101 protein-coding genes, 1 tRNA gene and 1 riboswitch (2 of these 103 running past the window's edge) are annotated in these 115,343 nt (G+C 60.6%); of the genes, 59 read left to right on the top strand and 43 right to left on the bottom strand.

Annotated features, from left to right (window positions below; all coding sequences use genetic code 11):
- The 4 genes in view from HBN63_RS11280 to HBN63_RS11265 are tightly spaced (at most 35 nt apart) and all read left to right on the top strand, a layout consistent with a single transcriptional unit that may run on beyond the window.
- Positions 1–1,242: the 3' portion of a carbamoyltransferase gene (locus tag HBN63_RS11280; RefSeq protein ID WP_170049477.1), read on the top strand. It extends 513 nt beyond the left edge of the window; 1,242 of the gene's 1,755 nt are visible here — the last part of the coding sequence; its start codon lies off the left edge, out of view; its stop codon occupies positions 1,240–1,242.
- A complete protein-coding gene (locus HBN63_RS11275) occupies positions 1,229–2,143 on the top strand; it encodes a glycosyltransferase family A protein (RefSeq protein WP_170049476.1) in 915 nt (304 codons plus the stop codon). The genes HBN63_RS11280 and HBN63_RS11275 overlap by 14 nt, the downstream gene beginning before the upstream one ends.
- Positions 2,143–2,697, top strand: coding sequence for a serine acetyltransferase (locus HBN63_RS11270; protein WP_223181872.1), 555 nt, complete (start codon positions 2,143–2,145; stop codon positions 2,695–2,697). Before HBN63_RS11275 ends, HBN63_RS11270 begins: the two co-directional genes overlap by 1 nt.
- A gap of 35 nt (positions 2,698–2,732) precedes the next feature.
- Entirely contained in the window at positions 2,733–4,193 is a 1,461-nt protein-coding gene (locus HBN63_RS11265) for a hypothetical protein (protein WP_345940480.1), read from the top strand.
- Between the two features lie 59 nt (positions 4,194–4,252).
- Here HBN63_RS11265 and HBN63_RS11260 read toward each other — a convergent pair whose 3' ends face one another.
- Positions 4,253–4,882, bottom strand: coding sequence for a phosphotransferase (locus HBN63_RS11260; protein WP_170049475.1), 630 nt, complete (start codon positions 4,880–4,882; stop codon positions 4,253–4,255).
- 103 nt (positions 4,883–4,985) lie between these two features.
- Between HBN63_RS11260 and msbA the strand changes: the two genes are divergently transcribed.
- From msbA to HBN63_RS11220, 8 genes are all read left to right on the top strand, one after another.
- On the top strand, positions 4,986–6,815 hold the full coding sequence (msbA, locus tag HBN63_RS11255) for a lipid A export permease/ATP-binding protein MsbA (RefSeq protein ID WP_170049474.1): 1,830 nt from the start codon (positions 4,986–4,988) through the stop codon (positions 6,813–6,815).
- The gene (locus tag HBN63_RS11250; RefSeq protein WP_170049473.1) at positions 6,815–7,711 is read left to right on the top strand and encodes a GNAT family N-acetyltransferase; all 897 of its coding nucleotides are present in this window, start codon (positions 6,815–6,817) and stop codon (positions 7,709–7,711) included. Before msbA ends, HBN63_RS11250 begins: the two co-directional genes overlap by 1 nt.
- A gap of 2 nt (positions 7,712–7,713) precedes the next feature.
- Positions 7,714–9,117: a PIG-L family deacetylase gene (locus HBN63_RS11245; RefSeq protein WP_170049472.1), complete on the top strand. Its 1,404-nt coding sequence runs from the start codon at positions 7,714–7,716 to the stop codon at positions 9,115–9,117.
- 63 nt (positions 9,118–9,180) lie between these two features.
- Positions 9,181–10,605: a bifunctional D-glycero-beta-D-manno-heptose-7-phosphate kinase/D-glycero-beta-D-manno-heptose 1-phosphate adenylyltransferase HldE gene (hldE, locus tag HBN63_RS11240; protein WP_170049471.1), complete on the top strand. Its 1,425-nt coding sequence runs from the start codon at positions 9,181–9,183 to the stop codon at positions 10,603–10,605.
- Positions 10,606–10,608: 3 nt separating this feature from the next.
- Positions 10,609–11,256, top strand: a complete 648-nt coding sequence (locus HBN63_RS11235) for an acyltransferase (RefSeq protein WP_170049470.1) — start codon at positions 10,609–10,611, stop codon at positions 11,254–11,256.
- 52 nt (positions 11,257–11,308) lie between these two features.
- Entirely contained in the window at positions 11,309–13,249 is a 1,941-nt protein-coding gene (locus tag HBN63_RS22140; protein WP_345940479.1) for an acyltransferase family protein, read from the top strand.
- A 97-nt stretch (positions 13,250–13,346) separates the two neighbouring features.
- Positions 13,347–14,630: an acyl-CoA dehydrogenase family protein gene (locus HBN63_RS11225; protein ID WP_170049469.1), complete on the top strand. Its 1,284-nt coding sequence runs from the start codon at positions 13,347–13,349 to the stop codon at positions 14,628–14,630.
- A 12-nt stretch (positions 14,631–14,642) separates the two neighbouring features.
- Positions 14,643–15,851: an acyl-CoA dehydrogenase family protein gene (locus HBN63_RS11220; protein ID WP_170049468.1), complete on the top strand. Its 1,209-nt coding sequence runs from the start codon at positions 14,643–14,645 to the stop codon at positions 15,849–15,851.
- 58 nt (positions 15,852–15,909) lie between these two features.
- Here the strand turns inward: HBN63_RS11220 and HBN63_RS11215 are convergent, their stop codons facing one another.
- The 4 genes from HBN63_RS11215 to HBN63_RS11200 form a co-directional block, all read right to left on the bottom strand.
- Positions 15,910–16,794 carry a metal ABC transporter ATPase gene (locus tag HBN63_RS11215; RefSeq protein WP_170049467.1) on the bottom strand — a complete coding sequence of 295 codons (885 nt, stop codon included), beginning with the start codon at positions 16,792–16,794 and terminating at the stop codon, positions 15,910–15,912.
- 69 nt (positions 16,795–16,863) lie between these two features.
- A complete protein-coding gene (locus HBN63_RS11210; RefSeq protein ID WP_170049466.1) occupies positions 16,864–17,682 on the bottom strand; it encodes an aldo/keto reductase in 819 nt (272 codons plus the stop codon).
- A complete protein-coding gene (locus HBN63_RS11205) occupies positions 17,682–18,854 on the bottom strand; it encodes an FAD-dependent oxidoreductase (protein ID WP_170049465.1) in 1,173 nt (390 codons plus the stop codon). Before HBN63_RS11205 ends, HBN63_RS11210 begins: the two co-directional genes overlap by 1 nt.
- A 216-nt stretch (positions 18,855–19,070) precedes the next feature.
- Complete coding sequence (locus tag HBN63_RS11200) at positions 19,071–19,403, bottom strand: multidrug efflux SMR transporter (RefSeq protein WP_160085684.1); 333 nt, start codon at positions 19,401–19,403, stop codon at positions 19,071–19,073.
- Between the two features lie 87 nt (positions 19,404–19,490).
- On the opposite strand from HBN63_RS11200, the gene HBN63_RS11195 reads away from it, so the two are divergent.
- Positions 19,491–20,375 carry a LysR family transcriptional regulator gene (locus HBN63_RS11195; RefSeq protein WP_167143060.1) on the top strand — a complete coding sequence of 295 codons (885 nt, stop codon included), beginning with the start codon at positions 19,491–19,493 and terminating at the stop codon, positions 20,373–20,375.
- Positions 20,376–20,429: 54 nt separating this feature from the next.
- The gene (gene waaA / locus HBN63_RS11190) at positions 20,430–21,725 is read left to right on the top strand and encodes a lipid IV(A) 3-deoxy-D-manno-octulosonic acid transferase (protein ID WP_170049464.1); all 1,296 of its coding nucleotides are present in this window, start codon (positions 20,430–20,432) and stop codon (positions 21,723–21,725) included.
- A gap of 84 nt (positions 21,726–21,809) precedes the next feature.
- Here waaA and HBN63_RS11185 read toward each other — a convergent pair whose 3' ends face one another.
- Positions 21,810–23,249, bottom strand: coding sequence for a TolC family outer membrane protein (locus HBN63_RS11185; RefSeq protein WP_170049463.1), 1,440 nt, complete (start codon positions 23,247–23,249; stop codon positions 21,810–21,812).
- Between the two features lie 218 nt (positions 23,250–23,467).
- Positions 23,468–23,574: riboswitch (TPP riboswitch) on the top strand.
- A 94-nt stretch (positions 23,575–23,668) separates the two neighbouring features.
- On the opposite strand from HBN63_RS11185, the gene thiC reads away from it, so the two are divergent.
- The 11 genes from thiC to HBN63_RS11130 all read left to right on the top strand — a co-directional run bounded on the left by thiC (position 23,669) and on the right by HBN63_RS11130 (position 36,383).
- The gene (gene thiC, locus HBN63_RS11180; protein ID WP_090249753.1) at positions 23,669–25,564 is read left to right on the top strand and encodes a phosphomethylpyrimidine synthase ThiC; all 1,896 of its coding nucleotides are present in this window, start codon (positions 23,669–23,671) and stop codon (positions 25,562–25,564) included.
- A 75-nt stretch (positions 25,565–25,639) separates the two neighbouring features.
- Complete coding sequence (gene cytX, locus HBN63_RS11175) at positions 25,640–26,935, top strand: putative hydroxymethylpyrimidine transporter CytX (RefSeq protein WP_170049512.1); 1,296 nt, start codon at positions 25,640–25,642, stop codon at positions 26,933–26,935.
- Positions 26,936–27,100: 165 nt separating this feature from the next.
- Positions 27,101–27,703 (top strand): NUDIX domain-containing protein, encoded by a 603-nt coding sequence (locus HBN63_RS11170; protein WP_170049462.1) that lies wholly within the window; start codon positions 27,101–27,103, stop codon positions 27,701–27,703.
- The gene (locus tag HBN63_RS11165) at positions 27,694–28,158 is read left to right on the top strand and encodes a DUF1249 domain-containing protein (protein WP_090249747.1); all 465 of its coding nucleotides are present in this window, start codon (positions 27,694–27,696) and stop codon (positions 28,156–28,158) included. The genes HBN63_RS11170 and HBN63_RS11165 overlap by 10 nt, the downstream gene beginning before the upstream one ends.
- A gap of 173 nt (positions 28,159–28,331) precedes the next feature.
- Positions 28,332–29,153, top strand: a complete 822-nt coding sequence (gene cpdA / locus HBN63_RS11160; protein WP_170049461.1) for a 3',5'-cyclic-AMP phosphodiesterase — start codon at positions 28,332–28,334, stop codon at positions 29,151–29,153.
- A gap of 65 nt (positions 29,154–29,218) precedes the next feature.
- On the top strand, positions 29,219–29,830 hold the full coding sequence (locus HBN63_RS11155; protein ID WP_170049460.1) for a YqiA/YcfP family alpha/beta fold hydrolase: 612 nt from the start codon (positions 29,219–29,221) through the stop codon (positions 29,828–29,830).
- A gap of 15 nt (positions 29,831–29,845) precedes the next feature.
- Positions 29,846–31,750: a DNA topoisomerase IV subunit B gene (gene parE / locus HBN63_RS11150; protein ID WP_170049459.1), complete on the top strand. Its 1,905-nt coding sequence runs from the start codon at positions 29,846–29,848 to the stop codon at positions 31,748–31,750.
- Positions 31,747–32,733, top strand: a complete 987-nt coding sequence (locus HBN63_RS11145) for an esterase-like activity of phytase family protein (RefSeq protein ID WP_170049511.1) — start codon at positions 31,747–31,749, stop codon at positions 32,731–32,733. The genes parE and HBN63_RS11145 overlap by 4 nt, the downstream gene beginning before the upstream one ends.
- Complete coding sequence (locus HBN63_RS11140) at positions 32,730–33,254, top strand: TIGR02281 family clan AA aspartic protease (RefSeq protein ID WP_167143038.1); 525 nt, start codon at positions 32,730–32,732, stop codon at positions 33,252–33,254. Before HBN63_RS11145 ends, HBN63_RS11140 begins: the two co-directional genes overlap by 4 nt.
- A 7-nt stretch (positions 33,255–33,261) precedes the next feature.
- Positions 33,262–35,520 carry a DNA topoisomerase IV subunit A gene (parC, locus tag HBN63_RS11135; RefSeq protein WP_170049458.1) on the top strand — a complete coding sequence of 753 codons (2,259 nt, stop codon included), beginning with the start codon at positions 33,262–33,264 and terminating at the stop codon, positions 35,518–35,520.
- A 155-nt stretch (positions 35,521–35,675) separates the two neighbouring features.
- Positions 35,676–36,383, top strand: coding sequence for an ABC-type transport auxiliary lipoprotein family protein (locus HBN63_RS11130; protein ID WP_170049457.1), 708 nt, complete (start codon positions 35,676–35,678; stop codon positions 36,381–36,383).
- A 53-nt stretch (positions 36,384–36,436) separates the two neighbouring features.
- On the opposite strand, the gene HBN63_RS11125 is transcribed toward HBN63_RS11130, so the two are convergent.
- Positions 36,437–37,972 (bottom strand): AhpA/YtjB family protein, encoded by a 1,536-nt coding sequence (locus HBN63_RS11125; protein WP_170049456.1) that lies wholly within the window; start codon positions 37,970–37,972, stop codon positions 36,437–36,439.
- A gap of 174 nt (positions 37,973–38,146) precedes the next feature.
- Here HBN63_RS11125 and serB point away from each other — a divergent pair, with 174 nt between their 5' ends.
- Positions 38,147–39,361, top strand: coding sequence for a phosphoserine phosphatase SerB (gene serB, locus HBN63_RS11120; RefSeq protein ID WP_160013015.1), 1,215 nt, complete (start codon positions 38,147–38,149; stop codon positions 39,359–39,361).
- Positions 39,362–39,445: 84 nt separating this feature from the next.
- Here serB and HBN63_RS11115 read toward each other — a convergent pair whose 3' ends face one another.
- The 5 genes from HBN63_RS11115 to HBN63_RS11095 all read right to left on the bottom strand — a co-directional run bounded on the left by HBN63_RS11115 (position 39,446) and on the right by HBN63_RS11095 (position 46,889).
- Positions 39,446–41,515 (bottom strand): EAL domain-containing protein, encoded by a 2,070-nt coding sequence (locus tag HBN63_RS11115; protein ID WP_170049455.1) that lies wholly within the window; start codon positions 41,513–41,515, stop codon positions 39,446–39,448.
- A 63-nt stretch (positions 41,516–41,578) separates the two neighbouring features.
- Positions 41,579–43,384, bottom strand: a complete 1,806-nt coding sequence (locus tag HBN63_RS11110; protein WP_170049454.1) for a molecular chaperone — start codon at positions 43,382–43,384, stop codon at positions 41,579–41,581.
- Between the two features lie 232 nt (positions 43,385–43,616).
- Positions 43,617–44,483, bottom strand: a complete 867-nt coding sequence (asd, locus tag HBN63_RS11105) for an archaetidylserine decarboxylase (RefSeq protein ID WP_170049453.1) — start codon at positions 44,481–44,483, stop codon at positions 43,617–43,619.
- Between the two features lie 31 nt (positions 44,484–44,514).
- Complete coding sequence (locus HBN63_RS11100) at positions 44,515–45,330, bottom strand: rhodanese-like domain-containing protein (protein ID WP_170049452.1); 816 nt, start codon at positions 45,328–45,330, stop codon at positions 44,515–44,517.
- Positions 45,331–45,374: 44 nt separating this feature from the next.
- The gene (locus HBN63_RS11095) at positions 45,375–46,889 is read right to left on the bottom strand and encodes an HDOD domain-containing protein (RefSeq protein WP_170049451.1); all 1,515 of its coding nucleotides are present in this window, start codon (positions 46,887–46,889) and stop codon (positions 45,375–45,377) included.
- 119 nt (positions 46,890–47,008) lie between these two features.
- On the opposite strand from HBN63_RS11095, the gene motA reads away from it, so the two are divergent.
- On the top strand, positions 47,009–47,860 hold the full coding sequence (gene motA / locus HBN63_RS11090) for a flagellar motor stator protein MotA (RefSeq protein WP_160085666.1): 852 nt from the start codon (positions 47,009–47,011) through the stop codon (positions 47,858–47,860).
- An 8-nt stretch (positions 47,861–47,868) separates the two neighbouring features.
- Positions 47,869–48,891 carry a flagellar motor protein MotB gene (motB, locus tag HBN63_RS11085; RefSeq protein WP_170049450.1) on the top strand — a complete coding sequence of 341 codons (1,023 nt, stop codon included), beginning with the start codon at positions 47,869–47,871 and terminating at the stop codon, positions 48,889–48,891.
- Between the two features lie 48 nt (positions 48,892–48,939).
- Here motB and rsgA read toward each other — a convergent pair whose 3' ends face one another.
- Positions 48,940–49,971 (bottom strand): small ribosomal subunit biogenesis GTPase RsgA, encoded by a 1,032-nt coding sequence (rsgA, locus tag HBN63_RS11080; RefSeq protein ID WP_170049449.1) that lies wholly within the window; start codon positions 49,969–49,971, stop codon positions 48,940–48,942.
- A gap of 119 nt (positions 49,972–50,090) precedes the next feature.
- Here rsgA and HBN63_RS11075 point away from each other — a divergent pair, with 119 nt between their 5' ends.
- Together HBN63_RS11075 and orn are read left to right on the top strand one after the other, a co-directional pair.
- A complete protein-coding gene (locus tag HBN63_RS11075) occupies positions 50,091–50,870 on the top strand; it encodes a class I SAM-dependent methyltransferase (RefSeq protein WP_170049448.1) in 780 nt (259 codons plus the stop codon).
- A gap of 75 nt (positions 50,871–50,945) precedes the next feature.
- The gene (orn, locus tag HBN63_RS11070; RefSeq protein ID WP_090249695.1) at positions 50,946–51,488 is read left to right on the top strand and encodes an oligoribonuclease; all 543 of its coding nucleotides are present in this window, start codon (positions 50,946–50,948) and stop codon (positions 51,486–51,488) included.
- Between the two features lie 45 nt (positions 51,489–51,533).
- On the opposite strand, the gene queG is transcribed toward orn, so the two are convergent.
- Complete coding sequence (gene queG, locus HBN63_RS11065) at positions 51,534–52,595, bottom strand: tRNA epoxyqueuosine(34) reductase QueG (RefSeq protein WP_170049447.1); 1,062 nt, start codon at positions 52,593–52,595, stop codon at positions 51,534–51,536.
- A 60-nt stretch (positions 52,596–52,655) separates the two neighbouring features.
- On the opposite strand from queG, the gene HBN63_RS11060 reads away from it, so the two are divergent.
- The 13 genes from HBN63_RS11060 to HBN63_RS11000 all read left to right on the top strand — a co-directional run bounded on the left by HBN63_RS11060 (position 52,656) and on the right by HBN63_RS11000 (position 67,673).
- Positions 52,656–54,155: an NAD(P)H-hydrate dehydratase gene (locus HBN63_RS11060; protein WP_170049446.1), complete on the top strand. Its 1,500-nt coding sequence runs from the start codon at positions 52,656–52,658 to the stop codon at positions 54,153–54,155.
- Positions 54,143–54,610, top strand: coding sequence for a tRNA (adenosine(37)-N6)-threonylcarbamoyltransferase complex ATPase subunit type 1 TsaE (gene tsaE / locus HBN63_RS11055; RefSeq protein WP_170049445.1), 468 nt, complete (start codon positions 54,143–54,145; stop codon positions 54,608–54,610). Before HBN63_RS11060 ends, tsaE begins: the two co-directional genes overlap by 13 nt.
- Positions 54,611–54,629: 19 nt before the next feature.
- Positions 54,630–56,048, top strand: coding sequence for an N-acetylmuramoyl-L-alanine amidase (locus HBN63_RS11050; RefSeq protein ID WP_090251290.1), 1,419 nt, complete (start codon positions 54,630–54,632; stop codon positions 56,046–56,048).
- Complete coding sequence (gene mutL / locus HBN63_RS11045) at positions 56,045–57,922, top strand: DNA mismatch repair endonuclease MutL (RefSeq protein ID WP_170049444.1); 1,878 nt, start codon at positions 56,045–56,047, stop codon at positions 57,920–57,922. Before HBN63_RS11050 ends, mutL begins: the two co-directional genes overlap by 4 nt.
- Positions 57,923–57,950: 28 nt before the next feature.
- Entirely contained in the window at positions 57,951–58,928 is a 978-nt protein-coding gene (miaA, locus tag HBN63_RS11040; RefSeq protein ID WP_170049443.1) for a tRNA (adenosine(37)-N6)-dimethylallyltransferase MiaA, read from the top strand.
- A gap of 101 nt (positions 58,929–59,029) precedes the next feature.
- Positions 59,030–59,290: an RNA chaperone Hfq gene (hfq, locus tag HBN63_RS11035; RefSeq protein WP_090249679.1), complete on the top strand. Its 261-nt coding sequence runs from the start codon at positions 59,030–59,032 to the stop codon at positions 59,288–59,290.
- Between the two features lie 14 nt (positions 59,291–59,304).
- Positions 59,305–60,606: a ribosome rescue GTPase HflX gene (gene hflX, locus HBN63_RS11030; protein ID WP_170049442.1), complete on the top strand. Its 1,302-nt coding sequence runs from the start codon at positions 59,305–59,307 to the stop codon at positions 60,604–60,606.
- Between the two features lie 96 nt (positions 60,607–60,702).
- The gene (gene hflK / locus HBN63_RS11025) at positions 60,703–61,860 is read left to right on the top strand and encodes an FtsH protease activity modulator HflK (protein WP_170049441.1); all 1,158 of its coding nucleotides are present in this window, start codon (positions 60,703–60,705) and stop codon (positions 61,858–61,860) included.
- The gene (gene hflC, locus HBN63_RS11020) at positions 61,860–62,729 is read left to right on the top strand and encodes a protease modulator HflC (protein ID WP_090249669.1); all 870 of its coding nucleotides are present in this window, start codon (positions 61,860–61,862) and stop codon (positions 62,727–62,729) included. The genes hflK and hflC overlap by 1 nt, the downstream gene beginning before the upstream one ends.
- Positions 62,730–62,829: 100 nt before the next feature.
- Positions 62,830–63,015: a DUF2065 domain-containing protein gene (locus HBN63_RS11015; RefSeq protein WP_090249667.1), complete on the top strand. Its 186-nt coding sequence runs from the start codon at positions 62,830–62,832 to the stop codon at positions 63,013–63,015.
- Positions 63,016–63,052: 37 nt separating this feature from the next.
- Complete coding sequence (locus HBN63_RS11010) at positions 63,053–64,240, top strand: ATP phosphoribosyltransferase regulatory subunit (RefSeq protein WP_170049440.1); 1,188 nt, start codon at positions 63,053–63,055, stop codon at positions 64,238–64,240.
- Positions 64,241–64,304: 64 nt separating this feature from the next.
- Complete coding sequence (locus HBN63_RS11005; RefSeq protein ID WP_170049439.1) at positions 64,305–65,600, top strand: adenylosuccinate synthase; 1,296 nt, start codon at positions 64,305–64,307, stop codon at positions 65,598–65,600.
- A 138-nt stretch (positions 65,601–65,738) separates the two neighbouring features.
- Positions 65,739–67,673 carry a methyl-accepting chemotaxis protein gene (locus tag HBN63_RS11000; protein ID WP_170049438.1) on the top strand — a complete coding sequence of 645 codons (1,935 nt, stop codon included), beginning with the start codon at positions 65,739–65,741 and terminating at the stop codon, positions 67,671–67,673.
- 106 nt (positions 67,674–67,779) lie between these two features.
- On the opposite strand, the gene HBN63_RS10995 is transcribed toward HBN63_RS11000, so the two are convergent.
- Positions 67,780–67,866: transfer RNA gene (locus HBN63_RS10995), tRNA-Leu, on the bottom strand.
- Between the two features lie 215 nt (positions 67,867–68,081).
- On the opposite strand from HBN63_RS10995, the gene rnr reads away from it, so the two are divergent.
- The 8 genes from rnr (at position 68,082) to alr (ending at position 76,403) form a co-directional block, all read left to right on the top strand.
- Positions 68,082–70,628, top strand: coding sequence for a ribonuclease R (gene rnr / locus HBN63_RS10990; protein WP_170049437.1), 2,547 nt, complete (start codon positions 68,082–68,084; stop codon positions 70,626–70,628).
- Complete coding sequence (gene rlmB / locus HBN63_RS10985; RefSeq protein WP_170049436.1) at positions 70,625–71,377, top strand: 23S rRNA (guanosine(2251)-2'-O)-methyltransferase RlmB; 753 nt, start codon at positions 70,625–70,627, stop codon at positions 71,375–71,377. The genes rnr and rlmB overlap by 4 nt, the downstream gene beginning before the upstream one ends.
- Before the next feature lie 252 nt (positions 71,378–71,629).
- Entirely contained in the window at positions 71,630–72,052 is a 423-nt protein-coding gene (gene rpsF, locus HBN63_RS10980; RefSeq protein WP_090249650.1) for a 30S ribosomal protein S6, read from the top strand.
- A gap of 28 nt (positions 72,053–72,080) precedes the next feature.
- Positions 72,081–72,311 carry a 30S ribosomal protein S18 gene (gene rpsR, locus HBN63_RS10975; RefSeq protein WP_069519637.1) on the top strand — a complete coding sequence of 77 codons (231 nt, stop codon included), beginning with the start codon at positions 72,081–72,083 and terminating at the stop codon, positions 72,309–72,311.
- Between the two features lie 36 nt (positions 72,312–72,347).
- Positions 72,348–73,241, top strand: coding sequence for a hypothetical protein (locus tag HBN63_RS10970; protein WP_170049435.1), 894 nt, complete (start codon positions 72,348–72,350; stop codon positions 73,239–73,241).
- Positions 73,242–73,262: 21 nt separating this feature from the next.
- Positions 73,263–73,709: a 50S ribosomal protein L9 gene (gene rplI, locus HBN63_RS10965; RefSeq protein ID WP_090249644.1), complete on the top strand. Its 447-nt coding sequence runs from the start codon at positions 73,263–73,265 to the stop codon at positions 73,707–73,709.
- Between the two features lie 119 nt (positions 73,710–73,828).
- Positions 73,829–75,223, top strand: a complete 1,395-nt coding sequence (dnaB, locus tag HBN63_RS10960) for a replicative DNA helicase (protein WP_090249643.1) — start codon at positions 73,829–73,831, stop codon at positions 75,221–75,223.
- Between the two features lie 100 nt (positions 75,224–75,323).
- Positions 75,324–76,403: an alanine racemase gene (gene alr / locus HBN63_RS10955; RefSeq protein WP_170049434.1), complete on the top strand. Its 1,080-nt coding sequence runs from the start codon at positions 75,324–75,326 to the stop codon at positions 76,401–76,403.
- 1 nt (position 76,404) lies between these two features.
- On the opposite strand, the gene HBN63_RS10950 is transcribed toward alr, so the two are convergent.
- Both HBN63_RS10950 and HBN63_RS10945 read right to left on the bottom strand, forming a co-directional pair.
- Positions 76,405–78,279: a diguanylate cyclase gene (locus HBN63_RS10950; RefSeq protein WP_178093258.1), complete on the bottom strand. Its 1,875-nt coding sequence runs from the start codon at positions 78,277–78,279 to the stop codon at positions 76,405–76,407.
- Between the two features lie 163 nt (positions 78,280–78,442).
- The gene (locus HBN63_RS10945) at positions 78,443–80,350 is read right to left on the bottom strand and encodes a diguanylate cyclase (RefSeq protein ID WP_170049432.1); all 1,908 of its coding nucleotides are present in this window, start codon (positions 80,348–80,350) and stop codon (positions 78,443–78,445) included.
- Between the two features lie 203 nt (positions 80,351–80,553).
- Between HBN63_RS10945 and HBN63_RS10940 the strand changes: the two genes are divergently transcribed.
- A complete protein-coding gene (locus HBN63_RS10940; RefSeq protein ID WP_170049510.1) occupies positions 80,554–82,869 on the top strand; it encodes a YgiQ family radical SAM protein in 2,316 nt (771 codons plus the stop codon).
- Positions 82,870–82,941: 72 nt separating this feature from the next.
- On the opposite strand, the gene HBN63_RS10935 is transcribed toward HBN63_RS10940, so the two are convergent.
- The 4 genes from HBN63_RS10935 to HBN63_RS10920 all read right to left on the bottom strand — a co-directional run bounded on the left by HBN63_RS10935 (position 82,942) and on the right by HBN63_RS10920 (position 86,658).
- A complete protein-coding gene (locus HBN63_RS10935) occupies positions 82,942–84,207 on the bottom strand; it encodes an Hsp70 family protein (RefSeq protein ID WP_170049431.1) in 1,266 nt (421 codons plus the stop codon).
- 155 nt (positions 84,208–84,362) lie between these two features.
- The gene (locus HBN63_RS10930; RefSeq protein WP_170049430.1) at positions 84,363–85,316 is read right to left on the bottom strand and encodes a YbhN family protein; all 954 of its coding nucleotides are present in this window, start codon (positions 85,314–85,316) and stop codon (positions 84,363–84,365) included.
- 151 nt (positions 85,317–85,467) lie between these two features.
- Positions 85,468–85,905, bottom strand: coding sequence for a YqaA family protein (locus HBN63_RS10925; RefSeq protein ID WP_170049429.1), 438 nt, complete (start codon positions 85,903–85,905; stop codon positions 85,468–85,470).
- Positions 85,906–85,929: 24 nt separating this feature from the next.
- Positions 85,930–86,658, bottom strand: a complete 729-nt coding sequence (locus tag HBN63_RS10920) for a VC0807 family protein (RefSeq protein WP_090251281.1) — start codon at positions 86,656–86,658, stop codon at positions 85,930–85,932.
- 243 nt (positions 86,659–86,901) lie between these two features.
- On the opposite strand from HBN63_RS10920, the gene HBN63_RS21875 reads away from it, so the two are divergent.
- The 7 genes from HBN63_RS21875 (at position 86,902) to HBN63_RS10890 (ending at position 91,876) form a co-directional block, all read left to right on the top strand.
- Complete coding sequence (locus HBN63_RS21875; protein WP_262498936.1) at positions 86,902–87,180, top strand: hypothetical protein; 279 nt, start codon at positions 86,902–86,904, stop codon at positions 87,178–87,180.
- Positions 87,181–87,183: 3 nt separating this feature from the next.
- The gene (locus tag HBN63_RS10915) at positions 87,184–87,771 is read left to right on the top strand and encodes a substrate-binding domain-containing protein (protein WP_345940481.1); all 588 of its coding nucleotides are present in this window, start codon (positions 87,184–87,186) and stop codon (positions 87,769–87,771) included.
- Between the two features lie 161 nt (positions 87,772–87,932).
- Positions 87,933–88,700, top strand: a complete 768-nt coding sequence (locus tag HBN63_RS10910) for a transporter substrate-binding domain-containing protein (protein WP_090249620.1) — start codon at positions 87,933–87,935, stop codon at positions 88,698–88,700.
- An 88-nt stretch (positions 88,701–88,788) separates the two neighbouring features.
- Positions 88,789–89,508 carry a transporter substrate-binding domain-containing protein gene (locus HBN63_RS10905; RefSeq protein ID WP_170049509.1) on the top strand — a complete coding sequence of 240 codons (720 nt, stop codon included), beginning with the start codon at positions 88,789–88,791 and terminating at the stop codon, positions 89,506–89,508.
- A 43-nt stretch (positions 89,509–89,551) separates the two neighbouring features.
- Complete coding sequence (locus HBN63_RS10900; RefSeq protein ID WP_170049428.1) at positions 89,552–90,544, top strand: type II secretion system F family protein; 993 nt, start codon at positions 89,552–89,554, stop codon at positions 90,542–90,544.
- 127 nt (positions 90,545–90,671) lie between these two features.
- A complete protein-coding gene (locus tag HBN63_RS10895; protein WP_170049427.1) occupies positions 90,672–91,535 on the top strand; it encodes an oxaloacetate decarboxylase in 864 nt (287 codons plus the stop codon).
- A 74-nt stretch (positions 91,536–91,609) separates the two neighbouring features.
- The gene (locus HBN63_RS10890) at positions 91,610–91,876 is read left to right on the top strand and encodes a DksA/TraR family C4-type zinc finger protein (protein ID WP_160085639.1); all 267 of its coding nucleotides are present in this window, start codon (positions 91,610–91,612) and stop codon (positions 91,874–91,876) included.
- A 36-nt stretch (positions 91,877–91,912) separates the two neighbouring features.
- On the opposite strand, the gene HBN63_RS10885 is transcribed toward HBN63_RS10890, so the two are convergent.
- The 22 genes from HBN63_RS10885 to prmA all read right to left on the bottom strand — a co-directional run.
- Positions 91,913–92,353: a hypothetical protein gene (locus tag HBN63_RS10885; protein ID WP_170049426.1), complete on the bottom strand. Its 441-nt coding sequence runs from the start codon at positions 92,351–92,353 to the stop codon at positions 91,913–91,915.
- A gap of 187 nt (positions 92,354–92,540) precedes the next feature.
- Positions 92,541–94,241, bottom strand: coding sequence for an urease subunit alpha (gene ureC / locus HBN63_RS10880; protein ID WP_170049425.1), 1,701 nt, complete (start codon positions 94,239–94,241; stop codon positions 92,541–92,543).
- Between the two features lie 108 nt (positions 94,242–94,349).
- Positions 94,350–94,655, bottom strand: a complete 306-nt coding sequence (locus HBN63_RS10875; RefSeq protein ID WP_170049424.1) for an urease subunit beta — start codon at positions 94,653–94,655, stop codon at positions 94,350–94,352.
- Between the two features lie 7 nt (positions 94,656–94,662).
- Positions 94,663–95,157 (bottom strand): GNAT family N-acetyltransferase, encoded by a 495-nt coding sequence (locus tag HBN63_RS10870; protein WP_170049423.1) that lies wholly within the window; start codon positions 95,155–95,157, stop codon positions 94,663–94,665.
- A 151-nt stretch (positions 95,158–95,308) separates the two neighbouring features.
- Positions 95,309–95,611 carry an urease subunit gamma gene (gene ureA, locus HBN63_RS10865; RefSeq protein ID WP_117165508.1) on the bottom strand — a complete coding sequence of 101 codons (303 nt, stop codon included), beginning with the start codon at positions 95,609–95,611 and terminating at the stop codon, positions 95,309–95,311.
- Positions 95,611–96,444, bottom strand: coding sequence for an urease accessory protein UreD (locus HBN63_RS10860; RefSeq protein WP_170049422.1), 834 nt, complete (start codon positions 96,442–96,444; stop codon positions 95,611–95,613). The genes ureA and HBN63_RS10860 overlap by 1 nt, the downstream gene beginning before the upstream one ends.
- Complete coding sequence (locus HBN63_RS10855) at positions 96,441–96,857, bottom strand: hypothetical protein (RefSeq protein WP_170049421.1); 417 nt, start codon at positions 96,855–96,857, stop codon at positions 96,441–96,443. Before HBN63_RS10855 ends, HBN63_RS10860 begins: the two co-directional genes overlap by 4 nt.
- Positions 96,858–96,920: 63 nt before the next feature.
- On the bottom strand, positions 96,921–97,619 hold the full coding sequence (gene urtE, locus HBN63_RS10850) for an urea ABC transporter ATP-binding subunit UrtE (protein WP_170049420.1): 699 nt from the start codon (positions 97,617–97,619) through the stop codon (positions 96,921–96,923).
- A 47-nt stretch (positions 97,620–97,666) separates the two neighbouring features.
- A complete protein-coding gene (gene urtD, locus HBN63_RS10845; RefSeq protein ID WP_170049419.1) occupies positions 97,667–98,518 on the bottom strand; it encodes an urea ABC transporter ATP-binding protein UrtD in 852 nt (283 codons plus the stop codon).
- Positions 98,519–98,663: 145 nt separating this feature from the next.
- Complete coding sequence (gene urtC, locus HBN63_RS10840) at positions 98,664–99,752, bottom strand: urea ABC transporter permease subunit UrtC (RefSeq protein ID WP_170049418.1); 1,089 nt, start codon at positions 99,750–99,752, stop codon at positions 98,664–98,666.
- Positions 99,752–101,323, bottom strand: a complete 1,572-nt coding sequence (gene urtB / locus HBN63_RS10835; protein ID WP_170049417.1) for an urea ABC transporter permease subunit UrtB — start codon at positions 101,321–101,323, stop codon at positions 99,752–99,754. Before urtB ends, urtC begins: the two co-directional genes overlap by 1 nt.
- 116 nt (positions 101,324–101,439) lie before the next feature.
- The gene (gene urtA / locus HBN63_RS10830) at positions 101,440–102,705 is read right to left on the bottom strand and encodes an urea ABC transporter substrate-binding protein (RefSeq protein WP_090249584.1); all 1,266 of its coding nucleotides are present in this window, start codon (positions 102,703–102,705) and stop codon (positions 101,440–101,442) included.
- 95 nt (positions 102,706–102,800) lie between these two features.
- Complete coding sequence (locus HBN63_RS10825; RefSeq protein ID WP_170049416.1) at positions 102,801–103,532, bottom strand: GntR family transcriptional regulator; 732 nt, start codon at positions 103,530–103,532, stop codon at positions 102,801–102,803.
- Between the two features lie 4 nt (positions 103,533–103,536).
- Positions 103,537–105,339: an allophanate hydrolase gene (atzF, locus tag HBN63_RS10820; RefSeq protein WP_170049415.1), complete on the bottom strand. Its 1,803-nt coding sequence runs from the start codon at positions 105,337–105,339 to the stop codon at positions 103,537–103,539.
- 193 nt (positions 105,340–105,532) lie between these two features.
- Complete coding sequence (locus HBN63_RS10815; RefSeq protein ID WP_090249576.1) at positions 105,533–106,129, bottom strand: MarC family protein; 597 nt, start codon at positions 106,127–106,129, stop codon at positions 105,533–105,535.
- A gap of 70 nt (positions 106,130–106,199) precedes the next feature.
- Entirely contained in the window at positions 106,200–108,932 is a 2,733-nt protein-coding gene (locus HBN63_RS10810) for a hybrid sensor histidine kinase/response regulator (RefSeq protein WP_170049508.1), read from the bottom strand.
- 161 nt (positions 108,933–109,093) lie between these two features.
- Positions 109,094–110,383, bottom strand: coding sequence for a phosphoribosylamine--glycine ligase (gene purD, locus HBN63_RS10805; protein ID WP_170049414.1), 1,290 nt, complete (start codon positions 110,381–110,383; stop codon positions 109,094–109,096).
- A gap of 119 nt (positions 110,384–110,502) precedes the next feature.
- On the bottom strand, positions 110,503–112,110 hold the full coding sequence (gene purH, locus HBN63_RS10800; protein ID WP_170049413.1) for a bifunctional phosphoribosylaminoimidazolecarboxamide formyltransferase/IMP cyclohydrolase: 1,608 nt from the start codon (positions 112,108–112,110) through the stop codon (positions 110,503–110,505).
- Between the two features lie 74 nt (positions 112,111–112,184).
- The gene (gene fis / locus HBN63_RS10795; protein WP_090249568.1) at positions 112,185–112,505 is read right to left on the bottom strand and encodes a DNA-binding transcriptional regulator Fis; all 321 of its coding nucleotides are present in this window, start codon (positions 112,503–112,505) and stop codon (positions 112,185–112,187) included.
- Positions 112,502–113,500, bottom strand: coding sequence for a tRNA dihydrouridine synthase DusB (gene dusB / locus HBN63_RS10790; RefSeq protein WP_170049412.1), 999 nt, complete (start codon positions 113,498–113,500; stop codon positions 112,502–112,504). The genes fis and dusB overlap by 4 nt, the downstream gene beginning before the upstream one ends.
- A gap of 179 nt (positions 113,501–113,679) precedes the next feature.
- On the bottom strand, positions 113,680–115,017 hold the full coding sequence (locus tag HBN63_RS10785) for a DUF3426 domain-containing protein (protein ID WP_170049411.1): 1,338 nt from the start codon (positions 115,015–115,017) through the stop codon (positions 113,680–113,682).
- Between the two features lie 76 nt (positions 115,018–115,093).
- Positions 115,094–115,343: the 3' portion of a 50S ribosomal protein L11 methyltransferase gene (gene prmA, locus HBN63_RS10780; RefSeq protein WP_170049410.1), read on the bottom strand. Its footprint extends 629 nt past the window's final position; only the last 250 of its 879 coding nucleotides appear in the window; the start codon falls outside the window, past its right edge; its stop codon occupies positions 115,094–115,096.

Genomic DNA, 115,343 nt, shown 5'->3' with positions numbered 1-115,343 from the left:
GAGAACGGCAAGATTCACAAAATCAAAGAGTTCTATGACCCGGACTCTTTGGGTGGCCTGTACGGCGCGATCACCGAATTCCTCGGCTTCGAGATGCTCGATGGCGAGTTCAAGGTCATGGGCATGGCACCTTATGGCGATGCCAGTAAGTACGATTTCTCGCGTTTGGCCAAGTTCGAGAACGGCGAGTTGATCATCAATACCGAGTACGCCAACGTCATTGGTCTGCGTCGTTATAAAGAGAACGGTAAGGGCTTCTACTTCTCCAAGAAACTGATCGAGTGGCTGGGGCCCAAGCGTCATGGCGATATCGCTGATGACCCTTACATCCACTACGCGGCCAGCATGCAAGCACTGTTCGAGAAACTGGCGCTGCAGATGATGGAGCACTACCTCGGTGACATCATCCGCGAAACCGGCAAGATCGCCTTTGCCGGCGGTTGCGCGCTGAACGTCAAGTTGAATCAGAAGATCATTGCCCGCGACGACGTGAAAGAGTTGTTCGTACAACCCGCTTCCGGCGATGCCGGTACAGCTGTCGGCGCTGCCGCCTATGTATCGCACCAGCGCGGCGTGCCGGTGGAAAAGATGGAGCACGTCTACCTCGGCCCGTCCTACAGCAACGAAGATGTGATCGCCGCCTGTGCTCGTCACCCGAGCAAGCCGGTGTTCAAACAGATCGACAACATGCCGCAGCGCATCGCCAAGATCATGGTCGACGCCAACCCAGTGGCCTGGTTCCAGGGGCGTATGGAGTTTGGTCCGCGCGCCCTCGGTGGTCGTTCTATCATCGGCTGCCCGAGCGTGCCGGGCGTGGCCGACCGTATCAACGAACAGATCAAGTTCCGCGAGCGCTGGAGGCCGTTCTGCCCGTCGATGCTCGACACCGTTGGTCCGCAGATGCTCAAGGTTGATCACCCGAGCCCGTTCATGACCTTCACCTTTGAAGTCAACGACGAGTGGAAGACCCGTGTAAGCGAAGTGGTGCACGAAGACGGCACCTCACGTGCTCAGGTGCTCAAACGCGAATACAACCCGCGCTATTACGACATGATGCTGGAGCTAGAAAAACTCACCGGCAACGGCGTGTCGTTGAACACCTCGCTGAACCGCCGTGGTGAGCCGATGATCTGCTCGCCGACCGATGCGCTGAACATGTTCTACGGCTCCGACCTGCAGTACCTGATCATGGAAGACATCCTGGTGGTCAAGGACGGCAAGGATTGGTATGACAACGTCTGAGGTGCAGATCAGCGTCGTCATTCCCGCATACAACTATGGGGAGACCTTGCCTAGGGCTGCTGAGTCTGTACTGCGTCAATTAGATGAGCATGCCGAGTTGATCATTATCGATGATGGCTCGACCGACAATACAGCAGTTGTAATGGCGGCTCTTGAACAAGCATACCCTGGTCGGTTTCGAGCTATTCGTCAGGTCAATGCGGGATTGGCTGCGGTCCGGAACCGCGGCATTGATGAGGCTCGCGGCGCTTATCTGGTATTTCTCGATGCTGATGATGAAATGGTCGACGGGGCGTTGGCATTGTTGCTCAGGCATATCGCTGAAAACCCTGATAGCAGGTTGATCATTGGCGGGCATATTTCTGTATACGCGAATGGGCGGCGTAAAGAGCATGCTCCCGATCCTTTACCTGCTACGGCAATAGCGCGGGTTAAAGGGTATTTGTTGGAAAAGACTTTGGGTGTGTCGAATGGCGCTTGTGCCATGCATCGTGAGGTTTTCGGGCTCGGCCGCTATCCGGAGCGTTTCCGCAATGCCGAAGATATTCCAGTATTCGCTCAGGTTTTCGCTGCCTATCCTTGCACTTTGTTGCATAGCCCTCTGGCCCTTATTTACAAACACGACGACAGCCTGCGGCACAACCTGAGTTATGGCATGCAGATCGGGGAGCAACTGATCGGGGAAGTGTTCGACAGTGGCCGTTTACCTGCCGCGATGCAGGTATTGAAGAAGCCGTTTACTGCGCAGCGCTATTTGTCCTTGTTCCGGACGTTCGTGACGGCGGGGGAAAACCAAAAGGCTCGCGAGTTTTATCGGCAGGCATTGAAAGCTGACTGGCGAGCCGTGCTACGTTGGTCCTACACCCGTAAAGCCATCAAGCTATGGCTCGGAGGGGAGTGATGGGCGACGACATGCAGCGTAAACCCTTGAGGTACTACTGGCAGGTCGAAGTACTGGATGGGATAGACAAAAAATTTTCCTGGGTGCGGCTCTGGCGCCGTATACGGCGTAATCGGCCGGCTCATTTTCTTTTTTGGTTTCGATTGGCCGAACATCTGTCTTGGCAGCGTAATCGGATGTTCAAGTCCCTCGCCAAGGGGATCAACAATCGACTGATACAACGTCACGGTATTGAAATAATGCTCGGCGCGGAAATCGCTGAAGGCTTACGCTTAAGCCATATGCAGGGAATTGTTATTTTTCGCACTGTGCGTATTGGGCGAAACTTTACTATTCGGCAGAACACAACGATTGGTACGGACTTTAAAAGTGATGCGTTATTGATAATTGGGGATAACGTTGATGTGGGGGCCAATAGCTGCATTATCGGCAGTAATATCCACATTGGTGACAATGTCACCTTGGGCGCCATGAGTTTCGTCAATAAAAGTATCCCTGCTAATCAAGTTTATATCACCGAGAAACAATGCAGGCTTATCCAAAAGTCAATTTAATATTTAAACTTTGAAATAATTAGCAGGATTTTTCTGTGCAAAAGGCCAAGAATTTCTTACTAGGATGGATTGTTAAATCGCCGGCGCTCGTAACATTCGTCAGCAGCTTGGTGTTGTCGTTGATTGCTGTTGCAGGTGTGGTGACCGTTGGTAAAGACGCGGCTTTTTATCTCGATATAGCACAACAAACGAGCGAGCATGGTATTGCTGTCGCACAGGCGCAATTCAATTGGCCGTGGTTCATCTTGCTGCTCGCTGGTACGCATAAGTACCTGGGAGTCCCGCTGGAGTTGGCGGCCTACCTGTGGTGCGCGGTATTTATGGCTGGAACTTGCGCGTTGTTGGTCGATAACGTTCGCCGTCGCGTTCCGGCAGCCGCTTGGTGGGCCAGTCTGGTCGTACTGGCGATGCCAGCGTTCAATGAGTTTCGTGGTGATATTCTGCGGGAATTCGGTTTCTGGTTTTTCAGCGTCTTGACCTTCTGGTTTGCCCTGCGTTGGCAGGTGGCAGGCGGGTGGTGGCGTGCGCTGAGCCTGTTTCCGGCGATTTTGTGCGCAGCCCTATTTCGTCTAGAGGCGTTGTTATTGCTACCGGCGCTCGCCCTTTGGCAGTTGCCTAGTTTGCTGTGCAAGGAAAAGCGTGCTCGGGCTGCGCAACTTTATGCGTTATTGGTTTTGCTAGCTGGCATCGCTGGCTTGGGGCTGCTGCTGCTTGTTGAAGTCTTTGCTTTACCGGTCTCACGCCTAGTTTATTACGCCAATTTGCTCAACCCTTCACACCTGCTCCAGTCCTTTAGTGTTTTTGCCGAACAGCTCGGCGACAGCATGACCTACAAGTATTCGCGGGATGATGCTGGGACGATTATCTTTTTTGGCATGCTTGCTACGTTACTGATCAAATTCGGTACTTTGCTCGGTCCGTTCGCGTTGCTGTTGTTAGACCGCGTTACTTGGAAACAACTGTTCCTTTCCGCACGCCATTTTCCTTTATTCGCATGGGCGGCACTGCTCTATCTGCTGGTACTGATGGTGTTCTTTATTCAGGAACAGTTCACCATTTCTCGTTATGGCAGCTTTCTGAACTTGCTAGTGGTGCCCCACGTTGCGTTGTTGCTCTACCTTTTCGCTCAGCGTCATCCGCGCTTGGTGAAAGGTTTAGTCGTTGTAGCATTGCTGGTGATGCTGGCGAACGTTGTTTCTCTTGGGGCGAAGAAAACGCACTACATTGAGGCGGGCCAGTGGTTGTCGCAGAACGTCGCGTCCGATTCGTCGATTTATTATGATGACCCACGAATTGCCTACTATGCGGGGCGGGGCTATCCGATCAGTCCACCTCTGGAACGGGCGCTGGCCGACCCAGACGCGTTCCGCTACTTGTTGATCGAAGCCGATGGCGATGAGCCTTGGTTGTTGGCGTGGCTGCAGCAACATGAGTTGCGTGTTCTGGCACGTTTTGCCAATCGTAAGGACGATGCAGTGCTGGTGATCGGTAATTGATTCGTTGTGAGTGACTGATTACGGGCCTTTCGAGGCCCGTTTGCATGTGTGGACGTTGGTTATTCTAGGTCGTTTAGGTTGAATGATTGGCCGCTGGCTACATGGTAGGCGCTGGCGAAGCGTTTGTTGCCATTAGAGCGTAGCCATTCGCGATCTTTGCTGTCGCGCAGCATATGACGGAAATTACGCAATCGCTGGGCAGGACTGAGTGGCTTGCGCTGCTGTTTGAGGTCTGCGATGTCGATTAGACCCAGTATGCCGCTCGGTGTAAGAACCACGTTGCCTAGGTGAAGCGAGCGGAAATAGATGCCCTTTGCGTGAAGTTGGGCAATGAACTGGGCCAGCTTTTCAAGCAGATCCGATGGCATGTCTTGGCTGTCGCGCAGTTGGCGCAGTGTCTGCCCAGGAAGTGGTCGATAGTGAACTAGATCACGCTTGAGCCAGGGCAATCGATACACGCTAATGATCTGCGGGCAAGGAATTCCCAGTTGCTGCAGGCTTTGCGCGTTGTCGGCAAAGCGCTGTGCGTATGGCCAAATCAGGGCCGAGGAAAGTAATCGCTTGCGGCGAAACAACTTGAGGAAATTGCCATCTTTGAGGCGCAGAACCTTGTCGCCAAAGCTATCAGCCTCTAGAACTTGAGCGCCTGCACGCATCTGTTGGTAGTGCTCGGGGGCAAGGGTTTGCATAAAGCATCTCGTGTGGTTGGGAGGCCATCTTAACCGACTGTGCTTTCTCGGTCGCCAGAGGTGCCATGCTACAATTCGAGTCTTTTGAAGCTTGGGCCATTTCATGAGCGATGCTGCGCAAAAACCTCCTTCCAGTTTAGCGATTTATCTGCGCCTACTGAGCTACGTGAAACCCTATGTCGGGCTCTTCATGATCAGTATCGTTGGCTTTGCTATCTTTTCTTCGACCCAACCGATGCTCGGCTACATGCTGAAATTTTTCGTAGATGGGTTGTCCAATCCCGATGCTAGTTTGTTTGCTGAGGTGCCTTGGTTGTCTGAGGTGCCTTGGTTGGCAAATTTACGTTTACTGCAAGCGGTGCCAATGCTGATTGTTCTAATCGCTATCTGGCAGGGCATTGGTTCGTTCTTGGGTAACTACTTTTTAGCGCGTGTTTCTTTGGGTTTGGTGCATGATTTGCGGGTGGCCTTGTTCAATAACCTGTTGATCTTGCCAAACAGCTATTTTGATAAGCACAACTCAGGGCACTTGATTTCGCGTATCACCTTCAACGTTACCATGGTTACTGGTGCTGCCACAGATGCCATCAAAGTGGTAATCCGTGAGGGGATGACCGTAATTTTCTTATTTGCCACGTTGTTGTGGATGAACTGGAAATTAACCTTGGTGATGGTTGCCATATTACCCGTAATTGGCTTGATGGTTAGCAGTTCGAGCCGTAAGTTTCGTAAACAGAGCAAGAAAATTCAGGTCGCCATGGGGGATGTTACCCATGTGGCCTCTGAAACTATTCAAGGCTATCGAGTGGTGCGCAGCTTTGGTGGCGAGGCCTATGAGCAAAGGCGTTTTCTTGATTCCAGCTTAAGCAACAATGATAAGCAGCTGCGCATGACGAAGACTGCTGCGGTTTATACGCCAATGCTGCAAATGGTCATATTTACCGCCATGGCAGTCTTGATGTTTCTGGTTTTGTTGATGCGCGGTGATGCTTCGGCAGGTGATTTGATCGCGTATATCACCCTGGCAGGTATGTTACCCAAGCCGATTCGCCAATTGTCTGAAGTGAGTTCCACTGTTCAGAAAGGGGTTGCGGGTGCCGAAAGTATTTTCGAACAGCTTGATGAACCGGTTGAAGTGGATACAGGAAGTATCGAGCGTGAGCGTGTCGAGGGCCGCTTAGATGTCAGCAACCTTTCTTTCCGCTACCCAGGCTGTGAACAGAACGTATTAGACAATATCAGCTTCAGCGTAGAGTCTGGACAGATGGTTGCTCTGGTCGGCCGTTCCGGCAGCGGTAAATCGACATTGGCGGGCCTGATTCCACGTTTTTACCCGCATGTTGAAGGGCGTGTTCTTCTTGATGGCGTTGATGTGCAAGATTATCGTCTGCGCAATCTGCGGCGTCATATTGCATTGGTTACCCAGCAGGTCACACTATTCAACGATACGATTGCCAACAATATTGCATATGGTGATCTTTCAGGCGCGCCGTTGGCAGATATTCGGCGAGCCGCTGAGGCAGCTTATGCTGACGAGTTTATTTCTCGTATGCCGGACGGCTACCAGACGCTAGTTGGTGAAAATGGTGTGTTGCTGTCTGGCGGCCAGCGCCAGCGTTTGGCTATTGCTCGTGCATTGCTTAAAAACTCGCCGCTGTTGATCCTCGATGAGGCCACGTCTGCACTCGACACTGAGTCTGAACGACATATTCAGGGTGCTCTGGACGAGGTCATGAAAGGGCGTACTACCCTGGTCATTGCTCACCGTCTAAGCACTATCGAGAAGGCTGATCTTATTCTCGTGATGGATCAGGGGCATATTGTCGAGCGTGGTACGCACAGCGAGCTGCTGGCGCTGAATGGCTACTATGCACGGTTGCATGCTCGGGACTTTGTTGAGGCTGATGATGTTAGCGTGGGGCCGAACACCTGATGCTTAACCATCTGCGTGTCTGGCGTGAGCGTGGCTGGACGTCGATTGATGCGGCTGCTTATGCCGAAGCCTGGCAGCATTTCGGTGGCAGTGTTGCCACTCATCCGCAGGTGCTGGAGCGGTTGTCTGACCTGGCGGGGATTGCTGTACGCTACTTGGGCTGGTTTTCGGGCGGGGAGTTGCAGGCGGCGATTCCGACCTGGGGGCGGCATCTGGCGTTGTCCAAGGATGTGCTCAAACAGCAGGGTAAACGCGGTCTGTTCGACCTCGGTAATGCGGAATTGATTCTTCCGGCAGCGCCTTCAGCCAATGTCTCGCTGCGCCACCGTGGTCGTTACATCTCCATGCTCAATGCCGGTGCGATCAGCACCCTGCGTGAGCAGCCCCAGGGTCTAGCCTTTGCGCGCGAGCCTGAGGAATACAGCAAGAAATTCCGCTACAACCAGCGTCGCGAGCAGCGTTTGCTGGAAGAGGCCGGCGGAGTGATTCGGTCGGTGCTGGAGCTTTCCGCTGCCGAGCAGGCACTGATTTATGCCGATCTGTTTCAGCGTCGCTGGGGTTTTGAAGCCACCGGTAAGGCGTGTTTGGCCGAGGTATTCAGCCTGATGCGCGACTTTATGACCGGCTCACTGATTTACCTGAACGACCAGCCAGTGGCGATTCAAGTGCTGTACCGTGTCGAGGCGCCGCAGTGGGTCAGTCTGGAATACATCAACGGCGGGGTTGATCCGCAAAATCGCGAGTTCAGCCCTGGCAGCGTGCTGAGCTTTATCAATACGCAGACCGCCTGGAGTGAAGCTCGCGCGCTGGGCAAGCCGTTGCGCTATTCCTTCGGCCGGGCTGACCGCGAATACAAAGACCGCTGGTGCAACCGCGTCGCGGTTTATCAGGTTTGATCATGTCGGCTCGTAAACAGATCCTGCTCATGCGCCATCGCCATCGCCGGCACAAGCGCATCGCGTTGCTGTTGGCCCTTGCTGGGTTGGCGCTCGTCGGCGTACTGGTCGCCTGGTGGTGGGTGCCGGTCCTCCTATTGCTCGGCTGGGTCGCCCATGAGGCTTGGTTTGCCGATCACCTGTTCTATTCGCCCAGCGATGACTACAGCTACGCCTTTGCCGAGCCGACCCGTACCGTTAATGGTCGCATTGATGCCGGTTACTTGAGGTTAGAAGGTGACGTGGCGGCAGATACCCTGGTTCTGCAGGTGCACATAAAAGCCAGTTGGCTGGGTCGTTGGTTCGATCCTTATGTGCTGATGGGCAACGACCGTCAGGACTTTGAGCGGGGCGTGAAGGGGCGGCGCTACCTGAATCTGTCTGGTCAGGGCGAATTATTGGCGCAGGGCAAGTTGTCGCTGCGTGGCCGGTTTTGCCGCCTGGATCCGCATGTCACGCTCCATGCGCAGCTCAATCCGGACTACGCCGAGCCGCGTTTGATGATTGTCGCGCCGCACGCCTACGACGCCGAACTGGCCGCGTTTGGCCTATACAGCCGGGCGCGTGAGGTCAGCATCCTGACCCTCACGCAGGGCGAAATTGAAGCTGAGTCCTACCAAAAACTGGGGCTGGAGCAAGCGGCTGCTGCGCAGCTCAAGGGCCGTTTGCGCGCCTGGGACAGCCTGGCGGTACCGCTGTGGGGCGGTGTGCCGCAAAGCCAGTGCCTGCAGCTTGGCTACTACTGCCTGCAGTTGCCGGCGATGCAGGCGCAGCCTGAGCAAGCGTTTGGTTCGCGGGAGTCCGGCGAAACGGATATTCGTAGCGTGCGTGCGAACAATGCTTTGTCGCTGCCCGGTGATGCCGATGGTGTGCCCAGTTGGCGCAATCTGCTGGCTGATCTGGTGGCTGCGCTTGAGCACTACCAGCCCGAGGTTGTCGTCACCCCGCACCCGCAATTGGACCCGCACAGCGACCATGTTGCCAGCACCCAAGCGCTGTTAGAAGCGATTGAGCTTAGTAGCTGGAAGCCGAAAACGCTGCTGCTGTACGCCAACCACCTGCACGATAACGACCGCTGGCCGATGGGGCCGGCGGGTTTTGGCATCGCGTTGCCGCCGGCCATTGAGGCGCTACCGGCTGATGGGCTGTGGAGCCCTTGCCTGGATGCCGCGCAACAACTGGATAAAGCCATGGCGCTGGCCATGCAGCACGATTTACAAGGCCCGTTGCCGCTTAAACGGCGTATCCGCCGCTGGATTCAGCATGTGTTGGTTGGGCGGCGCTGGCCCGCTACCGGTGCAGACGAATTCTTCCGCAAGGCGGTGCGCCGCCATGAACTGTTCTGGGTGCGCACGCTCGGCGGTTAGCCAGCGCAGTGGCCTGCCAATGTTATGATCACGGCAATCTGTTCTGCCGTTTCTGGAGTGTTTATGAAAGTGTCCATGCCGCGTTTCGACCAGGCCGCCGTTCTGGTGGTGGGCGATGTCATGCTCGATCGTTATTGGCATGGCGGCACTTCGCGGATTTCGCCGGAAGCGCCGGTGCCTGTGGTCAAGGTCGAGCAGATCGAAGACCGTCCGGGCGGCGCGGCCAACGTCGCGCTGAACATCGCCGCCCTCGGCGCACCGGCCACCTTGATCGGCGTGACCGGTGGGGATGAAGCCGCCGCAAGCCTGCGCAACAGCCTACAGGCGGTTGGCGTAAAGACCTTCTTCCAGACGATCAAAGACCAGCCGACTATCGTCAAATTGCGCGTGATGAGCCGTCATCAGCAGTTGCTGCGCATGGACTTCGAAGAGCCGTTCCGCACAGACTGCGCCGCCTTGGCTGCGAGCGTCGAAGCGCAACTGGACGGCATCAAAGTGCTGATTCTCTCGGACTACGGCAAAGGCGCGCTGCAGAACCATCAGGCATTGGTGCAACTGGCGCGTAGCAAAGGCATTGCCGTGCTGGCTGATCCCAAGGGTAAAGACTTCTCCATCTACCGTGGCGCCAGCCTGATCACGCCGAACCTGCACGAATTCGAAACCATAGTCGGCCACTGCCGTGATGAGGCCGAGCTGGTGGCCAAGGGCGCGACCCTGATGGCAGAACTGGAACTGGGCGCGTTGCTGGTGACCCGTGGTGAGCATGGCATGACCTTGCTACGCCCAGAGCATCCGGCACTGCACCTGCCGGCGCGTGCCCGTGAAGTGTTCGATGTGACCGGTGCGGGCGATACGGTGATTTCTATCCTGGCCGCCAGTCTGGCAGCGGGCGAGGAACTGCCGAATGCGGTGGCGCTGGCCAATCTGGCTGCCGGTATTGTAGTCGGTAAGCTGGGTACTGCGGCGATTAGCGCGCCGGAGCTGCGCCGCGCAATCCAGCGTGATGCCGGCTCCGAGCGCGGTGTGCTGAGCCTCGATCAGCTGTTGCTGGCCATCGAAGACGCTCGCGCCCATGGCGAGAAGATTGTCTTCACCAATGGCTGCTTCGACATCCTGCATGCCGGGCATGTCACCTATCTGGAACAGGCCCGCGCGCAAGGTGATCGTCTGGTGTTGGCGGTGAATGACGACGCGTCGGTCAGCCGCCTGAAGGGGCCGGGTCGGCCGATCAACGCCGTGGACCGCCGCATGGCCGTGCTGGCGGGGCTGGGCGCGGTGGATTGGGTGGTGAGCTTCAGCGAAGACACCCCGGAAAGCCTACTGCGCGCGGTCAAGCCGGATGTGTTGGTCAAGGGCGGTGATTACGGTATTGAGGGCGTGGTGGGCGGCGATATGGTGCGGGCCTATGGCGGCGAAGTACGGGTACTGGGGCTGGTAGAGAACAGCTCTACCACCGCGATTGTTGAAAAGATCCGTCAGAAGGACTGAGGTATGTTTGATCGGCTGTATCTATTACTGCGCAATTTGGCCTATAAAAATCGACGTAAGATCAAAGCCGGTAACTTTATCGAGCTTCCCCAAAGTGCTGAATATTTGATGAAGAAAGTTACCATCAAGCTGGGTGGCCGCAATAACCGATTAATTATCGGAGATGGGGTGGAAATCAGTCACTGCGAAATTCGTATTGATGGAGAGAATAACCTCGTCGAAATTGGTGCTCGCACGCGTTTTAGCTCAGGGAAAATTTATCTTCGCCATACATCTGGTCAGCATATCTGCATCGGTGTTGATACCACTGTGGAAGGCGCTTATCTGCTGATTGACGAAGCCGCGAGCATCGACATTGGTAATGACTGCATGCTTTCCACGGACATCCTTATCCGTACTGGCGATAAGCATTCGATCATCGATGTAGAAAGCGGCAAACGTATCAACCCTTCGCGTGATGTATTTATCGCGGATCGGGTTTGGATTGGGCGTGATGTACAGATTCTCAAAGGGACGGTACTTCACCAAGAAACGGTTGTGGGAGCATGCTCACTCGTTTCTAAAGCTTTCGATGAGGGTAATTGTGTGATTGCTGGTGTGCCAGCAAAGATTGTAAAGAGAGGTGTTCGCTGGGACCGTCAGCTCATATAACTAAAAGAGAAACGCGTCTTGTGACGTTTTTGATGCATGGGGGAGAAACAAGGTGAGTGCAGCCGCAGGCGCAGTAGCGCAGGAGTTTCGGCAGGATATCAATGGACTGCGCGCCTGGGCGGTGATGGCAGTAGTGCTTTATCACTTTGGCGTTACTGGCATCAGTGGCGGTTTTGCTGGAGTGGACGTGTTCTTCGTCATCTCCGGTTATCTGATGTGCGGGATCATCATTGGCGGCATTGAACGCAATGATTTTTCTATTTGGCGTTTTTATCTTGCACGTGCGCGTCGTATCTTCCCCGCGCTGGTTGTACTTTGTGTGGTCGTCCTGATTTTTGGCTGGTTCTTCCTGATGCCGGAGGAATATAAGCAGCTGGGCAAACATGCACGAGAAAGCCTGACGTTTAGTTCAAACTTACGATACTTCGATGAATCAGGTTACTTTGATGTTGCCTCTCAGGAGAAGTGGCTTCTGCACACGTGGTCGCTGTCAGTAGAGTGGCAGTTCTACTTGCTTCTACCGTTGGCTTTGATGTTGGTGAACAAGCTTTTACCTGGACGCCGTGCCGCTACAATTTTGCTCGGTTTGCTTTTTGTCCTTTCGTTAGGTTTGTGCATATGGCGCACTGCAGTTGCACCCAGTGAAGCGTTTTACCTGATTCAAACACGTGCTTGGGAGATGCTGGCGGGTGCTCTGGTATTTATGTTGGGGCAGCGGGCGTGGCCCAGCATGGTGCAAAAGCTGCTTGAGCTTGTGGGCTTTGGCCTGATCATTGCGACCATCGCATTACTCGATAAGAACAGTGTGTGGCCGGGTGGTTGGACTATTCTTCCAGTAATCGGCGCGGCTCTGGTGTTGTTGGCTGCACGCGGTCAATCACTGTGGACCGCTAATATCCCGGCGCAGTGGCTTGGTACCCGTTCTTATTCAATTTACCTCTGGCACTGGCCGTTAGTGGTAGCGTTGGCTTATCTGGAAAAACTTAGCGATCCCCTTTGGGTTGCCGTAGCGATTATCGCCTCATTGTTGCTGGGGCATCTCTCGTACAGTCTCGTAGAGGTTCCTGCTCGACGTCGTTTAAGCCTGTTGTCTGCTGGGCGTGCTGGAATCGTATTGATCGTAGTGCTGGCGCTGACTGCCACCGTTGCTCAGCAGGTCCGTCGTAGCGGTATTCCTGACCGCCTGCCTGACGCAGTGGCCGTGATCGAGGCTGAGCGCGACAATTACAATCCTCGTTTGAAAGAGTGTTTGGATCCAGAAAAATCCTGCATTTATGGTGAGGAGCCTGTTCGTGCGGTTTTGATTGGTGATAGCCATGCTGATGCGGTGGTCACGGCATTGCAGGCGGCATTGCCAGAGCATCAAGGCGGCATTTTATTTCGCGGTGGTAGTGGCTGTTTGGTGGCTTTTGGCATGCGCACTGCGAATGACAAGCCGTATTGCGAGAAACTCAACCAAGATTTGGAGAAGGAGTACTCTAGCTACCCGGCAGGTGTTCCGATCGTAATGGTCGGGCGTACATCCGAGTACATTCGGGGAGGTCTAACGACTGGCGATAAACCTACGTTCCACTTCGGTGAAGCGTCAGATCAGTTTACTGATGCCTTCCTGGATCAGTTCCGTGAGCGCTATCTGGAAACTGCATGTCGCTTGGCTGAGCACCATCCGTTTTATATTGTTCGTCCTACCCCTGAAATGGCAGTCGATGTTCCGACTCGTATGGGGCGTGCAATGATGCTTGGCCAGGAGCGTGAGGTTAGTTTGTCTATCGCCGAATATAAAAAGCGCCATGCATTTGTCTGGGCCTTGCAGGACGAGGCTGCTGAGAAATGTGGTGCTCGGTTGTTAGATCCCTTGCCTGCATTGTGCTCGGATGGGCTTTGCCGCAGTGCACAGGGTGGCCGGCCGCTGTACCGAGATCCTGATCATCTCAGTGAATTTGGTAATCGCCTCCTGGTGCCAATGTTCAGAGAGATTTTCCAGCAGCACTGACTGGCTGCTTTGCCAGTCAAGCGCGTCGGCGCGGTCATAGGCGCTTGCCTCGACCGCGCGCATGATCCGTGGCATCCCCCGTATGGAGTGAGATGCCATGAGTTCCGACGTACAGGGCCGTGCCCTGGCAGTGCTGAATCGAGTCGCCCAGGCTGACTGGCCGGACCGTTTGAAGCTGCGCAAACCCTTCGAAAAACTGATCTACACCGGCAGCCGGGCGAGCTTTCGCGCCGCTGCGCAGCGTGCGGGCAAAGTCGCCAAGTTGCCGCGCCCGGCTGACCCGGATGCCTTGTTCGATCTGTCCCTGTCTGATGAGCAGCAGATGCTGGTGGAGATGCTCGAAGCCTTCGCCAGTGAAGTGCTGCGCCCGCTCGCCCACGATGCCGATGAACAGGCGGCGCTGCCTGCGGCGTTGCTCAACCAGGCGCATGAGCTGGGGTTGACGCATTACGCGGTGAGTGAGGCGCAGGGCGGCATGGCCGGCGAGCGCACCACACTGAGTAATGCGCTGATTGCCGAAGCGTTGGGCAAGGGCGATTTATCCTTGGCGGCTGCATTGCTGGTGCCCTTGTCAGCGGCCAACTGCATTCGCCGCTGGGGTAGTGCGGCGCAGCAGGCGCGCTGGCTGCCGGCCTTTGTCGGTGAGGAGCCTGCGCCGGTGATGGCCATTGCGGTCAATGAACCGACGCCGTTGTTTGACCCGCACAAGTTGGCGACTCGGGCACGTAAGCGCGGTAAGCATTACGTACTCAGCGGTGAGAAGAGCTTGGTGCTGCGCGGCCTGGGCGCCAGTCACCTGATTGTCGCGGCGCAGGCGGCGGACGGCCCTGCGCTGTTTATCGTCGAAGTCGGTGCCAAAGGTCTGCAACGTAGTCCGCAGCCGGCCATGGGGCTGAAGGCCGGCAGTACGGCGCGCGTGCGGCTCAATGGGGTCAAGGTGCCGGTTGAGGCGCGACTGGCCGCTGAGTCGTTCAATTACCAGAGTTTTCTCGATTACGCCGGGCTGGCCTGGTGCGCATTGGCCGTGGGCACTGCGCAGGCGGCGCTGGATTATGTGGTGCCGTATTGCAACGAGCGCGTGGCCTTCGGCGAGCCGATCAGCCATCGCCAGGGCGTGGCCTTTATGGTCGCCGATATGGCCGTGGAACTAGACGCCATGCGCCTGATGGTCTGGCGCGCGTGCTCGCGCGCCGAGCAGGGTTTGCCGTTCCAGCGTGAAGCCTATCTGGCGCGCCTGCTGTGCAGCGAAAAGGCCATGAAGATCGGCACCGACGCCGTGCAGTTGCTCGGCGGCCACGGCTTTACCAAAGAACATCCAGCCGAGCGCTGGTACCGCGACTTGCGTGCGCTGGCGATTATGGCCGGCGGTCTCCAGCTATAAGGGCACATCACCATGAACTTAGAAACCCCAAAGAAATTTCGTGGCCTGGTTAATCAGGCCCATCAGGTGGCGGAAAACTATTTCCGGCCGATTTCACGCAAATACGACAAGGCCGAGCATGCCTATCCCAAGGAGCTGGACCTGCTCGCAGCCCTGCTTGATGGCATGAACGCCGGCTCGCCGGACGCCATCGGCGCCACCTCGGCGAGCAAGCGCGGTGCGGCCCGCGAGCAGCAGGAAGGCATCAAGAATGGCGGCAATCTTTCGGCCCTGCTTGGGGTGATGGAGCTGTGCTGGGGCGATGTCGGCCTGCTGCTGGCCATGCCGCGTCAGGGGCTGGGTAATGCGGCGATTGCTGCAGTGGCCAATGATGAACAACTAGCGCGCTTCGGCGGCACCTGGGCAGCCATGGCGATTACCGAGCCGGGCTGCGGGTCGGACTCGGCGGCGATCCGCACCACGGCGATCAAGGATGGTGATCACTACGTGCTCAACGGCGAGAAGATCTATGTCACCTCTGGCGAGCGTGCCGACGCCGTGGTGGTGTGGGCCACCCTGGACAAAAGCCTCGGCCGTGCGGCGATCAAGTCCTTTGTGGTGGAGCACGGCACGCCGGGCATGACCGTGACGCGGCTGGAAAAGAAGCTCGGCATCAAGGCCTCGGACACCGCCGCGATCAGCTTCAGCGATTGCCGCGTGCCGGCGGCCAACTTGCTCGGTAACCCGGAAATCGACGTCCAGAAGGGCTTTGCCGGGGTAATGGAAACCTTCGACAACACCCGCCCGCTGGTCGCTGGGATGGCGGTAGGCGTGGCCAAGGCCTCGCTGGACCGCACCCGCGAACTGCTGAAGAAAGTCTGCAAGCTTGATTACCGCACGCCGTTGCTCAGCGTCAGCCATGCCGAAGCGACGCTCTATCGCCTGGAAGCTGAATGGGAAGCCGCGCGCCTGCTGACGATGAAAGCCGCCTGGATGGCCGACAACAAACTGCCCAACTCCAAGGAGGCCTCCATCGCCAAGGCTAAGGCTGGGCGAGTGGCCAACGAGGTGACGCTGAAGTGTGTCGAACTGGCCGGCGCGTTGGGCTACGGCGAGGACGAGCTGCTGGAGAAGTGGGCGCGCGACTCGAAGATTCTCGACATCTTTGAAGGCACCCAGCAGATCCAGTTGCTGATCGTCGCGAGGCGATTGCTGGGCAAGAGCTCCAGCGAATTGAAGTAGCTGTTCACGTGGGCTGGGCGAATCCAGCCCACTTGCCTGAAGTCCCTTTTTGCCCTGCTTAGGCGGGGCTTTTTGGCGTCTGCACCAGCCAATCTTTCCAGCGAATGCGCTCATCGCGCACTAGCCAGCCATCCTGTGGCGCAAAGCTTTCGGCCAGCCACAGACCGCGAGTGCTGGCGGGTAAGAGCTGGCCCTGCTTTAGGGTCAGCAGCTCGGCGGTCGGCCGGCCTTGGTCCAGCGGAATCAGAAACAGATCGGGCCTCGCGCGGTTGAGGCGTGCGATCAGCTGGCCATCTTCCAGGTGTTCATCGACATGCAGCAGGCTGAGTTGACGTGTTTCCTTGGGCAAATCCAGGCGCAGGTCGTAGACCAGCTGCAACGAGGCGGTTGGCAGGTGCACATAGGCACGCGGGCGTTCCAGCAGCTTGAGGTTGCCGCATTGCACTGGGCGCGCCGCGCCGGACAGCGGGCTGAGGCTGAAGTGCGCGGTTTCCCGGTAGTGCAGACTGCTCTGGTAGGGCGTCGGCAGCCAGGTGTCGCCAAAGCGCCCGCTTAGCCAGCCTTCCGGCGTCTCCAGCAGGCATTCTTCGGCCACTTCCTGAATCGCGGTGAGCAGCGGCAGGTTGAGCTCATGGGCCGGCACGTAGCCGGAGATCAGCTTGAGCACCACATCGCCGCGATCCGCGCGACGCTGGCGCACCAGTATCCAGTATTCGCGGCCCTGCCAGCTGAGGGTCAGGCGCACCGAAACGCCCAGGTTGGCCAGTTCCACGGCAAAGCGTTGGCTGTCGGCCACAACCACAGGTTTTCGCTTTTCCAGCATCTGGCTAAAGTTCAACGGCATGCCCAGGCCCTGGTAACTCAGGCCTTCCTGGCTGGCTTCGACAAACAGTTGCAGGGTCTTGAAGCTGCTGGGGTCTTTGCGGATCAGGGTGCGCGGCATTGCAACTCCTCGCGGACATGGGCGTGGGCATGGCCTGAGAGCTTGGCACAGATCGTCGGGTGAGGGCCGTCAGGCAATATCCTGAATTACAGCGGCGGCCGTGGCGACGTTGTGCGCCAGGTGCTGCGGGTTGATGGTGCCGACAATCGCGCTGCAGGCGGCCGGATGGCTGAAGATCAGCTCGAAACTGGCGCGCACCGGGTCGACACCAGGGGCCAGGCAGGCGTGGCCGCTGGCCAGGGCTTTTTTGATCAGAATGCCTTTGCCGTGCAGTTCGGCGTAGTCCAGTACGGCCTGTTCGCCTTGTTCGTTGAGGTTGTAGGTGACCATCGCGCAGTCACCCTGCTCAAGGGCCAGTAGGCCGCCTGCAACGGTTTTGCCAGAGAGGCCGAAGCCGCGAATCTTGCCCTCGCGCTTAAGCTCAGCCAGGGTTTCGTACACGCCACTGTCGCGCAGAATGGCCACATCGTTGCCGTCGGAATGCACCAGCACCAGGTCGATAAAGTCGGTTTCCAGGCGCTTCAGGCTGCGCTCCACCGAGAAGCGCGTGTGCGCCGGGCTGAAGTCGAAGTGCGATTGGCCGTTGTCGAACTCTTCGCCGACCTTGCTGACAATCACCCACTGCTGGCGCTGGCCGCGCAACAACGGGCCGAGGCGGGTTTCGCTGGTGCCGTAGGCCGGCGCGGTGTCGATCAGGTTGATGCCCAGATCATGGGCCTGGGCCAGGAGTTCGCGGGCTGCGGCGTCATCGGGGATGGTGAAACCGTTGGGGTATTTCACCCCCTGATCACGGCCCAGCTTGACCGTGCCCAAGCCCAGCGGCGAAACCAGCAGCTCGGTCGCGCCCAATGGGCGATGCAGGTTGTGCAGGCTGTGCAGTGGATGCATCAGAACAGTTCCTCCCAGGCGGGTGGTGCGACGCTCGGGCGCGGCAGCGCGGGCAGTGGTGCATGTGTGGTCGGCTGAACGCCGTCACGGCTCAGCGCCGCTAGCACGCGGTCGGCAAAGTCCGGGGCTAACGCCAGCTTAGTTGGCCAGCCCACCAGCAGTTTGCCTTGCTCGTGGAGGAAGGCATTGTCTGGGCGCACCAGGCCGGATTGCGCCGGCTCCGCGCGATCCACTCGCAGCGTGGCCCATTGGGCGGCTGACAGATCGACCCAGGGCAGCAGCTCGCTCAGCTCTTTTTTCGCCGCCTGGATTTGCGCCGTTTCGTCGCGGGCCACGCCATCTGCTTCGGCCAGATCGCCACCCAAGTACCAGACCCACTGGCCGTCGGCCGCCGGGTGGGTGGTGATGGTCACGCGCGGCTTCGGTCCACCGCCCAGGCAGTGGGCGTAAAGCGGTTTCAACGTTGGACCTTTGACCAAGACCATATGCAGCGGGCGCAGTTGCTGTGCGGGCTGGCTGAGATCGAGGGTGCTGAGCAGCTCGGCATTGCCACGGCCGGCACTGAGAATGATGCGTTTTGCGCGAATCTCACGACCATCGATGATCAGGCCGACCAGCTCGCCGTTTTCCCGCAGCGGTTCGATGCGTTCGGCTGCCAGCAAACCATCGCCGGCCAGTTCACTGAGGCGGCTGATCAGGCTCGGCACATCCAGCACTAGTTCAGCCAGGCGGTAGACCTTGCCCTTGAATTTCGGGTGTTGCAGCGCCGGTGGCAGTTGCTCGCCCTTGACCTGATCGACTCGGCCGCGCACGGCTTTGCTGGCAAAGAAACTGGTGATATTGCCGGCCAGGCTGCCGGGCGACCACAGGTAGTGGGCATCGGAGAGCAGGCGCACGCCGCTCAGATCCAGCTCGCCATTACCTGCCAGGGCTTCGCGCCAGCGCCGCGGCATATCGGCGATGGCTTCGGAGGCGCCGGTCAGCGCGCCATGCAGGGCGTATTTGGCACCACCGTGAATGATGCCCTGGGATTTCACACTCTGGCCGCCACCGAGGCGGGCGTTGTCCACCAGCAGGGTGGCGAAGCCCTGGCGGCGCAGGCGCGCATTCAGCCAAAGGCCGGCAATGCCGCCGCCCACGATCAAAACATCAGTGCTCAGTGCCTCGGACATGCAGGTGTCTCACCGGGAAAACAGGCGCGCAGTATAACCCGGCCGCGCTAGCGCCTTACCTCGGAACCTGCTCAACGTCTCGCGAGCTAGAGCCATGCAAGGCAAAAACAGGCGAGGAAGCGGAGTTTACTGGTGTAAATGAGCATTCCGAGACGCCGCGTCCCGGCCTGTTTTTAACGGCGCAGGGCCGAAGCGCAGCAGGCGTTGGGCAGGTTCTCAGTGGCCGACGCTTTGCGAGAACAGCTGAATCACCACCACGCCGGCGACGATCAGGCCCATGCCGAGCATGGCCGGCAGGTCCAGCCGTTGTTGGTAGAGAAACACTGCGGCGATGCTCACCAGCACAATGCCCATGCCCGCCCACACCGCATAGGCGACGCCGACCGGGATGGTCTTCACTACCAGGCTGAGCATCCAGAACGAGATGGCGTAGCCGACCACGACCAGCAGCAGGGGCAGGGGTTTGTTGAAACCATCCAGGGCCTTCATCGAGGTGGTGGCGATGACTTCTGCGGTGATGGCAATAGCGAGGTAGAGATAGCCGCCCATGATGTGGCCTCCATAGTTATCTGGCGGCCATTCTAGTGACCTGGCGGATGGGATAAAGTGATTACCTATCCGCTATGGAGATGGGTTATGCAGTGGAACCTGGAGCAGATTCGCCTGTTTGTCAGCGTTGCGGATGGCCAGTCGTTCTCCGCCGTGGGTCGGCAAATGCAGCGCGCACAATCGGCGGTGAGCAATGCGATTGCGTTGCTGGAGGCCGACCTCGGCGTGCGTCTTTTCGAGCGCAGCAGCGGCCGCCAACCACGCCTAACCGATGCCGGCGTGGCTCTGCTGGAAGAGGCGCGCGAGGTGTTGCGCCAGTGCCAGCGTTTGGAAGGGCGTGCGCTGGGCCTGGTGCGCGGTGAGGAGGTGTGTTTGCGTCTGGCGCAGGATGAGGCGATGCCTTATCAGCCGGTGCTCGACAGTCTTGAGGCGCTGGCGCAGCACTTTCCGCTGCTGGAGGTGCAGTTGGCCAGCGGTGCGCAAGGGGATGTGGCGCGCAAGCTGCTGGAGAACCGCGCCGACCTCGGCTTGTTGTTCCACCACGAACACATGCCCGATGCGCTGGAACGTCAGCGGCTGGGTACCATCGAAATGGTCACCGTGTGCGGTGCCGGGCACGCACTGGCGGGTATGGGGCATGTTGATCGGCGTGAGCTGGCCCGCCACCGGCAACTGCTGATGACCCCGCAAGACAGTCACTATCCGGGCGGTGAGCAAATCAGCCCGTCGGTGTGGCGCACCGACAGTTTCTACACCATGGCCGAACTGCTGATGCGTAACCTGGGCTGGGCCTGGCTGCCGCGCCATGTGGTGCAGTACCCGACGTATCAGAGCCAACTGGTGGAACTGAGCAGCGACTGGACGCCGCCGCCGCTGGTGGTCGAACTGGTCTGTCGCCGCGATCAGGCATTGGGCCCCGCGGCCTTGTGGTTGGCCGAGTGCTTTGCTCGGCATCTGCAGGTCACGGCGTGAGCCGAGCCCGCGCCTGGCTCGACGATAGTGGCCAAAGTGCATAAGCTGCGCGCCATGAATAGAAGCCTCTACACCCTGTTGTTTCATCTTGGTCTGCCGCTGGTGGCCGGGCGGCTGGCGTGGCGTGCCTGGCAGGCGCCGGCCTATGCCAAACGCATCGGCGAACGCTTTGCTTTTGGTTTGCCGCCGCACAAGCCGGGCGGTATCTGGCTGCATGCCGTATCGGTGGGCGAGAGCATCGCCGCCGCGCCGCTGGTGCGTGAGCTGCTGGCGCGCTACCCACAGCTACCGATCACCATCACCTGCATGACACCGACCGGTTCGGAGCGTATTCAGGCGATGTTTGGCGGTGCGGAATACGCGGGGCGTGTGCAACATTGCTACCTGCCGTATGACCTGCCCTGGGCGGCAGCGCGTTTTCTCGATCAGGTGCAGCCACGGTTGGCAGTGATTATGGAAACCGAGCTGTGGCCCAACCATATTCACCAGTGCGCCAAACGCGGTGTTCCCGTGGCGCTGGCCAACGGGCGGCTGTCCGAGCGTTCGGCCCGTGGTTATGCGCGTTTTGCCAACCTCACCGCACCGATGCTGGCCGAGCTGAATCTGCTGGCGGTGCAGACAGCGCTGGAAGCCGAACGCTTTCGCAGCCTGGGCGCGCGCGCTGAGTGCGTCGAGGTCACCGGCTCGATCAAGTTTGATCTGACGATTGATCCAGAGCTGCTTACCCGCGCTGCGGTCTTGCGTGAGCAATGGCAGGCCACGCACCGCCCGGTGTGGATCGCCGCGAGCACCCATGCTGGTGAAGACGAGATCGTTCTCGCCGCCCACCGTGAGCTGCTCACACAGAATCCCGATGCCCTGCTGATTTTAGTGCCGCGCCATCCCGAGCGTTTCAATGCGGTGTTCGAGTTGTGCCAGCGGCAAGGCTTTAACACGCGGCGCCGCTCCACTGGCGAAGCGCTGCTGGCGAGCGATCAGGTGCTGCTCGGCGACACCATGGGCGAGCTGCTGTTTCTCTATGCCTTGGCCGATATCGCCTTTGTCGGCGGCAGCCTGGTGGCCAATGGCGGGCATAACCTGCTGGAGCCGGCGGCGCTGGGCAAGCCGGTGCTGAGCGGCCCGCACCTGTTCAACTTTCTGGAGATAGCCGTGCAGTTGCGCACTGCCGGTGCCTTGAGCGAGGTGGCGGATGCGCACGGTTTGGCGCAGCGGGTTACACAGCTATGGCACGAACCGGCGACCGCAGAGGCCATGCGGACTGCTGGGCAGGCCGTTATGCGGGGCAACCAAGGTGCCCTGGCACGGCTGTTGACGGGTTTGGCACGGCTGCTGAAGGTCGAGTCGCCATAGCGATTGAGTGCTCACTTGGTCCCGTAACGGCTTACGCCATAAAAAAGCCCGCTGAATTCAGCGGGCTTTTTGGTTGCGGAGCACTCAGTACTGCGAGTTGCCACGCAGCTGGGCTTCGGCGGCCTTGGCCAGGTCCGGCGGCAGGAAGTCTTCGTCCGGGTTGTAATCGGATTTCAGGTACTGCTCCAGGGCGTTCAGGTCGTCTGGGCTGAGGGTGCCGGCAGCCTGTTTCAGGCGCAGGTTGTTAAGGATGTAGTCATAGCGCGCGTTGTTGTAGTTACGCACCGAGCTGTACAGCTCGCGCTGAGCGTCGAGCACGTCGACGATGTTACGCGTGCCGACCTGGTAGCCGATTTCAGTGGCTTCCAGGGCGCTCTGGTTGGAGATGATCGACTGCTTGCGCGCCTGCACGGTTTCCACGTCGGTGTTCACCGCGCGGTGCAGGTTGCGGGTGTTCTGCACCACCTGGCGACGCAGGCTTTCACGCAGCTGTTCGGTTTGGTTCAGGCGCTGGTAGGACTCGCGCACCTGGGAACTGGTCAGGCCGCCGCTGTACAGCGGAATGTTCAGTTGCAGGCCAATCGAGCGCTGCTCAACATCGCCGCTGAACCGGTTGATGCTGGCGGCGTTGTTGCTGAAACCGAGGCTGTTGTTATCGCCCTTCTGGTAGCTGGCCACGGCATCCAGGGTCGGCGCATGGCCCGACTTGCGCTGGCGCAGGGTCTCTTCTGCTGCGTCAACAGCGTAGTTACTGGCTTGCAGATTGAGGTTCTGTGCGGCAGCGGTGTCGACCCAGGCTTTTGCGTCATTGGGCGTCGGCGCGAGGATTGGCAGGCTGTGCTCGATGCCTTCCAGTGCGCTGAAATCGCGATTGGTCAGGGTGGTTAGGGCCTGGAAGGCATCTTCCACCTGACGTAGGGCGATGATGCGGTTGGCGCGAGCGGTGTCGAAACCGGCCTGGGCTTCCAGCACGTCTGTCTTATCCGACAGGCCGACATCAAAGCGCTCGTTGGCTTGGTCCAGCTGGCGCTTGAAGGCGGCTTCTTCGGCTTTGGTCGACGCCAGGTTGTCCTGCGCACGCAGTACCGCGAAGTAGGCTTCAGCACTCTGCAGAATCAGGTTCTGTTCGGTGGCCGACAGCTCCAGCACCGCTTGTTCGTTGCTGGCTTTGGCCGCTTGCAACTGGAACCAGCGATCCGCGCGGAACAGCGGTTGGCTCAGGTTGGCTTGGTACACAGTGCCGCTGCGCGAGCTGGTGGTGCTCGGCGAGTCGACCTGGGTGCGGGTGTCGCTCAGGTTGGCACCAGCAGACAAATTAGGCAGCAGGCCGGCGCGTGCCTGGGGCACCACTTCGCTGCGGGCCTCGTAATCGGCGCGTGCAGCAGCCAGATCGGCGTTGTTGGCGGCCGCTTCCTGGTAGACCGTGACCAGGTCAGTTTTGGTGGACAGCGGGGCTTGTTCAGCCCAGGCCATTGCGTTGGACGCGGCGGCCACGGCGATAGCCAGAGAGAGTCTGCGCAACATTAGGGAAATCCTGAATTTGGCGGTAATCGACAAGGCTAAGGGGCCGTGCCTAGTAGGGTCAAGGGCAGTTATGGCGGCTGTAGTGTAGTTTGCAACAAGCTATGTTGCCTGGGCGCAACAATCCGTCGTTGAATGGGTGCTCGTCACGACCCGACGCGCGGGTCATGAATATTTGACTCCTGGGTTGGTTTTATTAGCTGGGGTTGATTAGACTGGCCGCGTTCTTGTCGGGGTGCCCCAATTGAGGGGCTGAGATTGGCAGCTGCCGGATCCCGTTGAACCTGATCAGGTTAAGGCCTGCGTAGGGAACAAGATGCGCTCGCCATTCCCCTGGCGAGCCTCTGGCACCGCCTCAGGTGCGCCTCAACGCCGCTCATCCGTCCAGGTTCGCTCCGACATATAGCCCTGGAGAGCCGCCGATGAGCACACAAGAAAAAAACCTCAATCCGATCCTGAGTGAATCCGCCCAGGTCGACCAGCAGTCGATCCAACCGTTTCCGCGTTCGCAGAAAGTCTATGTGCAGGGCTCGCGCCCGGACATCTTGGTGCCTATGCGCGAGATCAGCCTGGACGTGACACCCACTGACTTCGGCGGCGAGATCAATGCACCGGTGATGGTGTATGACACCTCCGGCCCGTACACCGACCCCAAGGTCATCATCGACGTGCGCAAAGGCCTGGGCGATGTGCGTTCGCCGTGGATTGAGGCGCGCGGCGACACCGAACGCCTGCCTGGCCTGAGCTCCAACTTCGGCCAGCAGCGCCTGGCTGATGCCGAGCTAACCAAGCTGCGTTTCGCTCACGTCAACAACCCGCGCCGTGCCAAGGCTGGCGCCAACGTCAGCCAGATGCATTACGCGCGCAAAGGCATCATCACCGCCGAGATGGAATACGTCGCCATCCGCGAGAACATGAAGCTGGAAGTGGCGCGCGAAGCGGGCTTGCTTACTCAGCAGCACCCTGGCCACAGCTTCGGCGCCAGCGTGCCGAAAATCATCACCCCTGAATTCGTGCGTGACGAGATCGCTCGCGGTCGCGCGATCATCCCGGCGAACATCAACCACACCGAATTGGAACCGATGATCATCGGCCGTAACTTCCTGGTGAAGATCAACGGCAACATCGGAAACTCGGCGCTGGGCTCAAGTATTGAAGAAGAAGTGGCCAAGCTGACCTGGGGCATTCGCTGGGGTTCGGACACGGTGATGGACCTGTCCACCGGCAAGCACATTCACGAAACCCGCGAGTGGATCATCCGTAACTCGCCCGTACCGATCGGCACCGTACCGATCTACCAGGCCCTGGAAAAAGTCGGCGGCGCGGCCGAAGAGCTGACTTGGGAGCTGTTCCGCGACACGCTGATCGAGCAGGCCGAGCAGGGCGTGGACTACTTCACCATTCACGCCGGCGTGTTGCTGCGTTATGTGCCGATGACCGCCAAGCGCGTCACAGGCATCGTTTCGCGCGGTGGTTCGATCATGGCCAAGTGGTGCCTGGCGCACCATAAAGAGAACTTCCTCTACACCCATTTCGAAGACATTTGCGAAATCATGAAGGCCTACGATGTCAGCTTCTCGCTGGGTGATGGCCTGCGTCCGGGCTCGATTGCCGATGCCAACGATGAAGCGCAGTTTGGCGAGCTGGAAACTCTCGGCGAGCTGACCAAGATCGCCTGGAAGCACGACGTGCAGACCATGATCGAAGGCCCTGGCCACGTGCCGATGCAGCTGATCAAGGAGAACATGGACAAGCAGCTCGAATGCTGTGACGAGGCGCCGTTCTACACCCTCGGCCCGCTGACCACCGACATTGCGCCGGGCTACGACCACATCACCAGCGGCATCGGTGCGGCGATGATCGGCTGGTTCGGTTGCGCCATGCTTTGCTACGTCACGCCCAAGGAACACCTGGGCCTGCCGAACAAGGATGATGTGAAGACCGGCATCATCACCTACAAGATTGCCGCCCATGCTGCGGACTTGGCCAAAGGTCATCCGGGCGCGCAGATTCGCGACAACGCACTGTCCAAGGCGCGCTTCGAATTCCGCTGGGAGGATCAGTTCAACCTCGGCCTCGACCCCGACACCGCGCGCTCGTACCACGATGAAACACTGCCCAAGGACTCGGCCAAGGTCGCGCATTTCTGTTCGATGTGCGGGCCGAAGTTCTGCTCAATGAAGATCACCCAGGAGGTGCGGGTCTACGCCGAAGAGCAGCGTATCGCCGCGCTGGAACTGGATGAGGCCGAGCTGGGCATGCAGGCCAAGGCGGCCGAGTTCAAATCCCAAGGCAGTGAGCTGTACCACAAGGTCTAAGGCCTCGATTCGGCTTGATCGAACACCACCCACGGCATGCGTGCCCTGGGTGGTTTTTAATTTTCTGAGGTGGCTATTACCGTGAGCACAACCCACACCTATTCCCCACACCAGAGTGTGGCCAGCGACCAGCGCGTGCTGGGTGCGCGGGACATGTTCTCCCTGTGGTTTTCCCTCGGCATTGGCCTGATGGTCTTGCAGCTGGGGGCTCTACTGGCGCCCGGGCTGGGCATGAGTGGCGCACTGTTGGCAATTGCCTGCGGCACGGCCGTGGGTGTGCTGTTGCTCGGGGCGGTGGCGGTGATCGGTAGCGATACTGGTCGTTCGAGTATGGCCGCCCTGAAGCTTAGCCTGGGCAGCAAAGGCGCCTTGCTGCCGGCCTTGCTGAATGTACTGCAATTGATCGGCTGGGGCGCCTTCGAGATCATTGTGATGCGTGACGCCGCGGGCGTGCTGGCCGAGCGTGCGTTCGGTGCTGGCTCCGCGTGGAGTAATCCGCTGATCTGGACACTGTTCTTTGGCGCGCTGGCGACTCTGCTGGCAGTCGCCGGGCCGCTGACCTTCGTGCGCAAAGTGTTGCGTAAATGGGGCATCTGGCTGCTGCTGGGTGCCTGCGTGTGGCTCACCTGGAACCTGTTCGACAAGGCGGATCTGGCAAGCCTCTGGGCACGTGCCGGGGATGGTTCGATGCCATTTGCCCTGGGGTTTGACATCGCCATTGCCATGCCGCTGTCGTGGTTGCCGCTGATTGCTGACTATTCGCGCTTCGGCCGCAGCGCTGCGCGGGTGTTTGGCGGCACTGCGCTGGGGTTCTTCCTCGGTAATGTCTGGTTGATGAGCCTGGGCGTGGCTTACACCCTGGCCTTTGCTACTGGGGCTGAGGCCAATGCGCTGCTGTTGGCGCTGGCGGGTGCCGGTCTGGGTATTCCGCTGCTGCTGATTTTGCTGGATGAGTCGGAAAACGCTTTCGCGGACATCCATTCGGCGGCGGTGTCGGCCGGCATTGCCTTGCCGCTTCGGGTTGGGCAGTTGGCCCTGGCGATTGGCGTGCTGTGCACCCTGATCGCCTGGCTGGCACCGCTGGCCGAGTATCAGAATTTCCTGCTGCTGATCGGTTCAGTTTTTGCGCCACTGTTTGGCGTGGTGTTGGTTGACCACTTTATCCTGCGCCGTCGGCGTGCCGAGCTGGCCCCCGTTTGCAACTTGCGCGTGGATACCTTGCTGGCATGGGGCTGTGGTGCGGTGGTCTATCACCTGCTCAGTCATTATTGGCCGCAAATAGGTGCCACCCTGCCAGCGTTCTTGCTGGCCGCGGGGCTACAGTTACTGCTGGGGCTGCTGAGCCGTAAGCGCGCGGCGGCGATCCGTTGAAGCAGTGGGCGGTTGTCATGCTCGCGGTATTAAGCCAAGCCTGTTAGCCGAACGGTCGTGATGACAGCTTGTCAGTGCTCAGTGGTCAACGTGTAAGCTGTGGCGAACACGCTGACCGTTCAGGTCAGCCGCTGCGAACCGTTGTACGGAGTGTTGGAGTCCGCAATGAATGCTCAAGAGGATGTGCAAGTGCTGGCGCGTGAGGCCTGCTTTAGCGGCTTCTACAAGCTCGATCGGCTGCGTTTGCGCCATCGCCAGTTTGCCGGTGATATGGGCCCTGAGCTGAGTCGTGAATTGTTCGTGCGCCACGATGCCGTGTGTGTGCTGCCCTACGATCCGCAACGCGATTGTGTGGTGTTGATTGAGCAATTTCGCGTGGGGGCGCTGGATAAAAGTGCCAACCCCTGGCTGCTGGAGCTGGTCGCCGGATTGATCGACAAGGACGAAGAACCTGAAGAGGTTGCACGCCGCGAGGCGATTGAGGAGGCCAACCTAACGCTGACCTCGCTTTGGCCGATCACCCAGTATTATCCCTCGCCCGGTGGTTCGGATGAGCGTGTGCATCTGTTTATTGGCCGCTGTGACAGCGAAGGTGCCGGTGGCGTGCACGGGCTGGCGGAAGAAGGTGAAGACATTCGTGTGCACGTCTGGCCGATGGAAGATGCCCTGGATGCGTTGAAGGATGGTCGCATCGACAACGCCGCCAGCATCATCGCCCTGCAATGGCTGGCGCTGAACCGCGCCGAAGTGCGAGGGCTGTGGTCATGAACCTGCTGCGCGAGCGCTATCGGGTCGACCTGGTCGAGCTGCAGACTGCTTGCGAACTCAACTATGTGCGCCTGCTGCAGTTGTTGCCGGACATGCGCAACGATGCGCGTGGGCGTCAGCACGTTCGCCGTGTGGCCCTCAGCCAAGGCGAGCACCTGCTCGGCGTGTTGGCCCTGGAGGTGCTGGAAACCTGCCCGTACACCTCAACCATCGAGGTGCGTCAGGAACACAGCCTGTCCTGGCTGCCGGTGCCGCGACTGGAAGTGCGGGTCTACCACGATGCGCGCATGGCCGAGGTGGTGGGCACGCAAAGTGCTCGGCGCTTCCACGGCATCTATCCCTATCCCAATGCAGCCATGCACCAGCCGGATGAGAAGACTCAGCTCAACCTGTTTCTCGGTGAGTGGCTGAGCCATTGCTTGGCCTGCGGTCACGAACTGGCACCCGTGCGTTAGGTTTTTCCACGCTCAGCCGATAATCAGTCGCAGGCGCATTATTCTGATACGCGCTAGCCTAAGGGTGGGTATTGGATTTACAGCGGACGTTCTGTGATCTATTCCCCTTTCGCGGGTTTACCGCCCGCAGGGCTAGCCAGCATAATTCACGCATTCCGCTCAAGGAGAAGGTCTTGCCGGGCGCGCCGATTCAAACCACTGCTGTTGATCGCTCGGTACTGCTGGTGCAGCTCTCCGATAGCCACCTGTTTGCCGACGGGGCAGGCAAGCTATTGGGTATGGATACCCAGGACAGCTTGCAGCGGGTGATCGAGCGTGTGCTGCAGGAACAACCGCAGATCGACTTGGTCCTGGCCAGTGGCGACCTCTCGCAGGACGGCAGCGCTGAGTCCTACCAGCGTTTTCGCGAGATGACCGCCGCCATCCCCGCGCCCGCGCGCTGGTTCCCCGGTAACCATGATGAAGTGCCTGCCATGCAGGCGGCCTGCGTCGGCAGTGATCTGCTGGAGCCGGTGATCGACCTGGGCAACTGGCGCGTGACCCTGCTCGACTCCTCGATCCCTGGTGCCGTACCTGGTTACCTCAGCGAGCAGCAGCTTGCCTTGCTGGAGCGCGCACTCAGCGAAGAACCGGATCGTCATCACCTGATCTGCCTGCATCACCACCCGGTGTCCATCGGCTGCAAATGGATGGAGCCCATCGGTTTGCGTAACCCGGACGCCTTGTTTGCCGTGCTGGAGCGTTTCAGCCAGGTGCGTGCGGTGCTGTGGGGGCATATCCATCAGGAACTCGATCAGCAGCGCGGCCCTATCCGACTGCTGGCATCGCCCTCGACCTGCGTGCAGTTCGCCCCAGGTAGCGAAGAGTTTCAGGTCGATAAAACTGCGCCGGGCTATCGCTGGCTGCGCCTGTTCGACGATGGCCGTCTGGAAACCGGGGTGTCGCGGGTGACTGGCATCAAGTTCGAAATCGATTACACCATCAAAGGCTACTAAGCCCTTTGCAGCTGCTCGGCTAACCGGTTGCAGCCGGTCGCCGCAACCGGTTAGCCTCCCGCCCCATGACCACATCCATTCTCTATATTCACGGGCTTAACAGCTCGCCGGCATCGCTCAAGGCCAGCCAGTTACAGCGCGCCATGGCGCAGCTTGGGCTGGCCGCGCAGCTGCAGGTACCGGCCCTGCATCACCACCCACGCCAGGCGATGGCTCAGCTCGAAGCGCTGATTGCTGAGCTTGGTCGGCCCGTGCTGGTTGGCAGCTCCCTGGGCGGCTACTATGCGACCCACTTGGCCGAACGCCATGGGTTGCCGGCGCTGTTGATCAATCCCGCCGTACGCCCGCATATGCGTTTCGATGGCTACCTGGGCCCGCAAAAAAATTATTACAGCGACGAGACCTGGGAGCTGACGACCGATCACGTAACAGCCCTGGCCGAACTGGATGTGCTGGCGCTGCAGGATCCGGCGCGCTATCAGGTGTGGCTGCAGACCGCCGACGAAACCCTCGATTACCGTGATGCTCAGAGCTATTACCGCGCCTGCGCGCTGCGTATCCAGGCCGGTGGCGATCATGGTTTTCAGGGCTTTGCCGAGCGTCTGCCGATGCTTTTCGCTTTCGCCGGTATTCCTCGCCATCTGTGGCAGGATATCGACTTTTCCGCTCTCAATTGACGAACAAGAGACCCCATGGCCCAGCAAGGTTCTAGCTCTTACAACGCCGATGCCATCGAAGTCCTTTCCGGCCTCGACCCGGTGCGCAAACGCCCGGGCATGTACACCGACACCAGCCGGCCCAACCATCTGGCCCAGGAAGTCATCGACAACAGCGTCGACGAAGCACTGGCCGGGCATGCCAAATCGATTCAGGTGATCCTGCACGAGGACAACTCCCTGGAAGTGCTCGACGACGGTCGCGGCATGCCAGTGGACATTCACCCGGAAGAGGGCGTGCCAGGGGTTGAGCTGATCCTCACCAAGCTGCACGCTGGCGGCAAGTTCAGCAACAAGAACTACCAGTTCTCCGGCGGCCTGCATGGAGTGGGCATCTCGGTGGTCAACGCGCTGTCGACCAGCGTGGTGGTTAAGGTCAAGCGCGACGGCAACGAGTACCAGATGAGTTTTGCCGACGGCTATAAAGCCAGCGACTTGACCGTGGTCGGCACTGTGGGCAAGCGCAACACCGGCACCAGCGTGCATTTCTGGCCAGATGCCAAGTATTTCGACTCCTTCAAGTTCTCGGTCAGCCGCCTCAAGCACGTACTGAAAGCCAAGGCTGTGCTGTGCCCGGGGCTCGCGGTCAGCTTCGAGGACAAAGCCAGCGGTGAGAAAGTCGAATGGCTGTACGAAGACGGCCTGCGCTCCTACCTGGTGGATGCGGTCAGCGAGTTTGAACGGCTACCCAATGAGCCATTTTGCGGCAGCCTGGCAGGTAATAAAGAAGCCGTAGATTGGGCGCTGCTGTGGCTGCCGGAAGGCGGCGACGCGGTGCAGGAAAGCTACGTCAATCTGATCCCCACCGCTCAGGGCGGCACCCACGTCAACGGCCTACGCCAGGGCCTGCTGGACGCCATGCGCGAGTTCTGCGAGTTCCGCAGCCTGCTGCCGCGCGGGGTAAAGCTGGCCCCTGAAGATATTTGGGAGCGCATCGCCTTCGTCCTCTCGATGAAGATGCAGGACGCGCAGTTCTCCGGGCAGACCAAGGAACGCCTGTCGTCCCGTGAGGCCGCAGCCTTTGTATCCGGTGTGGTGAAAGACGCCTTTAGCCTGTGGCTTAACGGCCACCCGGAGCTGGGTCAGCAGCTCGCCGAACTGGCGATCAGCAACGCCAACCGCCGCCTCAAGGCTGGCAAGAAGGTCGAGCGCAAGCGCATCACCCAGGGCCCGGCGCTGCCTGGCAAACTGGCTGATTGCGCCGGCCAGGACCCGATGCGCTCCGAGCTGTTTCTAGTGGAAGGTGACTCCGCTGGCGGTTCGGCCAAGCAGGCGCGCGATAAAGAGTTTCAGGCGATCCTGCCGCTGCGCGGGAAGATCCTCAACACCTGGGAAGTCGATGGCAGCGAAGTGCTGGCCAGCCAGGAAGTGCACAACATCGCTGTGGCGGTTGGCCTCGATCCGGGCTCCAGCGATCTCTCCCAGCTGCGTTACGGCAAGATCTGTATCCTTGCCGACGCCGACTCCGACGGCCTGCACATCGCCACCTTGCTCTGCGCGCTGTTCGTCCAGCATTTCCGCCCGTTGGTGGATGCGGGTCACGTTTATGTGGCCATGCCGCCGCTGTACCGCATCGACCTGGGCAAGGAGATTTTCTACGCCCTGGATGAAGCCGAGCGCGATGGCATTCTCGACCGCCTGGTGGCCGAGAAGCGCCGTGGCAAACCGCAGGTCACCCGCTTTAAAGGCCTTGGTGAGATGAACCCGCCGCAGCTGCGCGAAACCACCATGGACCCCAATACCCGGCGTCTGGTGCAGCTGACTCTGGACGATTACCCCGGCACCCAGGAAATGATGGACATGCTGCTGGCGAAGAAACGCGCCGGCGACCGTAAATCCTGGCTGGAGTCCAAGGGCAACCTGGCCGAGGTGCTGCTCTGATGCAGCGGCTGTTGGCTGTCTGCCTGCTGCTCTGCTCACCCGTGCTGGCGAGTGCGGCGGCATTGGAAGAGCTGAAACTGCTCAACGAGCAAGCGGTTAGCGGCGTCAGTGGCGGCAACCTGTCCGGCCTGGCCTGGTGCGATAACGCGCTGTGGGCGGTTTCCGACCGGGATGATCAGCAGCTCTATCGTCTCGAATCGGATGAGTCGCACTGGCAGGCCACGGCCGAGAGCTTTGTCGCGCCGCCCGCGCCGGATGTGCGCTTGCCCTGGGGGCTGCGCATGCGCAGCTGGGTCGCCGGCCTGGTACGCGGAGGTGAGCTGGATTTCGAAGGGCTGAGCTGTGACGCCGCTGGTAACCGTTACCTGGTCAGCGAGGCCAAGGCGGCTGTGCTGCAGTTGCCTGTGGTCGGCGAGCCCAACTGGTTGAAGCTGCCTCAGGGCCTGCTGCGCCAGGCGCGCGCCAGTGGCATGGCGCTGCATTACAACTCGCTGTTTGAAGGCATTGCCGTTGACCCGGCTGGTGAGCGCCTGTACCTGGCGGCTGAGCGTATGCGCCGCGGTTTGCTGGTGGTGCACAAGCAGCGCGCGATCTGGCGTTGCACCGGTGGCTGCGTGCTGTTCAGCGAGGCGGGCACGGAAACGGGGCCCGAGCAGCTGGGCGGCAAGCCGCAGCCTCGGGATTTCTCGGGTCTGGCCTTCCATACCGAAAAGCTCTTCACCCTTGAGCGTCAGGCGCACCGTATCTGTCGGCGCGACCTGAGCACTGGTCAGGTCGAGAAGTGTTGGTCGTTTGCCGCCGAGGCGCTGACTCCAGAGCGACTCTATGCGCCGTCCTACGGCCTGGCGGAAGCGCTGTGGGTGGATCAGGACGGTGCCTGGATCGGTGTCGATAACGGCAGCTTCAGCCGTGCCGACGGTGAGTCGCGGCCGATTATCTGGCGCTTTGCCGCACCTAAAGGCGGCTGGGGCAGCAAACCGTGAGCGAGCAGCCTGCGGGTAAACGTGCCGGACGGGTGATGCTGGTGCTGGCCTGGGGCGCAGCGCTGTTGCTGGCGACCAAGTTTTTTGGTGACTGGGAAGATGCTCAGCGCAATCCCAATCGCGCGCCTGAGTCGCTGCATGGCAGCGGCTATGTCGAAGTGCACCTGGCCAGCAGTCGGCAGGGTCACTATATGGCTGGCGGCAAGATCAATGGCGAGGAGGTGACCTTCCTGCTCGACACCGGTGCCACCCAAGTGGCGGTGCCGACTGAAGTAGCGCAGCGCTTGGGCTTACAGGCTGGTGCGGCGATCACCATCAGCACCGCCAATGGTCGCGCCACAGCCCATCGCACGCGGCTGGAACGCTTGCAGTTGGGCGATATCGTATTGACCGATGTAGAGGCTTTGATTGCCCCCGGCATGGGCGGCGATGACGTATTGCTGGGCATGAGTGCCTTGAAACAACTCGAATTTACCCAGCGCGGCGGCACTTTGATGCTGCGCCAATCCACCTTGCAATGAGGCACGCATGAGCGAATCCCTCGATTTGAGCCTGGACGGTGTTGAACGCCGTTCCCTTGCCGATTTTACCGAGCAGGCTTACCTCAATTACTCCATGTACGTGATCATGGACCGCGCGCTGCCGCATATCGGCGACGGCTTGAAGCCTGTGCAGCGGCGCATTGTCTACGCCATGAGCGAGCTGGGCCTGGACGCCGACTCCAAGCACAAGAAGTCGGCGCGTACCGTCGGTGACGTGCTCGGCAAGTTCCACCCGCACGGTGACAGTGCCTGCTACGAAGCCATGGTGCTGATGGCGCAGCCGTTCAGCTACCGCTACACCCTGGTCGACGGTCAGGGCAACTGGGGTGCGCCGGATGATCCGAAGTCCTTCGCCGCCATGCGTTACACCGAGGCGCGCCTGTCGCGTTACTCGGAAGTGCTGCTGACCGAGCTGGGCCAGGGCACCGTGGACTGGGTGCCGAACTTCGACGGCACCCTGAACGAGCCAGCGACCCTACCGGCGCGCCTGCCGAATATTCTGCTCAACGGCACCACCGGCATCGCCGTGGGCATGGCCACCGACGTGCCTCCGCATAACCTGCGCGAGGTTGCGACGGCCTGTATTCGCCTGTTGGATGAGCCGAACGCCACCGTCGAACAGCTCTGTGAGCATATTCTCGGCCCGGATTATCCGACTGAAGCGGAAATCATCACGCCGCGCAGCGACCTGCTGAAGATCTACGAAACCGGTAAGGGCTCGGTGCGTATGCGCGCCGTGTACCGCGTTGAAGACGGCGATGTTGTGGTCACCGCTCTGCCGCACCAGGTCTCCGGGGCCAAAGTGCTGGAGCAGATCGCCGCGCAGATGCAGGCGAAAAAGCTGCCGATGGTCGCCGACCTGCGCGACGAATCGGATCACGAGCACCCGTGCCGTATCGTCATCATTCCGCGCTCCAATCGCGTGGATGCCGATGAGCTGATGCAGCACCTGTTCGCCACCACCGAGCTGGAGTCCAGCTACCGGGTCAACACCAACGTGATCGGCCTGGACGGCAAGCCGTCGGTAAAAGACCTGCGCACCCTGCTCACCGAGTGGTTGCAGTACCGCGTCGGTACCGTGCGCCGTCGTCTGCAGTTCCGTCTGGACAAGGTTGAGCATCGTCTGCACCTGTTGGAAGGCCGCTTGATTGCCTTCCTCAACCTCGACGAAGTTATCCGCATCATCCGCACCGAGGATTCGCCCAAGCCGGTGCTGATGGAGCGCTTCGGCCTTACCGAGATTCAGGCCGAGTACATACTTGAGACCCGCCTGCGTCAGCTCGCGCGGCTTGAGGAAATGCAGATCCGTGGCGAGCAGGACGAGCTGGCCAAGGAGCGCGACAAACTGCTGGCCCTGCTGGGTAGTGAAACCAAGCTGAAGAAGCTGGTGCGCCAGGAAATTTTGGCCGACGCCGAGAAATACGGCGATGACCGTCGCTCACCTATCGTTGCCCGCGCCGAAGCCAAGGCGCTGAGCGAAACCGAGCTGATGCCGACCGAGCCGGTCACAGTAGTAATTTCCGAGAAGGGCTGGGTGCGCTGCGCCAAGGGCCACGATATCGACGCCACTGGCCTGTCGTACAAGGCCGGCGATGGCTTCAAGACGTCCGCGCCAGGACGCTCCAACCAGTACGCAGTGTTTATCGACTCCACCGGGCGCAGCTACTCGCTGGCCGCGCATTCGCTGCCATCTGCCCGTGGCCAGGGCGAGCCGCTGACTGGCCGCTTGACGCCACCGCCGGGTGCGACCTTCGAATGCGTGCTGCTGCCCGATGACAATGCGCTGTATGTGATCGCTTCCGACGCCGGCTACGGCTTTGTGGTCAAGGGTGAAGACCTGCAAGCCAAGAACAAGGCCGGCAAAGCCTTGCTCAGCCTGCCTGCCGGCGCGCTGGTGGTGCCGCCGAAGCCGTTGGCCAATCGCGAAGAAGACTGGCTGGCCGCGGTGACCACCGAAGGTCGCCTGCTGCTGTTCCCCGTGCGCGATCTGCCGCAACTGGGTAAAGGCAAAGGCAACAAGATCATCGGCATTCCGGGTGAGCGGGTTGCCTCGCGTGAGGAATACCTCACCGATCTGGCCGTGCTGCCGGCTGGTGCGACGCTGGTGTTGCAGGCCGGTAAGCGTACGCTGTCGCTCAAGGCCGATGACCTGGAACACTACAAAGGTGAGCGCGGCCGGCGCGGCAACAAGCTTCCGCGCGGCTTCCAGCGGGTCGACAGCCTGCTGGTCGAAGTCCAGGGGTAGGCTGCGGCGGCGCCAGACGCATGTCGGCACAGTGCTGTGCTGGAGTCGTGAGCGGCTTTCAAGGATGATACGCGGCCGTAAGGCGGGTCACGTAAGTGAGCCGCCTGCACCTAATGTGTATGCACGCCGGCAGACTGGCCGGTTGGATGAGTGAGATGACTGCACTGCGTTTCCCCGGAATTTTGCTATTGGCCGGTGCGCTTGGCCTGACGGGTTGTATGCGTTATCAGCAAGCGCCGTTGTATCAACTCGACAGCGGCGAAATCCGTGTACCTGCTGCCGAGCAAGGCATTGCTGTGCTGCTCGGGCCGGTGGCGGTTGCCGATTACCTGCAACGCGAGGCTCTGTTGCAACGCCAGGCCGATGGCAGCTTAACCGCCACCGAAGATGCGCGTTGGGCCGGCAGTTTGGCGGCGGATATCGATCAGCAGTTGCTGCGCCAGCTGGCCTCGCGCTTGAACAGCCAGCGCCTGGTACTGGCACCGGCGACTGCAGGCTTTGTACCGCAGGTGCGTTTGGGCGTGTCGATCACCCGCTTGGATTCCGGTCCGCAGCGCCCGGCTGTACTGGAGGCGCAGTGGCGTTTGGCCGGTGCCGACGGCAAGCTGCTCGACGGGCGTTTAGTGCGCCTGGAAGAGGCCCACAGTGGCAGCATCGTCGATCAGGTGCGTGCGCAAAGCCTGGTGGTGCAGCAACTGGTGGCGCAATTAGCCGCTGCAGTGGAAACCCATGGTAGGCCTGCCCCGCAAGTCGCCCCCGCACCGGTTCGCCGTCCGGCGCCGGCCAAGCCAGCGGTACCTGATGTGCCGCGTATTCCCGTAGCCGAGCCGATTCGTAGTGAAGGGGAAGTGTTCCGCTTCTAGGTCATTCGCCATAAAAAAGCCCGCTATTTGGCGGGCTTTTTTATGCTGAGTGATCAGTGACTCTCGTGCATGCGTGCGAGTTGGCGCTCAAGCAGCGACGGGTAGGGCTCCAGCAAGCGCTCTACGCAGCATGCACCTTGCGGGCTGGCAATGGCGCGAATACGCGCACGCTGGCTGACCAAGGCGTCATCGGCAATGCTGCGTTCAACCAGCAGCAAGTTGCGGCTGTGCTGGGATAGCGCCAAGGCATTTTGTGCTGTTTCACTGAGCAGCAGATCGCCTTGGCTGAGATCACTGAGGTTTTCACCCAGGGTCAGGCCCAGCTGCAATTGCAGGGTAATGCCGCTGTCAGCAACCTCGATCTGTAAGGCATGGCCGAGGGCGCGCATCAGTTCGCCGCAGCAGATGGCGTGGGTCAGGTAGTCCTCACCAATATCCAGTTGATGGAACAACATCAGGCTGCTGCCGTCGCTCAAGGTGTGCAGTTCGCCCTGATACAGGCTGGCAGCCTGGTCCAGGCAATCACGGTAACGCTGCAGCAGCTCCATCAAGCGGGTGCGCGGCAAGCGGCGCAGCTGTTCCTGTGCGCCCAGCTGGATCGCCAGTACTGCGCTGGGTAGTGGCTGCCGGATCGCGGGAGCTGGCGCGGCTTCACGCTCGGGTTGATCGCGTAGCTCGGAAAACGGATCGTCCACTGCGCTCTCGGCGTAGGGCTGGTCATCGCGATGCAGCGGCTCGGTTAACTCGTCGTGCGCATTGAAGCGATCATCGCGCAGGTCGCGAACTTCGAAGTCCGGCTCATCATCGAACGACTCGGGCAGGTAGTCATCATCGTTCTGGGCGGCCGGCTCGTCGTCGTAGAACGGCTCTTCTTCAGCTTCTGGCAGTGCGGGCTTTTCCGGTACCAGGCGCGCTTGCAGCTGGCGCGCCAGATCGCCGATTTCATCCTGACGGCCAGCGCCGGGCGCCGGGTCGTCCGGGTCGCGCAGCCAGACGCGCAGCTGCAGCAGCGGCGTGGAAATATGCCGGCCAAGGCGCATGCTCAGGGACAGGGTCAGGGCCAGCAAAATCAGGCTGAGGATGCCCATGCTCTGCAGGCTGATGGTCATTGGTTGCTGGAACTGCTGCATGTCCAGGCTGATACGCAGCTGCCCGGCGATCACCTCCTGGAAGGTGATGGGGGTCGAGTACAGCCCTTCGGTCTCTCCCAGCATGCTCTGACTGGGGCGCGAACCCGCTTCGGCGAGGATGCGGTTGTCCACGCTATAGATCGCGGCATGTGCCACCAGCGGGTTTTTCACCAGGTTATTGAGCAGTACGTTGAGGCTGAGGATGTCGTTGGACACCAGCAACTCGGTGGCCGAGGCCGCCGTCTGGGTGATTAGGCTGGTGCCCAAGGCTTCAGCCTGTTGCTGCATGGCATGCTTGAACTGCATGCCGATCACCCAGCCGTAGATCACCAGGGCCAGGGCCACCAGCAGCAGGCTATGGCTGACAATGCGCAGCGCAAGGGGAATACGCCGTTGGCGCAGGGCCTGGAACAGCAGCAGGAAGAAATTATCGGGTTTTACGGGGGTGGGCCGGTTCACAGAGCTCGGCTCATGTCGACTGTAGTTGGCGCGCAGTATAGCGGCGCCCCTGCGGTGGGCAAAGCGCCGTGCGTGGCTGTTTGCCGCTGAAAATGGGTAGAATGTGCGCCTTTTCCACGGCTTGTGACCTGTTCAGCAAGCTGCTGCCCCTGACGCTGTACTGGAGACCGAGCCTTGCGCGAAATCGTCCTGATCAATATCACCGGCGAAGATCGTCCCGGTTTGACTGCCGCCATCACCGGCGTGCTGGCCCAGGGCGGGGTGAATATCCTCGATATTGGCCAGGCGGTGATCCATGACACCCTTTCGTTCGGCATTCTGGTCGAGATCCCGGATAACGAGCGCGCCTCTTCGGTGCTCAAGGACATCCTCTTTACCGCCTACAAGCTCGATCAGCAGGTGCGCTTTACTCCGGTATCCGAGGCTGATTATCAGCAGTGGGTCAGTGGCCAGGGCAAGGCTCGGCATATCGTCACCCTGCTGACGCGCAAGGTCACCGCCGAGCAGCTGCAGCGCGTCAGTGCGATTACCGCGCGGTATGACCTGAATATCGACCATATCGACCGTCTGTCCGGGCGTATGCCGTTAGATATGCCGGCCGAGCAGGGCAAGGGCTGCATCGAGTTCTCTGTGCGGGGCGAGCCGGCCGATCCGGCTGCTCTGCGTGCCGAGTTCCTTAGCGTGGCGCAGGAGTTGAATGTCGATATCGCCTTCCAGCGCGATTCGCTGTTCCGCCGTAATCGCCGCCTGGCGGTGTTCGACATGGATTCGACACTGATCGAGGCCGAAGTGATCGACGAGCTGGCCAAAGCCGCGGGCGTCGGTGAGCAAGTGTCCGAGATTACCGAGCGCGCGATGCGCGGCGAGCTGGATTTTGCCGCGAGCTTCCGCGAGCGTCTGGCGCTGCTCAAGGGCCTGCCGGAAACCGTGTTGGCCGATATCGGCGCTTCGTTGCGCCTTACCGAAGGCGCAGAAACCTTGTTCAGCGAGCTTCGTCGCCTGGGTTACAAGACAGCGATCCTTTCCGGTGGCTTCACATACTTTGCCAAGCAGCTGCAGGCCAAACTGGGCATCGACTATGTGTTCGCCAACGAACTGCAGATCGTTGATGGTTTGGTAACGGGTGTCGCAGTCGAGCCGATTGTCGATGCCCAGCGCAAAGCCGACTTATTACGCGAGTTGGCGGCCAAAGAAGGCTTGCGTCTGGAACAGACCATCGCCGTGGGTGATGGCGCCAATGACCTGCCGATGCTGGCCATTGCCGGGTTGGGCGTGGCGTTCCGCGCCAAGCCGCTGGTCAAACAATCGGCCAAGCAGGCGATTTCGACTCTGGGGCTGGATGGCATTCTCTACTTGCTGGGTTTTCGCGACCGCGACGGCCTGGAGTAAACACCGGCAAACAAAAGCCGCCCTAGGGCGGCTTTTTAGTGCTGATTATTTATGGCCATCAGTCAGGTGCGTCAGTGCGCAGCCTTACTCATCGCCGGCCGAGAAGTCGTAATCCATCGACTGGCTTGGGCCCTGCAGGTAATGCCCCTGGATATAGTTGACCCCGGCCTGCCAGAGCGTAGCCAGCACGCTGGCGCTCTCGACAAAGGGCACGATGGTCAGCTTGGCCTGAGAGTGCAGGCTGGCCAGCAGGGTTTTCAGGGCTTCCTGGTTTTCTGCACTGCTCAGATCCTGAGAGAAGGAGCTGTCGACTTTTACGAAGTCGATGTGCAGGTGCTTGAGGGTGTTGAACGGGTTAAGTGAGCAGCCGAACTGGGTAATCGCCGACTTGCAGTGCAGCTCGTTGAGGCCTTGGGTGATGGCTTTGGCCTGCTTGAGGTAAGCAATTGCATCCGGCTCGCTGAACTGGAACACCAGCGAGTCTGAGGGCAAACGCGCCGCTTTCAGGGCTACGCTGAGCCAAGGCAGTAGGGTAGGGTCCTGCAAGCTGGCGCTTGAAAGGTGCACAAACAGGCGGGTGTTGTGGCCTTTGCTGCGGTGGTCCGCCAGCAGTTTGATCGAGTTAAGGATGACCCAGCGATCAATCTTTTCAGCAAGCCCCGCGTCTTTCGCGGCATTGAACAGTTCTGTCGGCGGAATCTCTTCGCCCTGCGGGCCGATCAGGCGCAATAACGCTTCATAGTGCTCAAAGCTGTCGCCGCGTAAACTGATAATCGGCTGGAATAGCAGACGAAAGCTGTTCTTTTCCAGCGCTTGTTGAATCATGGCGACGATATTGCCACGGCTTGCCGCTGCGGCCAGCTCATCAGCTGGGTTGAACAGTTTGATCGCGTTGCCATCGCTCAAGTCGTCGGCGCAACGGTGAGCGCGGTCGACCACTTCCTGAGCCTTGGCGGTCTTCTCGTTGAGCCCGGCCACACCAATCGACAGGGTGCTTTGAACGGTGCGACCACTGACATCGAACAAATGGCCTTCAACTTTTTTCAGCAGGCCGTTTAGATGCTCGCGGGTGTTTTCCGGGGTGACGCCGGGCTGCAACACCGTAAACACATCATCACCAAAGCGAGCGAGTTGTGCGTCGGCACCAAAGTGCGCGCGCAGCAGATTAGCCAGGTCGGTGAGCAGGATATCGATGCCGGCCAGGCCGATGTCGGCCAGCAGGCTGGCGTAGCGGTCGACCCTGATGTAGGCCAGGCAGGATGGCTGGCCCGCATTCACTGCACGCTCTGCGGCGCTGTCCATCAGCTCAAGGAAATGGGTGCGGTTGAACAAACCCGTGACCAGGTCCTGCGTGCTGATCTCGCGGAGTTTCTCTTCCAGTTCGGCGTTACCCGTCTCGGCTCGAATAACCACCTGAATGCACGGTTCGCCATCGTAGGTCGCCGGGGAGAAGCTCATCTGTGCCGGGAAACTCTGGCCATTGGCTTTGATCCCTGCGCAGTGGAGTTCCGCATTACCTTCGACGCTTTGATAATTCTTCAGGAAGTCCTTAAAGCTGGATTGGTCGCTGCTGCCGATCAAATCGATCATCGGCATGCCTTCCAGCTCATCGGCATCTTCGTAGGCGAACAGTTCCAGGTAGGCGCGGTTGGCATAAATATGCATGCCATCGTGCACGTAAGTGATGGCATCCACGGAGCTGTCGAGTAGCAGCTGGCAACGTTTTTCCGCCTCGCGCAGGGCGACTTCCGAGGCGCGGCGAGCCCGGCGTTCTTCTAGGTTGGCCAGCTCGCGCTTGGCAACCAGTATCAGGCGTTCGTCTTCACCCTGCGGCAATGCGTCCTGGGCGCCGAGCATCAGGGCTTCGGTGACGCTGTCGGAGTCATTATCAGCAAGCAGTTGAATGACCGGAATGTCTTTGGCCTGACGGCGGATCGCGCCAATCGCCTCACCTGGGGGGAGTTGTTCACTGCTTGGGGCGCAAATCAACAAGTCCCAGCTCTGTTGCAGGGCCTCGGCGAGGTCGTCGCTGGAGGTCAAACGATGCACGCGGGTTGCCCGTCCGGCGTTGCGGAACAGGCTGACCAGGCGTTCAGCCTCGTTCTGCGAATCTTCGAGGATCAGTAGCCGAATGGTTTTTTTATCAATGGCCATGGTGTGGTATCAAATCTGCGCCGAACGGGCGCGAAAAGGCGACAAAGGGAGTGCGTCGGCAATCTACAGCGACTTCCAGAGTGAGTCAAAGTCTTCCTCCCCGCCTGGCGTGCGGTTTTTCGGCGCTGTGACGGGCTTCCCTTGCTCACTGCCGATCTGCTCGACACCCCGGTATTCGAACTGGTTGAAACTGCCGGTGCTGGTCTGTCGGCGACTCAGTACTGCGCGGTGTTCATTGCCATTCAGGTTGATACTGACTTTGTTGCCTTCCTGGAACGGCAGGCGTGCGGTAATCAGGCTGGCGGGGCGGGAGATGGCGCTGATTTCCGGCAGTAGCAGGGCGCGAAGGTACTGGCTGTTTTGCTCCGCTTTGCGCACCAGTTGCAGGCCGCAGGCTTGCGCATGAGGGGCAATCAGTTCAATTCCCATCTGAGTGCCACCGCCGCGCACCTGGCGAATCCAGCGCACTACAGCAATGCTCCAGCCTTGCCGTGGCAGGCCTTGTACGCCAAGCAGCTCGCCGGCCTGGAGCTGGTTCGGCACGTCTTTCGGCCATGACAGGCAATAGCCGCCAGGGCTGATATTGACGATAGCCACTTCGTAGGTCGGGTAGCTTTCTTGGCTATTGGCTTCGTCGGGCTGATTTGACTGATGTGGCTTGTTGTACTGAATCTCTTCGAAGGGCAGACCGTTTTCCCACTGGTTGCTCTTCTGGGCGTCGAAAGCGTTTGACCAGATATCCGGTGCGCCGGTGTCAGCCTTGAAGACCGCCGCATTGGTTGTCACCGGAACTTGCAGCACCTCGTTGAACGGACGCTTGCCCGCCAAGTAGAAGTGCAGCGCACTCATTCCGATACACAGCGTCAGGGCGCCTTGGCCCTGGCTGCGCTGGAAGGTGCGCTCGGCTATATCGCCCCAGGCTGCGGCCAGATGCTGCAGCATGTCGTTACTGAAGCCTTCGGGCACGGTCAGGCGTGATTGAGCAATATTTTCGGCCGGCAGCAGCAGGTGTTCTTTGATGGCGTCGACCAGTTGGCTGGGGTCGATTCCTAGTGCTTTGTGCAGCTCGGTTTGCTGAAACAGCGAAATATAGCGGGGCGGACCGTCCAGTTGCGGGGCTACAGCGAACAGGCTGGACGGCTCATCGCCAGCCTGTAGGGTGGCCAGCGCGCTCCAGGGCTCAAGCACTTCTGCCAAGCGTGCGATGGCACTCTGACGCATCTGGTTGCAGCGCGCGCAGCCGAGCAGCAGAGCTACCAGATAGCTTTGTTCGGTGCTCAGGCCTTGTGTGCGCAGGGCCTGAGTATCACGAATCATGGTCTTGTGCAGGCTGCGTGCGAGGGCGATCTGATACAGCTGATGCAGCTCAAGCCAAAGGCCTTCAGGAACCGGACAGTACAGCTGGCTGGCACGAATCAACGGGCCGCACAGGCTATGGGTTGCACGCTGCAGGGCAACGGCAAGCAGTTGATGCCGTTCGCGGCCAGGCTGTGCAGCCAGGCGTGCCACGATCAGTTTATAGCCAATGGCCAGGTGGTTTTGCAGGGCCTGGCAAAGGTTGGCGACTTTGCGTGGCCGTTCATCCAGCACGATGGCTTGGTTGAGGAAGTGCTTTTCCAGCTGTTTGCAGACGAAGTAGATTTCCGGTCGGAGAATTTCCAGCAGTTGCAGGCGATTTTCCGAAGGCGTCAGCAGTTGGTTGAGTTCGACCAGTGCTTGGTAGAGCTGGCGTGCGGTTTCACCGATATTGGCTTTGGGTAGGCCGTCGACCCATTTCTTCAGATCACGAGGACTGGCGTCGCAGAATGACAGGCTTTGCTTATCCGGCGTGGTAACGCGCAGTAGCAAGTGAGAATTCTGTTTATCCATCTAAATCGGATACTCCAGCACACGGGCAAGGCAGGTGAGTCTAGGAATTATGTTTCGACTCTAGCAGCATCTCGCATGCCTCGCAGCCATGTCCTTGGCTGGGTTGCCAAGCTGGCGCGACACACAAATCATCTGGAAGTCTTTGTTGTGACTGGTTTTCATGCTCAGAGGTTCACTCTGAGCGGTCGCCACGACACTGTCCGCATGCGCGGACAGGGCCGGGTTTTGAGGGTCAGCCGCGTGCTGCGCCGAGACGTTGGCCCATCTGGACGGGACTGTTGGCGGCTAGTTCTTCAGCCCACTGCACCTGCTCCGGGCCAAACAGTACGATGGCGGTAGAGCCCAGTTTGAAACGTCCGAGTTCTGCGCCTTTGTCCAGCACGACCGGTGCGCGAGCGGCTTCATCGTAACTGAATGTTTTCAGCATGCGTTTTGGCGGTGTCACCAGGCCCGCCCAGACGGTTTCGATCGACGCCACGATCATTGCGCCGACCAGCACCACGGCCATCGGGCCGCGCTCGGTGTCGAACAGGCAGACCACGCGCTCATTGCGGGCAAACAGTTCAGGCACGTTCTCTGCGGTTGTCTGGTTGACCGAGAACAGTCGACCGGGTACGTAGACCATTTCTTTCAGCGTGCCGGCCAGCGGCATGTGCACGCGGTGATAATCCTTGGGCGACAGGTAAATAGTGGCGAACTCACCGCCCATGAATACTGCTGCGCGCTCCGTGTCACCGCCCAGCAGTTCGATCGCGCTGAAGCTGTGACCCTTGGCCTGAAAGATCCGGCCTTGTTCAATTTTACCCAGTTGGCTGACTGCGCCATCGGCCGGGCAGAGCACGGCGCCAGGGCTGCTGTCGAGCGGGCGGGCGCCATCTTTCAGGGCGCGGGTAAAAAAGTCATTGAAGTGAGCAAAAGCAGTCAGGTCTTCAACCTGGGCTTCTTTCATGTTGACGTGGTACTGCTTGGCGAACCAGCCGATCAGGCGATTCTTGAACCAGTTGGCGCGGCATTCGGCGGCACAGCCAATCAGGCGCGACAGTAGGTGGTGCGGCAGCAGGTACTGGCTGAGGATAAACAGACGGTCTTTCATTAACATTCCTTAAAAGTGGCTGGCGGTCGGCAGGTGTTCAGCGCTCGACCGGCATGTCCGGATGATTGCCCCACTCGCCCCATGAGCCTGCGTAGGCTTTGACCCGCGGGTAGCCAAGGAGCTTGGCAACCAGGTAGGTGAAGCCTGAGCGGTGGTGAGTCTGGCAGTGGGTGATGATTTCTTTATCGGCCGTGATACCGAGGCTGCTGAGTTGTGCTTGGATATCCAAGCGGACGCGCAATGCACGGGCAGGGTCCATGCCGGCGGTCCATTCAAAGTTGATCGCGCCAGGAATATGCCCAGCTTTTTGGGCCAGGGCTTTCTCGCCACGGTATTCGGCTGGTGCACGGGCATCCCAGATCGCCAGATCGGCAGCGCCAAGGCGACTTTGCAGGTATTCGCGCGTGGCGGTTGGTGCGCTGTCGAGTTGTAGCGCAACGGGCTGTGTGTGAGCCGCGGGGACTGCTGTGCTGAGTTCGCGGTCTTCTGCCAGCCAAGCATGCAGGCCGCCGTCCAGGTAGTGGTAACGCGTGTGACCAATTACATCCAACAGCCAGATAAAGCGTCCGGCCCAGCCGCCGCCTTCATCGTCGTACACCACATAAACCGCGTTGGGGTTATGCCCTAACTCACCGAACAGTTGCTCAAGTTGCGCCTGCTCTGGCAGCAAGCCTGGCGCCAGCGGTTGACCCAGTTGGGTGCGCTTGGGGTCGACAAAATATGCGCCCGGAATGTGGCCGGCGGCGTAGCGGGCGCTGCTGGTCAAGTCGACCAGGATCAGCTCGGGTGCATCCAGGCGGCTGGCCAGGTGCGCAGGTTCGATCAGCAGGGGCAGCTCAGCGAAGGCGGTCATGCCAGGCCTCTTTTGACAGGAAAGGACGAATTGTAGCGGAAAGCCTAGCGCCCGCGGTTGGCAAAGCTGGTCAGGGCGCGCTCAATGCATTGCACGGTTTTGCCGAAGCCCTGCATACCCGCATCGCTAAGCGCCCGGCCGCCCTGGTCGGCGAAGATCAGCATGACCACGCGGTTGTTGCTGGCAATCGAGCGAATCAGCAGATGCTCGCTGGGGAACAGGCTTTTCAGCGAGCCAGGCAGCATGGCGGAAAACTGCGCGATGTTGGCTGGGCTGAGTTTTAGCTGCGCGGGGGCGCTGAGCAGGCGGCGCAGCACCTGGCTTTGCTGTGGATCCAGACTGAGGCTGGCGGCGGCTTTATCCAGGCCGCTCTGCTGCTGGGCCATCAGGCGTGTGTGATTGCGGTCGGCCAGTAAAATCAGTACCCGCTGCATGCCGCAGGCCTGGATAGCCTGATTGGCGCAGGCGGTGAGCTGCAGCACATTGCTGAATGCGCTGGGTTGGGCGAGCAGTTGCGCGCATTGCTGGCGCCATTCACTGATAATTGCGGGCTTGGGTTGCTCGACTATGGCTTGCAGGTGCCGCGCCTGCCATGGCCAGAGCAGCGCTTCTGCGGGGTGCCAGAGGTCGGTGCTGGCCATCTGTCGGGCGCTGCTAACAGCATTCTGGTGCAGCAGCTGTTGCACGTTATCGAGCGGCAGTTGCAGGAATAAACCGGTCAAACGCTGCCAGCGCAGGCTGTGCGGGCTATTCCACGCGTAGTGCGCGGAAAGCGCCAGGCCGTTGGCCAACAGAATGCTGTTGGCTGGCTGCGTCAGCCAGCGGCGCAGGTTGCTGTCTGCGTCGAGGATTTGCTGCTGGTGCAGTGGGTGTTCGTTGTCGCGGGCAATGTGCAGCGCTTTGACCAGCAGGCGTCGGTCGCTGACCAGTAGTCGATAGCCCTGGATGACCCATTCTGGCAAATGCCACTGCTCACTCAGCGCCAAGCACAATTTAAGTAAAGGTACGCCCAGCAGCTCTTGTTCAACCTTGCTTGCGGCTTCGCCCTTGACCAAAACGCGCTGCTCCCACACCTCGAACAGTTCAGCGTGCGCTGCAAGCAACGTCCATATTGGCGCCAGAAACAGCAGGCTACCCCAGTGTATCTCCTGCCACAGCCTTGCCAGGCGGCCTGCAAATAGACCATTTGCCTGGTGACTGGCGTGTTGGCTGATTAGCAGGATTTGCCGTAGCGCTTTCGGCAGTTCCTGCTCGGGCATGGCCGGGAGGGCGTTGAGCAGTTGTTCGGTGCGCTTGATGCCGAGGCGGCTGATGGCGGCCTCCAGGCTTTCGGTTTGCTCACTGAGGCCGCTGCTCTTGCGGTTGGCTTCGCGCAACACGCTGAGCGCCAGCGCGGGGCAGCTTTGCATCAAGTCAGCCAGCTCGCGCATGGAGCGATTGCTGTCTGCCAAGGCGCGGCGCAGCTTCTGCTGGCTATCACTGGACGCAGGCAATAGCTGGCTGTCTAGCTGCTTGAGCCAGTCTGTCAGGGTGCGCGGATAAGAGGCGGGCTTTGGCATGCGGGTTGAGACAAGCTGGCTTTTGACCTTAACTGGCTATAGTCTCGCGCAAAACTTCCGATAAATAGAAGGGTTGTTTTGCAAAGCCCCTTTCTACCCTCTCTGGCAAGTCTCTTTCTATGGCAAAAATCATCGGTATCATTGTTGTATTCGCCTGTGTGTTGGGCGGTTTTATCCTCTCGGGCGGCCAGTTTATGGCGTTGGTCCACCCCTACGAGATATTGATCATCGGTGGTGCTGCCTTGGGTGCTTTCCTGCAAGCCAACCCAGGCAGTGCATTCATGCATGTGTTCAAGAAGTCGCTGAGCATGTTCAGCTCGCGCTTCACGCATGCCTACTACCTTGACGTGCTCAAGCTGCTTTACGAAATTCTCAATAAAAGTCGTCGTGAAGGCATGATGGCCATCGAGGCTGACGTCGAAGACCCAGCCGCCAGTCCGATTTTCAGTAAGTACCCCGGCATCCTTAAAGATCAGCAGATGACCTCGTTCATCTGCGATTACCTGCGCATCATGTCCTCCGGCAACATGGCGCCGCATGAGCTGGAAGGCTTGTTCGATATGGAAATCTCCAGCCTCAAGGAAGAAATCGAGCACCCTGCGCATGCCGTCGCAAAAGTGGCTGACGGTATGCCAGCCATGGGTATCGTGGCGGCGGTGTTGGGTATTGTGATTACCATGTCGATTTTGGCCGAAGCGGATAACGCTGAGATTGGTCAAAAAGTAGGTACTGCACTGGTGGGTACCTTTTTCGGGATCTTGGCGTCCTATGGCTTTTTCGGCCCCCTAGCGGCTGCCTTGGAGCACGACGCCAAGGAAGAGCTGAATGTGTATGAGGCGATCAAGGCCGGTTTGGTGGCTTCGGCCTCCGGTATGCCGCCGTCCCTGGCTGTGGAGTTTTCCCGCAAGGTGCTGTTCCCTGCGCACCGTCCAAGCTTTAGCGAGCTTGAACAGGCCATGCGTGGGGGCTGAGTCATAGCATGGAAAACAATCAGCCCATTATCGTCAAACGGGTAAAGAAGGTTGCCGGTGGTCATCACGGAGGCGCCTGGAAAATTGCCTTTGCCGACTTTGCCACGGCAATGATGGCGTTCTTTCTGGTGATGTGGCTGATGACTGTGGCGACGCCTGAGCAGAAGAAGCTGATCTCCGGCTACTTTCAGGACCCTGTAGGCTTCTCGGAAAGCGCCAGCCCGTATGTGATTGACCTGGGCGGCACGCCAACGCCGGCGCCTGATCGCACCCTCAACCCTGAACCCCAAGAAGAGCAGAGCCCAGCCGAGGATGCCCAGGCCGACGTGGACAAATTGCAGGCCGAATCAGTCGCCGAAGAAGTCGAGCGCGAGCGACTGGAGTTGTTGCTGCAGGAGCTGCAGAACAAGGTTGAAGAAAACCCTCAGCTGCAGAACTTCAAGGATCAGATCCTCTTCGAAATCACCCAGGACGGTCTGCGCATCCAGATCATGGATGCCGAAAATCGGCCGATGTTTGCCTCCGGCAGCGCACGCTTACAGCCGTATTTTGAAGACATTCTGTTGGCCATGACCGACACCATCGCCGCAGTACCGAACAAGATCAGCGTCAGTGGGCATACCGATGCGGCGCCTTTTGTCGGGCGTGGTGGTTATGGCAACTGGGAGCTGTCTTCGGACCGTGCCAATGCGGCGCGGCGTGTGCTGATTGCGGGCGGCTACGACGACGAGCAGGTCGCGCGCGTGGTGGGCTATGCGTCCTCGGCGTTGTTTGACCGCGAGAATCCGCTCAATCCGGTCAACCGGCGTATCGATATTGTTGTACTGACCAAAAAGGCGCAGCGCGCCATCGAAGGTGAGCAAAGCGATGCCACGGCAGATGAAGCGCCTGCAGTGCCTGGCGCTGCGCCGGTAGCGCCAGCTGCGGCTCCACCTGCCGCACCTGGTGATCCATTGCCGGATGGGCAATTGCGTGAGCGTTTGAATATCTTCGAAGAAGGCGTGCTGCAGTTCGATCAGCCCGCTGAGTGAGTATGCCCTGCTGACACAAGGCCGCGCATTGTCGCGGCCTTGTGCATCTTAGTACTCGGCTTCTGGCAGGCTGGCCAGGATATGCCGGTAGCTGGCCATGCGCTGCGGGTGCAGGCGGCCATCTTCCAGGGCTTTGAGCAGAGCGCAGCCCGGTTCGCGATCGTGCTTGCAGTCGCGGAAGCGGCATTGGCCGATCAGGTCGTGAAACTCGATAAAACCGGCTTCGACGTCATCACGACTCACGTGCACAAGGCCGAATTCGCGAATCCCGGGGGAGTCGATCAGTTCGCCGCCGCCGGGGAAGTGGAACAACCGCGCGGTGGTGGTGGTGTGGGTGCCTTTGCCGGTCAGTTCGGAGAGTGGCCCAACGCGGGTATCGACTTCCGGCAGCAAGCTGTTGACCAGCGATGATTTACCGACGCCGGACTGGCCGACGAAGACGCTCACGTGGCCATCAAGTTGCTGTTGCAGCTGTTGCATGCCGTCGCCGCCGTGGGCCGATACTTCCAGCAGCGGATAACCGAGTTCGCGATACACGCCGAGCATGCGGTTGAGGGCCACGGCATTCTGCTCATCCAGCAGGTCGGTCTTGTTCAGCAACAGCAGTGGGCGGATGCCTGCGTGCTCGGCGGCCACTAGGTAGCGATCGATCAGGTTGGCGTGGGGCTCGGGCAGTGGGGCGAAGACGATCACGATCAGGTCGACGTTGGCGGCCACCGGCTTGAGCTGGCCACGGGTGTCCGGGCGGCAAAGTTCAGTGCTGCGCGGCAGTTGTGCGACGATCACGCCTATGCCCTGGTTGCCGGCGCGCCATACCACTTGGTCACCGGTGACCATGGTCGGCAGGTTGGCGCGCAAGTGGCAGCGGAATACCTGGCCGGCCAATTCGCCATCCAGCGCTTCTACTTCGACCTGTACGCCGAAGTGCGCGATGACCAGGCCGGTCTGTTCCGGGCCGAGATCGCCACCTTCAAGAATCTGTACCGCCTGCGACTCGCGTTTGGCGGCGCGGGCGGCACGCTCGCCCTGAATTTTTTCGATACGCCAGTTTTGCCGGCGGTTGAGTTGGCGTTTGGCCATGGGTCTTCCGAGAGTTGAATTGCGCAATAAACGGTCGCGAGTCTAGCACGGGCTGCCTATTGAGCTGCTGGCGCAGCTAAACTGCGGCGCATCATCGGTCGGGTGGTTGAGGAGTCTGCATGTTGCGCGTTGTTAGCCACTATCCGGCGTTGCTGGCGTTGTCTGCTCAGCTGGGGGCAACCCTGCTGGTCGGTTTGGCGCTGTACCTGATCGCCCAGCTGTCACCCTGGCGTCCGACCTTAATGGCGGCCGGCCTGCTGCAAGGGTTGCTGGCTGCCACGCTGGCGCGTTATCTGGGGTTGTCGCGCTGGTGGTGCGGATTAAACCTGCTATTCGTTCCGGCGCTGTTACTGGCCAGTGGTGCGCCGCTGCCATCCTGGGTATTTCTCGGCGGTTTTGTTCTGCTGTTGTTGCTCAACTGGAACAGCTTTGGCGAGCGGGTGCCCTTGTACCTGACCGCTGCCGGTGCGCGTCAGCATTTGCACGCTGTTCTTGGCCTGCAGCCTGCGCGGTTTCGTTTTATTGATCTGGGCTGTGGTCCTGCCGGTACGCTGCTGAGCTTGGCCCGCCATTATCCGCAGGCGCAGTTTGTTGGTGTTGAGACCGCGCCGCTGTCCTTCGCCATCGCCTGGTTGCGTGCCGTGCCGCAGCGCAATTGCCAGATTCGCTACGAAAACCTCTGGCGCACCGACCTTTCGCTATTCGATGTGGTGTATTGCTTCCTCTCGCCTGCGCCGATGCCCGAGTTGTGGGCCAAGGCCTGCGCGCAGATGCCGGCCGGCAGCCTGTTGATCAGCAACACTTTCGAGGTGCCGGGGCAGCCAGCGGATCAGCAGATCGAACTGCACGACTGGCGCAAGTCGCGGCTACTGGTGTGGCGCATGCGCGGCGCGGCTTGAGCGCAATGCTGTCAGCCGAGCGCAGTAGTTTTCCAGCCGCCTGTTAAACTGTCGGCCTTAGTTGAGGAGCCGCGCATGCAAAACGCCAATAACCTGATCTGGATCGACCTGGAAATGACCGGTCTTGAGCCTGAAACAGACGTCATCATCGAGATGGCCACTATCGTTACCGACAGCGACCTGAACATCCTCGCCGAAGGCCCGGTGATTGCCGTGCACCAGAGTGATGAGCTGCTTGCCGGCATGGATGAGTGGAACACCCGTACTCACGGGCAGAGCGGCCTGACCCAGCGCGTGCGCGAAAGCACCATTGGTCCTGCCGAAGCGGAAGCCATGACCATCGCCTTCCTTGAGCAGTGGGTGCCGAAGGGCAAGTCGCCGATCTGTGGCAACAGCATTGGCCAGGACCGGCGCTTCCTCTACAAATACATGCAGAACCTGGAAGCCTACTTTCACTACCGCTATCTGGATGTGTCGACCCTGAAAATCCTTGCTGGCCTGTGGGCGCCGCAGGTCAAGGAATCGTTCCAGAAGCAGGGCACGCACCAGGCTCTCGACGATATTCGCGAGTCCATCGCCGAGTTGAAGCACTACCGTCAACACTTTCTTAAAGTGTGATGCACGAAAAAGCCCGCTACTGCGGGCTTTTTTCTGCGTGCTCGGTTACAGGCCGTGGCGCGCCAGCGCCCATTCGACGTGCTCGCGCACTAATTCTGATGGATGCTCGCGGCGCGCTTTGAGTGCTTCTAGCACTGGGATGCTGGAGGGCGCGTTGCCCAAACCAACGGCCAGGTTGCGTAGCCAGCGCTCGTAGCCTGCACGGCGCAGCGGCGAGCCCTCGGTGCGGTTAAGAAATTCTTCTTCGCTCCAACAGAACAGCTCGGCCAGCTCGGCATTGTCCAGGCTATGGCGCGGCTGGAAATCGCTCTGCTCTGAGGGTTTAGCAAAGCGGTTCCACGGGCAGACCATCTGGCAATCGTCGCAGCCGAACACCCGGTTGCCTATCGGTGCGCGCAGTTCCTCTGGGATCGAACCCTTGAGTTCGATGGTCAGGTAGGAAATACAGCGCCGCGCATCCAGCACATAGGGGCCGACAAAGGCGGCGGTGGGGCAGATATCCATACAGGCCGTGCAACGCCCGCAATGTTCGCTGGCGTGAGGCGGGTCCACCGGCAGCGGCAGGTCGACGAACAGCTCACCGAGGAAGAAGTAGCTACCGGCCTTGCGGTTGAGCACCAGGGTGTTCTTGCCGATCCAGCCAAGCCCGGCCTGTTCGGCGATGGCTTTTTCCAGCACCGGCGCGCTATCGACAAAGGCGCGGTAGCCGAACGGACCGATCTGCTGCTGAATGCGTTCGGCCAGCTGCTGCAAGCGCTTACGGATCAGCTTGTGGTAATCGCGGCCCAGGGCGTAGCGCGATACATAGGCTTTTTCCGGCTGGCCGAGGCGCTGGGCCATCTGCGTGTCGCCGGGCAGGTAGTCCATGCGCAGCGAAACCACACGCAGGGTGCCGGGCACCAATTCATCAGGGTGGGAACGTTTGCTGCCGTGGGCGGCCATGTAGTCCATCTCGCCCTGATAACCCGCATCCAGCCAGCGCTGCAGGTGCGCCTCGTGTTCGCCCAGTTGCACATCGGCAATCCCGACCTGCTGAAAGCCCAGCTCACGACCCCAGTCTTTGATCGACTGGGCGAGGGCGATAAGGTCAAGGGTGTCAGTGTTCATATGAGGGCGGGTAACCGGGGCGCAGGTGGGTATAATTCTGCCAGACATCGGAGCCGACGCATGTTGCATTCGCCTGACAATCTTCCTCTGCCGCTGTACAGCGCCGCCCAAGTGCGTGAGCTGGATGCGCGATTGATCGCTGCCGGCACGCCGGGTTTTGAGCTAATGAGTCGCGCCGCACATGCCATCTGGCGTGCCCTGCGTCGGCGTTGGCCGGATGCGGGCGTGCTGACGGTGCTGGCCGGGCGCGGTAATAACGCCGGTGACGGCTATCTGGTGGCGGCCTTGGCGTTGCGTGCGGGCTGGCGGTTGCAGGTGCTGGCGGTCGGCGATGCGGCGCAGCTGCAGGGCGATGCTGCGTTGGCCCGTGACCATGCGCTTGCTGCTGGTGTGGCGGTGCAGCCCTGGAGCGAGTGCGCCGAGCTGCAGGGCGTGGTGCTCGATGCTCTGCTTGGCACGGGCTTGCAGGGCGCCGTGCGTGAACCGTATGCCCAGGCCATTCGCCTGTTGAATGTCAGCGGTCTGCCGGTGCTGGCGGTGGATATTCCGTCCGGGCTTTGCGCCGATACTGGCCAAGTGTTGGGTGTTGCTGTGCGTGCAGAGCTGACGGTCACCCTGATCGGCCTGAAACTGGGCCTGTTTACCGGGCAGTCGGCGGATTGTCTGGGTGAATTGCAGTTTGATGATCTGCAGGCTGATGCGGCCCTGGTCGCTGCTCAAGCCTTTATCGCGCAGCGCTTGACGCAGGCCGGCTTGCCGCATTTGCCGGTTCGCTCGCGCAGCGTGCACAAGGGCCAGTTAGGCCATGTGCTGGTGGTGGGTGGTGATCGTGGCTTTGCCGGCGCCGGCCTGCTGGCGGCGCAAAGCGCACTGCGCGCGGGTGCTGGGCTGGTCAGTCTGGCGACCCGTGGTGAGCATTTGCCTGCTGCGCAGGCGCGCTTACCCGAGGTAATGGCCGCTGGCGTGGCCTCGGCCAATCAGTTGCTGGCGCTGGGCGCGAATGCCAGTGTCTGGGTGGTCGGGCCGGGGCTGGGTCAGGAAGCGTGGGGGCGCAGCCTGCTGTCGGCGGCTTCCGTCAGCCGCGCTGCGCAGGTGTGGGATGCTGATGCGCTGAACCTGCTGGCGCGCGCGCAGGTCCAGTTACCAGCAGGTGCCGTGATGACGCCGCACCCCGGCGAGGCAGCGCGCTTGCTGGGTATCAGTACGGCCGAGGTGCAGGCCGATCGTCCGGCCGCCGCACGAGCCCTGGCGCGGCGCTTTCAAACGGTATGTGTGCTGAAAGGCGCAGGCAGCCTGATTGCTGCGCCGGATGGTGGTTTGTGGTTGTGTGATCGTGGCCATCCCGTCATGGCCGGTGCTGGCTTGGGCGATGTGTTGGCCGGTTTGATCGGTGCGCTGCTAGCCCAAGGGCTGTCTGCGCTGGAAGCGGCCCAACTGGCGGTCTATCTGCATGCCTGCGCGGGTGAGCAGTTGGCGCAGCAGGGCCGTGGTCTGGCGGCCAGTGATTTGTGTGCGCTTATTCGTCAATTGTTGCAGGAGCAGTCTGCGTGTCTGAATTAGAACTGTTTGCCGCCGACGAGGACGCGATGCTGGCGCTGGGCGCGCGCATCGCCGAGGCGAGTGGCGGCGTTGGGGTGATCTACCTGCATGGCGATCTCGGTGCCGGTAAAACCACCTTGTCGCGCGGCATCATTCGCGGCCTGGGGCATGTCGGGGCGGTGAAAAGCCCAACCTTTACCCTGGTCGAACCCTATGAGTTAGGTGCAGTACGGGCCTATCACTTCGACCTGTATCGTTTGGTTGATCCCGAGGAGCTGGAGTTTCTCGGTATTCGAGACTATTTCGAGGGCGACGCACTGTGCCTGGTCGAGTGGCCGCAGCGCGGCGCAGGCGTTTTGCCAAAGGCAGACATGGACATTACCATTAGCCCGCACGGAGCCGGCCGGGCGCTGCATCTGCAGGCGCAAGGCGAACGCGGCAACGCCTGGTGCGCCACTTTGGCCGTCGGGGCATGAATTTGATATGGGGTTGGCTATGCGCATAGGCGCGCGTTTCATCGCAATTGGAGTGGCATTGGTGGCGTTGGTCGCCGATGTAATGGCCGCTTCGGATGTGCGCAGTGTCCGCTTGTGGCGTGCGCCGGATAACACACGCCTGGTGTTTGACCTGTCCGGTCCAGTGCAGCACAGCGTATTTCTGCTGTCCGCGCCCAATCGTATCGTCATTGATGTCAGTGGGGCCAAGCTGGCTACTAGCTTCGATCAACTGACCTTGAGTAATACCCCGATCACCGGCGTACGCTCGGCACAACGAACCCCGCAAGATCTGCGTGTGGTGATTGACCTGTCCGCAGCGGTCACGCCAAAGAGCTTTACCCTGGCACCTAACCAGCAGTACGGGCATCGTCTGGTGGTTGATTTGTTCGATCAGGAGAGTGGCGCGGCACCGAGCTTGCCGAGCACGGCCGTGGCCACCGCACCGCAAGTTCCGGTCACGCCAACGCAAGCGCCGCCGAAACTGACGCCAGTGCCCAACGGCAAGCGCGATATCGTGATTGCCATCGACGCCGGCCATGGCGGTGAAGACCCGGGCGCCCTGTCGCCGGTTAAAGGCCAGTATGAAAAGCACGTGACCCTGGCGATTTCCAAGGAGCTGCAGCGGCAGATCAATGCCGAGAAAGGCTTCCGTGCCGAGTTGGTCCGCACGGGCGATTATTTTATTCCATTGCGTAAACGAACTGAGATTGCCCGCAAGAAGGGCGCCGATCTGTTTGTTTCCATCCATGCCGATGCCGCACCGCGTGCCGCTGCATTCGGTGCGTCGGTGTATGCCCTGTCAGATCGCGGCGCCACCTCGGAGACTGCGCGCTGGCTGGCCGATGCGGAAAACCAGTCGGACCTGATCGGCGGCGCCGGCAATGTCAGCCTGGATGATAAGGACAAGATGCTCGCCGGGGTGCTGCTCGACCTGTCGATGACGGCATCGTTGTCATCCAGCCTGAACGTTGGCAACAAGGTGCTGGGCAATATGGGCCGGGTGACGCCGCTGCATAAACGGCGGGTAGAGCAGGCCGGCTTTATGGTGCTGAAATCGCCGGATATTCCGTCGATCCTGGTGGAAACCGGTTTTATCTCCAATCCCAATGAAGCCCGCAAACTGTCCAGTGCCAGCCATCAGCAAGCGCTGGCGCGCTCGATCGTCACAGGCGTGCGGCAGTTCTTCCATGAAAACCCGCCGCCTGGCACTCACGTGGCGTGGCTGCGTGACAACGGCAAGATTGCCCTCGGGCCGCGCGAGCATGTGGTCAGCTCTGGCGAAAGCCTGGCGCTGATTGCCCAGCGCTATCAAGTTAGCCTGGCCGTGCTGCGCAGTACCAACTCGCTGAAAAACGATGTGATCAAGGTCGGCCAGCGTTTGCAGATTCCCGCGACTGCTCTGGCTGTGCAGCCATGAGTGAAGCTGCGCGTATCCAGCTGCTCAGCCCGCGGCTGGCGAACCAGATTGCTGCCGGTGAGGTAGTTGAACGCCCGGCCTCGGTAATCAAGGAACTGTTGGAAAACAGCCTGGATTCCGGCGCCAAGCGCATCGAGGTGGATGTTGAACAGGGCGGCGTGAAGTTGCTCAAGGTGCGTGATAACGGCAGTGGCATCTCCCCGGATGACCTGCCGCTCGCACTGGCCCGCCACGCCACCAGCAAGATCCGCGAGCTTGAAGACCTGGAGCAGGTCATGAGTCTGGGCTTCCGTGGTGAGGCGCTGGCGTCGATCAGCTCCGTCGCACGCCTGACGTTGACCTCACGCACCGAGGGTGCCGAGCAGGCCTGGCAAGTGGAAACCGAAGGTCGTGATATGCAGCCCCGTGTGCAGCCCGCAGCGCACCCGGTCGGCACCTCGGTAGAAGTGCGCGACCTGTTCTTCAATACCCCGGCACGGCGTAAGTTTCTCAAGACTGAGAAAACCGAATTCGATCATCTGCAGGAAGTGATCAAGCGCCTGGCCCTGGCGCGTTTTGACGTGGCCTTCCACCTGCGTCACAACGGCAAGACTGTGCTCGGTCTGCATGAGGCTCCGGATGAGCAAAGTCGCGCGCGGCGGGTGGCTTCGGTCTGTGGCCCTGCGTTTCTCGAGCAGGCCCTGCCGATCGATATCGAACGCAACGGCCTGCATCTTTGGGGTTGGGTGGGCTTGCCGACCTTCTCCCGTAGCCAGGCTGACCTGCAGTACTTCTACGTGAACGGGCGCATGGTGCGCGACAAGCTGGTCGCCCACGCGGTGCGCCAGGCTTACCGTGACGTGCTGTTCAACGGTCGCCATCCTACATTTGTGCTGTTTCTGGAAATCGACCCGTCGGTGGTAGACGTCAACGTGCACCCGACCAAGCACGAAGTGCGCTTCCGTGATGGGCGTATGGTGCATGACTTCCTCTACGGCACGCTGCATCGAGCCCTGGGTGAGGTGCGTCCGGAGGATCAGCTCGCTGCTCCAGCAGCTGTGAGCGAGATGGTGCGCCCCACGGGGCAGGCAGCTGGCGAGTTTGGCCCGCAAGGTGAAATCGGCTTGGCCGCCAGTCTGCTGCAGCCAGCGCCCAGCGCCTCAGTATGGCGCTCGCCGGGTGCCGGCTATCAAGGCTCCCGTCCGGAAGCAGCCTTGCCGGCCGCCGAAGCACAGGGCGCCTATCGCGAGTTTTTCTCGCCGATGACCACTGCGCCGGCTCCTGCTGGCTTACCGGATGCGCAAGGTGATATTCCACCCTTGGGCTATGCCATTGCCCAGCTCAAGGGCATCTATATTCTTGCCGAAAACGTTCAGGGCCTGGTTGTGGTGGACATGCACGCAGCCCATGAGCGCATCACCTACGAGCGCTTAAAAGTTGCCATGGCCAGTGAAGGCCTGCGTGGTCAGCCGCTGCTGGTGCCGGAGTCGATTGCCGTAAGCCAGCGTGAAGCCGACTGCGCCGAAGAGCATGCCGAATGGTTTCAGCGCTTGGGGTTTGAGCTGCAGCGTTTGGGCCCGGAAACCCTGGCTATCCGACAGATTCCCGCATTGCTCAAGCAGGCCGAGGCCACTCGTCTGGTGCAGGATGTGCTGGGTGATCTGCTCGAATACGGCACCACCGACCGCATTCAGGCACACCTCAATGAGCTGCTCGGCACCATGGCTTGCCACGGCGCCGTGCGCGCCAACCGGCGCCTGACCTTGCCGGAAATGAATGCCTTGCTACGCGATATGGAGCACACCGAGCGCAGCGGCCAGTGCAACCACGGTCGGCCGACCTGGACGCAGATGGGCATGGACGATCTGGACAAGCTGTTCCTGCGCGGCCGCTAAGCGCCGCGCCATTTAGAGACTCTTTAGCATGTCCGAGCGCCTGCCTACGGCGATTTTCCTGATGGGGCCAACAGCGGCCGGCAAGACTGATCTGGCCATCGAACTGGCGCGGGTGCTGCCATGCGAGCTGATCAGCGTTGATTCTGCGCTGATCTACCGTGATATGGATATCGGCACGGCCAAGCCGGATAAGGCCACGCTGGCTGAGTTTCCTCACCGCTTAATCGATATTCGTGACCCAGCCGAGAGCTATTCGGCGGCCGAGTTCCGTGCCGATGCCCTGACGGCCATGGCTGAAATCACCGCGCGCGGACGTATTCCGCTGCTGGTGGGCGGCACTATGCTGTATTTCAAGGCGTTGCTTGAAGGCCTGGCCGAAATGCCCAGCGCAGATGCGGCGCTGCGCGCCGAGCTGGAGGCGCGCGCCCAGGCCGAAGGTTGGGCGGTGCTGCATGCCGAGCTGCGTGCGGTCGATCCGGAGTCGGCTGCGCGTATCCATCCCAATGATCCGCAGCGCTTGATTCGCGCCCTTGAGGTCTATCACTTGAGCGGGCAGAGCATGACCGTTCATCGTCAGCGCCAGGCGACAGAAAATACTGCCGGTGGCGCATCGGCGCCGCGCCAATTCCCCTATACTGTGGCGCAATTGGCCATTGCCCCGGCGCAAAGACAGCTGTTGCACGAGCGAATAGCCTTGCGATTTCGCCTGATGTTGGAACAGGGGCTGGTGGCCGAGGTCGAACGCTTGCGTCAGCGAAGTGACTTGCACGTTGGGCTACCGTCTATACGAGCGGTGGGTTATCGCCAGGTCTGGGATCATCTGGACGGCAAGTTAGATGCTGTACAAATGCAGGAGCGGGGCATAATCGCCACGCGCCAGTTGGCCAAGCGACAGTTCACCTGGTTACGCGGTTGGCAGCAGGATGTGCACTGGCTCGATAGTGCCGACTGTGACAATCTGCCGCGTGCCTTGAAATACCTGGCAGCGGTCTCCATATTGACCTGAGACCTTGCCGTTGGCCGTCTATCCTTGGGGGTATGGCGGCTTTAAGCCGTTAGTTGGTTTACTAAAATTATTGAAAAATTATCCTTAAAGGAGTGCGGCACATGTCAAAAGGGCATTCGCTACAAGACCCTTACCTGAACACCTTGCGTAAGGAACGCGTCCCGGTTTCTATTTATTTGGTTAACGGCATCAAGCTGCAAGGCCAGATCGAATCTTTCGACCAGTTCGTGATTTTGCTGAAAAACACTGTCAGCCAGATGGTCTATAAACACGCCATTTCCACTGTAGTGCCTAGCCGTCCGGTGCGTCTGCCGAGCGCCAGCGAAACCGAGCAAGCTGAAGCTGAGCCTGGTAACGCCTGATTTAGGAGGCTGCATTGTTCTTCGAGCGCCATGAAGGTGGAGAGCGGGCCATTCTGGTACATCTGGACGGCCAAAATTCCGAGGCGCGCGAGGATCCGCAGGAGTTTCAGGAGCTGGCCATCTCGGCCGGTGCTGAAACCGTCGCGTTCCTCAGTGTTCCGAGCAATAGGCTGACGGCCAAGTACCTGATCGGCAGTGGCAAAGTTGAAGAGTTGCGTGATCAGGTCAAGGCCGCCGAGGCTGATCTGGTTATCTTCAACCACGTACTTACCCCGAGCCAGGAGCGTAACCTTGAGCGCGCTTTCGAGTGTCGAGTATTGGACCGTACCGGTCTGATCCTCGACATTTTTGCTCAGCGTGCGCGTACCCATGAAGGCAAGTTGCAGGTCGAGCTGGCCCAGCTCGACCATATGAGTACGCGGCTCGTACGCGGCTGGACTCACCTTGAGCGGCAAAAGGGTGGTATCGGCCTGCGTGGCCCGGGTGAGACTCAGCTGGAAACCGACCGCCGCCTGTTGCGCGTGCGGATTCGCCAGATCAAACAGAAGCTCGAGAAGGTGCGCAGTCAGCGCGAGCAGGCTAGGCGCGGCCGCCAGCGTGCGGATATTCCTTCGGTATCGCTGGTGGGCTACACCAATGCCGGCAAATCGACCCTGTTCAACTCCCTGACCACCTCGGATGTTTACGCGGCTGATCAGCTGTTTGCGACCCTCGATCCCACCCTGCGTCGTCTGGACCTGGATGATCTGGGGCCGATTGTGCTGGCCGATACCGTGGGCTTTATTCGGCATTTGCCGCACAAGCTGGTTGAGGCTTTCCGCGCGACGCTTGAGGAATCGAGCAATTCCGACCTGTTGTTGCACGTAATCGATTCCCACGAGCCCGAGCGCGATCAGCAGATCGAGCAGGTGTTGGCGGTGTTGGGTGAAATCGGGGCCCATGAACTGCCGATGCTTGAGGTGTATAACAAGCTCGATTTGCTTGAGGGTGTGGAGCCGCAGATTCAGCGCGATGCCGACGGCAAGCCGCAGCGGGTCTGGCTGTCGGCGCGTGACGGGCGTGGTTTACCGTTACTGCGTCAGGCGATAGCTGAGCTGTTGGGCGATGACCTGTTTGTCGGTACATTGCAGCTGCCGCAGCGCCTTGCGCGCTTGCGCGCACAGTTCTTTGCCCTAGGTGCGGTGCAGAGCGAGTCTCACGCCGAAGACGGCAGCAGTTTGCTGGCGGTGCGCTTGCCGCGGATCGAGCTAAATCGGCTGGTTAGTCGTGAAGGCTTGAAGCCGCAGGAATTTATTGAGCAACACACTTTGCAATAAAGCCTGCATCAGCGACTTTGCCGCTGGTTGCATGCATTCTGTAGCATTGGCGGGCGCGCCGTGGGCGCGTCTTTGCTTTATCAGATGGAGAGCGCTATGGCTTGGAATGAGCCGGGTGGCAACTCGAATAATCAGGACCCATGGGGTGGCCGTAAGAACGGTGATCGCAAGGGGCCGCCGGATATCGATGAGGCCTTCCGCAAGCTGCAGGAGAGCCTCAATGGGCTGTTCGGTGGCGGCAAGAAACGAGGCAGCGAGACTGGCTCGGGCAATGGCGGTGGCTTCGGCTTGCTGTTCGTGGGCCTGGGGGTGTTGGCTGCGGTCTGGCTGTACAGCGCGATCTATGTCGTTGATGAGCAGGAGCAGGCCGTGGTGCTGCGCTTCGGCAAATACTACGAAACAGTCGGCCCGGGCCTGAATATCTATTTCCCGCCGATTGATCGCAAGTTTCAGGAAAACGTCACCCGCGAGCGCGCTTACAGCAAACAAGGGCAGATGTTGACCGAAGACGAAAACATCATCGAAGTGCCGTTGACCGTGCAGTACCGCGTCAGCAACTTGCAGGATTTCGTCCTCAACGTCGATCAGCCGGAAGTCAGTCTGCAGCATGCGACCGACAGCGCCGTGCGCCACGTGGTGGGCTCCACCGAGATGGACCAAGTGCTGACCGAAGGCCGTGAACTGATGGCCAGTGAGGTCAAGGATCGCTTGCAGCGCTTCCTCGACAACTACCGCACCGGTATCACCGTCACACAGGTCAACCTGCAGAGTGCGGCAGCGCCGCGCGAAGTACAGGAAGCCTTCGATGATGTGATTCGCGCCCGTGAAGACGAGCAGCGTGAGAAGAATCAGGCGGAAACCTACGCAAATGGTGTGGTGCCGGAAGCCCGTGGTCAGGCGCAGCGCCTGATTGAGGATGCCAGCGGTTATCGCGACGAAGTGGTTTCTCGCGCACAGGGTGAGGCGGATCGCTTCACTGCATTGGTGACCGAGTACCGCAAAGCGCCAGAGGTCACTCGCGAGCGTCTGTATCTGGACACTATGCAAGAGCTGATGAGCAATACCAGCAAGGTGCTGGTGACTGGCGACAAGGGGCAGAACAACCTGCTTTATCTGCCGCTGGACAAGATGATTGATGGACGCAGCACGTCTGCGCCTAGCTCGATATCTGGCGCTGCGGGTACTGCAGACGCTGGCTCGCGAGTAACCATCGATCCGCGTCAGGTTGAACTGCGTACAAGGGAGAGCCGTTGATGAGCAATAAATCGCTGATCGCCCTTATTGTTGGCGTGGTGCTGGCGCTGGTCGCCTGGAATAGCTTCTATATCGTGTCGCAGACTGAGCGTGCGGTGCTGTTGCAGTTTGGTCGTATCGTCCAGCCGGACGTACAGCCGGGCCTGCACGTGAAGATTCCTTACGTCAACCAGGTGCGCAAGTTTGATGCGCGTCTACTGACCTTGGATTCCAGCAGCTCGCGTTTCCTCACTCTGGAAAAGAAAGCGCTCATGGTTGATGCCTTCGCCAAATGGCGAGTGCTGGATGCCGAGCGTTTCTACACCGCGACGTCCGGTATGAAGCAGATTGCCGACGAGCGTCTGGCGCGTCGTCTTGAAGCTTCGCTGCGTGACCAGTTCGGTAAGCGCACCCTCCATGAGTCGGTATCCGGTGAGCGTGATGCGCTGATGGCTGATGTGACCGCCTCCTTGAATAAGGCTGCGCAGAAAGAGCTGGGTATCGAAGTAGTGGACGTGCGCGTCAAGGCCATCGACCTGCCGAAGGAAGTTAACCGCAGCGTGTTCGATCGCATGAGCTCCGAGCGTGAGCGTGAGGCTCGTGAGCACCGCGCCAAGGGTAAGGAGCTTGCCGAAGGTATTCGCGCCGACGCCGACCGTCAGCGTCGAGTGTTGCTCGCAGATGCCTACCGTCAGGCTGAAGAGCTGCGCGGTGCGGGCGATGCCCAGGCCGCTGCGATCTACTCCAAGGCGTATGGCATGGACCAGGAGTTCTATTCGTTCTATCGCAGCCTGAGGGCTTATCGCGAGAGCTTCGCTGATAAGCGTGATGTGCTGGTGCTGGATCCGAGTAGCGACTTCTTCCGCTATCTGGAGAAGTCCAAGCCTTGAGCCATCACCTCGGCGGGCAGCCGCCGGGGTGATCCTTTCGGAAAACGTGGTATGATGCGGCAGCCGGGAAAATCCCGGCTTTTTTGCGTCTGTGGGAAGCATGTGGCAGGAATTAGGCATCGCGTTGTGTCTCGTGTTGGTGCTGGAAGGCATCCTGCCCTTTCTGTGTCCGCGCCATTGGCGTGACACGCTTTTACAACTGATGCAGTTGTCTGATAGACAGCTGCGTCTGCTGGGGTTGGCCAGCATGCTGCTGGGAACAACCGTTCTTTATTGGCTTCACTGAAGGCTTGTGCCGCCCGGTTCAAGAGGGGAATGGCTAAATGGCAACGGTAGACCGCTGGCTACTGCCAGATGGCATCGAAGAAGTACTGCCGCCGTACGCAGGGCGTATCGAAGTGGCGCGCCGCCAGGTGCTGGATCTGTTCCAGCGCTGGGGCTATGAATTTGTGGTCACGCCGCATATCGAGTACCTGGAATCGCTGCTGACTGGCGCGGGCCAGGACTTGGATCTGCGCACCTTCAAAGTGACCGACCCGCTGTCCGGCCGGCAGATGGGCTTTCGTGCCGACATCACGCCGCAGGTGGCGCGCATTGATGCGCATACCCTGCGCCGTGAAGGGCCGAGCCGTCTGTGCTACGCCGGTAGCGTGGTGCATGCCCAGCCGCGTGCGCTGACCACCTCTCGCAGCCCGATTCAGTTGGGTGCTGAGTTGTATGGCGACGCCAGCCCGGCCAGCGATGTGGAAGTGATCAGCCTGCTGGTCAACACCCTTGAGCTGGCTGCGGTGCCTGATGTGCATATGGACCTTGGTCATGTCGGTATCTACCGCGGTCTGGCGCGCGCCGCCGAGCTGTCTGGCGAGGTCGAGCAGCAGTTGTTCGACGCGCTGCAGCGCAAGGCGCTGGATGAGGTCGTTGAGCTGACTGAAACCCTGCCGGATGACCTGCGCAAAATGCTGCGCGCGCTTAGCGAGCTGTGCGGCGGTCGTGAAGTGCTGGACCTGGCTCAGGCCTGCCTGGTCGATGCGCCTGACGATGTGCATGCGGCGCTGGATGACCTGATGGCGATTGCCGATGCGCTGAGCTTGCGCTATCCGGAATTACCGCTGTACTTCGATCTGGGCGAGCTGCGCGGCTATCACTACCACACTGGCGTAGTGTTCGCGGCCTTCGTCCCTGGTGTGGGTTATGCCATCGCCCAGGGCGGCCGTTATGACGACATCGGCGCTGATTTTGGTCGCGCGCGTCCGGCGACAGGCTTCTCCACCGACCTGAAAACCCTGGTAAGCCTGGGGCAGATGCAGTTGTGTGAAGAGCCTGCCGGTGTTTGGGCTCCGGATAACCATGATGTGTTTTTGTGGCAGGCGATTGTGCGTCTGCGCCAGGACGGTCAGCGCGTCGTCCAGGCATTGCCTGGGCAGGTCGCGGCTGACGCCGAGGCTGCAGGCTGTGATCGTCAGCTGCTGTTGCGTGATGGCCGCTGGCAGTTGGCTGCACTGACAGCCTAAGCGGTCGTGCGAAAAGTTTCCGTCGGCTATGGCCGGCATCAAGTTTGCGAAGAGGGTTAGTGTTATGGGTAAGAATGTCGTAGTCCTGGGCACCCAGTGGGGCGATGAAGGCAAGGGCAAGATCGTCGACCTGCTGACCGAACAGGCTGCAGCTGTTGTGCGTTATCAGGGTGGTCACAATGCTGGCCACACCCTGGTAATCGACGGCGAAAAAACCGTTCTGCACCTGATCCCCTCCGGCATCCTGCGCGAAAACGTGCAGTGCCTGATCGGCAACGGCGTGGTGGTTGCGCCTGATGCGCTGATGCGTGAAATCATCAAACTGGAAGAGAAGGGTGTGCCGGTGCGCGAGCGTCTGCGTATCAGCCCATCCTGCCCGCTGATCCTGCCGTACCACGTGGCCCTCGATCAGGCCCGTGAGAAAGCCCGTGGCGATGCGAAGATCGGCACCACTGGCCGTGGCATTGGCCCTGCTTATGAAGACAAGGTAGCGCGTCGTGGTCTGCGCATTGGTGATCTGTTCCACCGTGAGCGTTTCGCCGCCAAGCTCGGTGAGCTGCTGGATTACCACAACTTCGTACTGGTCAATTACTACAAAGAGCCGGCCATCGACTTCCAGAAGACGCTCGACGAGTGCATGGAATACGCCGAGCTGCTCAAGCCGATGATGACCGACGTGACCGCCGTGCTGCACGACATGCGTCGTGAGGGCAAAGACATCATGTTCGAAGGCGCTCAGGGCTCGCTGCTGGATATTGACCACGGTACCTACCCCTACGTCACCAGCTCCAACACCACAGCGGGCGGCATCGCCACCGGTTCCGGTTTTGGTCCGATGTACCTGGATTACATCCTCGGTATCACCAAGGCCTACACCACCCGTGTGGGTTCGGGGCCGTTCCCGACTGAGCTGTTCGACGAAACCGGCGCATTCCTTGCCAAGCGTGGCCACGAATTCGGCTCCACCACCGGTCGTGCGCGTCGTTGCGGTTGGTTTGATGCTGTGATCCTGCGTCGCGCCATCGAGATCAACAGCATCTCCGGCCTGTGTCTGACCAAGCTCGACGTGCTCGACGGACTGGAAACCATCCGTATCTGCGTGGGCTACAAAGATCAGAACGGCGACGTGCTGGTTGATGCGCCGACGGATGCCGACAGCTACCTGGGTCTGCAGCCGGTATACGAGGAGCTGCCAGGCTGGAGCGAGTCGACCCTGGGTGCGAAAGCCCTGGAAGAGCTGCCATCGGCTGCGCGTGCTTACATTAAGCGTGTGGAGGAGTTGGTTGGTGCGCCGATTGATATCGTTTCCACCGGCCCGGACCGCAACGAGACTATTGTGTTGCGTCATCCGTTTGCCTGATAGTCACCGGTAGTGCACAAAGGGTCGCCAATTTGGCGGCCCTTTGTCGTTTCTGGTCCGCGTAAAAATATCCGAGCTAGCCTTTATAAATCAGCTTCCCCGCCGTTATAGGCATTACCGCTGTTAGGAGTGTCTGCCGTGTTTGCCATTATTTCTGTGCTGCGCAGTCGTTTGTTGTTGCCGGTGTTTCTGGCGCTGGGCGTGGCCTTGTTGGCGCAAGTCATTGTGGCTGTGGCGTTGACCCGGACCACGGTGGCAACGCTTGAGGCGGATTTGGCCAAAGGCATGCAGTCCGATACGGCGCGATTGGTAGACGAACTGACTAAAGCTGGTGATGAAGTGCGTGGCGGTCTGGATGGGCTCTCCGCCAGCACTCAAGCGCAATTGGCCAAAGGCCTTTCTACCCGGCTGGCCGAGGAGCAGGCGCAAATTCGTGGCGTGTTGGACAGCAATCTTAAGCGTTCGGCGGACGAGTTGGCACAGCTGCTCTCGGCGGTTGCGCCGAAGGCTATTTGGGACGCCGATGTGCCCGCGCTCACTGAGTTAGTCCGTGGAGCGCATCGCAATCCGGCGGTGCTATTTGCGGTGTACCTCGATGCGCAAGGCGAACGGCTGACGCGCCATCTCAATCGGCAGGACGCCCGTGTGCGTGCCTTGATGGCCAAGGGGGAAGGTGGTGGCGCACTGGATAAGGTGCTGCAGGCTGCTGCCAATGATCCTGGCGTGTATATCGCCGAGGCGACGATCAGTCCAATGGGTTCGGATATCGGTAAGGTGCTGTTGGGGGTTTCGACTGCGTCGGTGGATGAGGAGCTGGCGAAGTTGGATCAGCGTTTCGTCAGTTTGATCGATAGTAGTGGGCAGTTGGTTTCAGACAGTTTAAGTGGTGCGGCCACCAGCAGTGCGGACGCTCTGGCGGCGCGATTGAGTGTTGCGCGTGAGGCGGCTGGCGGTATGGAGCAGAGCAGCCGTCAGGTGGTGCAGCAGGCTGCAGCTGGTTTGCGTTGGAATATCAGCATGGGCCTTGCTGTCGTGGCGCTGCTGATTCTGTTGGTCTTGGCCTTGGTGCTCGGGCGGCGAGTGGTCAGCAAGCTGCATACATTGATTGCGGTGTTGAATGACTGGGCGGCGGGAGAGGGTGATTTGACTCGCAGGGTCGAGCTCAATAGCCGTGATGAAATTGGCGATATGGCGGCGGCGGTCAATCGCTTCGTCGCCAAGTTGCAGCCGATTGTGCGCGAGGCGGGTGAGGTGGCATCGCTCACTGGGCAGGAAATCGGCAATCTGGCCTCGCGCAGTGTGGCGGCGGAGTCAGCGGCCGAGCGTCAGCGTGATGAGGTTGCCGGTAGTTTGCAGGCGTTGGCTGAAATGGCCAGCGAAGCGCAGGCGGAAAGCCATGCCATGCGCGAGGCCTTACAGCGCGTTGGTGCGATTCGTCAGGCTGCTGATGACAATGCTGCGATTGCGCTGCGTGTGGGGGGCTCGATCGAAGAGTTGGTGAGGCGTGTGGAAACTGGTGCCTCGGTCATTGAGCGGCTGGCCAAGCAGAGTGAGCAGATTGAAGTAGTGCTCACGGTGATTCGTTCAATTGCTGAGCAAACCAATTTATTGGCCCTGAATGCGGCCATTGAGGCGGCCCGGGCGGGCGAGAGTGGTCGCGGTTTTGCTGTGGTGGCCGATGAGGTGCGCGCGCTGGCCAGTAAGACGCAGCAGTCCACTGGCGATATTCAGACCCATATCGGCGCATTGCAGCAGGGTGCACGCGAAGCGGTTGAGGCAATTAGTCAGGCCGGCAAGCAGGCTGATCAAGGCTTATCGGCTCTGCGCGAAAGTGCGCGGGTGCAGCAGTCGGTGCGTGAGGCGGTGGAGGAAGTGCACGGCGCGATCAATGCCGCGACAGAGGCGGCTGCGCATCAGGCGGAGGGGGCCGATGCCGTGCGTGGGCGTGTTGATGTTATTCATGTAGAGGCGCAACGCGCGGCTGAGGCTGTTGCGGCTACGGCCAATAGCGGTCGCGTGTTGGATGGTTTGGCGAAGAAGCTTAAAGCCAGTTTGGGTCAGTTTCGCGTTTAGGCCGATTCAGGGTGGGCGCACCTGAGCGCCCACCAAGTTGTTTACGCATCTGGGGGGTAAATCGCAGGCAATAAAAAACCGAGCCAGTGGCTCGGTTTTTTTGAATTGGTGCCCAGGAGAAGACTCGAACTTCCACGACCGTAAGGTCACCAGCACCTGAAGCTGGCGTGTCTACCAATTTCACCACCTGGGCATTGATTGCAAAACTTACTTATTTGCTATCAACTACAACTTGGTTAACTTCGTTTCCCGTCGTTGTGGCGCGCATAATACGGATCGGGTTTTTACTTGTAAACCCCTGTTGTTAAAAAATTTTATTCTGTGTGCCGTGCTGACCTGGACAGTGGTTTCGCGCTTCAATAGGCACATGGCAAACCGAATTTGTGTAGATAAGGTGAATTACCTCTAATGGCCGATTGGCAATCCCTCGATCCCGAGGCCGCTCGTGAAGCGGAAAAATATGAAAACCCCATTCCAAGTCGTGAACTGATTCTGAAGCACTTGGATGAGCGCGGCTCTCCAGCAGCTCGTGAAGAGCTGGCTGATGAATTTGGCATGGCCACTGAAGAGCAGCTAGAGGCCCTGCGTCGTCGTCTTCGCGCCATGGAGCGTGATGGCCAGCTGATCTATACCCGCCGCGGCACCTATGCCCCTGTTGATAAGCTCGACCTGATTCTCGGGCGCGTTAGCGGGCACCGTGATGGTTTCGGCTTTCTGGTGCCGGATGACGGCAGTGATGATCTGTTTCTGAGTCCCGCGCAAATGCGCCTGGTGTTCGATGGTGACCGTGCTTTGGCGCGGGTGTCTGGTCTTGATCGCCGTGGTCGTCGTGAAGGTGCGGTGGTTGAGGTGATCTCCCGTGCCCACGAAAGCATTGTTGGCCGCTATTACGAAGAAAGCGGCGTTGGCTTTGTTGTGGCCGATAACCCGAAAATTCAGCAAGAAGTGCTGGTGACGCCAGGGCGTAATGCCGGCGCCAAACAGGGTCAGTTTGTTGAGGTGAAAATTACTCACTGGCCGACTACGCGCTTCCAGCCCCAGGGCGACGTTGTTGAGGTGGTTGGCAACTACATGGCGCCCGGTATGGAGATCGACGTTGCATTGCGCAGCTACGACATTCCCCACGTCTGGCCGGACGCGGTTGTAAAAGAAGCGCACAAGCTCAAGCCAGAAGTTGAAGAGAAGGACAAAGAAAAGCGTATCGACCTACGCCACTTGCCGTTCGTCACCATTGATGGTGAAGACGCGCGCGACTTCGATGATGCGGTGTATTGCGAGAAAAACGGCAGCAACTGGCGGCTGTTTTCCGGCGGCTGGAAGCTCTATGTCGCCATCGCCGATGTTTCTCACTATGTGAAAATCGATTCGGCGTTGGATGCTGAGGCTCAGGTGCGTGGCAACTCGGTGTACTTCCCGGAGCGGGTAATCCCGATGCTGCCGGAAGAATTGTCCAACGGCCTGTGCTCGCTGAACCCGCATGTCGATCGTCTGGCCATGGTCTGTGAGATCAGTATCTCCAAGACCGGCAAGATGACCGACTACCAGTTCTATGAGGCGGTCATCCACTCCCATGCGCGACTGACCTACAACAAGGTCAGTGCCATGCTTGAGCAGCCTAAAAGCAGCGAAGGCAAGGCGCTGCGTGGCGAGTACAAAGAAGTGCTGCCGCACCTCAAGCAGCTGTACTCGCTGTACCAGGTGTTGCTGGCTGCGCGCCATGAGCGCGGGGCCATTGATTTTGAAACCCAGGAAACTCGGATCATTTTCGGTGCCGGCCGCAAGATTGCCGAGATTCGCCCAACCCAGCGCAACGATGCGCACAAGTTGATCGAAGAATGCATGCTGGCCGCTAACGTGGCCACCGCTGCGTTTATGCAGAAGCATGAAATTCCGGCGTTGTATCGCGTGCATGATTGCCCGCCGCCGGAGCGTGTTGAGAAGCTCAAAGCATTCCTCACCGAGCTGGGGCTGTCGCTGCACCGCGGCAAGTCGAAGGACGGTCCTTCGCCCAAGGATTATCAGCTGCTGCTGGAAAGCATTCGCGAGCGCCCGGATTACCACCTGATCCAGACAGTGATGCTGCGCTCGCTCAGTCAGGCGGTTTATAGCGCCGACAATCAGGGCCACTTCGGCCTGAATTACGAGGCATATGCGCACTTCACTTCGCCGATTCGTCGCTACCCGGACCTGCTGATCCATCGGGCGATTCGCAGCGTGGTTCGCTCCAAGCTCGACACTCCGCACGTCAAGCGTGCCGGTGCGGCGATCATGCCGCGGGCGCGGATCTACCCATACGACGATGCGATTCTTGAGCAGCTTGGCGAGCAGTGCTCGATGTCCGAGCGCCGCGCCGATGAGGCGACTCGCGATGTAGTGAACTGGCTCAAATGCGAGTTTATGAAGGATCGCGTCGGCGAAACGTTCCCGGGTGTGATCACGGCGGTGACAGGCTTTGGTCTGTTCGTTGAGTTGAAGGACATTTACGTCGAGGGTCTGGTGCACGTCACCGCCTTGCCGGGTGACTACTACCACTTTGACCCCGTGCATCATCGCCTGGCGGGCGAGCGCAGCGGGCGCAGTTTCCGTCTGGGTGATAGCGTTGAGGTCAAGGTCATGCGCGTCGATCTGGACGAGCGCAAGATCGACTTTGAGCTGGCTGAAGGTAAAACGGCTATGCCGGCCGGGCAGCGTCGTGGTGGTTTTGAATCGGCTGCGAGTAAAGCCGGGCGTCGCGGCGAGCGTGCTGCGCCAGGTAATACCGATGTGGAAAAGAGTCGTGCGCTGAAAAAGTCGCTGCTCAGTGATTCGAAGAGCAAGGCCGGCAAGGGCGCTGCCAAGAGTGAGTCTTCCAAACCAGCCAGTAAGTCAGGTAAGCCAGGTGCGCACCGCAAGGGCGCTCCGACTGGTGGGGCGCCGGCGTCCGGCGGTGCACGCAAGCGTAAGGCGAAGTCATGAGTCAGCTGGAGAAAATCTACGGCGTGCATGCTGTAGAAGCGCTGCTGCGTCACCATCCAAAGCGGGTTAAGCAAATCTGGCTAGCCGAAGGGCGTAATGATCCGCGCGTGCAGGTGTTGCTGGCGCTGGCGGCGGATGCGCGAGTGTCTGTTGGTCAGTGTGAGCGCCGTGAGATGGATGCCTGGGTCGAAGGCGTGCATCAAGGTGTGGTGGCGGATGTCAGTCCTAGTCAGGTCTGGGGCGAGGCGATGCTCGATGAGCTGCTCGACCGCACCGAAGGTGCGCCTCTGCTGCTGGTACTCGACGGCGTGACAGACCCGCACAACCTTGGTGCCTGTCTGCGGACTGCCGATGCGGCGGGTGCGCTGGCGGTGATTGTGCCGAAGGACAAGTCCGCCACGCTCAATGCCACCGTGCGCAAAGTCGCCTGCGGCGCAGCAGAAGTGATCCCGCTAGTTGCCGTGACCAACCTGGCGCGCAGCCTGGAGAAACTCCAGCAGCGCGGCCTGTGGGTTGTGGGCACGGCCGGTGAGGCTGAGATGGAGTTGTATGAGCATGACCTGACGGGGCCGACCGTGTTGATCATGGGGGCCGAAGGCAAAGGTATGCGTCGCCTGACCCGTGAACATTGCGATTACCTGGTCAAGTTGCCGATGGCGGGCAGCGTTAGCAGCCTCAATGTGTCGGTTGCGACCGGTGTGTGCCTGTTCGAGGTCTTGCGCCAGCGCAAGGCTGGCGGCAAGAAGTAATGCGCAGCGGGCGCCTGCAAGGCGCCCGCTGCCGTTGGCCTCGGCAATGACTTTTCTGTCCGCGCAATCGCGCAGCATTGTTCAAATAATCACCAGTTCACCTTGCGTGTAGCAGGGGGCTTCACTAGAATGTCGCCCCTTGCCGCGATGGCAGGTGCTTTTGCGCCTTTCTGTTACAGCAAGACAAACAAGTGAAATTCACTCCTTGCCTGACCGCATTTCGCGGCAGGCTACAACCCGTAAGGAGCATTTATGCGTCATTACGAAATCATCTTTCTGGTTCACCCGGACCAGAGCGAGCAAGTCGGCGGCATGGTTGAGCGTTACACCAAGCTGATCGAAGAAGACGGCGGCAAGATTCACCGCCTGGAAGACTGGGGCCGTCGTCAGCTGGCTTACGCCATCAACAACGTCCACAAAGCTCACTACGTGATGCTTAACGTTGAGTGCACCGGTAAAGCCCTGGCTGAGCTGGAAGACAACTTCCGTTACAACGATGCCGTGATCCGTAACCTGGTCATCCGTCGCGACGAGGCCGTTACTGACCAGTCCGAGATGCTCAAGGCCGAAGAAAACCGCAGTGAGCGCCGTGAGCGTCGTGACCGTCCTGACAACGCCGATTCTGTTGATGGCGATGACAGCGACAACAACGACAGCGACAACGCTGACGAGTAATCCACGGATCTATTGAGGAGCCACTCTCATGGCACGTTTCTTCCGTCGTCGTAAATTCTGCCGTTTCACCGCAGAAGAAGTGAAAGAGATCGATTTCAAAGATCTCAACACGCTGAAAGCTTACATCTCGGAAACCGGCAAGATCGTTCCTAGCCGTATCACCGGTACTAAGGCTCGTTATCAGCGTCAGCTGGCTACCGCTATCAAGCGCGCCCGCTTCCTGGCCCTGCTGCCTTACACCGACAGCCACGGCCGCTGAGACCGGATGTTCGACAAGAAGTAAGGGATAGATCGCATGCGCGCCATAGCTGAATTCATTATGCGCGGCCGTATGCAGGCCACTCTTGTAGTGGTGGTTTCTGCGGCGTTGCCGCTGTTGTTCTGGTTGAGTGCTGCCGCTGGAAGCCTGGTGCTTCTGCGGCGCGGTTGGAGTGATGCCGCTGGCATCCTCGCCTGGGCCCTGCTGCCGGCCATTGGCTGGTGGTATTTCGGTGAGCCGCGCACCCTGTTGGTGTTGCTCGGTGCGCTGGGATTGGCGTTGTTGTTACGCGCCAACCTGTCCTGGAATCGTGTGCTGCTGTGCAGTGTGGCATTGGGCCTGGTGTATGGGCTGGTCTTGGGTGCGGTGTTCCGCGAACCCATCGAAGCAATGGCGCTTGAGCTGCAAAAGCTTATGCCGCAAATGCTTGATGGGGTTCACCAACAGATGTCGGTGGATGAGCGAGCGCGCCTGGATAGCCTGATTGCACCGGTACTGACCGGATTGATCGCGGCGTTGTTGCAGATAGTCAGCTTGTTGAGCCTGATGCTTGGGCGCTTCTGGCAGGCGCAGTTGTATAACCCGGGTGGCTTCGGTCGCGAATTTCGCGCACTACGCCTCCCGACCACGCTGGCGATGTTGCTGCTGGTTGGCATGCTGTTGGGGCCCAATCTGGGTCCGCAAATGGCCATGTTGACGCCGTTGTGCAGTGTGCCGTTGGCGTTTGCGGGCATCGCCCTGTTGCATGGGATGGTGGCGCAAGGTCGGCTAGGTAAGTTCTGGCTGGTCGGGTTGTACATCACGTTGTTGCTGTTTATGCAGCTGACTTATCCGTTACTGGTGGTTTTGGCCATTGTCGACAGTCTGCTTGATTTTCGTGGTCGCTTTGAGCGCAAACAAGGCTCGGGCCCCGCGAACGGTGAAGGTTAAAAGTTAAGAGGTTATTACCAAATGGAACTGATCCTGCTGGAAAAAGTCGCCAACCTGGGCAACCTGGGCGATAAAGTGAATGTTAAGTCCGGTTACGGTCGTAACTTTCTGCTGCCGCAAGGCAAAGCCACTGCCGCTACTCCTGCAAACGTTGCTGCGTTTGAAGCGCGTCGCGCCGAGCTGGAAAAACTGGCTGCCGAGAAGAAAGCTTACGCTGAATCCCGCGCTGCTCAGCTGGCTGAACTGGAAGTCACCATCACCGCTACCGCGGGCGATGAAGGCAAACTGTTCGGCTCCATCGGTACTCACGACATCGCTGAAGCCCTGACCGCCTCCGGCGTTGAAGTGGCCAAAGCTGAAGTGCGTCTGCCGAACGGCACCATTCGTCAACTCGGCGAATACGACGTAGCCGTGCACCTGCACAGCGACGTTGAAGCAACCGTTAAGGTTGTCGTAGTAGCAGCCTAATAAGCTCGCGACTAAGTGGACTTGCACTTAGGTGCCTGGCCGCTAACAATCAGGCACGACATTGCGCAAGCGGTGTCGTGCCTTTTGTTTTGTGAACACAGAATTTTGCCCAGAGCCTTATGAACGACATCAGCCTGCCCGAACAGTACGATCTGCAAACCTCCGCCCTGAAGGTGCCGCCGCACTCGATCGAGGCGGAGCAAGCCGTACTGGGCGGCCTGATGCTCGACAACAATGCTTGGGAGCGGGTGCTCGATGCGGTGTCCGATGGCGACTTCTATCGGCATGATCATCGCCTGATCTTCCGCGCGATTTTCAAGCTGGCTGAGCGTAACCACCCCTTCGACGTGGTGACCGTCTCCGAGCAGCTGGACCAGGAAGGGCAGCTGTCGCAAGTCGGCGGTCTGGCCTACCTCGGCGAGCTGGCGAAGAACACGCCGTCGGTGGCCAACATCAAGGCCTATGCGCAGATCATTCGTGAGCGCGCCACGCTGCGCCAGTTGATCGGCATCAGCGGCGAAATTGCCGACAGTGCCTATATGCCGCAAGGCCGTACCGGCGCCGAGATTCTCGATGAGGCCGAACGCCTGATCTTTCAGATCGCCGAGGCGCGGCCGAAGACCGGTGGCCCGGTGGGGATCAACGATATTCTGGTCAAGGCCATCGACCGTATCGACACCCTGTTCAATGCTGGCGACGCGATCACCGGCCTGTCCACTGGCTTTACCGATCTGGACAACCTGACCAGCGGCCTGCAGCCGGCCGACCTGATCATCGTCGCCGGCCGACCGTCGATGGGTAAGACCACCTTCGCCATGAACCTGGTGGAAAACGCGCTGATGCGCAGCGACAAGGTGGTGATGGTGTACTCGCTGGAGATGCCTTCCGACTCCATCGTGATGCGTATGCTCGCCTCGCTAGGGCGTATCGATCAGACCAAGGTGCGTGCCGGTCGCCTGGACGACGACGATTGGCCGCGTCTGACCTCGGCGGTCAATCTGCTCAATGACCGCAAGCTGTTTATCGACGACACCGCCGGTATCTCGCCCTCGGAGATGCGCGCACGTACCCGCCGTTTGGCACGTGAGCACGGCGAGATCGGTCTGATCATGGTCGACTACCTGCAGCTGATGCAGATTCCAGGTTCCAGCGGCGACAGCCGAGTCAACGAGATTTCCGAAATCTCTCGCTCGCTAAAGGCCCTGGCCAAGGAATTCAATTGCCCGGTTATCGCCCTGTCGCAGCTTAACCGTGGCTTGGAACAGCGCCCGAACAAACGCCCGATCAACTCTGACCTGCGTGAATCCGGGGCCATCGAGCAGGACGCCGACATCATCATGTTCGTCTACCGCGACGAGGTGTATCACCCCGAAACCGAGTACAAGGGCGTGGCCGAAATCATCATCGGCAAGCAGCGTAACGGTCCATTGGGCACGGCGCGGCTGGCGTTTCTCGGTAAGTTCTCGCGTTTCGAAAACCTCGCGCCGGGTAGCTACCAGTTCGACGACGAGTAGGGCGGCGGGCGCGCAACGCCACGTGTTGCCGTGTCAGATCAATAAAAACGGGCAGCCAGTGGGTAAACTGGCTGCCCGTTTTGTTTAAGGACTTTTCTCCATGCGTTCCCTTGTAGCCACTGTCGATTTGTCTGCCATTGCCCATAACTACGCGGTGGCCAGGCGCTGTGCGCCGGGGCGGCAGGCGTTTGCGGTGGTCAAAGCGAATGCCTACGGGCATGGCGTGCGCGAGGTGGTAACGGCCTTGCACGATGTCGCCGATGGCTTTGCTGTGGCCAGCCTGGAGGAAGCCGCCGAGGTGCGCGCGCTGCACGGTGAGGCGCGGATTCTGTTGCTCGAGGGATGCTTTGAAGCGGACGAGTACCAGTTCGCCGCGCAGCTGGGTCTGGATGTGGTGCTGCACAGCGAGCAACAGGCGCAGCAACTGCTCGCCGCTAATCTATCGCGGCCGCTGAATCTGTGGCTGAAGCTAGACAGCGGTATGCATCGCCTGGGTTTCAGCGCTGCTGCTGTGCGTAATTGGCATGGTCGTTTACAGGGCGCAGCGCAGGTGGCCGAGCTGAATCTGCTCAGTCACTTTGCCTGCGCCGATGAGCGCGGCTGTGAAACCACCGAACTACAGCTGGAGCAGTTTCTCGATCTGCTGGATCTGGATTTTGCTCAGCGCTCACTGGCCAACTCTGCGGCAATTTTGACCATTCCGGCTGCGCATATGGATTGGCTGCGTCCGGGCATCATGCTCTATGGCGCAACACCTTTTGCTGATCTGGCTGCCGTTGAGCTGGGCTTGCGCCCGGCGATGAGCCTGACCGCGCAGCTGATTGCCTGTCGCGATGTAGAGGTGGGTGAAGCGGTTGGCTATGGCTGCACCTGGCGTGCTGAGCGGCCGTCGCGTATCGGCACCGTAAGTTGCGGTTATGCCGATGGCTACCCACGCCATGCGCCGGCCGGCACGCCGGTTGTCGTCCGGGGCCTGCGCGTGACGCTGGTCGGGCGGGTGTCCATGGACATGCTGATGATCGACCTTACGGACGTGCCGGATGCCGCCGTAGGCGATGCGGTCGAGCTGTGGGGGGCGCAGTTGCCGGTGGATGAGGTGGCGCAGGCCGCTGGAACCATTGGTTACGAGCTGCTCAGCAAGGTCACTGCGCGGGTGCCACGGCGCTACCGCAACAGCTGAGTCAGAGCAGGCCGCTGGGCACGCTGAGCACATCCAGGTGCAGGCGCGCGCTGTTGCTCAGCTCGCCATCTTCGCCGCACACCGCTGAGCCTGAGCGACCACGTGTCTTGACTCGGTAGAGCATCTCGTCGGCCGCCTTGTACAGCGCGGTAAAGGTACCTGCGTGCTGTGGGTACAGCGCGACGCCAATGCTGATGGTCACGGTCAGCCGTTCTGCACCGTACATCACCGGCTTGGCCAGCTCGGCGAGCAAACGATTAGCGATTTCCCGGGCGTGCTCTTCGGCATCGGCGCCCCCTACCAACACGGCAAACTCGTCGCCGCCCAGACGTGCCACGGTATCTCCGGCGCGAACATGCTCGCGCAGGCGCTGGGCGATCTGTTGCAGCATCAGGTCGCCGGCATCGTGGCCGTGTTTGTCGTTGATCGGTTTGAAGTGGTCGAGGTCGATCAATAGCAGGGCCAGTGCTTCACTGTGACGGCGCGCATTGGCCAGGGCGGTTTCACAGCGCTCCACCAGGTAGCGGCGGTTTGGTAGCTCGGTCAGGGGATCGTGAAACGCCGCGTGTTGCAGTGCTTGTTCACGTTGGCGCAGGCGTTCATTAGTGGCGGCCAGTTCTGCGGTGCGCAGGTCAACCGAATGTTGCAGTTCGGCGGCGTTGGCCTGGGCTTGGGTCAGGCGTGCAGTTTTTTCGCGGTCGGCCTGCTGGAGGGCGTCAGCTTTCTCCTGCTTAAGAATCTGGATGCGATAGGCCAGCGCGAAGGAGAACAGAATCGCTTCGGCCGCCACCGCCAGTGGGAACAGGTAAGCGGTGGACTCGCCTGGCTGTACCACGCCAGCGGCGCGCAGCACCAGAATCACAAAGCTCAGCAGCACGCTGCCGTAGCCCAGCAGGTAGAACAGCGCCGGGGTAAAGCCCTGTTTCCAGCGGATGGCCGCGCTGAACAGTAGGGTGGGCACGGTAACAATCGGAATCAGCCCGATCAGTAGGCCCGTTTCACTGCGATAACCGGCCAGGTTGACCGCCAGGGCCAGCAGGTACACGGCGATACAGCCGTTGAGGATGTGATGGGCAATGCGCAGGGTGGTGCGGGTGGATAGCAGCGCCTGGGCAAAACGCAGGATGCCGAGGCTAACCAGAATGGGCAGGGTGATGCGGTCCAGCCAAGCCGGTACTGGGCCGTCCGGCCAGAGGTACTGAAAACCATGACCGCTCATGCTGGCGATAAAGATCAATGACGCCGCCATGGTCAGCACATACCAGAGGTAGGTCGGGTCGCGTAGGGCCAGCAGGATAAACAGGTTGTAAAGCAGCAGGGCGAGGATCACCCCGTAGATCAGACCGAGCACCAGATGTTCGCGCTTGGCCAGTTGTTCGAGGTCGTGCAGCTGCCAGATACGCAGCGGGAAGGAGTTTCCTGCCGGGTCGTACGTACGCAGGTAAATAGTCTGTGGCTGTTCGTCAAGGACTGGCAGGCGGAACACGGCGCGGCGGTAGTCATGGTCGCGGCCTTCGGCAAAACCGACGCGCTCACCGGCCTGGCGCAGCTGCCATTGGCCCGTGGTGCTGGGAAGGAAGATTTGCAGGTCGAGCAGGGTGACCGCGCCGACTTCCAGCCACCACTGTTCGGGCGCGTCACTGGCGCGTTTCAGGCTGAGTTTGATCCACCAGGGGTTGCTGCTCTGACCAACGCTGGTGCGCCCGGCGGCGGGTTGAAAGCGGCTTTGCACGGCGGCGTCGGCCATGTCGGCAATGCTCAGTTGGCCGTCGACATCCTCCAGCAGTTCGATCTGGCCGTTGAGCACGCTGCCACTGCTGGAGGTGCTCAGCTGCACCGTGCTGGCAACGCTCGGACCGCTAAACAGGCTCAGCAGTAGAAGAATGGATAGGGTGAGGCGCTGCACTGCGGACTTCCTGGTGTCGAGTGGCGGTTGCGCGAGTATAGGCGCAGCGGCGTGATCGTTCACAGAAGTTGCCGGCACGTCGTTGGTTGGGTGTATGGCTGGGCTGCGCGAGGTGATCTCGACCGTTTAGCCGTCAGCTCAAACCGCTGGGTACGTTGAGCACGTCCAGTTGCAGGCGTGCACTGCTGCTCAGTTCGCCATCTTCTCCGCACACCGCTGAACCCGAGCGACCACGGCCCTTGACCTTGTAGAGCATTTCATCCGCCGCCTTGTACAGCGTGGTGAAATTGCTGGCGTGGCGCGGATACAGCGCCACACCGATGCTGATGGTCACGGTCAGCCGATCCGCGCCATAGGCCACCGGTTTGGCCAGTTCATCCAGCAAACGGCGAGCGATTTCGCGGGCGTGCTGTTCGGCATCTTCGCCGCAGATCAGCACCGCAAACTCATCACCGCCCAGGCGGGCAACGGCATCTCCCGAGCGCACATGCTCGCGTAGACGCTGGGCGATGGTTTGCAGCATCAGGTCGCCGGCATCGTGGCCATATTTGTCGTTGATCGGCTTGAAATGGTCGAGGTCAATCAGCAGCAGGGCGGTGGCTTCATTGTGCCGCCGCGCATTGGCCAGCGCGGCCTCGCAGCGCTCGACCAGAAAACGCCGGTTGGGCAGCTCGGTTAGCGGGTCGTGGAAGGCGGCGTGCTGCAGTTCGCTTTCGCGCTGCAGTAACCGTTCATTGGTGGCGGCAAGCTCAGCCGTGCGCTGCTCTACCGAGTGCTTGAGCTCTGCGGCATTGGCTTGCGCCTGGGCCAATCGTGCTGTTTTCTCGCGGTCGGCCTGTTGCAGGGCTTCGGCTTTTTCCAGCTTGAGCATCTGAATGCGATAAGCCAGCGCAAAGGAGAACAGAATGGTTTCGGCGGCAACTGAAATCGGGAACAGGTAGGCGGTGAAATTACTCGGCTCAATCAAGCCTGCTGCACGCATGACCAGCACCACGGTACTGGCCAGTACTGCACCGTAACCGAGCAGGTAAAAGCGCGAAGGGATAAACCCCTGGTAGCAGCGGATACCAGCACTGAGTAAAGCCATCGGTACGGTGACAATAGGGGTCAGGGCAATCATCAGTGCGCCTTCTGCTCGGTAGCCAAAGGCATTGATCACGATGGCGGTCACATACAGTGCGCAGCCAGCATTCAGCAGGCGGTGGGGCCAGGCGAGGCCGCGTTTGGTGTAGAGCAGCTCCTGGGTGAAGCGCATCACGAAGATGCCCCATAGGGCGGGCAATGTGATGCGATCCAGCCAGAACGGCACGGCGTTGTCTGGCCAAAGGTACTGAGCGCCATGTCCGGTCATGCTGAGGATAAAAACCAGCACGCAAGCGGTCGCCATTACGTACCAGAAATAAGCGCGGTCGCGCAGGGCAACCAAAATGAACAGGTTGTACAGCAGTAGGGCGAGGATCACCCCGTAGATCAGACCAAAACCAATGTTCTCGTTGCCCGCTAGCTGCGCCAGGTCAGGCAGCTGCCAGATTTTCAGTGGGAAAGAGTTCCCTGCCGGATCCAGGCTGCGGAAGTAGAGGGTCAGCGGTTGCTCGCCGATTTCTGGCAGTTGGAACACCATGCGTCGGTAGGCGTAGTCGCGGCCGTCCAGATAAGGCACCGCCTCACCGGTTTCTCGAACCGTCCAGCCGCCTTGGCCATTTGGCAGATAAAGCTGCAGGTTGAAAATGGTGATGCCGGCATTTTCCAGCCACCACTGTGTCGGGGCATCGGCGGTGCGTCGCAACGTGACCTTGATCCACCACGGGTTGCGGCTCTGGCCGACTGTGGCGCGTCCATTGGCGGGTGTGAAGCGATTTTGAACGGTGGGGTCGGCCATGTCGGCGATGGTCAGTTGCCCGCTTGTATCTTCGAGCAGTTCGATCTGATCATTCAGCGAGGCGCCACTGCTTGTCGGCGTCAGTTCGATAGCGGCGTGCGCCAAGGCGCTAGCAAGTGCCAGGCTCAGCGTGAGGACGATCGAGAAGGCTAAGCGTTGCACTGCATTGACCCCTATCCCGGCTGGTTGCGACCGATGTTATTCGCTGGAGTATAGCCGTAAGCCACTACCGTAAAGCTACAACTTCAATGGGCTGTTTCGGGCGTTAAACCTAGCGTCTAAGTCGGATTTGGTTAAATTTTGTGCTATATTCCGCGCCCGCGATTTTCTATCCCTGTTCTCCACCGCCGGTCACTTTCATGTCCATGCAAACCGCCAAGCCGTTATTCGATTATCCAAAATACTGGGCCGAGTGTTTCGGGCCTGCGCCTTTCCTGCCAATGAGCCGGGAAGAGATGGATCAGCTTGGCTGGGACAGCTGCGACATCATCATCGTCACCGGTGACGCGTATGTGGATCACCCATCGTTTGGTATGGCGATTATCGGTCGGCTGCTGGAGTCGCAAGGCTTTCGTGTAGGCATCATCGCCCAGCCAAACTGGCAGTCGAAAGACGACTTTATGAAGCTCGGCGAGCCGAACCTGTTCTTTGGCGTCGCGGCCGGCAACATGGACTCGATGATCAACCGCTACACCGCCGACAAAAAAATCCGTTCCGACGATGCCTACACCCCCGGCGGCATGGCCGGCAAACGCCCGGACCGCGCCAGCCTGGTGTACAGCCAGCGCTGCAAAGAAGCCTACAAGAACGTGCCGATCGTGCTCGGCGGTATCGAAGCCTCCCTGCGCCGTATCGCCCACTACGACTACTGGCAGGACCGCGTGCGCAACTCGATCCTGATCGACGCCAGCGCCGATATTCTGCTGTACGGCAATGCCGAGCGCGCCATCGTCGAAGTGGCCCAGCGCCTGTCCTACGGTCACAAGATCGAAGACATCACCGACGTGCGCGGCACCGCGTTTATCCGTCGTGATACGCCGCAGGGCTGGTATGAGGTGGACTCCACCCGTATTGATCGGCCGGGCAAGATCGACAAGATCATCAACCCGTACGTGAACACTCAGGACACCGAAGCCTGCGCCATCGAGCAGAGCAAGGCGCCGCTGGAAGACCCGAATGAGCCGAAGGTCGTGCAGCTGCTCGCCAGCCCGCGCATGACCCGCGACAAGACGGTGATTCGCCTGCCGTCCATGGAAAAGGTGCGCAACGACCCGGTGTTGTACGCCCACGCCAACCGCGTGCTGCACCTGGAAACCAACCCGGGTAACGCCCGCGCGCTGGTGCAGAAGCATGGCGAAGTGGATGTGTGGTTCAACCCGCCACCCATCCCGATGACCACCGAAGAGATGGATTACGTTTTCGGCATGCCCTATGCGCGCGTTCCGCACCCGGCGTACGGCAAGGAAAAAATCCCGGCCTACGACATGATTCGTTTCTCGGTAAACATCATGCGTGGCTGCTTCGGCGGCTGCACCTTCTGCTCCATTACTGAGCACGAAGGCCGGATCATCCAGAACCGTTCGGAAGAGTCGATCATTCGCGAGATCGAAGAGATCCGTGACAAGGTGCCTGGCTTTACTGGGGTTATTTCCGACCTCGGCGGGCCGACCGCGAACATGTACCGCATTGCCTGCAAGAGCCCGGAAATAGAATCCGCCTGCCGCAAGCCATCGTGCGTGTTCCCTGGCATCTGCCCGAACCTGAACACCGATCACTCGGCCTTGATTCAGCTATATCGCAGCGCCCGCGCGTTGCCTGGCGTGAAGAAGATTCTGATTGCCTCGGGTCTGCGTTACGACCTGGCAGTAGAGTCGCCGGAGTATGTGAAGGAGCTGGTCACCCACCACGTCGGTGGTTACCTGAAGATCGCCCCGGAGCACACCGAGGAAGGTCCGCTGAATCAGATGATGAAGCCGGGCATTGGCAGCTATGACAAGTTCAAGCGCATGTTCGAGAAGTACTCGAAAGAGGCGGGCAAAGAGCAGTACCTGATCCCGTACTTTATCGCCGCGCACCCGGGCACCACCGACGAAGACATGATGAATCTGGCCCTGTGGCTCAAGGGCAACGGCTTCCGTGCCGACCAGGTGCAGGCCTTCTACCCGTCGCCGATGGCCACCGCCACGGCTATGTATCACTCGGGCAAGAACCCGCTGCGCAAGGTCAGCTACAAGAGCGACGGCGTGACCATCGTCAAGAGCGAGGAGCAGCGTCGCCTGCACAAGGCCTTCCTGCGCTATCACGACCCGAAAGGCTGGCCGATGCTGCGTGAAGCGCTGACCCGCATGGGCCGCGCCGATCTGATCGGGCCGGGCAAGAATCAGCTGATCCCGCTGCATCAACCCGCCACTGACAGCTACCAGAGCGCGCGCCGCAAGAATTCGACGCCGGCCGGTAGCCACAAAGTCGCCAAAGACACCACCAAGAGCAAGCCAATGCTGACCCAGTACACAGGCTTACCGCCGCGTGACACCGGCGCAGCAGGTGGCAACCCTTGGGACAAGCGCGAGCAGGCCAAAGCTGCCGCGCAGGCGCGTAATCAGCAGGCGGCCAAGGAGCGTGCCGATGCTGCCAAGGGTAAAGGCAAGAAACCGGTGAAGAAGCCGGCCGTGCCGCGCTGATTCTGCAGCAATAAAAAACGCCAGCTTCGAGCTGGCGTTTTTTATGGTGGCCGGGCGCCTTGCGGCATTTGATCAGCCGTAGCGCTTCTGCGCTTCGATGGCCAGGCCGCTGCCGATGCTGCCGAAGGTATTGCCTTCCACATGCTGGGCATTGGGCAGCATGGCTGCGACGCTCTGGCGCAGCGCCGGAATGCCGCTGGAACCGCCGGTGAAGAACACCGTATCCACTTGCTCGACACTGACGCCGGCATCGCTCAGCAGCTGGGTGACACTGGCGCGCACGCGCTCCAGCAGCGGCTCGATGGCATCCTCAAACAGCGTGCGGGTCAGCTCGGCGACCAGGCCGTCTTCCAGGCGGCTGAGGTCTATGGGGCGCGCATCCTGCTCCGTCAGGGCGATCTTGCTTTCCTCGACCTGCATGGCCAGCCAGTGGCCGTCACGGCGCTCGATCAGCTGGAACAGCCGGTCGATACCGGTAGGGTCGACGATGTCGTAGCGCATGCTCTGCAGCTGGCGCTGCGACTGTGCCGAGTACACCGCGTTGATGGTGTGCCAGGTTGCCAGGTTGAGGTGGGTGCTGGTGGGCATCGGCGCATCGCTCTTCATCCGGCTGCCGTAGCCAAACAGTGGCATCACCCCAGCCAGCGACAGCTGCTTGTCGAAGTCGGTACCGCCGATGTGCACGCCGCCGGTGGCGAGGATGTCGTTGTGGCGATCAGCCACTGCGCGACGTTCGGGCGCCAGGCGTACCAGGGAGAAGTCCGAGGTACCACCGCCGATGTCGACGATCAGTACCAGCTCTTCGCGGCTGATGCCCGACTCGTAGTCGAAGGCTGCGGCGATGGGCTCGTACTGGAACGACACGTCCTTGAAACCGAGCTTGTGCGCCACGGCCACCAGGGTGTTCTGTGCTTCCAGGTCGGCCACCGGGTCATCGTCGACGAAGAACACTGGGCGGCCCAGCACCACTTCTTCAAAGGGACGGCCGGCAGTGGCCTCGGCGCGGTTTTTCAGCTCACCGATAAAAAAACCGAGCAGGTCTTTAAACGGCAGGGCGCTGCCCAGCACGGTGGTTTCGCTTTTTAGCAGCTTGCTGCCCAAGAGGCTTTTCAGCGAGCGCATCAGGCGGCCTTCGTAGCCTTCCAGGTATTCCTGCAGGGCCAGGCGGCCATAGACCGGGCGGCGCTCTTCGAGGTTGAAGAACACCACTGAGGGCAGGGTGATCTTGCCGTCTTCCAGTGGGATCAGGGTTTCGGCGTCGGGGCGCAGCCAGCCGACGGTGGAGTTGGAGGTGCCGAAGTCGATGCCGCAGGCGCGGGCGGGTGTAGAGAGAGTCATGCGGCGCGCTGTTCCTGAATAAGTACCGGGAGGTTTCTGGGCATCCTGTCGCGAAGCCGGCGAGTGGCTGTTGTGCAGACGTGCCGCAAAAACGGCCGCGCATTCTATGCGAGTGCGCGGCGCAATGCTGCCCCCGGTTATCCGGTGTGTGCGACTCAGGGCAAGGGCGGGTTGTCAGGGGTATTGCGGCGGCTCTGCCACTGCGACCACTCAAAGCCCAGTACCACCAGCAACGACAGGGCGAACGGCAGCAGCAGGTAGAAGCAGCGGAACACAATCAGTGCCGCAAGCACGTCAGCGGCGGGCAACTCTGGCATCGCCGCAAGGAAGGTCACTTCCAGTACGCCCAGGCCGCCAGGGGCGTGAGACAGCAGTGCCAGGGAGAACGAGGCGAGGAATACGCCGAATACCACCAGATAGCCAGGATTGTGCTCAGCCGGCAGGGCGAAGTAGATGATCGCTGCCGCACAGGCTAGCTCCAGCGGTCCGGCCAGCAGCTGGCGGCCGACAATCCCCAGGCGCGGGTATTCGAGATGCAGCTTGCCCCAGTGCCAGGGCTTGAAGTGCCGCCAGGAGCCGAGCACATAGAGCGCAACCAACAGCAGCAGGAGCACGCCGATAATCTCGGAGACCAGCGGTGTGACCTTGGCCACGCGGTGGATCAGATCCGGCTCTAGCACCAGTACGCAGCCGCTGGCGAGGATGGTGCCGAGTACGAAGGTGAAGGAGCAGAAGACGATCAGGATGCCGATTTCCTGCGGCGTCATGCCTTTGCTGCGGTAAGCGCGATAACGCACCAGGGCACCGGAGAACACTGAGGCGCCGATGTTGTGGGCCAGCGCATAGGTGGTGAAGGAGCACAGGCTGATAAAACGCCAGGAAATCTTTTTGCCCAGGTGAGCCAGGGCGATGCGATCGTACCAGGCCAGGGCGCTGTAGGCGCCCAGAGTGGCCGCGGCGGCTAGCAGCCAATCCAGGCGCGGGATGGCGCGCAGGCTATCGGCAATTTCATCGAGGGAAATGGTGCGCACTTGGTGATAGAGCAAGTAGCACGACAGCAGCACGGCGCTTAGCCCCACTAGGGTCCAGGCCAGATCGCTCCTTTTCATTACGGATGCCGCTCCACTCAGATCACTCCTTCGCACGGTGACGGTCTTCGCACACGCCCGTGCGAAGGCTGCGCAGTATCACGGAGGCATGGCCGATGCTCAACCTCAGAGTTGCCGTTGGCGTTACGGCGTGTGTCGTGCTGGGGGAGGGTCAGCCCCAACCGAGGGTCAGGGCTACCAATACAGCATAGCGGGCGGTTTTTGCCAGACCGACGATCAGCAGGAAAACCCACAGGCGTTCGCGCATCACCCCTGCCACCAGGGTCAGCGGGTCACCGATGATCGGTACCCAGCTCAGCAGCAGTGACCAGCGGCCATAACGGGCATAGCCGCGCTGCGCTTGCTGCAAGCGCGCCTCACTGACCGGGAACCAGGACTTATGTCGAAAGTGCTCAAGGTACCGGCCCAGCAACCAGTTGAGCAGCGCGCCGAGAATGTTCCCGGCGCTCGCTACCGCCAGCAGTACCCAGGGTGAATAGGTGCCGCTGAGCAACAACGCTACCAGTACGCTTTCCGATTGCAGTGGCAGCAGTGTGGCGGCGCCCAGGGCCGAAATAAACAGGCCCAGGTAGGCAGAGAACGTCAGCATCCCGGGTGCGCCGGATTGCCTGGCTTAAGGCTGTTTTTCCTGCTCGGCATTGGCCATCACGTCTTCCAGCTTGAGGCCGGTCAGCCCGTGAATGGTGCGCCACAGGTAATAGAAGATGGCCATCAGCATGATCATCGAGGGGATCGCGATCATCGGGTAGCTAAGCAGGTTCATCCGCCCCAGTTCGGCGTTGAAGGCTTCGCTGCCGGCCGGGCTGATGACGATCCACTTGGCCAGCACGTAGTTCATGGCCGAGGAAAAGAAGAAGGTGCCGCTCAGCCAGTAGGTCGCTCTGAGTAGACGCGTTTCGAACAGCGCGGTATTACCGGCCTGCTCCAGGCGCTCATGGATCTTGTCGACGTTGAGCACGGTCTTGTTGAACAGCATGGTACGAATCAACGGGAAGCGGGTGCGCGTCGAGACCAGCACGGCAATACCGATGATGCCGGGGATCGCCGCTTCCTTGATCGCCAGCCACTGGTTGTCCAGCTTGAGCAGGCCGATGCCGCCAGTCAGCAGCACGCTGACCAGCCCGAGTAGGGCGATAAAGTTGAATTTGCGGTACTTGATCAGCTCGAAGCTGCCCCAGCCCAGCGGGAAGGCCAGCGCCAGCATCAGCGCGCCATCAGCGCCCAGTCGGCTCTCGCCGCTCAGCTTCATCAGGATCAGGGAAGGAATCAGGATGCTGACCAGCAGATCGATCAGCGGGCGGGGTTTGTGCGTGGCCTGAGTGCTGTGCGTGGTATCGGTCATGTCATTCAAGGTGTAGGAGAGAGGCGCGATCATCGCCTGCTTGAGCGGCCGCTACCAGCCCAGCCGTCGCCTGGAGTGTGAAAAAGTGTGAGGCCGGGGGCTGCCGTTCAGTTTTTGACGGGCCGTGACCGCTCTGCGCCCGGCGAGGCTAACTGCTTGATGCTAATTTGCTAGTACTGGCTCTAGATCAGTCCGGCAGTGGCACACGGGTGCTTGTTGGTCTCGTTTTTGGGAGTGATCGCCATGCATTGCCGAGGCTTGTGGAAACCGCTGGTGGCGTTATGCGTGCTGTTGAGTGGTTGGGCCTCCTCGGCGATGGCATGCGTGGGAGTGGTGACCGCCAGCTTCACGCCCTACTGGAGCCAGGTGGAAGCGGGGGCGCGGCAGGCCGGGGCCGAGAATCGGCTGGAAGTGCTTGTTCGTGGGCCCACCCATGAAGGCAGCGTGGAGACCCAGTTGGAAATGATTGACTGGGTACTGGCGCGCGGTTGCCGAACGCTGGTCATCGCACCCAGCGGTTAGGAGATCACGCGGCGGGTTAATCAGCTGTCAGCCAGCGGAATAACCACTATTTTTTTTGACCGCGACATGCCAGGTAGCGTGGCGCGCGGCCTCGTCGCGACCGATAACTACCGTGCCGGTGAGCAGGCTGGGCAATACCTGGTACGTGCTCTGGGTGGTCGGGGCACCGTCGCGCTATTGCGTTTGCGCCCCGACGTGACGTCGACCACCGAGCGCGAGCGTGGCTTTCGCCACGCCGCAGAAGCTGGGGGCTTGCAGGTGCTGCTGGATGTCTATGTAGGCGAAGACAGGCAGTTGGCTGTGCAGGCGCTGCAAGGGCAGGTCGATCTGCTGGATGGGCTGTTTACGCCGAACAGCACGAGCTCCCGTGCGGTATTGGCTGCGCTGAGGCGTTTGGGTAAAACCGGGCAGCTGCTGCATGTGGGCTTCGATGGCGACCCGTTATTAATCGAGGCGTTGCGGTCGGGGGAAATTCACAGCCTGTATATCCAGCAGGCCCATCTGCTGGGCTTCCGTGCCGTGCAGTTAGCCGCACGTGCTGCGCGTGGCGAGTTGCCGGCGGAGCGTGTGGTGGTCGCCCCTGGACGCTGAGCGAATTGACCAGGGCAACTTGGCGCAGTGGGAGCAAACGCAGTTGCAGAACACGCTCTCCGGCCAGCCTTAAGCGGTTTTGTGAGGCCGCGAACTGGCTGTGATGTCGTGGCCTGCATATCATGAACCGGGTCTTGTCCTCGTTTGTCCGAGGTATTGCCATGCGGCTTATGTCCCTGCTTGGTGCTCTGTTGCTGCTCATCGGTTACTCCAGTCTGGCGCTGGCGGCGAAGTTGCAGCTGTATACCGAGGAATACCGCCCGCTGAGCTATTTCGACGATGGCAAGCTCACCGGCATGGCGGTTGAAGTCGTCGAGCAACTGATCCAGCGCACTGGGGCCTCTGCAAGCATCCAAGTGGTGCCCTGGACTCGGGGTTACCATCAGGTGCAGCGTGAGGCCAATACCGGTCTGTTCTCAATCGTCCGCACCGCACGACGAGAGTCCCTGTTCCAGTGGGTTGGCCCGATAGCCCTTGGGCATACCAGCTTTTATGCCCGGCGTGGTGCCGGGCTGAATGTTCGCTCGCTCAAAGATGTCGAGCGCTTCAGTACCGTTGCGGTTCCCAAGCAGTGGTACTCCTACGAGTACCTCAGTGATAAGGGGTTAAAAAACCTCTACGCGGTGCCGACGCCGCAGCACATGACCAAGATGTTCAAGCATGGCCGTATCGAATTGCTGGTGGCCAGCAGCCTGGCGTTGGATGACATGCTGGCGGAGCAGGGCATGAGCGCCCGGGATGTGGAGCTGCAATTCACCCTGATGGGTACTAACTCCTACATCGCTTTTTCCAAAAATACCGACCCAGCGTTGGTGCAGCGTTGGCAGCAGGCGCTGGATCAATTGACCCGTGATGGCGGCCTGCTGCGCATCCATCGGCGTTGGTTTTCTGACCCTAACAGCATGCCGGTACTGGCCCCGGCGCCTTGACGCAATTCGTTGGCACTGAGCTAGTCTGATTGCAGTGCCCGGAGATTCCATCTTGCTGAAACGATGTTGCCTGCTCAGTATCTGGCTGATGTGCTGCTTGTCCGGTTCGCTTCGTGCTGAGTTGCAGCTGCTGACCGAGGAAGCACCACCCACCAGCTTCAGCCAGAATGGCGAGCTGCATGGTTTGGCGGTGGAAGTGGTGCGTGAGCTCATCAGGCGAACGGGCGATGAGGCGCGTATCCAGTTGCTGCCTTGGACGCGTGCCTACCACCTGGCCCAGCAGCAGGCCGATACAGCGATTTTCTCCACCGTGCGCACCCCTGAACGGGAGGCCAAGTTTCAATGGGTGGGGCCCTTGTTGATCGGTACCACCAGTTTCTACTCGTTGAAGTCACGCAATCTGCAGTTCGATAACCTGCAGCAGGCGGCCGACAGTGGCCCTCTGGCTGTGCCGAAGCAGTGGTACACCTATGAGACGTTGGCGGCGCGAGGGTTCACGAACCTCTATGGGGTGACCAGTTCGAAGAGCATGGTGACCATGCTCAAACATGGCCGTGTGCAATTGATTGCCACCGAAGACCTGACGCTGGACGCTGAGCTGGCGCGCGGTGGGTTGCGCGCCGACCAAGTGCAAGCGCACCTGCCGTTTATGCGCTCGGCCTACTACATCGCCTTTTCCCCGCAAACGGATGCCGCTGTCGTGCAGCGCTGGCGTCGTGCACTGGATGGCATGCATCAGGATGGCAGTTTCACTGAGATTTTTCGCCGTTGGATGCCACACGCCCAACCGCCCACTGCGACTGAATAGTCCAGTACCTCTAGATCGCCCATTTACGTATCGAGCATTGTTAATGCCCCGTCCTGTTTCGCTGGATTTTTCAGCCCGTGCGCAGTTATTTGCCCACTTGGCCGCTATGGAAAAAGCTGGGGTGCCTGTGACGCAGGCATTGCTCAGCTTATCGCTACCGGGGGGCAGCAAGGCCGCGTTATCCAGCCTGCAGGCACAGATAGCCAGCGGCAGCGATATGGCCAGTGCCGGACTGCGCAGTGGCGTATTCACCCCGCTGGACAGCACCCTGCTACGCGCCGCCCAGGCCAGCGGTTGTCTGGCTGCGGTTTATCAGCGACTTGCCGAGCGCTACAGCCACCGTGCGCAGCAGGGCGCGGCTGTAAAATCACGCTTGCTGTTGCCCGCCGCGGTGCTGGTGTTGGCGTTATTTATCCAGCCGCTGCCTGCATTGGTCGGTGGCCAGCTGAGTATTGCCGGGTATCTGTGGGGCGTACTCTGGCCGGTGCTGGCGCTGGGTACGCTCTATGCGCTGGGGCGTGGGCTTTATCGTCGGCCTGAACGCGCGCCAGCGGCGACGGCTTCGCCGCTCGATGCCCTGCTGGTGGGCGTGCCGGGTTTTGGCACGGCGCTGCTGCGGCGTAATCTGCGGGACTTTTTCGAGAGCCTGGGGCTGATGCTGGAGGCCGGCATGCCCATGCTCGACGCCCTGCCCAAGGCCTGCGCGGTGATCCGCCATACGCCACTGCGCAAACGTTTCAGTGGTATGCAACTGGCTGTACAGCGTGGTCAGAGCCTGGCGCAGGCCTTGGCCAGTCTGGACTTCCCCGGCCATGGCTTGGCTCTTGGTCTGATTCGCACGGGGGAGGCCAGTGGCACCTTGCCAGCCAGTCTGCTCAACTACGCCGGGGTGGAAACACAGAAACTGGATAGCCTGACCGAACAGCTGGCGACCTGGTTGCCGCGTGCGCTGTATGCCGGGGTGATGCTATGGATGGCCTATGGACTGCTGACGGGCGCAGGCTTTGGGCCGCGCTTACCGGCAGAATTAGGTTAGTGGCACGGTGGACTGAAAGGAGGGTGCAAGGTTACTGGTCGACTATGTAGTTTTACTACATGACGAGTTTTGTAGTTTTGCTACATAATCACTCGCTCAGAATTGACCATGAACGATGGTGCACCCCATGCAAAGAGCCTCGCATCACGACCTTCGCGCACAATTTCGTGCGCTTCTTGCTTCGAATAGCTGCTATCACACTGCTTCTGTGTTTGATCCTATGGCCGCTCGAATTGCCGCTGATCTTGGCTTTGAAGTCGGCATTTTGGGTGGTTCTGTAGCTTCACTACAAGTTCTGGCCGCACCGGATTTCGCCCTCATCACCCTTAGCGAATTTGTCGAGCAGGCCACGCGGATCGGCCGTGTCAGCCGCCTGCCGGTCATCGCCGATGCTGACCACGGCTATGGCAATGCGCTCAACGTAATGCGCACGGTGATGGAACTGGAGCGCGCGGGGATTGCCGCGCTGACCATCGAAGACACCCTGCTACCCGCGCAATTCGGCCGTAAGTCCACCGACCTGATCAGTATCGACGAAGGTGTCGGCAAGATCCGTGCGGCCCTGGAAGCGCGGGTTGATCCGGACCTGGCGATCATCGCTCGCACCCATGCCGGCGTGCTGGATGTCAGCGAGGTGATTCGCCGAACCCAGGCCTATCAGGCGGCCGGCGCTGATGCCATTTGCCTGGTTGGGGTCGAGGATTTTACTCACTTAGAGCAGATTGCTGCGCACCTCAGCGTTCCGTTGATGCTGGTGACTTACGGCAACCCGTCGTTGCGCGATAACGCGCGTCTGGCCAGCCTCGGTGTGCGCATCGTGGTCAACGGTCATGCCGCCTACTTCGCGGCGATCAAGGCCACTTACGACTGCCTGCGTGAGCAGCGCGGTGTAGATGCATGCGATCTCAACGCCACAGAGCTGACCCACAAATACACTCAGCCCGAGGACTACATTGTCTGGGCGCGCGAGTTTATGGAGGTCAAGGAGTAAGGCGACCGCGTGCGCTTGAGATTTGCCCGCAGGCGGCGCATATCTAGAGGCATACAAGGCGGAGGACAAGTGCGATGGCCGGTGGCTGGGCAAATGATGGTGCGGTACAGGAGCAGATCGACAGCAGCATCGAGGACGCCATTCAGCGCGCCCGCAGCCAGCTGCCGCGCGGCGAAAGCCTGAGCCATTGCGAGGAATGCGCCGCCGCCATTCCCGAGGCGCGGCGCAACGCCATCCCCGGTGTGCACCTGTGCGTGGCCTGCCAGACCGCGCATGACAAGGAGCAGGCTCGATTCAGCGGCTATAACCGCCGCGGCAGCAAGGACAGCCAGCTGCGCTGAGGCGCACCGTAACGCCCATCGCTCGCGTAGCCAGCGTCAGGCGCGAATATCCACGCCGCCAGTCTGGCTCTGCATGATCGACATGGCCGTCTGCAGCATCTTCAAGGTCGCCGCGTCGTTACGCGCTGTGGCGCCTTCAATGCCGGCGCGGGCCTTCTGGGTAAAGTCATGGCGCGTGTTGTTGTTTGCCGCGGGCAGCTCGCCTGTCAGACCGCCGGCTACCGGTATTTTCATGCTCATGGCCATAAACGCGCGGCTGTCATCGAGTGACATCTGCCCGCTGCGAATTTGACCATTGGTCCAGTCGCGCAGGTCCTGGCGGGTCATGCTGCTGAAGTCAGCATGTGTGGTTTTCGGCGCACTGGATGTGGTGCTGGCCAGCACCGCCGAGAAGGACGTATCAGTGCTTCGGTTCTGGTTGGCCGCTGACGCACGTTGGTTGGCGGCTGGGTAGGTGGCTCCTGCATCAACTCTCATGGCGGTTCCTTTCGACCGGTTAAATGAGCCTTGTGCCGAGCAAAACCTGCGCCAAATCGTTGCATCCGCCGGGCTGAGCGGCTTCTGCGGCGTACGAAGCTCGCCCGCTCAGCGCGTTAGGCGGGCCGTTCGGCAACAGCTTGCCGGTAATCGGGCAACCTGTTGCCGGCAGCCAGGCCTCTGTGTGTCAGAACAGGAAATAACGCTGCGCCATTGGCAGTACATCCGCCGGCTCGCACCAGAGCAGCTGGCCATCGGCCTTGACCTGATAGTTCTGCGGGTCGACTTCGATGGTCGGCAGGTAATCGTTGTGGATCAGGTCGGTCTTCTGCACCTCGCGGCAGCCTTTGACCACGCCGATCTTTTTCTTCAATCCCAGCTGCTCGGGTACACCGGCCTCGAACGCCGCCTGGCTGATAAAGGTGATGCTGGTGGCGTGGCGGCTACCGCCGTAGCTGGCGAACATCGGCCGGTAGTGCACCGGCTGCGGCGTGGGGATTGAAGCGTTGGCGTCGCCCATCAGGCTGGCGGCAATCGCGCCGCCCTTGAGGATCAGCGTCGGTTTGACGCCGAAGAACGCCGGGCGCCAGAGCACCAGATCCGCCCATTTGCCCACCTCGATCGAGCCCACTTCATGGCTGATGCCGTGGGTGATGGCCGGGTTGATGGTGTACTTGGCGATATAGCGTTTGACCCGGAAATTGCTGTTGCCGGGGCCGTCGCCTTCCAGTGGGCCGCGCTGTTTGTGCATCTTGTCGGCGGTCTGCCAGGTGCGGGTGATCACCTCGCCAACGCGGCCCATGGCCTGGCTGTCGGAGCTGATCATGCTGAAGGCGCCAAGGTCATGCAAGATATCCTCGGCGGCGATGGTTTCGCGGCGGATACGGCTTTCGGCAAACGCCACGTCCTCGGCGATGCTCGGGTCGAGGTGATGGCAGACCATCAGCATGTCCAGGTGCTCGTCGATGGTGTTGCGGGTAAACGGCCGGGTCGGGTTGGTCGAGCTGGGCAATACATTCGGGAAGCCGCAGGCCTTGATGATGTCCGGCGCATGGCCGCCGCCGGCACCCTCGGTGTGATAGGTGTGAATGGTGCGGCCCTTGAACGTGCCGAGGGTGGTCTCGACGAAGCCGGACTCGTTCAGGGTGTCGGTGTGGATTGCCACCTGTACGTCATATTCGTCAGCGACCGACAGGCAGTTGTCGATCGCCGCCGGGGTGGTGCCCCAGTCTTCATGCAGCTTGAGGCCGATAGCGCCGGCCTTGACCTGCTCAATCAACGGCTCGGGCAGCGAGGCGTTGCCCTTGCCGGTAAAGCCCATGTTCATCGGAAAGGCATCGGCGGCCTGCAGCATGCGCGCCATGTGCCACGGCCCGGAGGTGCAGGTGGTGGCGTTGGTGCCGGTGGCCGGCCCGGTGCCGCCGCCGATCATGGTGGTGACGCCGCTCATCAAGGCCTCTTCGATCTGCTGCGGGCAGATGAAGTGGATATGGCTGTCGATGCCGCCGGCGGTGAGGATCATGCCTTCACCGGCGATCACTTCGGTGCCTGCGCCGATGGCGATGGTCACGTCCGGCTGAATGTCGGCGTTACCGGCTTTGCCGATGGCGGCGATGCGCCCGTCTTTGAGGCCCACGTCGGCTTTGACGATGCCCCAGTGGTCGATGATCAGCGCGTTTGTGATCAGCGTATCGACCACATCGGCGGCGCACAGTTGGCCCTGACCCATGCCGTCGCGGATGACCTTACCGCCGCCGAATTTCACTTCTTCGCCATAGGTGGTGAAGTCTTTCTCAACCTCGATCCACAACTCGGTATCGGCCAGGCGCACCTTGTCGCCGACGGTGGGGCCGAACATGTCGGCGTAGGCTTGGCGGGATATTTTCATGTTTGTCCTATCCGTAGGATGGGTTAGCGGCGAAGCAGCGTAACCCATCAATGCTTGGTTCGGTTTTGGCGATGGGTATCGCTTCGCTCCACCCATCCTACCCAGACGTTACAGATCGCCCATCACCCGCCCGGCAAAGCCGAACACGCGGCGATGGCCGGCCAGGTCAACCAGTTCCACTTCGCGGCTTTGCCCCGGTTCGAAGCGCACGGCGGTGCCGGCCGGAATGTTCAAGCGCATGCCGCGTGTGCTGGCACGGTCGAAGGTCAGGGCGTCGTTGGTTTCAAAAAAATGGAAGTGCGAGCCGACCTGAATCGGCCGGTCGCCGCTGTTGGCCACGCTCAGGCTGATCGTGCGACGGCCTGCATTAAGCTCGATTTCGCCGTCCTGGATCTGGTATTCGCCGGGGATCATCGCTGCTTCACTCCAGGGTCAATTGCATAAAGGTGAGGTCCAGCCAGCGGCCGAACTTGCGGCCGACCTGCGGCATCTGGCCGGTGGTGACGAATCCGAGGCGCTCATGCAGGCGGATCGAGGCGCTGTTGCCGCTCTCGATGGCTGCGACCATCACGTGCAGACTGGCCGCTTGTGCGCGTTCGATCAAGGCGCTCATCAGCAAGGGGCCAAGCCCCTGACCGCGTTGGTCGCTGCGCACATACACCGAGTGTTCCACGGTGTGGCGAAAGCCTTCGATGGCGCGCCAGGTGCCGTAGCTGGCATAGCCGAGCACCTCGCCCGCGTCGCTGTGGGCCACCAACACCGGAAAGCCAGCTGCCGTGCGCTCGCTCAGCCAGGCCTGACGGTTGTTCAGGTCAACCAGAGTTTCGTTCCAGATCGCCGTGGTGTGCTGCACGGCATCGTTGTAGATAGCAAGGATGGCAGGCAAGTCGGCGTTAGTAGCGTCTTGGATAATCATGTGTTTTCCAGGAATCCATTCAAGGTCGTAGCGAGCGCAGCTCAGGCAAGGCGCAAGTTGGCGAGGATGCGCAGTTGACGCCTGTCAATGAGCAATCCGAGTCAACTTGCAACGCAGCATGGGCAAGCGCAGTAGACATTGGATGGGTTCCTTAGGCGATCGGTTGGTGGACGGTTACTAGCTTGGTGCCATCCGGGAAGGTGGCTTCCACCTGAATCTCCGGGATCATCTCTGGAATGCCTTCCATCACCTGATCGCGACTCAGCAAGGTGGTGCCGTAATGCATCAGTTCGGCGACGGTCTGGCCATCGCGCGCGCCTTCGAGCAAGGCGGCGGAGATGTAGGCCATGGCTTCCGGGTAGTTGAGCTTTACGCCACGGGCTAGGCGACGTTCGGCCACCAGGCCGGCGGTGAAGATCAGCAGTTTGTCTTTTTCTCTAGGGGTCAGGTCCATCAGGTACTCCAGATACGTGGGGGCACAGCAGTGCGGCCGAGCAGGGCCGGGCGCAGCAGATGCCAGAGTTCGATCAGCCAGGCGCGGGCGTGCAGGGCCTCGCTGGCCAGGCAGCGGGCCACCAGCAGGCCGGGTAATTGGGTCAGGTCACCGCGCACCGGCGTGCTCAGGCTGCGGCAGTGTTCAAGCAGTTCGCTGTCGATTTCACCGCTGATCAGTAGGGTGGCGAATACCGGTTTGCCGTCCAGGCCGATGGGCGAGTCAAGCAGGCCATCGCCGCCGACCACTCGCTGGCGTTCGTGCCAGAGCAGTTGGCCATCGCGGCGGATATTCAGTTGCGCCTGAAAGTGGCCTGCGTCGAAGCGTTCGCCACTGGCCGGTCGGCCGAGGGCGACGATGTCCCAATAGAGCAGCTTGGCATCGCCGTGCAATTCGATATCGGTGGTCAGTTCAGCCTGGGCAGCGGCGTAGACGATGGTTTCCTGCGGCAGCCATTCCAGGGTGGCGCCGGCTTCCACGCGCAGTTTCAGGCTCTGGTAGGCCGGGCCGGCGGCGCGGTACCACTTGGCCGCGCCGGGGCTGGTCAATTGCGCCCAAGCGTTGCTGCCGACCGTGGCCGAAATGTCCAGGCGATCACCGCCAGCGATGCCGCCGGGCGGGTGGACGATGATGTGTTGGCACACCTCGGGCCCTTCGGCGTACAGGTGCTTCTGCACCCGCAGCGGGCCTTTATGGCGGCGCAAGGTCGGCCGCGTGCAATCGTCATCGCGGCCATAGCCCAGCTCCAGCTCGGCGTGCCAGCTGGGCGTGAAGACGGCGGCGGGAGCGTTCATGCGCTCACCCGCTTGCGCCGTTGACGGCAGGCTTGCACGGCGGAGTAAACACACAGCAGAACCAGGCCCAAGCTGACCGCCAACCACCATTGCAAGTGCATACCGTAGTAGGGCGGTGCATGCAGCGCACCTTGCAGCCAGAACAGCGCCAGGCCGATGGCCAGGAGGCAGGCGCACAGCGCGCGGCCCCAGGAGCGGCAGTAAGAGCGCGGACGCAGCAGCGCCAGCAGCAGGCCGCATTCGGCCAAGGCGATGGCGCAGAAAATCAGCACTGGTTTCAGCGGGTAGGGCAGTTCGCTACCGGCGGGCAGGGCGCGCAGCATCCAGTAGTCCGGCTGGTTGCCGGCCCAGATCAGCAGGGCGATACCCGTCAGTGCGGTGAGCGGGAGCAGGGCGTGACGCAGGGCAAACATCGGGGCCTCGAATCCGTGGGCGAAAGCCTGATTATGCGCAAAGAAAAGGGCCAGCGTCGCCATTCAGATTGCGACCAGTCCGCGCACGCCGTCGGCTTCCATGGTTTCGCCACGGCCCTGCTGGACGATTTCGCCACGGCTCATTACCAGGTACTGATCGGCCAGCTCGGCGGCAAAGTCATAGAACTGCTCGACCAGCAGGATGGCCATGTCACCGCGTTCGGCGAGCTTTTTGATCACCACGCCGATCTCCTTGATCACTGAGGGCTGGATGCCTTCGGTGGGCTCATCGAGGATCAGCAAACGCGGCTTGCTCGCCAGTGCGCGGCCGATGGCCAGCTGTTGCTGCTGGCCGCCGGAAAGGTCGCCGCCACGGCGTTGCTTCATCTCACGCAGCACCGGGAACAGCTCATAGATAAATTCCGGTACCACTTTGGCGTCGCTGCCGGGAAAACGTGACAGGCCCATCAGCAGGTTTTCTTCCACGGTCAAACGGCCGAAGATTTCTCGGCCCTGGGGCACGTAGGCAATGCCTGCGTGCACGCGCTGGTGCGGCTTGAAGGCGGTGATGGGCTGGCCTTCCCACTTCACCGCGCCTTCTTTGGCCGGGATCAGGCCCATCAGGCATTTCAGCAGGGTGGTCTTGCCCACGCCGTTACGGCCGAGCAGGCAGGTGACTTCGCCGACCTTCACGTCGAACGACAGGCCACGGAGGATATGGCTGCCGCCGTAGTACTGATGCAGTTGCTCAACTTGCAGCATGTTCAGGCTCTCAATTCTGTGGAGTTTGGACGGTCGTGATCGCGGCGTTAGCGGCCCAGATAAACCTCAATCACTCGTTCATCGGCCTGCACCTGCTCCAGCGAGCCTTCGGCCAGCACGCTGCCCTGGTGCAGCACGGTGACGTGGTCGGCGATGCTGCCGACAAAGCCCATATCGTGCTCGACCACCATCAGCGAGTGCTTGCGCGCCAGCGACTTGAACAGCTCAGCGGTGAACTCGGTTTCGGCGTCGGTCATGCCCGCCACCGGCTCATCGAGCAGTAGCAATTGCGGGTCTTGCACCAGCAGCATGCCGATCTCCAGAAACTGCTTCTGGCCGTGCGACAGCAGGCCGGCCGGGCGATTGCGCGAGGCGTCGAGCTTGATGGTCTGCAGCACTTCATCGATGCGGTCTTTCTGCTCGCCGGTCAGCTTGGCGCGCAGGCTCGCCCACACCGACTTGTTGGTTTTCTGCGCCAGTTCGAGGTTCTCGAACACGCTCAGCGCCTCGAACACCGTCGGTTTCTGGAACTTGCGGCCGATGCCGGACTGGGCAATTTCCACTTCGCTCATCAGGGTCAGGTCGAGGGTTTCGCCAAAATAGGCAACGCCGTTGTCCGGGCGGGTTTTACCGGTGATCACGTCCATCATGGTGGTCTTGCCTGCACCGTTGGGGCCGATGATGCAGCGCAGTTCACCTACGCCGATGTACAGCGTCAGGTTGGTCAGTGCCTTGAAACCATCGAAGCTGACGTTGATGTCTTCCAGGGTCAGGATAGTGCCGTGGCGCACATTCAGACCCTTGGTGGCCAGGGCGCTGGCACCGATTGGGTCACGGCCGCTGCCGGACGGGTCATAGGCAGGTTCGAGCATAAATTCGGGGACCGGAGTGGCGCGCATTATTGCTCTCCTGTGGAAGTCGTTATGAGCGCGTCGCGAGCAATTTCAGCTGCAAGGCGCACGGCGCGCAGCGACGAGACAGTACGAATGTGTACGGCGAGGAGCGAGCACCGCGCAACGCCGCAGATGGAATGCGCAGCAGCGTTCATGATGACTTCCTACGCAGAAGGCCGATCACACCTTTGGGTAAGAACAAGGTCACGACGATAAACAGAAAGCCCAGGGCGAACAGCCAGTACTCGGGGAAGGCCACGGTGAACCAGCTCTTCATGCCGTTGACCAAGCCAGCACCGAGCAGCGGACCGATCAGCGTGCCCCGCCCGCCGAGGGCGACCCACACGGCCGCTTCGATGGAGTTGGTCGGCGACATTTCACTGGGGTTGATGATGCCCACCTGCGGTACATACAACGCGCCGGCCAGGCCACAGAGCACGGCGCTGAGCACCCAGATAAACAGTTTGTAGCCGCGCGGGTCGTAGCCGCAGAACATCAGACGGTTTTCCGCATCGCGCAGTGCAGTCAGTACCCGGCCGAACTTGCTGCGCGCAAGCCGCCAGCCCAGATAAAGGCTGGCCACGAGTAGCACGACGGTGGCGAGGAACAGCACTGCGCGGGTATGAGCCGAGGTGATGTCGAAGCCGAGAATGGTGCGGAAGTTGGTAAAGCCGTTGTTGCCGCCAAAGCCTGTTTCGTTGCGAAAGAACAGCAGCATGCCGGCAAAGGTCAGCGCCTGGGTCATGATCGAGAAGTACACGCCCTTGATCCGCGAGCGGAAGGCGAAGAAACCGAACACCAAGGCCAGCAAACCGGGGGCCAACACCACCAGGCACAGCGCCCAGAGGAAGTTGCTGGTGCCGTACCAGTACCAGGGCAGCTCGGTCCAGGCGAGGAAACTCATAAAGGCTGGCAGGCCATCGCCGGCGGCTTCGCGCATTAAGTACATGCCCATGGCGTAACCGCCGAGGGCGAAGAACAGGCCGTGGCCGAGCGACAGCAGGCCGGCGTAACCCCAGACCAGATCGAGCGCCAGGGCGACGATGCTGTAGCAGAGGATTTTGCCGACCAGGGTCAGGCTGTAGGCCGAGACATGCAGGGCGTTGTCCGCCGGCAGCAGGTGCAGCAGCGGCATGGCCAGCAGCACGGCGAGTACCAGCAGGCCGATCGCCATGGAGGCTTGCGGGCCGAGTTTGGCGCTGGCGCGCGCCAGCAACGTTTGGTTGAGTGGCATAGTCATCAGTCGATCACCCGTCCTTTCAAAGCAAACAGACCTTGCGGGCGTTTCTGAATAAACAGAATGATCAGCGCGAGGATAAGGATCTTGCCGAGCACGGCACCGATCTGCGGTTCAAGAATCTTGTTGGCGATGCCCAGCCCGAAGGCCGCCATCACGCTACCGGCCAGTTGACCGACGCCGCCGAGTACCACCACCAGGAACGAGTCGATGATGTAGCTCTGCCCGAGGTCGGGGCCGACGTTACCGATCTGGCTCAGGGCCACACCGCCGAGGCCAGCGATACCGGAGCCCAAACCGAACGCCAGCATGTCCACCCGGCCGGTCGGCACGCCGCAGCAGGCAGCCATATTGCGGTTCTGGGTTACGGCGCGGACGTTGAGGCCGAGGCGGGTCTTGTTCAGCAGCAGCCAGGTCAGCACCACCACAAAAAGGGCGAAGCCGATGATCACGATGCGGTTGTACGGCAGCACCAGGTTCGGCAGCACCTGAATGCCGCCGGACAGCCAGTAGGGGTTGGCCACTTCGACGTTCTGCGCGCCGAACAGCACGCGTACCAGCTGGATCAGAATCAGGCTGATGCCCCAGGTGGCCAGCAGGGTTTCCAGCGGGCGACCGTAGAGGTGGCGAATCACCGTGCGTTCTAGCGCCATGCCGATAGCGGCGGTGACGAAGAACGCCACCGGCAGCGCCACCAGCGGGTAGAGCGCCAGGGCTTCCGGGGCGAAACGTTGGAACAGCACCTGCACCATATAGGTGGAGTAGGCGCCGAGCATCAGCATCTCGCCGTGGGCCATATTGATGACGCCGAGCAGGCCGAAGGTGATGGCCAGGCCGAGTGCGGCCAGCAGTAGGATCGAACCGAGCGACAGGCCGCTAAACGCCTGGCCGAGCAGCTCGCCGATCAGCAGTTTGCGTTTGACCTGGGCCAAGCTGGTTTCGGCAGCGGTGCGTACCGTCGGGTCACTTTCCACGGCCGGGTCGAGCAGGGTTTCCAGGCGGGTGCGAGCCAGCGGGTCGCCGGTTTCACCGAGCAGGCGCACAGCCGCCAGGCGCACGGCCAGGTCGCTGTCGACCAGTTGCAGGTTGGCCAGGGCCAGGGTCAGGGCATCGCGCACCGCATCATCGGTTTCGCTGGCGACCTGGGCGTTAAGCAGTTGCAGCTGCGCCGGCTTGGCGCTCTTCTGCAGTTGTTGAGCAGCGGCCAGGCGCAGCACCGGGTCATCAACCAACAGCTGGTGACTGGCCACCGCAGTGGCGATCAGGCCGCGCAGGCGGTTGTTCAGGCGCAGCTTCTTTGGCGTGTCGAGGGGCTGTGCTTCACCTTCGGCGGCCTGGTAGTTGCCGGCGGTTTCGATAAAGGCGGTTTTGGCGCTGTCAGCAGCGACGCGGCCTTGTTGAAGGGCTTCGAGCAGCGGCAGGCGCGCAGCTTCGGGCGCGGCGGACCAGCGTTCGAGCAGGCTGGCCTGCTTGGCCGGGTTGGCGGTGACGAAGTCCTGGGCGTCACCGGCGTGCGCGGCCAGGGGCAGCAGCAACAGCAGGCTCAGCAGAATTCGGGTAACGGCAGTGGGCATAGGGCAGTCCTTTGGGAGTACCAGCCGCCGCGTGGACGCGGCGGCTGGTAAGCCTTGGCCCGGAGGCGATCCGGGCAGGGCGTTCCCGGATGTCATCCGGGCTTACTGGCAGGTGCTTAGTTCGACTTGACCGCGTAATCCGGCTTCTTGTCGTTGCCTTCGATAAACGGGCTCCATGGCTGGGCGCGGACCGGGCTGCTGGTTTCCCAGACCACGGAGAACTGCCCGTCTTCCTGGATTTCACCGATCATCACTGGCTTGTGCAGGTGGTGGTTGGTCTTGTCCATGGTCAGGGTGTAGCCGCTTGGTGCAGCGAAGGTCTGGCCGTAGAGCGCTTCACGGACCTTGTCGACTTCGGTGGTGCCAGCTTTCTCGACCGCTTGCGCCCACATATTGATGCCGACGTAGGTGGCTTCCATCGGGTCGTTGGTCACGGCCTTGTCGGCGCCTGGCAGGTTCTTGGCTTTGGCGTAGGCCTTCCACTTGGCGACAAACTCGGTGTTGACCGGGTTCTCTACCGACTGGAAGTAGTTCCACGCGGCCAGGTGGCCGACCAGTGGCTTGGTGTCGATGCCGCGCAGTTCTTCTTCACCTACGGAGAAGGCCACGACGGGGACGTCGGTGGCTTCCAGGCCCTGGTTGGCCAGTTCCTTGTAGAACGGCACGTTGGAGTCGCCGTTGACGGTGGAGATCACCGCGGTCTTACCGCCAGCGGAGAACTTCTTGATGTTGGCGACGATGGTTTGATAGTCACTGTGGCCGAACGGGGTGTAGACCTCTTCGATGTCTTTCTCAGCCACGCCTTTGCTGATAAGGAAGGCGCGCAGGATCTTGTTGGTGGTGCGCGGGTAGACGTAGTCGGTGCCGAGCAGGAAGTAGCGCTTGGCGGCGCCGCCGTCTTCGCTCATCAGGTACTCGACCGCCGGGATGGCCTGCTGGTTTGGCGCGGCGCCGGTGTAGAAGACGTTTGGCGACATCTCTTCGCCTTCGTATTGCACGGGGTAGAACAGCAGGCCGTTGAGTTCTTCAAATACTGGCAGCACGGATTTGCGCGACACGCTGGTCCAGCAGCCGAACACCACGTCGACCTTGTCCTGGGTCAGCAGCTGGCGGCCCTTCTCGGCGAACAGCGGCCAGTTCGAGGCCGGATCGACCACCACGGCTTCCAGTTGTTTGCCATTCACGCCACCCTTGGCGTTGATCTCGTCGATGGTCATCAACGCCATGTCTTTCAGCGACGTTTCCGAAATGGCCATGGTGCCGGACAACGAGTGCAGGATGCCGACCTTGATGGTCTCGGCGGCTTGCACGGTCCAGGTCATGCCCATGGCGGCGATGGACGCGGTGAGGGTAAAGGCCTTGATCAGGTTGCGACGTTGCATGGTGCGATCTCCATTCACGAACTTAAGTGTTTGAGCTGCTGGTTTTTAGTTGTTTGTCTGGCAGTTGAAACAGGGCAGGGCCCTGGGTCTTCACTTCAGGTCTTCACCTCTGGTGCCGGCATGGTGCGCTGACGCGCGCTGTGCAGCATGTGCAGGGTGATCTTGCGCACTTCGGCCTTGCTGACCTCTATATGGGTCTTGAGCAATAGCTGTGCCTCTTCGCATCGCCGCGACAAAATTGCCGCGAGAATTTCGCCATGTTCGTTATAAGTGGCCGCCACGCGCGGGCTCTGGGTGAAGTCCAAGCGCCTGATAATGCGGATTTTCTCGCTCACCTCGGCGTGCAGGCGGGCCATCTCACGGTTGCCGGCGGCTTCCAGCAACTGGCAGTGAAATCGCTCATCCAGGCGCGAGACTTCGCGGCCGTCCTGTAAACGCTGTTCGGGTTGCACCAGCCAGGTGCGTTGAAGTTGCACCAGTGCGTCGCTGTGCTCGTCTTGGGGGCGTTCGCACAACCGCCGCACGGCTTCCAGTTCGAGGACGATGCGTACTTCATACAGCTCCTCGAAATGCGCGAAGTCGAACGGCATCACTTGCCAGCCACTGCGGAAATACACTTGCAGGTAGCCTTCGCGCTGCAGGCGGTAAAGCGCCTGGCGCACCGGGGTGCGGCTGGCGGCCACGCGCTCGGCGATCTCGCCTTCGGAGAAGCGATCACCGGGCAGCAGGCGGAACTCGAAGATGTCGTCCTTGAGCTGCAGGTAGATGCGCTCGGCGAGGTTGTCCGGGCGTTCCTTACCGCTGCTGGCGGCGCCGCTCAGTTGCATGGCATCAGCCCTGCTGCTGGCTGGCGATAAACGCGCGCCAGCCACCGAAGCTGGTGATATCGCGCGCGCCATCTAGCGCATAGGGTTCGCAGATAAAGCCTTTGACCCAGCGACCATCGGCCAGCTGCAGATTGCCGATACCCAACGGTGCGGGAATCTCCGCGACGAATTCGCCGAAGCGTGCCTGAGGGATATCCCACAGCTCGACGATGATCGCCGCGCCATCGGCGGCTACCCGTGCCAGGCCTGGTTTCGGCGGCACAGTGCCGGGCAGGGCATACAGGCGATATGTGGCAGCGCTGGTGGTTTGCTCGACCAGCACGGCGTCGCGGCTGGTGAGTTGGAAGTTCAGCGGCATACCGGTCAGGTGTGCGCCGACTACGGCGACGCGCACGCTGCCGGGGGCTGGCGTGCTGCTTGGCGCCTGCTCGGGCAATGCTTTACCCGTGGCGCCCAGCGGTAGCTTGAGCGCTTGCTGCCAGCGTTGACCTAAGGCAGCCAGGGCCTGGTCATGCCAGGCTGGAGCGATCAGGGTGATACCGGCCGGCAGACCGTCGGCACGAAATCCGGCGGGTACGGCCAGGGCCGACAGGTCGGCGAGGTTGGTGAAGTTGGTGTAGGTGCCGAACTGGCTGTTGAATAGCACGGGTTCGACTTCCATCTCGGCCAGGCTGCGAAGGGTCGGCGAGGTCGGTACCACCAGGGCATCGAAGCCGGCCAGCACGTCATTGATCGTCCGGCTCAGTGCGGCGCGAGTGTATTCGGCCTTGTAGGCATCGCAGGCGCTGTATTTATGGCCGTTTTCGACGATACCGCGCACCACCGGGTTGATATGTTCCGGGACGACGCCTTCGAGCGCCACAGTGCGTTCGGCGACCCAGCTGCCGTAATACAGCTGCTCGGCCAGTTGCTGGAAGGGCGTGAAATCGATTTCCACCAGATCAGCGCCCAGTTCGCGCAGTGTGCCCAGGGCTTGCTCAAACACCGCCTGGTTCTGCCTATCGCCAAAGAACTCGGGGTTGCTTGGCACTGCCAGGCGCGGCTTGGTCGGCATGCCGACCTTGGCGCTATTGGGGTTCTTACGGCTGTACGGATCGGCTGCGTCATAGCCGCCGGCGATCTGTGCCACGCTCAGGGCATCGCTGATGCTCAGGGCAAATACGGAAATGCAGTCAAGCGTTTTGCAGACCGGCACCAGGCCGCTATTGGACAGCCAGCCCTTGCTCGGCTTGAGCCCGACGATGTTGTTGAAGCCCGCTGGAACACGGCCGGAGCCGGCGGTGTCGGTGCCCAGCGAGAAGGGCACCAGGCCACGCGCCACCACGCTGGCTGAGCCGGAGCTGGAACCGCCGCTGACGTAATCCGGATTAAAGCTGTTGCGCACCGCGCCATACGGCGAACGGGTGCCGACCAGGCCGGTGGCGAACTGGTCAAGGTTGGTCTTGCCGATCAGGATGGCGCCCGCAGCGCGCAGCTTGGCCACCACCGTGGCGTCGGCTGCAGCGGTGTAGGCGAACTCCTGGCAGGCAGCGGTGGTGGGCCAGCCGGCAGCGTCGATATTGTCCTTGATGGCGAAGGGCACGCCGTAGAGCGGCAGCTTGCTCAGCTCGCCGTTGGCGGCGTCGAGTAGCGCTGACAATGCATCGAGCTGGGCATCGAGCTGCGCTTCGCTGGCCAGGGTGATCCAGGCATTGTCCTCTGTGCTCAGTTCGAGGCGCAGGCTGTGCAGCAGCTCGGCGGGCGATTGGCCGTCGCGGTAGGTCTGTTGCCAGTCGGTGAGAGTGAGGGCGATCGGGGCGTTGGACATGCGCTGATATTCCATCTTGTATCCAAGTAATGGAGTGATCAGAGCAAGCCCGGTGCCAGGTTTGCCAAGTTGATCTATTTCAATGAGTTAGCCGCGTATTGCGGCTTTTCAGAGGGCGGCGCAGAACGGTCGGTGCACCGCAGCGGGGCCGATTGCCAGCTTGTGGTGCAGCCCGAAGCGCATCCGGGCGGGGTCAGAGGGCGAGGTAGTTCTTTACCCCGGTAAAGATGATCTGCGCGGCCAGGGCGCAGACAAACAGCCCCATCAGGCGGCTGACGATCTGCAGGCCCTGATCGCCGAGCAGGCGCTCGAACTGGTTGGACATATACAGCACCACGCCCACCGTGAGGCTGGCCAGGGCGATGCCCAGCACTGCCACGGCCTTGTCGCCCCAGTCCGGTTGGCTAGCACCCATCAGCAGCAGTGCACCGATGGTGCCAGGGCCGACGGTGAGCGGGATGGTTAGTGGCACGATGGTTACGTCCTGCTGCACGTTATCGCTCTGCACCGCCGACTTGCCCTGGGCCATGCCGAGGGCTGAGATAAACAACACGCTGCCCGCGCCGATGCGGAAGGCGTCGATGGTGATGCCGAACAGGGTGAAGATGTGTTTACCGAACAGGTACAGCAGCACGCTGGCGATCAGTACGCCGAGGGCGACTTTCCAGGCCAGGCGCTTGCGTTCTTTGACCGTATAGCCACGGCTCAGGCCGATAAAACACGACAGCACGAAGAAAGGGCTATAGAGCACCAGCAGTTTCAAATACAGGCTGAACAGCGCGGACGCCATGGAAAGGACTCGTCTCGATAAAGAAGGGTGGCAGGGTAAGCGTGTAGCGGTTGCCGGGCAATCACCCTGCTCAGGACGGCAGGGCGTCGCGTTGGCGGCGGATTTCCCGTTCGGCGACCCAGTGTTCGATCAGCTCGCGCAGTTGCGACATTTCCACCGGCTTGGACATATGCCCGTCCATGCCAACCTGGCGGGCGCGTTCTTTGTGCTCATTGAGGATGTGCGCGGTGAGCGCCACTACCGGGGTGCGTGTGCGCTGCTCGGCGGCTTCCCAGGCGCGCAGCTGCTCGGTGGCGGAGAAACCGTCGAGTACCGGCATCTCACAATCCATCAGCACCAGGTCGTACTGCTTAGCTTTCATCGCGCTGAGGGCTTCTTCGCCGTTGCTGGCAGTGTCGGGCTGCAAGTTCAGCTTGCCGAGCATGCCGCGGATCACCTTGGTGGAGATGGTGTTGTCCTCGGCCACCAGGATGCGGAAGTCATTGGGCACGTTCAGCGGCGCGCTAACCGGCGTTGGGCTGAACATCGGTGAATCGCCCTTGCCGCGTTGCGCCAGTTCATCGGCCAGGGTGGTTTTCAGGGTATAGCCAGCCACCGGCTTGGCCAGGATGCGTTTGATCCCGGCGTTGCGCGCGATGATCTTGCTCGGCGCATTGCTGATGCCGGTGAGCATGATCACCAGGATGTCGTGATTGAGGTTGGCGTCTTCCTTGATTCGCGCGGCCAGCTGCATGCCGGTCATGCCGGGCATGTCCTGATCGAGCAGCACGGCATCGAAATACTCACGCAGATGCGCCTTGGTGCGCAGCAGAGCCATGGCCTCTTTACCCGAGGGCACGGCGCTTACCTGCATGCCCCAGGCGCTGCATTGTTGCACCAGCACCTTGCGGCAGGTGTCGTTGTCGTCCACCACCAGTAGGCGCGCGCCCTGCAGCGAGGCGTCGAGGTCAGCGGTGGGCTGCTCCAGGCGCGTGGCGTCCAGCGGCAGGGTCAACCACAGGGTCGAGCCCTGGTTGCCGCCGCTCTGGATGCCGAACTCGCCTTCCATCAAGCGCACCAGCTGGCGAGCGATGATCAGGCCGAGGCGGCCGCCGATTTTGGTGGCGGCAAGGAAGTCCTTGCTGTGCAGTTCGGCATTTAGCAGCGCGTCGCGCTCGCTGGCATCCAGCGGTTTGCCACTGTCCTGTACGGCAATGCGCAGACGCGGTTGCTCGCTGTTGGTGTCGAGTGCGACCACCAGAAGGATTTCGCCTTCGTCGGTCTGTTTGAAGGCATTGTCCAGCAGGCTCAGCAGGGTCTGGCGCAGGCGCGTGGGGTCGCCGCTGATCACCCGTGGCACTTGCGGCTGCATAAAGCTGATCAGCTCGACCTTCTGCTGTTCGGCCTTGGCGCGGAAGATATCCAGGCAGTCTTCGATCAGCGCGTTGAGGTCGAACTGCACGTCATCCAGCTCGATCTGCCCGGATTCGAGCTTGGAGATATCGAGGATTTCGTTGATCAGGGTGAGCAGCTCGTTGCCCGAGCTGTGGATGGTCTGCACGTAATCGCGCTGCTTGGCGGACAGTGGCGTGCCGAGCAGCAGTTCGGTCATGCCCAGCACGCCATTCATCGGCGTGCGGATTTCGTGGCTGATCTTGGCGAGAAATTCCGCCTTGGCTTTCAATTCGGCGGAGCTGGCGGCGAGGGCGCGGCTGGTGCTGAACTGGTCCTGCATGATGCGTCGCTGTCGCTCACTCAAGGCCATGCTGAGGATAAAACCGCTGACGGCGGTGGTGGCGAGCAGGCCGTAAGCGATCCACTCACTCTGTACCGCCCAGTAGCCGAACAGGATTGGCAGGGCGCAGATAAAGGCTGCACAAAAAAGTAGCACTGCCAGGCTGAACAGCCGTGCCGGCTGGTAGCCATGGCGCCAGTGCGTCAATGCAACCATGAGGATGCTCAGGCCGGCGACGGCGTTGAGCAGGTAGACCAGTTGATTGAACTGCAGGTTGGTTGCCACCAGCAGGGCCACGCAGACCAGGCTGATCACCACCACTTCGCCGGTGAGCAGGTGGTTCAGCGGCGTACTCGGGCAGACCTTGTGGAAAAAACTGGCGGTAAAGCACAGGGCGCAGAGTGCGGCCAATAGCATCGACAGATTGGCAATCTGCGGTTGCAGGCTTTGCCATTCGCTGAGCCAGGGCGTACTGATCCCCAGCAGGCTGACCACCGCCACCAGCTGGCAGGCCTGGGTGGCCGCCAGCCACAGGCCGCTCACAGCACGCGTATAGGCAAAGCGCACAAGGTTATAGGCCACCAGCATGCCGAGGCAGCCGAGCAGCAAGCCAAACATCAGTGGGCGGTTGTCATCGGCGACCATCGCCTGCGCACTTTGCAGGGTAATGCTGGGGCGCAGCGAATGTTCCGAGGCCAGGCGCAGGTAGATATCCAGTGGCTGCTCAGCACTTGGCAGCGGCAAGAGGAAGTCACGGCTGGCCAGGGGGCGGCTGGAAAATGGCAGGTTGCTACCGGTGTGCGCCTGCTCGATCAGCGTATCGCCCTGCAGCACGTACAGGTCGAGATAGGCCAGATAAGGCGCGAACACCCGCAGCATCTGCGCATCAGTGTTGGCTGGCATGCGGTGATGCAGCCACAGCGCACTGTTGCCGCCAGGGGTGTAAAGCTGGGTGAGGTCGGTTGAGCGGAACTGCGCCTGGCGCTCGGGGCTGCGTACATCATTGAATTGCAGCTCAGCGCTCGGGTCGGTGAGGCTTGACCAGGATGCCTGCGCATCTGCCTGAGCTGACGCTACAGTAAGCGCCATCAGCAGCGTGCTGAGTAGCAGGTAGGTGGCAATCCTCAGCCGGCGCACAGTGAAGTCCCTTCAAAAATAAGTGCTTGGATTATAGCCAAGCTGTTCGCGAGGGAAATATGACAAAGGTGGCCAATTGGCCACCTTTGTCGTGTTTTACCCTTTATTTACCTTCATTTTTCCCCGCGTTCGCGGGCGATGGCGCGGTAGCCGATGTCGTTGCGGTAGAAACTGCCGTTCCAGCGGATTTTCTCAGCCAGGCGGTAGGCCTGCTGCTGAGCTTCTTCAACCGTACGACCGATTGCGGTGGCGCAGAGTACGCGGCCACCTGCGGTGACGATCTGGCCGTCCTTCAGAGCGGTGCCCGCATGGAACACTTTGCCTTCCAATTGCGCGGCAGCATCCAGACCTTCGATCACATCGCCCTTGGCGTAATCGGCCGGATAACCACCAGCGGCGATCACCACACCCACGGTTGGGCGTGGGTCCCAGGTGGCTTCGACCTTGTCCAGCGCCTTGGCCAGTGCGGCTTCGACCAGCAGAACCAGAGAGCTTTCCAGGCGGCACATGATCGGTTGGGTTTCTGGGTCGCCGAAGCGGCAGTTGAACTCAATAACCTTGGGCTTGCCGGCCTTGTCGATCATCAGTCCTGCGTAGAGGAAACCGGTGTAGACGTTGCCTTCTGCCGCCATACCGCGCACGGTCGGGTAGATCACTTCGTCCATCACCCGCTGGTGCACATCGGCGGTGACCACAGGGGCTGGCGAGTAAGCGCCCATGCCACCGGTGTTGGGGCCGGTATCGGCGTCGCCGACGCGCTTGTGGTCCTGGCTGGTGGCCATCGGCAGCACGTTCTCGCCGTCGACCATGACGATAAAGCTGGCTTCTTCGCCATCCAGAAACTCTTCAATGACCACACGCGAACCGGCGTCACCGAACGCGTTGCCAGCGAGCATGTCGCGTACGGCGTCTTCGGCTTCGGTCAGGGTCATGGCGACAATCACGCCTTTACCGGCAGCCAAGCCATCGGCCTTGATCACGATCGGCGCGCCGACTTTTTGCAGGTAGGCCAGGGCCGGCTCGACTTCGGTGAAGTTCTGGTAGTCGGCCGTTGGGATGTTCTGGCGTGCTAGGAAATCCTTGGTAAAGGCCTTGGAGCCTTCCAGCTGCGCAGCGGCGGCGGTGGGGCCGAAGATATCCAGCTTGCGCGAACGGAACAGATCAACCACGCCTTTAACCAGCGGCGCTTCCGGGCCGACGATGGTCAGCTGCACATTCTTTTCGGCGAAGTCAGCCAGCTGCTCGATGGCCAGTACGTCGATGGCGACATTCTCGCACTTGGGCTCAACGGCGGTGCCGGCGTTGCCCGGGGCGACGAAGACTTTCTCGACGCGCTTGTCCTGCGCCACTTTCCAGGCCAGGGCGTGTTCACGACCGCCGCTGCCGATGATCAATACGTTCATGTTGCTCTCCCAGTGGAGGCGGGCGTTGAGCCCGTTCGGTGGATAAGCAAAGCGTTATCCACCCTACGAAATGGGTGCTGCGTAGGGTGGATGGCCGCAGCCATCCACCGTTCCATCAATCAGTGACGGAAATGACGCATGCCTGTGAACACCATGGCGATGCCCGCTTCGTCGGCAGCCGCAATTACTTCGTTATCGCGCATCGAACCACCCGGCTGGATCACCGCAGTAATGCCATTGGCAGCAGCGTTATCCAAACCGTCGCGGAACGGGAAGAAGGCGTCGCTGGCCATCACCGAACCGGCAACCTGCAGGCCGGCGTGCTCAGCCTTGATCGCGGCGATCCGCGCGGAGTTGACGCGGCTCATCTGGCCGGCGCCAACACCGATGGTCTGGCGGCCCTTCGCATAAACGATGGCGTTAGATTTGACGAACTTGGCCACTTTCCAGGCGAAGATCAGGTCATGGATTTCCTGCTCGCTCGGTGCACGCTGAGTAACGATTTTCAGGTCTTCGGCCTTGATCATGCCGATGTCGCGGCTCTGCACCAGCAGGCCACCGTTGACGCGCTTGAAGTCCCAGCCAGCGCTGCGCTCGGCCGGCCATTCGCCGCATTCCAGCAGGCGTACGTTGGCTTTGGCGGCGACGATGGCGCGAGCCTCTGCGCTGATTTTCGGGGCGATGATCACTTCTACGAACTGGCGCTCGACGATGGCCTGGGCGGTGGCGCCGTCCAGCTCACGGTTGAAGGCGATGATGCCGCCGAATGCCGACTCGGTGTCAGTAGCGTAGGCCAGCTCGTAGGCTTGGCGGATGCCGCCTTCGCTGTCCAGCGCTACGGCCACGCCGCACGGGTTGGCATGCTTGACGATAACGCAGGCTGGTTTGACGAAGCTCTTTACGCACTCCAGCGCGGCGTCGGTGTCGGCCACGTTGTTGAACGACAGTTCTTTGCCTTGCAGCTGAATGGCGCTGGCCACGCTGGCTTCACCCTTCTGCGCTTCCACGTAGAACGCCGCGCTCTGGTGCGGGTTCTCGCCGTAGCGCATTTCCTGAGCCTTGATGAACTGGCTGTTGAAGGTGCGCGGGAACGCGCCGCGTTCTTCGGTACTCAGGGTGTCGCGGCTCTGGTCGATGGTGCCCAGGTAGTTAGCGATCATGCCGTCGTAGGCCGCGGTGTGCTCGAAGGCTTTCAGGGCCAGGTCGAAGCGCTGGGCATAGCTCAGGCCGCCGGCTTTCAGCGACTCAACGATGCCGGCGTAGTCGCCGGCATTGACCACGATGGCCACATCTTTGTGGTTCTTCGCGGCAGAACGAACCATGGTCGGGCCGCCGATGTCGATGTTCTCTATCGCGTCAGCCAGGTCACAGCCGGGCTTGGCCACGGTGGCAGCGAAGGGGTAGAGGTTGACCGCGACCAGGTCGATCGGCTTGATGCCGTGCTCGTCCATTACCGCTCCGTCGATGGCGCGACGGCCGAGGATGCCGCCGTGGATCTTCGGGTGCAGGGTCTTGACGCGACCGTCCATCATTTCCGGGAAGCCGGTGTAGTCGGCGACTTCCACAGCAGCGATGCCGTTGTCCTTGAGCAGCTTGTAAGTGCCGCCGGTGGAGAGGATTTCCACATTAAGGGCGACGAGCTCGCGGGCAAACTCGAGGATGCCGGTCTTGTCTGAAACACTGATCAAGGCGCGGCGAACGGGGAGGCGGGTGGTCTGGTCGGTCATTTCAGAATCCATCAGAGCGGGGATATCAGCAAAAAAGGCGGCTCATGTGGGCCGCCCTTTTCGGGAGTTCAGGGTTACAGCAGGTCGTATTGCTTGAGCTTCTTGCGCAGGGTGCCGCGATTCAGGCCGAGCAGCTCGGAGGCCTTGGTCTGGTTGCCCTTGACGTAGTTCATCACGGTTTCCAGCAGCGGCGCTTCCACTTCGGTGAGCACCAGGTTGTACACGTCACTGACGTCTGCGCCCTCAAGATGGGCAAAATAATTGTGCAGAGCCTTCTCAACGCTGCCGCGCAGGGTTTGCCCCTCTTCGCTTGGCGTATTGAGATGCTGCTTCAAGCTGCTGTTGTCACTCACGGGAGCCATTCCACTTCCTAAAGTCTCAGTCAACATCGTCATGCGGCCACCCCTTCTCCATTGTTATGACGCTCGCTGAAGAACTCGCGAACGTTGGTGCACTGCGCGTCCGTACTGTCCAGACGATTGAATTGGGCGCGGAACTCCCTGGCGCCCGGCAAGGTTGCGAGATACCAACTGACATGCTTGCGGGCAATGCGAACGCCCATTACATCGCCGTAGAAGGCGTGCAGTGCAGCCAGATGTTCAAGCAGAATGCGTTCCACTTCGAGCAGGCTGGGTGCCGGGAGCTGTTCACCGGTACGCAGATAGTGCTCGATCTCACGGAATATCCACGGCCGGCCCTGAGCCGCGCGACCGATTAGCAGGCCATCAGCGCCAGTGGCAGCGAGCACCGTTTTGGCCTTCTGCGGCGAATCGATATCGCCATTGGCCAGCACCGGAATCGACACCGCCTGCTTGATCGCTGCGATGGTGTCGTACTCGGCCTCGCCCATATACAGGTCGGCGCGGGTGCGGCCATGCACAGCCAGCGCGACAATGCCGGCGTCTTCGGCGATCTTCGCCACGGCAATGCCGTTCTTGTTCTCACGGTCCCAGCCGGTGCGGATTTTCAGGGTCACCGGCACATCAACGGCGGCGACCACTGCCTGAAGAATCTCTCGGACTAACACTTCGTCTTTCAATAGGGCGGAACCGGCGGCCTTGTTGCAGACCTTCTTGGCCGGGCAGCCCATATTGATGTCGATGATCTGCGCGCCCATTTCCACGTTGCGCAGCGCCGCTTCGGCGAGCATTTCGGGATCACCACCGGCGATCTGTACCGAGCGTGGCTCGGGATCACCGCTGTGCATCATGCGTAGGCTCGACTTGCGGGTGTTCCACAGGCGCACATCGCTGGTGACCATTTCCGACACCACCAGACCCGCACCCATACGCTTGCACAGCTGTCGAAACGGCTGATCAGTGACCCCCGCCATCGGGGCGAGAATCAGCGAATTTGGCAATGTATAAGGGCCGATGCGTAGCGCCGACATAGGGCTTCCCTGCTCAAGAGACCAGCTGTTGAACAAATAGGAGAGTGCGAAAAAGGGTGGGCATGATACCCGCTCTGGATGACCGGAGAAAGGCTGTTTTGAACAAATTCTGAACAGCTCTGGCCTTATCGCGAAGGGTTTGGTTAGCGCGGATTTTCAAGCAATCCGCGGCATGCAGGCTATTCCGGCGAGTGGAAGCTCAGGCTGTAGTTCACCGCCTGGGTGCCTGGGTCGAGGATGTCCAGGGAGATGTGAATAGGCGTCTGCGGCGGCATTTCCGCGTTGCCAGCCAGCTCGCCAGCGAGGTATTCGCTGGGCTTGAAACGGCGGCTGGCAAGCAGTTGGCCGTTGATGTCGGCAAAGCGCATTTCCAGCAGCGGGAAAGGCTGCGAGAACGCTGCGCGGTTGTAGAGGATGGCATCTACCACCAGAGCACCGCTGAATTCCGGGTGGCTGCGTACCACCAGGTTGCTGCTCTTGACCTGGGTGATGTCGACCTTGGAGGGCAGCTGACAGCCGACTGTCGGGCAGAGTTGCTCGAACCAGGGGCGGTACTGATCCTGGCGCGCCAGTTCATCGAAGTGATACATCACGTACTGCCCGGCCAGGGCGCTGGCCCCAATCAGGTTCAGAAGCCCCCAGCCGATCCAGCGTCCCCAGGGCTTTTTCGGTTGTTGCCAGTCCAGCTGCAGCGGCTCGTCATCCAGCTCGAACAGGTGCTCGTCCCTCAGTTCGGGCTCGCTGCGCGCGGTCTTTTTCGGTGCCGCAACAGTGGGTTCTTCATCAACTGGTTCGTCTGCCCGCGAGCTAAATGGCTCGCGCTCGGCATGCAGTTCGATGTGCTCGATTTCCGGCTCTGGGTGGCGGCGGTCAAGGGCGTTGAGGTCGAGCGGCGGCTCGTCATCGGGCTCGTTGACTGGCTCGGGCGCTACAGGTGTAGACGGTGGAGTCTGCCGCACAGGTGGCGTCAGCGGCTGAGGTTTGACGCTCAGGCTGGCCGCTGGCTTGGTCAGCTCGTCCTGCAGCAGGGCTTCGGCCCAGCGCTCGTCATGCGGGTCGCGCTCAATCGGTTCGGGCGCCAGAAAATTTTCGGCGTATTTCGGTGCGCTATCAATCGCCAGGAACTGCTTGGACAGCTGCTGCTCCTGGGCTTCGAGCTTGGCCAGCTCTTCGTCCAGATCGAGGCCGTCAAGGTCCAGGTCGTCATGAATCCACAGCGTATCGGTTGTTTTGCTGCTGGCAGGCGCGGCATGTGTTGCAGAGGGTGTGCTGGGTGCGGCCGGCTGCGGTGCTGGTGGCGCAAGCGGTTTGCTGGGCTGTGGTGCCGGCGCTGGCGCGGCGGCAGGCACTGCGGGTGGTGGCAGTTGCTGGCCCTGTTCACGAAGCTGTTGCGCAGCATTAAACACATGCAGGCAGGCCCCGCAGCGCACGGCACCATGGGCGGCGCCCAGCTGCGTGAGGTTCACGCGAAAGCTGGTGCGGCAATGGGGGCACTGGGTGACAAAGCTCTGGGTCATGCGGCGATCCGGCTAAACGAGGCGGCTAGTCTAACGCAAGTGCTTGGCAATGCAGCAGCTGTGCGCACTGGGGCGGTTAGCGGCGTACACCACTGATACGCACCCAGCCATCTTTGTCGGCGGTCGGGTCGAGGATAAAGGCGTCGTTATACGCGGCGCGCACCTCTTCGGCCTGCTCGGCAAGGATGCCCGACAGCGCCAGGCGGCCGCCCGGCTTGACCAGGCTGGTGATCTGCGGCGCCAGCGCCACTAGTGGGCCAGCGAGGATATTGGCTACTACCACGTCGGCTGGCTGTTGCGGCATGTCGTCCGGCAGGTAGAGAGGG

Source organism: Pseudomonas sp. WS 5011, from assembly GCF_012985775.1.
Lineage (GTDB): Bacteria > Pseudomonadota > Gammaproteobacteria > Pseudomonadales > Pseudomonadaceae > Aquipseudomonas > Aquipseudomonas peli.
This window is presented reverse-complemented; position numbering and strand designations above follow the sequence as displayed.

Excerpts from the sequence above, each read along its gene's own strand:
- HBN63_RS11060 (WP_170049446.1), top strand. The coding sequence starts at position 52,656 with ATGTTGCATTCGCCTGACAATCTTCCTCTGCCGCTGTACAGCGCCGCC.
- HBN63_RS11185 (WP_170049463.1), bottom strand. The coding sequence starts at position 23,249 with ATGTTGCGCAGACTCTCTCTGGCTATCGCCGTGGCCGCCGCGTCCAAC.
- HBN63_RS11195 (WP_167143060.1), top strand. The coding sequence starts at position 19,491 with ATGCAGTGGAACCTGGAGCAGATTCGCCTGTTTGTCAGCGTTGCGGAT.
- orn (WP_090249695.1), top strand. The coding sequence starts at position 50,946 with ATGCAAAACGCCAATAACCTGATCTGGATCGACCTGGAAATGACCGGT.
- HBN63_RS10895 (WP_170049427.1), top strand. The coding sequence starts at position 90,672 with ATGCAAAGAGCCTCGCATCACGACCTTCGCGCACAATTTCGTGCGCTT.
- atzF (WP_170049415.1), bottom strand. The coding sequence starts at position 105,339 with ATGTCCAACGCCCCGATCGCCCTCACTCTCACCGACTGGCAACAGACC.
- HBN63_RS11010 (WP_170049440.1), top strand. The coding sequence starts at position 63,053 with ATGGCAACGGTAGACCGCTGGCTACTGCCAGATGGCATCGAAGAAGTA.
- HBN63_RS10860 (WP_170049422.1), bottom strand. The coding sequence starts at position 96,444 with ATGAACGCTCCCGCCGCCGTCTTCACGCCCAGCTGGCACGCCGAGCTG.
- HBN63_RS11115 (WP_170049455.1), bottom strand. The coding sequence starts at position 41,515 with ATGGCCATTGATAAAAAAACCATTCGGCTACTGATCCTCGAAGATTCG.
- dnaB (WP_090249643.1), top strand. The coding sequence starts at position 73,829 with ATGAACGACATCAGCCTGCCCGAACAGTACGATCTGCAAACCTCCGCC.
- rpsR (WP_069519637.1), top strand. The coding sequence starts at position 72,081 with ATGGCACGTTTCTTCCGTCGTCGTAAATTCTGCCGTTTCACCGCAGAA.
- HBN63_RS11110 (WP_170049454.1), bottom strand. The coding sequence starts at position 43,384 with ATGGATAAACAGAATTCTCACTTGCTACTGCGCGTTACCACGCCGGAT.
- HBN63_RS10930 (WP_170049430.1), bottom strand. The coding sequence starts at position 85,316 with ATGAAAAGGAGCGATCTGGCCTGGACCCTAGTGGGGCTAAGCGCCGTG.
- HBN63_RS11245 (WP_170049472.1), top strand. The coding sequence starts at position 7,714 with ATGTCGGCTCGTAAACAGATCCTGCTCATGCGCCATCGCCATCGCCGG.
- HBN63_RS10885 (WP_170049426.1), bottom strand. The coding sequence starts at position 92,353 with ATGAGAGTTGATGCAGGAGCCACCTACCCAGCCGCCAACCAACGTGCG.
- HBN63_RS11100 (WP_170049452.1), bottom strand. The coding sequence starts at position 45,330 with ATGACCGCCTTCGCTGAGCTGCCCCTGCTGATCGAACCTGCGCACCTG.
- HBN63_RS11050 (WP_090251290.1), top strand. The coding sequence starts at position 54,630 with ATGCGCATAGGCGCGCGTTTCATCGCAATTGGAGTGGCATTGGTGGCG.
- HBN63_RS11215 (WP_170049467.1), bottom strand. The coding sequence starts at position 16,794 with ATGCCGCGCACCCTGATCCGCAAAGACCCCAGCAGCTTCAAGACCCTG.
- HBN63_RS10875 (WP_170049424.1), bottom strand. The coding sequence starts at position 94,655 with ATGATCCCCGGCGAATACCAGATCCAGGACGGCGAAATCGAGCTTAAT.
- purD (WP_170049414.1), bottom strand. The coding sequence starts at position 110,383 with ATGAACGTATTGATCATCGGCAGCGGCGGTCGTGAACACGCCCTGGCC.
- ureA (WP_117165508.1), bottom strand. The coding sequence starts at position 95,611 with ATGGACCTGACCCCTAGAGAAAAAGACAAACTGCTGATCTTCACCGCC.
- HBN63_RS10890 (WP_160085639.1), top strand. The coding sequence starts at position 91,610 with ATGGCCGGTGGCTGGGCAAATGATGGTGCGGTACAGGAGCAGATCGAC.
- HBN63_RS10870 (WP_170049423.1), bottom strand. The coding sequence starts at position 95,157 with ATGATTATCCAAGACGCTACTAACGCCGACTTGCCTGCCATCCTTGCT.
- HBN63_RS10855 (WP_170049421.1), bottom strand. The coding sequence starts at position 96,857 with ATGTTTGCCCTGCGTCACGCCCTGCTCCCGCTCACCGCACTGACGGGT.
- urtD (WP_170049419.1), bottom strand. The coding sequence starts at position 98,518 with ATGCGCGCCACTCCGGTCCCCGAATTTATGCTCGAACCTGCCTATGAC.
- HBN63_RS11220 (WP_170049468.1), top strand. The coding sequence starts at position 14,643 with ATGAACTTAGAAACCCCAAAGAAATTTCGTGGCCTGGTTAATCAGGCC.
- HBN63_RS10940 (WP_170049510.1), top strand. The coding sequence starts at position 80,554 with ATGCAAACCGCCAAGCCGTTATTCGATTATCCAAAATACTGGGCCGAG.
- HBN63_RS10815 (WP_090249576.1), bottom strand. The coding sequence starts at position 106,129 with ATGGCGTCCGCGCTGTTCAGCCTGTATTTGAAACTGCTGGTGCTCTAT.
- rpsF (WP_090249650.1), top strand. The coding sequence starts at position 71,630 with ATGCGTCATTACGAAATCATCTTTCTGGTTCACCCGGACCAGAGCGAG.
- HBN63_RS11200 (WP_160085684.1), bottom strand. The coding sequence starts at position 19,403 with ATGGGCGGCTATCTCTACCTCGCTATTGCCATCACCGCAGAAGTCATC.
- miaA (WP_170049443.1), top strand. The coding sequence starts at position 57,951 with ATGTCCGAGCGCCTGCCTACGGCGATTTTCCTGATGGGGCCAACAGCG.
- HBN63_RS11170 (WP_170049462.1), top strand. The coding sequence starts at position 27,101 with ATGAATGCTCAAGAGGATGTGCAAGTGCTGGCGCGTGAGGCCTGCTTT.
- mutL (WP_170049444.1), top strand. The coding sequence starts at position 56,045 with ATGAGTGAAGCTGCGCGTATCCAGCTGCTCAGCCCGCGGCTGGCGAAC.
- fis (WP_090249568.1), bottom strand. The coding sequence starts at position 112,505 with ATGACGATGTTGACTGAGACTTTAGGAAGTGGAATGGCTCCCGTGAGT.
- motB (WP_170049450.1), top strand. The coding sequence starts at position 47,869 with ATGGAAAACAATCAGCCCATTATCGTCAAACGGGTAAAGAAGGTTGCC.
- hldE (WP_170049471.1), top strand. The coding sequence starts at position 9,181 with ATGAAAGTGTCCATGCCGCGTTTCGACCAGGCCGCCGTTCTGGTGGTG.
- rnr (WP_170049437.1), top strand. The coding sequence starts at position 68,082 with ATGGCCGATTGGCAATCCCTCGATCCCGAGGCCGCTCGTGAAGCGGAA.
- HBN63_RS11005 (WP_170049439.1), top strand. The coding sequence starts at position 64,305 with ATGGGTAAGAATGTCGTAGTCCTGGGCACCCAGTGGGGCGATGAAGGC.
- parE (WP_170049459.1), top strand. The coding sequence starts at position 29,846 with ATGGCCCAGCAAGGTTCTAGCTCTTACAACGCCGATGCCATCGAAGTC.
- HBN63_RS11235 (WP_170049470.1), top strand. The coding sequence starts at position 10,609 with ATGTTTGATCGGCTGTATCTATTACTGCGCAATTTGGCCTATAAAAAT.
- HBN63_RS11075 (WP_170049448.1), top strand. The coding sequence starts at position 50,091 with ATGTTGCGCGTTGTTAGCCACTATCCGGCGTTGCTGGCGTTGTCTGCT.
- HBN63_RS11225 (WP_170049469.1), top strand. The coding sequence starts at position 13,347 with ATGAGTTCCGACGTACAGGGCCGTGCCCTGGCAGTGCTGAATCGAGTC.
- HBN63_RS10920 (WP_090251281.1), bottom strand. The coding sequence starts at position 86,658 with ATGACCGATACCACGCACAGCACTCAGGCCACGCACAAACCCCGCCCG.
- msbA (WP_170049474.1), top strand. The coding sequence starts at position 4,986 with ATGAGCGATGCTGCGCAAAAACCTCCTTCCAGTTTAGCGATTTATCTG.
- HBN63_RS11270 (WP_223181872.1), top strand. The coding sequence starts at position 2,143 with ATGGGCGACGACATGCAGCGTAAACCCTTGAGGTACTACTGGCAGGTC.
- HBN63_RS10935 (WP_170049431.1), bottom strand. The coding sequence starts at position 84,207 with ATGACTCTCTCTACACCCGCCCGCGCCTGCGGCATCGACTTCGGCACC.
- HBN63_RS11275 (WP_170049476.1), top strand. The coding sequence starts at position 1,229 with ATGACAACGTCTGAGGTGCAGATCAGCGTCGTCATTCCCGCATACAAC.
- ureC (WP_170049425.1), bottom strand. The coding sequence starts at position 94,241 with ATGAAAATATCCCGCCAAGCCTACGCCGACATGTTCGGCCCCACCGTC.
- purH (WP_170049413.1), bottom strand. The coding sequence starts at position 112,110 with ATGACCGACCAGACCACCCGCCTCCCCGTTCGCCGCGCCTTGATCAGT.
- HBN63_RS11130 (WP_170049457.1), top strand. The coding sequence starts at position 35,676 with ATGACTGCACTGCGTTTCCCCGGAATTTTGCTATTGGCCGGTGCGCTT.
- waaA (WP_170049464.1), top strand. The coding sequence starts at position 20,430 with ATGAATAGAAGCCTCTACACCCTGTTGTTTCATCTTGGTCTGCCGCTG.
- HBN63_RS10970 (WP_170049435.1), top strand. The coding sequence starts at position 72,348 with ATGCGCGCCATAGCTGAATTCATTATGCGCGGCCGTATGCAGGCCACT.
- HBN63_RS10910 (WP_090249620.1), top strand. The coding sequence starts at position 87,933 with ATGCGGCTTATGTCCCTGCTTGGTGCTCTGTTGCTGCTCATCGGTTAC.
- HBN63_RS10825 (WP_170049416.1), bottom strand. The coding sequence starts at position 103,532 with ATGCAACTGAGCGGCGCCGCCAGCAGCGGTAAGGAACGCCCGGACAAC.
- HBN63_RS11155 (WP_170049460.1), top strand. The coding sequence starts at position 29,219 with ATGACCACATCCATTCTCTATATTCACGGGCTTAACAGCTCGCCGGCA.
- HBN63_RS11095 (WP_170049451.1), bottom strand. The coding sequence starts at position 46,889 with ATGCCAAAGCCCGCCTCTTATCCGCGCACCCTGACAGACTGGCTCAAG.
- alr (WP_170049434.1), top strand. The coding sequence starts at position 75,324 with ATGCGTTCCCTTGTAGCCACTGTCGATTTGTCTGCCATTGCCCATAAC.
- queG (WP_170049447.1), bottom strand. The coding sequence starts at position 52,595 with ATGAACACTGACACCCTTGACCTTATCGCCCTCGCCCAGTCGATCAAA.
- urtB (WP_170049417.1), bottom strand. The coding sequence starts at position 101,323 with ATGCCCACTGCCGTTACCCGAATTCTGCTGAGCCTGCTGTTGCTGCTG.
- urtC (WP_170049418.1), bottom strand. The coding sequence starts at position 99,752 with ATGACTATGCCACTCAACCAAACGTTGCTGGCGCGCGCCAGCGCCAAA.
- HBN63_RS21875 (WP_262498936.1), top strand. The coding sequence starts at position 86,902 with ATGCATTGCCGAGGCTTGTGGAAACCGCTGGTGGCGTTATGCGTGCTG.
- HBN63_RS10900 (WP_170049428.1), top strand. The coding sequence starts at position 89,552 with ATGCCCCGTCCTGTTTCGCTGGATTTTTCAGCCCGTGCGCAGTTATTT.
- HBN63_RS11210 (WP_170049466.1), bottom strand. The coding sequence starts at position 17,682 with ATGCATCCACTGCACAGCCTGCACAACCTGCATCGCCCATTGGGCGCG.
- HBN63_RS10925 (WP_170049429.1), bottom strand. The coding sequence starts at position 85,905 with ATGCTGACGTTCTCTGCCTACCTGGGCCTGTTTATTTCGGCCCTGGGC.
- motA (WP_160085666.1), top strand. The coding sequence starts at position 47,009 with ATGGCAAAAATCATCGGTATCATTGTTGTATTCGCCTGTGTGTTGGGC.
- HBN63_RS11205 (WP_170049465.1), bottom strand. The coding sequence starts at position 18,854 with ATGTCCGAGGCACTGAGCACTGATGTTTTGATCGTGGGCGGCGGCATT.
- rsgA (WP_170049449.1), bottom strand. The coding sequence starts at position 49,971 with ATGGCCAAACGCCAACTCAACCGCCGGCAAAACTGGCGTATCGAAAAA.
- hflK (WP_170049441.1), top strand. The coding sequence starts at position 60,703 with ATGGCTTGGAATGAGCCGGGTGGCAACTCGAATAATCAGGACCCATGG.
- thiC (WP_090249753.1), top strand. The coding sequence starts at position 23,669 with ATGAGCACACAAGAAAAAAACCTCAATCCGATCCTGAGTGAATCCGCC.
- HBN63_RS11250 (WP_170049473.1), top strand. The coding sequence starts at position 6,815 with ATGCTTAACCATCTGCGTGTCTGGCGTGAGCGTGGCTGGACGTCGATT.
- HBN63_RS10810 (WP_170049508.1), bottom strand. The coding sequence starts at position 108,932 with ATGGCGCTTACTGTAGCGTCAGCTCAGGCAGATGCGCAGGCATCCTGG.
- HBN63_RS10905 (WP_170049509.1), top strand. The coding sequence starts at position 88,789 with ATGTGCTGCTTGTCCGGTTCGCTTCGTGCTGAGTTGCAGCTGCTGACC.
- rplI (WP_090249644.1), top strand. The coding sequence starts at position 73,263 with ATGGAACTGATCCTGCTGGAAAAAGTCGCCAACCTGGGCAACCTGGGC.
- asd (WP_170049453.1), bottom strand. The coding sequence starts at position 44,483 with ATGTTAATGAAAGACCGTCTGTTTATCCTCAGCCAGTACCTGCTGCCG.
- urtA (WP_090249584.1), bottom strand. The coding sequence starts at position 102,705 with ATGCAACGTCGCAACCTGATCAAGGCCTTTACCCTCACCGCGTCCATC.
- dusB (WP_170049412.1), bottom strand. The coding sequence starts at position 113,500 with ATGTCGGCGCTACGCATCGGCCCTTATACATTGCCAAATTCGCTGATT.
- HBN63_RS10785 (WP_170049411.1), bottom strand. The coding sequence starts at position 115,017 with ATGACCCAGAGCTTTGTCACCCAGTGCCCCCATTGCCGCACCAGCTTT.
- rlmB (WP_170049436.1), top strand. The coding sequence starts at position 70,625 with ATGAGTCAGCTGGAGAAAATCTACGGCGTGCATGCTGTAGAAGCGCTG.
- HBN63_RS11260 (WP_170049475.1), bottom strand. The coding sequence starts at position 4,882 with ATGCAAACCCTTGCCCCCGAGCACTACCAACAGATGCGTGCAGGCGCT.
- hflC (WP_090249669.1), top strand. The coding sequence starts at position 61,860 with ATGAGCAATAAATCGCTGATCGCCCTTATTGTTGGCGTGGTGCTGGCG.
- hfq (WP_090249679.1), top strand. The coding sequence starts at position 59,030 with ATGTCAAAAGGGCATTCGCTACAAGACCCTTACCTGAACACCTTGCGT.
- parC (WP_170049458.1), top strand. The coding sequence starts at position 33,262 with ATGAGCGAATCCCTCGATTTGAGCCTGGACGGTGTTGAACGCCGTTCC.
- HBN63_RS11015 (WP_090249667.1), top strand. The coding sequence starts at position 62,830 with ATGTGGCAGGAATTAGGCATCGCGTTGTGTCTCGTGTTGGTGCTGGAA.
- urtE (WP_170049420.1), bottom strand. The coding sequence starts at position 97,619 with ATGCTGCAAGTTGAGCAACTGCATCAGTACTACGGCGGCAGCCATATC.